The sequence below is a fragment of the Agrobacterium sp. ST15.13.015 genome (assembly GCF_027871645.1).
Classification (GTDB): Bacteria; Pseudomonadota; Alphaproteobacteria; order Rhizobiales; family Rhizobiaceae; genus Agrobacterium; species Agrobacterium leguminum.
Map to the genome: position 1 here is coordinate 1 of NZ_JAQAHF010000011.1, position 114746 is coordinate 114746.

At 59.6% G+C, this 114746-nt stretch carries 104 protein-coding genes and 3 tRNA genes (1 of these 107 running past the window's edge); 61 read left to right on the plus strand and 46 right to left on the minus strand.

Annotated features, from left to right (window positions below):
* Positions 1-1267: 1267 nt before the first annotated feature.
* The 4 genes from PIB16_RS17365 to PIB16_RS17380 form a co-directional block, all read right to left on the minus strand.
* On the minus strand, positions 1268-2860 hold the full coding sequence (locus PIB16_RS17365) for a DNA cytosine methyltransferase (protein WP_271046038.1): 1593 nt from the start codon (positions 2858-2860) through the stop codon (positions 1268-1270).
* Positions 2861-3391: 531 nt separating this feature from the next.
* The gene (locus PIB16_RS17370) at positions 3392-4363 is read right to left on the minus strand and encodes an alpha/beta hydrolase family protein (RefSeq protein WP_271046039.1); all 972 of its coding nucleotides are present in this window, start codon (positions 4361-4363) and stop codon (positions 3392-3394) included.
* 75 nt (positions 4364-4438) lie between these two features.
* Positions 4439-5365, minus strand: a complete 927-nt coding sequence (locus tag PIB16_RS17375; protein ID WP_052819830.1) for an alpha/beta hydrolase — start codon at positions 5363-5365, stop codon at positions 4439-4441.
* A gap of 59 nt (positions 5366-5424) precedes the next feature.
* Positions 5425-6060 carry an SDR family oxidoreductase gene (locus PIB16_RS17380; protein ID WP_271046040.1) on the minus strand — a complete coding sequence of 212 codons (636 nt, stop codon included), beginning with the start codon at positions 6058-6060 and terminating at the stop codon, positions 5425-5427.
* Positions 6061-6171: 111 nt separating this feature from the next.
* On the opposite strand from PIB16_RS17380, the gene PIB16_RS17385 reads away from it, so the two are divergent.
* Positions 6172-7086 carry a LysR family transcriptional regulator gene (locus PIB16_RS17385; RefSeq protein ID WP_271046041.1) on the plus strand — a complete coding sequence of 305 codons (915 nt, stop codon included), beginning with the start codon at positions 6172-6174 and terminating at the stop codon, positions 7084-7086.
* A gap of 7 nt (positions 7087-7093) precedes the next feature.
* On the opposite strand, the gene PIB16_RS17390 is transcribed toward PIB16_RS17385, so the two are convergent.
* Positions 7094-7552 (minus strand): MarR family winged helix-turn-helix transcriptional regulator, encoded by a 459-nt coding sequence (locus PIB16_RS17390; protein ID WP_271046042.1) that lies wholly within the window; start codon positions 7550-7552, stop codon positions 7094-7096.
* A gap of 261 nt (positions 7553-7813) precedes the next feature.
* Between PIB16_RS17390 and PIB16_RS17395 the strand changes: the two genes are divergently transcribed.
* The 3 genes from PIB16_RS17395 to PIB16_RS17405 all read left to right on the plus strand — a co-directional run bounded on the left by PIB16_RS17395 (position 7814) and on the right by PIB16_RS17405 (position 11663).
* Positions 7814-8869 carry a zinc-dependent alcohol dehydrogenase family protein gene (locus tag PIB16_RS17395; protein ID WP_271046043.1) on the plus strand — a complete coding sequence of 352 codons (1056 nt, stop codon included), beginning with the start codon at positions 7814-7816 and terminating at the stop codon, positions 8867-8869.
* Positions 8870-8922: 53 nt separating this feature from the next.
* A complete protein-coding gene (locus PIB16_RS17400; RefSeq protein ID WP_271046044.1) occupies positions 8923-10380 on the plus strand; it encodes an aldehyde dehydrogenase in 1458 nt (485 codons plus the stop codon).
* Positions 10381-10454: 74 nt separating this feature from the next.
* Complete coding sequence (locus PIB16_RS17405; protein WP_271046045.1) at positions 10455-11663, plus strand: multidrug effflux MFS transporter; 1209 nt, start codon at positions 10455-10457, stop codon at positions 11661-11663.
* A 242-nt stretch (positions 11664-11905) separates the two neighbouring features.
* On the opposite strand, the gene PIB16_RS17410 is transcribed toward PIB16_RS17405, so the two are convergent.
* Positions 11906-12355, minus strand: coding sequence for a type II toxin-antitoxin system VapC family toxin (locus PIB16_RS17410; protein WP_271046046.1), 450 nt, complete (start codon positions 12353-12355; stop codon positions 11906-11908).
* Between the two features lie 276 nt (positions 12356-12631).
* Between PIB16_RS17410 and PIB16_RS17415 the strand changes: the two genes are divergently transcribed.
* From PIB16_RS17415 to PIB16_RS17440, 5 genes are all read left to right on the plus strand, one after another.
* Positions 12632-12835 (plus strand): hypothetical protein, encoded by a 204-nt coding sequence (locus tag PIB16_RS17415; protein ID WP_271046047.1) that lies wholly within the window; start codon positions 12632-12634, stop codon positions 12833-12835.
* A gap of 360 nt (positions 12836-13195) precedes the next feature.
* Entirely contained in the window at positions 13196-17173 is a 3978-nt protein-coding gene (locus PIB16_RS26775; protein ID WP_442866786.1) for an AAA domain-containing protein, read from the plus strand.
* A 61-nt stretch (positions 17174-17234) separates the two neighbouring features.
* Entirely contained in the window at positions 17235-17804 is a 570-nt protein-coding gene (locus tag PIB16_RS17430) for a hypothetical protein (protein ID WP_271046048.1), read from the plus strand.
* 190 nt (positions 17805-17994) lie between these two features.
* On the plus strand, positions 17995-18609 hold the full coding sequence (locus PIB16_RS17435) for a papain-like cysteine protease family protein (protein WP_271046049.1): 615 nt from the start codon (positions 17995-17997) through the stop codon (positions 18607-18609).
* Between the two features lies 1 nt (position 18610).
* The gene (locus PIB16_RS17440; RefSeq protein WP_271046050.1) at positions 18611-19204 is read left to right on the plus strand and encodes a hypothetical protein; all 594 of its coding nucleotides are present in this window, start codon (positions 18611-18613) and stop codon (positions 19202-19204) included.
* 496 nt (positions 19205-19700) lie between these two features.
* Here PIB16_RS17440 and parE read toward each other — a convergent pair whose 3' ends face one another.
* Positions 19701-21815 (minus strand): DNA topoisomerase IV subunit B, encoded by a 2115-nt coding sequence (gene parE, locus PIB16_RS17445; protein WP_174036029.1) that lies wholly within the window; start codon positions 21813-21815, stop codon positions 19701-19703.
* A 225-nt stretch (positions 21816-22040) separates the two neighbouring features.
* Between parE and PIB16_RS17450 the strand changes: the two genes are divergently transcribed.
* From PIB16_RS17450 to PIB16_RS17465, 4 genes are all read left to right on the plus strand, one after another.
* Entirely contained in the window at positions 22041-22922 is an 882-nt protein-coding gene (locus tag PIB16_RS17450) for an alpha/beta fold hydrolase (protein ID WP_271046051.1), read from the plus strand.
* 212 nt (positions 22923-23134) lie between these two features.
* The gene (gene tpiA, locus PIB16_RS17455) at positions 23135-23905 is read left to right on the plus strand and encodes a triose-phosphate isomerase (protein WP_271046052.1); all 771 of its coding nucleotides are present in this window, start codon (positions 23135-23137) and stop codon (positions 23903-23905) included.
* A gap of 116 nt (positions 23906-24021) precedes the next feature.
* Entirely contained in the window at positions 24022-24477 is a 456-nt protein-coding gene (gene secG / locus PIB16_RS17460) for a preprotein translocase subunit SecG (RefSeq protein WP_003524802.1), read from the plus strand.
* A gap of 161 nt (positions 24478-24638) precedes the next feature.
* The gene (locus PIB16_RS17465) at positions 24639-26267 is read left to right on the plus strand and encodes a CTP synthase (protein ID WP_003524803.1); all 1629 of its coding nucleotides are present in this window, start codon (positions 24639-24641) and stop codon (positions 26265-26267) included.
* Between the two features lie 313 nt (positions 26268-26580).
* On the opposite strand, the gene fumC is transcribed toward PIB16_RS17465, so the two are convergent.
* Entirely contained in the window at positions 26581-27972 is a 1392-nt protein-coding gene (gene fumC / locus PIB16_RS17470; RefSeq protein WP_271046053.1) for a class II fumarate hydratase, read from the minus strand.
* Positions 27973-28474: 502 nt separating this feature from the next.
* On the opposite strand from fumC, the gene PIB16_RS17475 reads away from it, so the two are divergent.
* Positions 28475-30334 (plus strand): L,D-transpeptidase family protein, encoded by a 1860-nt coding sequence (locus PIB16_RS17475; protein ID WP_271046136.1) that lies wholly within the window; start codon positions 28475-28477, stop codon positions 30332-30334.
* Between the two features lie 311 nt (positions 30335-30645).
* Here PIB16_RS17475 and PIB16_RS17480 read toward each other — a convergent pair whose 3' ends face one another.
* Complete coding sequence (locus tag PIB16_RS17480; protein WP_271046054.1) at positions 30646-31347, minus strand: HAD family hydrolase; 702 nt, start codon at positions 31345-31347, stop codon at positions 30646-30648.
* A gap of 190 nt (positions 31348-31537) precedes the next feature.
* Here PIB16_RS17480 and rpiA point away from each other — a divergent pair, with 190 nt between their 5' ends.
* The 4 genes from rpiA (at position 31538) to PIB16_RS17500 (ending at position 35980) form a co-directional block, all read left to right on the plus strand.
* A complete protein-coding gene (gene rpiA, locus PIB16_RS17485) occupies positions 31538-32233 on the plus strand; it encodes a ribose-5-phosphate isomerase RpiA (protein WP_065654995.1) in 696 nt (231 codons plus the stop codon).
* A gap of 16 nt (positions 32234-32249) precedes the next feature.
* A complete protein-coding gene (locus PIB16_RS17490) occupies positions 32250-32819 on the plus strand; it encodes a DUF2059 domain-containing protein (protein ID WP_003524811.1) in 570 nt (189 codons plus the stop codon).
* A gap of 147 nt (positions 32820-32966) precedes the next feature.
* Complete coding sequence (gene gor / locus PIB16_RS17495) at positions 32967-34355, plus strand: glutathione-disulfide reductase (protein WP_271046055.1); 1389 nt, start codon at positions 32967-32969, stop codon at positions 34353-34355.
* Positions 34356-34603: 248 nt separating this feature from the next.
* Positions 34604-35980, plus strand: a complete 1377-nt coding sequence (locus PIB16_RS17500) for a class II 3-deoxy-7-phosphoheptulonate synthase (RefSeq protein ID WP_065654997.1) — start codon at positions 34604-34606, stop codon at positions 35978-35980.
* 170 nt (positions 35981-36150) lie between these two features.
* Here PIB16_RS17500 and PIB16_RS17505 read toward each other — a convergent pair whose 3' ends face one another.
* The 6 genes from PIB16_RS17505 to PIB16_RS17530 form a co-directional block, all read right to left on the minus strand.
* Entirely contained in the window at positions 36151-37890 is a 1740-nt protein-coding gene (locus PIB16_RS17505; RefSeq protein ID WP_271046056.1) for a TadG family pilus assembly protein, read from the minus strand.
* Position 37891: 1 nt separating this feature from the next.
* Positions 37892-38314 carry a TadE/TadG family type IV pilus assembly protein gene (locus PIB16_RS17510; RefSeq protein ID WP_003524819.1) on the minus strand — a complete coding sequence of 141 codons (423 nt, stop codon included), beginning with the start codon at positions 38312-38314 and terminating at the stop codon, positions 37892-37894.
* A 137-nt stretch (positions 38315-38451) separates the two neighbouring features.
* Positions 38452-39285: a RadC family protein gene (gene radC / locus PIB16_RS17515; RefSeq protein ID WP_065654999.1), complete on the minus strand. Its 834-nt coding sequence runs from the start codon at positions 39283-39285 to the stop codon at positions 38452-38454.
* Between the two features lie 14 nt (positions 39286-39299).
* The gene (map, locus tag PIB16_RS17520) at positions 39300-40139 is read right to left on the minus strand and encodes a type I methionyl aminopeptidase (RefSeq protein WP_078053031.1); all 840 of its coding nucleotides are present in this window, start codon (positions 40137-40139) and stop codon (positions 39300-39302) included.
* A gap of 31 nt (positions 40140-40170) precedes the next feature.
* Positions 40171-40890, minus strand: coding sequence for a DNA/RNA nuclease SfsA (gene sfsA, locus PIB16_RS17525; RefSeq protein WP_271046057.1), 720 nt, complete (start codon positions 40888-40890; stop codon positions 40171-40173).
* A 32-nt stretch (positions 40891-40922) separates the two neighbouring features.
* Positions 40923-42782: a PHA/PHB synthase family protein gene (locus tag PIB16_RS17530; protein WP_271046058.1), complete on the minus strand. Its 1860-nt coding sequence runs from the start codon at positions 42780-42782 to the stop codon at positions 40923-40925.
* 139 nt (positions 42783-42921) lie between these two features.
* Here PIB16_RS17530 and PIB16_RS17535 point away from each other — a divergent pair, with 139 nt between their 5' ends.
* Positions 42922-43347, plus strand: a complete 426-nt coding sequence (locus PIB16_RS17535) for a hypothetical protein (RefSeq protein ID WP_223215599.1) — start codon at positions 42922-42924, stop codon at positions 43345-43347.
* Between the two features lie 547 nt (positions 43348-43894).
* Here the strand turns inward: PIB16_RS17535 and fnrN are convergent.
* A complete protein-coding gene (gene fnrN / locus PIB16_RS17540; protein ID WP_065655003.1) occupies positions 43895-44620 on the minus strand; it encodes a transcriptional regulator FnrN in 726 nt (241 codons plus the stop codon).
* A 213-nt stretch (positions 44621-44833) separates the two neighbouring features.
* On the opposite strand from fnrN, the gene hemN reads away from it, so the two are divergent.
* From hemN to PIB16_RS17580, 8 genes are all read left to right on the plus strand, one after another.
* The gene (hemN, locus tag PIB16_RS17545; protein WP_271046059.1) at positions 44834-46183 is read left to right on the plus strand and encodes an oxygen-independent coproporphyrinogen III oxidase; all 1350 of its coding nucleotides are present in this window, start codon (positions 44834-44836) and stop codon (positions 46181-46183) included.
* A 114-nt stretch (positions 46184-46297) separates the two neighbouring features.
* On the plus strand, positions 46298-46582 hold the full coding sequence (locus tag PIB16_RS17550; RefSeq protein WP_003495848.1) for an acyl carrier protein: 285 nt from the start codon (positions 46298-46300) through the stop codon (positions 46580-46582).
* Between the two features lie 89 nt (positions 46583-46671).
* Positions 46672-47151: a 3-hydroxyacyl-ACP dehydratase FabZ family protein gene (locus tag PIB16_RS17555; protein WP_271046060.1), complete on the plus strand. Its 480-nt coding sequence runs from the start codon at positions 46672-46674 to the stop codon at positions 47149-47151.
* Positions 47152-47360: 209 nt separating this feature from the next.
* Positions 47361-48557 (plus strand): beta-ketoacyl-ACP synthase, encoded by a 1197-nt coding sequence (locus tag PIB16_RS17560; RefSeq protein ID WP_080856386.1) that lies wholly within the window; start codon positions 47361-47363, stop codon positions 48555-48557.
* A gap of 11 nt (positions 48558-48568) precedes the next feature.
* The gene (locus PIB16_RS17565; RefSeq protein WP_271046061.1) at positions 48569-49852 is read left to right on the plus strand and encodes a beta-ketoacyl-ACP synthase; all 1284 of its coding nucleotides are present in this window, start codon (positions 48569-48571) and stop codon (positions 49850-49852) included.
* A 145-nt stretch (positions 49853-49997) separates the two neighbouring features.
* Positions 49998-51026, plus strand: a complete 1029-nt coding sequence (locus tag PIB16_RS17570; RefSeq protein WP_059758710.1) for a zinc-binding dehydrogenase — start codon at positions 49998-50000, stop codon at positions 51024-51026.
* Between the two features lie 5 nt (positions 51027-51031).
* On the plus strand, positions 51032-51961 hold the full coding sequence (locus PIB16_RS17575) for a lipid A biosynthesis lauroyl acyltransferase (RefSeq protein ID WP_174039167.1): 930 nt from the start codon (positions 51032-51034) through the stop codon (positions 51959-51961).
* Between the two features lie 279 nt (positions 51962-52240).
* Entirely contained in the window at positions 52241-52936 is a 696-nt protein-coding gene (locus tag PIB16_RS17580; protein ID WP_035240634.1) for a hypothetical protein, read from the plus strand.
* A gap of 31 nt (positions 52937-52967) precedes the next feature.
* On the opposite strand, the gene PIB16_RS17585 is transcribed toward PIB16_RS17580, so the two are convergent.
* Positions 52968-53771 (minus strand): TSUP family transporter, encoded by an 804-nt coding sequence (locus tag PIB16_RS17585; RefSeq protein WP_271046062.1) that lies wholly within the window; start codon positions 53769-53771, stop codon positions 52968-52970.
* A 184-nt stretch (positions 53772-53955) separates the two neighbouring features.
* Here PIB16_RS17585 and PIB16_RS17590 point away from each other — a divergent pair, with 184 nt between their 5' ends.
* The 5 genes from PIB16_RS17590 (at position 53956) to recJ (ending at position 60125) form a co-directional block, all read left to right on the plus strand.
* The gene (locus tag PIB16_RS17590; RefSeq protein ID WP_271046063.1) at positions 53956-54915 is read left to right on the plus strand and encodes a nucleoside hydrolase; all 960 of its coding nucleotides are present in this window, start codon (positions 53956-53958) and stop codon (positions 54913-54915) included.
* A gap of 303 nt (positions 54916-55218) precedes the next feature.
* Positions 55219-56439: an LL-diaminopimelate aminotransferase gene (locus PIB16_RS17595; protein WP_035260789.1), complete on the plus strand. Its 1221-nt coding sequence runs from the start codon at positions 55219-55221 to the stop codon at positions 56437-56439.
* 60 nt (positions 56440-56499) lie between these two features.
* A complete protein-coding gene (locus tag PIB16_RS17600; RefSeq protein ID WP_080856383.1) occupies positions 56500-57810 on the plus strand; it encodes a homoserine dehydrogenase in 1311 nt (436 codons plus the stop codon).
* 187 nt (positions 57811-57997) lie between these two features.
* Entirely contained in the window at positions 57998-58222 is a 225-nt protein-coding gene (locus tag PIB16_RS17605; protein ID WP_161987935.1) for a hypothetical protein, read from the plus strand.
* A 94-nt stretch (positions 58223-58316) separates the two neighbouring features.
* On the plus strand, positions 58317-60125 hold the full coding sequence (gene recJ, locus PIB16_RS17610; RefSeq protein WP_271046137.1) for a single-stranded-DNA-specific exonuclease RecJ: 1809 nt from the start codon (positions 58317-58319) through the stop codon (positions 60123-60125).
* Between the two features lie 142 nt (positions 60126-60267).
* On the opposite strand, the gene PIB16_RS17615 is transcribed toward recJ, so the two are convergent.
* From PIB16_RS17615 to PIB16_RS17640, 6 genes are all read right to left on the minus strand, one after another.
* Positions 60268-60342, minus strand: a tRNA-Glu gene (locus tag PIB16_RS17615).
* 431 nt (positions 60343-60773) lie between these two features.
* A tRNA-Glu gene (locus PIB16_RS17620) sits at positions 60774-60848 on the minus strand.
* A gap of 303 nt (positions 60849-61151) precedes the next feature.
* Positions 61152-61925 carry an amino acid ABC transporter ATP-binding protein gene (locus tag PIB16_RS17625; protein WP_003524857.1) on the minus strand — a complete coding sequence of 258 codons (774 nt, stop codon included), beginning with the start codon at positions 61923-61925 and terminating at the stop codon, positions 61152-61154.
* An 11-nt stretch (positions 61926-61936) separates the two neighbouring features.
* Positions 61937-63094, minus strand: a complete 1158-nt coding sequence (locus PIB16_RS17630) for an amino acid ABC transporter permease (protein WP_142845528.1) — start codon at positions 63092-63094, stop codon at positions 61937-61939.
* Positions 63095-63096: 2 nt separating this feature from the next.
* A complete protein-coding gene (locus PIB16_RS17635) occupies positions 63097-64293 on the minus strand; it encodes an amino acid ABC transporter permease (protein WP_065655014.1) in 1197 nt (398 codons plus the stop codon).
* A 106-nt stretch (positions 64294-64399) separates the two neighbouring features.
* On the minus strand, positions 64400-65422 hold the full coding sequence (locus PIB16_RS17640; RefSeq protein WP_065655015.1) for an amino acid ABC transporter substrate-binding protein: 1023 nt from the start codon (positions 65420-65422) through the stop codon (positions 64400-64402).
* Between the two features lie 376 nt (positions 65423-65798).
* Between PIB16_RS17640 and PIB16_RS17645 the strand changes: the two genes are divergently transcribed.
* Positions 65799-66986: a cystathionine beta-lyase gene (locus PIB16_RS17645; protein ID WP_125145669.1), complete on the plus strand. Its 1188-nt coding sequence runs from the start codon at positions 65799-65801 to the stop codon at positions 66984-66986.
* 2 nt (positions 66987-66988) lie between these two features.
* Here PIB16_RS17645 and PIB16_RS17650 read toward each other — a convergent pair whose 3' ends face one another.
* Both PIB16_RS17650 and PIB16_RS17655 read right to left on the minus strand, forming a co-directional pair.
* Complete coding sequence (locus PIB16_RS17650; RefSeq protein WP_271046064.1) at positions 66989-68170, minus strand: FAD-dependent monooxygenase; 1182 nt, start codon at positions 68168-68170, stop codon at positions 66989-66991.
* Between the two features lie 30 nt (positions 68171-68200).
* Positions 68201-68446, minus strand: a complete 246-nt coding sequence (locus PIB16_RS17655) for a zinc-finger domain-containing protein (RefSeq protein ID WP_035261222.1) — start codon at positions 68444-68446, stop codon at positions 68201-68203.
* 170 nt (positions 68447-68616) lie between these two features.
* Here PIB16_RS17655 and PIB16_RS17660 point away from each other — a divergent pair, with 170 nt between their 5' ends.
* The 3 genes from PIB16_RS17660 (at position 68617) to PIB16_RS17670 (ending at position 70765) form a co-directional block, all read left to right on the plus strand.
* Positions 68617-69393 carry an alpha/beta fold hydrolase gene (locus tag PIB16_RS17660; protein WP_271046065.1) on the plus strand — a complete coding sequence of 259 codons (777 nt, stop codon included), beginning with the start codon at positions 68617-68619 and terminating at the stop codon, positions 69391-69393.
* Positions 69394-69595: 202 nt separating this feature from the next.
* Positions 69596-70420: a serine O-acetyltransferase gene (gene cysE, locus PIB16_RS17665; protein ID WP_065115719.1), complete on the plus strand. Its 825-nt coding sequence runs from the start codon at positions 69596-69598 to the stop codon at positions 70418-70420.
* Between the two features lie 141 nt (positions 70421-70561).
* Positions 70562-70765, plus strand: a complete 204-nt coding sequence (locus PIB16_RS17670) for a DUF3126 family protein (RefSeq protein ID WP_003524869.1) — start codon at positions 70562-70564, stop codon at positions 70763-70765.
* Between the two features lie 55 nt (positions 70766-70820).
* Here PIB16_RS17670 and PIB16_RS17675 read toward each other — a convergent pair whose 3' ends face one another.
* Entirely contained in the window at positions 70821-72215 is a 1395-nt protein-coding gene (locus PIB16_RS17675) for a cytochrome P450 (RefSeq protein ID WP_271046066.1), read from the minus strand.
* Between the two features lie 111 nt (positions 72216-72326).
* Between PIB16_RS17675 and PIB16_RS17680 the strand changes: the two genes are divergently transcribed.
* Positions 72327-72986, plus strand: coding sequence for a TetR/AcrR family transcriptional regulator (locus tag PIB16_RS17680; protein ID WP_271046067.1), 660 nt, complete (start codon positions 72327-72329; stop codon positions 72984-72986).
* A gap of 97 nt (positions 72987-73083) precedes the next feature.
* Here PIB16_RS17680 and fdhA read toward each other — a convergent pair whose 3' ends face one another.
* The gene (gene fdhA, locus PIB16_RS17685) at positions 73084-74274 is read right to left on the minus strand and encodes a formaldehyde dehydrogenase, glutathione-independent (RefSeq protein ID WP_003524961.1); all 1191 of its coding nucleotides are present in this window, start codon (positions 74272-74274) and stop codon (positions 73084-73086) included.
* A gap of 161 nt (positions 74275-74435) precedes the next feature.
* Entirely contained in the window at positions 74436-75308 is an 873-nt protein-coding gene (locus PIB16_RS17690) for an ATP-binding protein (protein WP_003524963.1), read from the minus strand.
* Positions 75309-75514: 206 nt separating this feature from the next.
* Between PIB16_RS17690 and yajC the strand changes: the two genes are divergently transcribed.
* The 5 genes from yajC to PIB16_RS17715 all read left to right on the plus strand — a co-directional run bounded on the left by yajC (position 75515) and on the right by PIB16_RS17715 (position 80381).
* The gene (yajC, locus tag PIB16_RS17695; protein WP_003524964.1) at positions 75515-75862 is read left to right on the plus strand and encodes a preprotein translocase subunit YajC; all 348 of its coding nucleotides are present in this window, start codon (positions 75515-75517) and stop codon (positions 75860-75862) included.
* 80 nt (positions 75863-75942) lie between these two features.
* On the plus strand, positions 75943-78516 hold the full coding sequence (gene secDF, locus PIB16_RS17700) for a protein translocase subunit SecDF (protein ID WP_269827690.1): 2574 nt from the start codon (positions 75943-75945) through the stop codon (positions 78514-78516).
* Positions 78516-78908: an Mth938-like domain-containing protein gene (locus PIB16_RS17705; protein ID WP_003524967.1), complete on the plus strand. Its 393-nt coding sequence runs from the start codon at positions 78516-78518 to the stop codon at positions 78906-78908. Before secDF ends, PIB16_RS17705 begins: the two co-directional genes overlap by 1 nt.
* Before the next feature lie 23 nt (positions 78909-78931).
* A complete protein-coding gene (locus PIB16_RS17710; protein ID WP_078053017.1) occupies positions 78932-79777 on the plus strand; it encodes a phytoene/squalene synthase family protein in 846 nt (281 codons plus the stop codon).
* Positions 79778-79922: 145 nt separating this feature from the next.
* Entirely contained in the window at positions 79923-80381 is a 459-nt protein-coding gene (locus tag PIB16_RS17715) for a hypothetical protein (RefSeq protein WP_078053016.1), read from the plus strand.
* 20 nt (positions 80382-80401) lie between these two features.
* Here the strand turns inward: PIB16_RS17715 and PIB16_RS17720 are convergent, their stop codons facing one another.
* From PIB16_RS17720 to lipB, 3 genes are all read right to left on the minus strand, one after another.
* Positions 80402-81337, minus strand: a complete 936-nt coding sequence (locus PIB16_RS17720; protein WP_271046138.1) for a DMT family transporter — start codon at positions 81335-81337, stop codon at positions 80402-80404.
* Between the two features lie 87 nt (positions 81338-81424).
* Positions 81425-82492, minus strand: coding sequence for an NAD(P)-dependent alcohol dehydrogenase (locus PIB16_RS17725; protein ID WP_271046068.1), 1068 nt, complete (start codon positions 82490-82492; stop codon positions 81425-81427).
* A 66-nt stretch (positions 82493-82558) separates the two neighbouring features.
* On the minus strand, positions 82559-83290 hold the full coding sequence (gene lipB, locus PIB16_RS17730; protein ID WP_271046069.1) for a lipoyl(octanoyl) transferase LipB: 732 nt from the start codon (positions 83288-83290) through the stop codon (positions 82559-82561).
* A 189-nt stretch (positions 83291-83479) separates the two neighbouring features.
* Here lipB and PIB16_RS17735 point away from each other — a divergent pair.
* Positions 83480-83564 (plus strand) — tRNA-Leu (locus PIB16_RS17735).
* A 197-nt stretch (positions 83565-83761) separates the two neighbouring features.
* Here PIB16_RS17735 and PIB16_RS17740 read toward each other — a convergent pair.
* On the minus strand, positions 83762-84007 hold the full coding sequence (locus PIB16_RS17740) for a hypothetical protein (protein ID WP_125145676.1): 246 nt from the start codon (positions 84005-84007) through the stop codon (positions 83762-83764).
* 216 nt (positions 84008-84223) lie between these two features.
* Here PIB16_RS17740 and PIB16_RS17745 point away from each other — a divergent pair, with 216 nt between their 5' ends.
* Complete coding sequence (locus PIB16_RS17745; RefSeq protein ID WP_333780000.1) at positions 84224-84649, plus strand: PAS domain-containing protein; 426 nt, start codon at positions 84224-84226, stop codon at positions 84647-84649.
* Between the two features lie 77 nt (positions 84650-84726).
* Here PIB16_RS17745 and PIB16_RS17750 read toward each other — a convergent pair whose 3' ends face one another.
* Entirely contained in the window at positions 84727-84894 is a 168-nt protein-coding gene (locus PIB16_RS17750; protein WP_003502827.1) for a Thivi_2564 family membrane protein, read from the minus strand.
* 111 nt (positions 84895-85005) lie between these two features.
* On the opposite strand from PIB16_RS17750, the gene PIB16_RS17755 reads away from it, so the two are divergent.
* Complete coding sequence (locus PIB16_RS17755; protein WP_271046071.1) at positions 85006-85431, plus strand: OsmC family protein; 426 nt, start codon at positions 85006-85008, stop codon at positions 85429-85431.
* A 3-nt stretch (positions 85432-85434) separates the two neighbouring features.
* Here PIB16_RS17755 and PIB16_RS17760 read toward each other — a convergent pair whose 3' ends face one another.
* From PIB16_RS17760 to PIB16_RS17770, 3 genes are read right to left on the minus strand one after another with little or no spacing between them, the layout of a single operon-like run.
* The gene (locus PIB16_RS17760; RefSeq protein ID WP_065655026.1) at positions 85435-85929 is read right to left on the minus strand and encodes a peptide deformylase; all 495 of its coding nucleotides are present in this window, start codon (positions 85927-85929) and stop codon (positions 85435-85437) included.
* Positions 85930-85946: 17 nt separating this feature from the next.
* A complete protein-coding gene (locus PIB16_RS17765) occupies positions 85947-86249 on the minus strand; it encodes a hypothetical protein (protein ID WP_065655027.1) in 303 nt (100 codons plus the stop codon).
* Positions 86249-88549: an FdhF/YdeP family oxidoreductase gene (locus PIB16_RS17770; protein ID WP_271046072.1), complete on the minus strand. Its 2301-nt coding sequence runs from the start codon at positions 88547-88549 to the stop codon at positions 86249-86251. The genes PIB16_RS17765 and PIB16_RS17770 overlap by 1 nt, the downstream gene beginning before the upstream one ends.
* 392 nt (positions 88550-88941) lie before the next feature.
* Here PIB16_RS17770 and mgtE point away from each other — a divergent pair, with 392 nt between their 5' ends.
* The gene (mgtE, locus tag PIB16_RS17775) at positions 88942-90369 is read left to right on the plus strand and encodes a magnesium transporter (RefSeq protein WP_065655029.1); all 1428 of its coding nucleotides are present in this window, start codon (positions 88942-88944) and stop codon (positions 90367-90369) included.
* Positions 90370-90441: 72 nt separating this feature from the next.
* Positions 90442-90828 (plus strand): MerR family transcriptional regulator, encoded by a 387-nt coding sequence (locus PIB16_RS17780; protein WP_003524989.1) that lies wholly within the window; start codon positions 90442-90444, stop codon positions 90826-90828.
* 268 nt (positions 90829-91096) lie between these two features.
* Here PIB16_RS17780 and PIB16_RS17785 read toward each other — a convergent pair whose 3' ends face one another.
* A complete protein-coding gene (locus tag PIB16_RS17785) occupies positions 91097-92062 on the minus strand; it encodes a heparan-alpha-glucosaminide N-acetyltransferase (protein WP_065655030.1) in 966 nt (321 codons plus the stop codon).
* A gap of 69 nt (positions 92063-92131) precedes the next feature.
* Positions 92132-92824, minus strand: a complete 693-nt coding sequence (locus tag PIB16_RS17790; protein ID WP_003524993.1) for a DUF599 domain-containing protein — start codon at positions 92822-92824, stop codon at positions 92132-92134.
* A 503-nt stretch (positions 92825-93327) separates the two neighbouring features.
* On the opposite strand from PIB16_RS17790, the gene cobU reads away from it, so the two are divergent.
* From cobU to ccoP, 5 genes are all read left to right on the plus strand, one after another.
* Positions 93328-93849, plus strand: a complete 522-nt coding sequence (gene cobU / locus PIB16_RS17795; RefSeq protein WP_271046073.1) for a bifunctional adenosylcobinamide kinase/adenosylcobinamide-phosphate guanylyltransferase — start codon at positions 93328-93330, stop codon at positions 93847-93849.
* 239 nt (positions 93850-94088) lie between these two features.
* The gene (ccoN, locus tag PIB16_RS17800; protein ID WP_174036004.1) at positions 94089-95711 is read left to right on the plus strand and encodes a cytochrome-c oxidase, cbb3-type subunit I; all 1623 of its coding nucleotides are present in this window, start codon (positions 94089-94091) and stop codon (positions 95709-95711) included.
* A 10-nt stretch (positions 95712-95721) separates the two neighbouring features.
* Complete coding sequence (gene ccoO, locus PIB16_RS17805; RefSeq protein ID WP_065655033.1) at positions 95722-96453, plus strand: cytochrome-c oxidase, cbb3-type subunit II; 732 nt, start codon at positions 95722-95724, stop codon at positions 96451-96453.
* Between the two features lie 13 nt (positions 96454-96466).
* Positions 96467-96619, plus strand: a complete 153-nt coding sequence (locus PIB16_RS17810; protein ID WP_003502810.1) for a CcoQ/FixQ family Cbb3-type cytochrome c oxidase assembly chaperone — start codon at positions 96467-96469, stop codon at positions 96617-96619.
* A 3-nt stretch (positions 96620-96622) separates the two neighbouring features.
* A complete protein-coding gene (ccoP, locus tag PIB16_RS17815; RefSeq protein ID WP_065655034.1) occupies positions 96623-97486 on the plus strand; it encodes a cytochrome-c oxidase, cbb3-type subunit III in 864 nt (287 codons plus the stop codon).
* A gap of 175 nt (positions 97487-97661) precedes the next feature.
* Here the strand turns inward: ccoP and PIB16_RS17820 are convergent, their stop codons facing one another.
* Together PIB16_RS17820 and PIB16_RS17825 are read right to left on the minus strand one after the other, a co-directional pair.
* Positions 97662-98018 carry a VOC family protein gene (locus PIB16_RS17820; RefSeq protein ID WP_271046074.1) on the minus strand — a complete coding sequence of 119 codons (357 nt, stop codon included), beginning with the start codon at positions 98016-98018 and terminating at the stop codon, positions 97662-97664.
* 10 nt (positions 98019-98028) lie between these two features.
* Positions 98029-98433, minus strand: coding sequence for an SRPBCC family protein (locus tag PIB16_RS17825; protein WP_174036002.1), 405 nt, complete (start codon positions 98431-98433; stop codon positions 98029-98031).
* 119 nt (positions 98434-98552) lie between these two features.
* On the opposite strand from PIB16_RS17825, the gene ccoG reads away from it, so the two are divergent.
* The 5 genes from ccoG to gndA all read left to right on the plus strand — a co-directional run bounded on the left by ccoG (position 98553) and on the right by gndA (position 104671).
* Positions 98553-100136, plus strand: a complete 1584-nt coding sequence (gene ccoG, locus PIB16_RS17830) for a cytochrome c oxidase accessory protein CcoG (RefSeq protein WP_271046075.1) — start codon at positions 98553-98555, stop codon at positions 100134-100136.
* On the plus strand, positions 100133-100633 hold the full coding sequence (locus tag PIB16_RS17835; protein WP_174036000.1) for a FixH family protein: 501 nt from the start codon (positions 100133-100135) through the stop codon (positions 100631-100633). The genes ccoG and PIB16_RS17835 overlap by 4 nt, the downstream gene beginning before the upstream one ends.
* Positions 100630-102921, plus strand: a complete 2292-nt coding sequence (locus PIB16_RS17840) for a cation-translocating P-type ATPase (RefSeq protein ID WP_174039159.1) — start codon at positions 100630-100632, stop codon at positions 102919-102921. Before PIB16_RS17835 ends, PIB16_RS17840 begins: the two co-directional genes overlap by 4 nt.
* Positions 102918-103076 (plus strand): cbb3-type cytochrome oxidase assembly protein CcoS, encoded by a 159-nt coding sequence (ccoS, locus tag PIB16_RS17845; RefSeq protein WP_003502794.1) that lies wholly within the window; start codon positions 102918-102920, stop codon positions 103074-103076. The genes PIB16_RS17840 and ccoS overlap by 4 nt, the downstream gene beginning before the upstream one ends.
* Positions 103077-103240: 164 nt before the next feature.
* The gene (gene gndA / locus PIB16_RS17850; protein ID WP_003525022.1) at positions 103241-104671 is read left to right on the plus strand and encodes an NADP-dependent phosphogluconate dehydrogenase; all 1431 of its coding nucleotides are present in this window, start codon (positions 103241-103243) and stop codon (positions 104669-104671) included.
* Between the two features lie 67 nt (positions 104672-104738).
* Here the strand turns inward: gndA and PIB16_RS17855 are convergent, their stop codons facing one another.
* The 3 genes from PIB16_RS17855 to PIB16_RS17865 form a co-directional block, all read right to left on the minus strand.
* Positions 104739-105065 (minus strand): RcnB family protein, encoded by a 327-nt coding sequence (locus PIB16_RS17855; RefSeq protein ID WP_142845513.1) that lies wholly within the window; start codon positions 105063-105065, stop codon positions 104739-104741.
* 191 nt (positions 105066-105256) lie between these two features.
* Positions 105257-106288 carry an L-glyceraldehyde 3-phosphate reductase gene (gene mgrA / locus PIB16_RS17860; protein ID WP_065655449.1) on the minus strand — a complete coding sequence of 344 codons (1032 nt, stop codon included), beginning with the start codon at positions 106286-106288 and terminating at the stop codon, positions 105257-105259.
* Between the two features lie 103 nt (positions 106289-106391).
* A complete protein-coding gene (locus PIB16_RS17865) occupies positions 106392-108890 on the minus strand; it encodes a beta-mannosidase (protein ID WP_271046076.1) in 2499 nt (832 codons plus the stop codon).
* A gap of 491 nt (positions 108891-109381) precedes the next feature.
* Between PIB16_RS17865 and PIB16_RS17870 the strand changes: the two genes are divergently transcribed.
* A complete protein-coding gene (locus tag PIB16_RS17870; protein WP_220318154.1) occupies positions 109382-110434 on the plus strand; it encodes a LacI family transcriptional regulator in 1053 nt (350 codons plus the stop codon).
* Between the two features lie 196 nt (positions 110435-110630).
* On the opposite strand, the gene znuA is transcribed toward PIB16_RS17870, so the two are convergent.
* A complete protein-coding gene (gene znuA, locus PIB16_RS17875) occupies positions 110631-111623 on the minus strand; it encodes a zinc ABC transporter substrate-binding protein ZnuA (protein WP_271046077.1) in 993 nt (330 codons plus the stop codon).
* Between the two features lie 104 nt (positions 111624-111727).
* Here znuA and znuC point away from each other — a divergent pair, with 104 nt between their 5' ends.
* The 3 genes from znuC to zur are packed head-to-tail and all read left to right on the plus strand — an operon-like array spanning position 111728 to position 113869.
* Entirely contained in the window at positions 111728-112648 is a 921-nt protein-coding gene (znuC, locus tag PIB16_RS17880) for a zinc ABC transporter ATP-binding protein ZnuC (protein ID WP_271046078.1), read from the plus strand.
* Positions 112641-113459: a zinc ABC transporter permease subunit ZnuB gene (znuB, locus tag PIB16_RS17885; RefSeq protein ID WP_020809931.1), complete on the plus strand. Its 819-nt coding sequence runs from the start codon at positions 112641-112643 to the stop codon at positions 113457-113459. The genes znuC and znuB overlap by 8 nt, the downstream gene beginning before the upstream one ends.
* Positions 113456-113869, plus strand: a complete 414-nt coding sequence (gene zur / locus PIB16_RS17890; protein ID WP_020809932.1) for a zinc uptake transcriptional repressor Zur — start codon at positions 113456-113458, stop codon at positions 113867-113869. The genes znuB and zur overlap by 4 nt, the downstream gene beginning before the upstream one ends.
* A gap of 37 nt (positions 113870-113906) precedes the next feature.
* On the opposite strand, the gene PIB16_RS17895 is transcribed toward zur, so the two are convergent.
* Positions 113907-114440, minus strand: coding sequence for a gamma carbonic anhydrase family protein (locus tag PIB16_RS17895; protein WP_174035994.1), 534 nt, complete (start codon positions 114438-114440; stop codon positions 113907-113909).
* Positions 114441-114471: 31 nt separating this feature from the next.
* A protein-coding gene (locus PIB16_RS17900; RefSeq protein WP_078052997.1) for a fumarylacetoacetate hydrolase family protein crosses the window boundary here: on the minus strand, positions 114472-114746 show its 3' end. It continues 415 nt past the right edge of the window; 275 of the gene's 690 nt are visible here — the last part of the coding sequence; the start codon falls outside the window, past its right edge; the stop codon is at positions 114472-114474.

Consider the following 114746-nt stretch of genomic DNA (forward strand, 5'->3'; position numbering starts at 1 on the left):
AACGAGAACCCCACCCCATACAAGTGGGTCAAGTCCGCCGACCAAATCCTCGCCTCGGTCAAGCGATTCTGCCAGAAAACAATGAGCCGAACTTCAGATTCAGGTGACTAGTTTGCGCGTGACCCCAAGTTCAGTAGCGACCTCTTTCTGATTAAATGTTGCAGCCATTTCCGTGACAATGCGGTCGACGGCTTGGGCTTCGATGAGATTTCTGCCTCTACCGCTTGTTTCACTGGGGAGTAATCCTGCGTCCAGCACGAGTTTGTTGAGGCGCTCGAACGGAATGCCGTGGACTTTTGAGGCAGAGTGGATCGTGTGGAACTTTCTGGAAGTGATCGGCCCGAAGAATTCATCCCCGGGTCCGAGCGGGAGGTTGTGAATATCCTTCTTGGTGAAGTGCGGACGTGCGCCGTCGATCTCCGGAGTTGCCCGGAGTGCGGCATTTCTTGAACTTCGGAGAGACGCCGCGCGCGGCGCAGGTCAGTTCAGGGCGGATCGCGTGCGAATCTGTTCCACGTTGGTGTCGGCATTGGCGAATCTTTCTTCAGAGCACGGGTGGGCGTTCCCGGCAGGAAATGCCAGGGCGAAATCAGACGGAAATGTCGGCGGGAGATCAGGCTATGACGAAGACCACTGCAGAGGCCAGCAGGCGCAGGGGGATGACTTCATTTGCTGGGTACATCGTGAAACTCCATCGCAGTCACTAGCTACAATGTCGTTCCTAAATGACGCTCGGAAACTTGTCCGCCGACCTAAGGCTGCATCGTTCGAAATAGTGAAATTCTTCGGAGGTCGCCCGTTCGGAAGCATCAAGCTCCCCTCACGCGGTGCCGGGGCGCACCTGTGGCGTCAGCGTCAGACCTGACCCTTCACGGATATCGATATCTGTATCATCGGTACCTCCGGCGCCTCCTCGGGCGTGAGTAGTAAGGCAGATTGCAGGCGTGGCGTCTACAGAAAAATATGAAGTTATATCAGGTTGTTAAATGTTCTTCTTAAGTTCTCGTGTCAACAATTGAGAGAACTTCAAGCGACGAATCCTTTCAACGTGGTTTGTCCCTTGCGTCCGTGCAACGGATCCTTCCGGCACCAGCAGGGAGGTCGAATCCATGGGATATTTCACGCAGATCATGATCGAGGCGAAGGAGCGCTACGGACATATTCTGAAGGAGAGGAATCTCGTGATGCGCGGAGAGCGCGGGGGAGGCGGACTGACCCTGGTGTTCAGGACTCGCGATCCGAACGGCTGGAGGCTACCAGTCGAACTCTACGTCCCGGGCAAAGCCGAAACACGCAAGGACCGGGCGGAGTGGGCGGATGTCCAGGTGACCGCCGAAATCAATACCGAGGTGAAATTCGGGGATGATGGGTGGTTCACGTCGGCGAGGGATTCTCCCATGGTGGTTGTGATCCCGTCCTTTGGCAGGGAGAACAGTCCGGGTTCGTCCTTGTGCACGCCGACCAGCACCAACCGCGGGCGCGACTGGGCAAGCCCGAAGTCGCGGGCGTTCAGCTTGTGCAGGCCGATGCGGTAGTCGAGCGCCTTCAGCCGCTTGAACACGCTGGCGCGATATTTGAGGAACTTCTTGTCCGCGAAGCCTTCGACGTTCTCGAAGAAAAAAGCGCGAGGCCTGATGACCTTCACATATCGGATCGCCTCATCGAAGAGATTCCTGCTATCGTTTGCTCCGAGTTGTTTCCCGGCCTGAGAGAACGGTCTGCACTCCACGCCTCCGGCAAGCAGATCAATGCCTTGGAATTGTTGGAGATCCCGATCCGAAACCTTCTCCAGGCGCTTCCGGGTGACGGGCCACGTCCAGTTCTTTTTCAGGGTCCGGGTGGCATTGAGATCCATATCGTAGAGTCGCGCGGGCTCGAAGCCCGCACCGAGCAGGCCTATGGCCTGACCGCCAGCACCCGCGCATATTTCCAGAAACCTCAAGGGTTTGGTGGCTTCGGTATTTTCTTCAGGTGCCGGATCCGGCTCTGGATCGCAGGGAAGAAGATAGGCGAGGGCGTCCTGAAGCTCAGTCTGCCAGAGATAGCCATGTTCGAAGGCAAAGCCGCTGAACTTCTCGTACCACGCAAACTTCCCATCGGCGAAGCGTTTCAGGGATTCATGGGCGGCGGCAAGCTTGTGCCGATGTGACTCATTCCTGAAGCCGGCGACACCCTTTCCTGGCAGTTCCACCTCGCCATAGACCGACTTGAATTCACGGAGCACGATCCTTGCGTGGGATCTCAATCTAACGGCCGCGGAAATGCATGCCTCGGACCGGTCGACGACATCCTCGTTCGGATCGCAGGGCGGCTCACCGACAAAGCGCTCGGTGAATTCGTCAATCTCGGATAGGAGCGTGGCGACGTTTTCGCCGAGCGCCTGGACGCGGAGGTGCGACTGCTTTGAAGCCGCGGCCGTCATCGCGCGCTGGCGGCCCCGTTCGGCATAGGCGCTCGCTCCGATCCTGTTGCGGATCGTCAGACGACGGAGCCTGGCAACGGTTGGGACATCGACGTCGGTTCCTTCTGCAAGAGCGTCCAGCGCAGCTTGACGGGTATCAGCATCGGTCGCGATCAGCGCCTTCACAACGTGGAATGGGACGCAGCGCTTGCGCAGGAGTGACTCGCAGGATCCGAGGGTCTCATCGAAGGCGAAGATCGACGGCAGGTCGCTGCGCGGGATGCCGCATTCGACAACCAGGAAACTGCGCAGATCGTCGTCGCTCATCGTTGAGCGCATTTGGCCGATGCTGGCGATCATGTCGAATTGGGCTTTGGCAATGGATTTGCGGTTCGCCAGGATTCGCTTCATCAGCGCCCCCGGGTCCTCGCTCGTCATATTGTCTGCCTTCTCAGCCATCGCCAGCCTCTGTTGTCATTGCTGTCTAGCAGGCTGGTCCTTCTGTCCCGGAAATGGATTCGATCAAATTCTAACTATCCTGTTCGAAGTTCGCCGGTCATACCAATGGCGCGATGTCGTCCGCCTTCCTGATGGTGGACGCTGGGAAGGCGGAAATGTCCGTCGATGGAAAGGGTTCTATTTTCAGCCTCGCGCCCGCTAATCGATCACTTCGGTCTCCCACCCTATATGGATGAGCCATCAAATGACGGGTTTGATGCGAAAGCAACAGATCCATGTTAGCTGTTTGAAATCTTCGTTGCATGATCCAAGAGTGCGCCGTGCGGAGCGACCATGGCAGAATGACGCATCAGATATCGCCAGACCGATTCGCCAGCCCTGACGATCAGGGGGCTCTATAGAAGGGGATCAGTTTCAACAGCCCCTGTCCGACCGGCTCGATGACGATGACGCCGACGGCAAGAACGAGCAAGGCAATGCCGCTAGAATCCTGCCGTCCGTAGCGCTCGCAAGCCCGTCAGAAGCATATACTTACCTCATATGCTTATCCAAAAAGGCGAGCACTTTATCAGGATGGCGACCGAACCAGTTGTAACCGTCCTTGAAGCGTTGTGTGGTGCCATCGATCCAAATCATCTCCTTTTCCTGGCTGCTCAGCAAATCGAACGTGCCCTGTGCATCGCCGGGATTAGACACGGCAGCATCATGGCGAACTTGCCACATTAGCACAGGCATCTTCACCATAGGTGCGTGAGGATGCGGGCTGCTCTCATGTGCCGTAAAGGCACCCATCTTCAGCAATTCCAAATCTACTAATTCTTTGTATTGCGGAATACCCATGCGCTGTAAGGCTTGATCGATTAACCCCTCTGGTGTGGGTATCATCGGGCTGCAAAGGCAACGTACGTTTTCAAATAGATCCGGACGGCGTGCGATCGCCACATACTGGGAGATGCCGCCGAGGCATTGGCTAAAGAGCGCGACCTTCATGCGGCTTAATTCAGAATGGCTGTCCACGTAGGTTTTGACACCCACGCAGTCACGCCATTCCCACTGACCCAGGCCGCTGATGCCATTGTTGGCAGTACCGCTATTTCCATGGTTGCGCAGATCGTAGGTCAGAACGTTGTAGCCAGCCTCAGTCAGATGCTTGTACTGCAGAACAAAGTCGATCTCGCCATCATCCACATAACTCCAGGGAGGCCCGAAATGTCCGGGGAAACCTGACCGGCACATCGGGGAGGCGTGGTTGAAGATCACAAGCTTGTCGCTGTTGCCGCCCTTGGCCGGGATGTACCAGGCTTCCAATGGGGTCCCGTCGTCTGAAGGAATGGACAGATCCAGCCATTCCGTCATGCCGTGATCGTCAGGTGTCTTATGGATGAAGCTGCGTAAGGGTTTGACGATGTTGGTCAGGGCTCGAACCTTCTCTAGGTCCTCTTTCGCAATGTTCTGAAGTTGATCGCGCGCTTTTTCAAGACGCTCGGCGGACATTCTCGCCATTGGTGCTATCCCACTTTTCGTGTTTGGTGAGGCATCACGCCGGATGCCTCGTGATCCGTGAACGGACCTCAGAGATCAGAGGTTTTCCTTGTAGAACGGGATCAGCTTTGCCAGCGCCTGTCCGACCGGCTCCGGCTTGTCGTAGAGATCGTAGTGCGACCACCCCTCAACGACGACGAGTTCCTTCTTCTTCGACGCCGCCCGCTCGATGATCTCGCAGCCGTCACGATAGGCGCCGAAGGCTCCGACCTGATCACCGACGACCACGCAGAGAGGCTGGGTCAGCAGCACTTCCGCAAGATGGAAAGCGTCCCAGCCAACCGCGGCGGCCTGATGGGACAAGAGCGAGCGGTTCAAACCGTTCGGCTTCTGGCCACGCGGCGTCCGATAATAGTCTGTGGCCTCCAACGGGTCGCGGTCGGTAACGCCAGCGGCCCGCGCTTCTTCAACGGAATTGGCCAGCAGGTTATCGACGTGAAGGCTTGCGCCGCGGGCCTCGGCGGTTCGCTGCTTGGCCATCGCTTCTAGCGCACCAATCGGATTGAGGCCGGTGAAATTACCACGCATCAGTCGGCCGTAGTTCGCGCCGGTGACAGTGCCGACGGCCTTAATGCGCCGTTCGGTCATGGCGGCATTGATCGAATAGCCGCCACCGCCGCAGATGCCTAGGACACCGATGCGATCCTCATCGACATATGGGAGCGTCACCAGATAGTCGGCGACATGGCGGAAGTCTTCGACGCGCAGGGTCGGATCCTCAATGAAGCGCGGTTCGCCGCCGCTGGCGCCCTGAAAGCTTGCATCAAACGCGATGACGACAAAACCTTCCTTGGCCAGTGCCACGCCGTAGACGTTGCCCGAAGTCTGGTCCTTGCAGCTTCCGATCGGATGCGCGCTGATGATTGCCGGATATTTCTTTGACTTGTCGAAGTTCGGCGGGAAGTGGATATCAGCGGCGATATCCCAATACATATCGTAATTGCGGATCTTTACGGTTTCCATGATGCGATCTCCTTGGTTTCAGGATGTGGGCATTTCTACCGGCCGGTCGACCGGCTGATTCACATGAACGCGGGCTTGTCGCCATCCGTGTTGGGTTTGTTGATGCCAATGTTGCGGTTGCCGAGCGCACCCGGCGCTCTGGCCAGCTTCACAACGAGAGCGGCGACGCTCTTTCGTGCGACTTCGGTACCTTTGAAGGGCTCGTTCCGTTCAGTGGTCTCGTAGTCGACCTCATCCGCATCGGTCAGCCAAGCTGGGCGCAGCACGGCATAATCCAGCCCCGATGCTTCGATCAGGTCAGCCGCCCTGCGGTAGGGCGGGATGTAGTCACCGATCTCCCGGTTATTCCATTCCCCGAACCTTCCGGACACTTCGTCATAAATGCCGAGCGTGGTGCAGAAGATCAGCTTCCGGACGCCGGTGTCGTGCATGGCGGCGATGATGGCTTGTGCCTGTGCATCGACATCACCGGCGAGGTTTGCATAAACCACGTCCTGACCGGAAATGGCTTCCTTCAGCTTGCCGGTATCGAGAACGTCACCCTCGACGACACGGGTGTTGGTCGGAATACTACGGCCCAGCCTCGTTGCATGGCGCAGGAACAGAGTCAGTTCCGTGTCGCCGTGTTCCGCCAACATATCGACCACATGCCGAGCGATCTGCCCGCCTGCGCCGAGGATCACGATCTTCGTCATGTCTTGCTCCATGAGTTCTGTTTTCGCGAGATCAACATAATACTCTGGACTGCATGGAAAAATAGGGGCATCCTTCAATGAGTTTGAAGCTGTAATTCATAATGAGTGCCGATGGACCGCAATCTTCTTCCCGCGATCGCTGCCTTTGCCGAAGTCGCGCGCGAAGGAAGCTATACCCGTGCCGCCGGCCGGATCGGCATTTCTCCATCGGGCCTGTCGCAAGCAATCCGAACCCTTGAACAGCAGCTCGGTGTCCGCCTGCTTAACCGATCGACCCGCTCCGTCTCCCTGACCGATGACGGTAGAAAGCTACTGGCCCAGGTTGAGCCTGGCCTTGCCATGATTTCGCATGCCGTTGTGGCGGTTGGCGATGCGCGGGAAAAGCCGAGTGGCGAAATCCGGCTGAATGCACCTCGCGTAGTCTCGCATCATTTCATAGAGCCACATCTAGGAGAGTTCGCTCGTCGGTATCCGGAAGTGCGCGTCGAACTATTCATCGATGATGGGCTCGGCGATATCGTTCGCGAAGGCTGCGATGCAGGTATTCGTCTGCGCGAAAGCGTGACAGACACAATGGTTGCCGTGCCGATTACACCTCCGGTTTCCCTGGCGGTCGTCGGGTCTCCTGCCTATTTCGCTTCCAATCCGCCACCAAAAGATTACGCGGATTTGGCCAACCACAATTGCCTCGGCTTTCGTCAATCAAGCAGCGGAGCCGTTTTCCGTTGGGAACTGACGGATCCCAAATCAGGTGAAGAGCGGCTGTTTCAGCCTGTCGGAACACTCGCGACCAACAACGATGACGTGATGTTGAGGGCTGCACTTCAAGGGGTTGGCCTCATCATGCATCTCGACTTCGCAGTGCGCCAACATCTGGCTTCCGGCGCATTGGTCAGCGTTATGGAGGATTGGTGCCTGCCTTTCGAGGGATTCAATATCTACGTGCCGTCGCGGGACCAGATGCCAGCCAAACTTCGTGCCTTCGTCGACTTCCTTGTCGAAAAGCGTCGGCAGTTGGCGCGTTAGGATCGGGTCAACCGGTTTTCCCGCCCAAAAGCGCATCGCCCCGATCGGCAATTTTCTGAAGAACCGAAAGCGCACTAGCGAGCGCTTCCTGGTCGAGCCCATCGAGCAGGTCCTTGCGCATGGTTTTCGTGATCTTGTCCAAGTCAGCGACCAGCTCTCTGGAAGTTTTGGTCAATTCGATACGGTTGGCGCGTCGGTCGCCATCCATCGGACGACGGACGATTAGTCCCTGTTTGGCAAGACCGTCAAGCAGACGCACTACCGATGGGTGTTCGATCTCAAGATGGTTTGCAAGGTCCCGCTGGCTGACATTGTCATGCCGGGCGAGATACTGAAGCGCCCGCGCCTTCGCCAGCGTCAGCCCTTTTGTCCGCACCCTGGCGTCGAACACATTGCGCATTTTTCGGGCTGCGATCGAGAGCGCCATGGTCAGCGCGGCTTCGGCAGTTTCTTTTTCCTTGGTCATGATCGGTCGGGCCATAAAATGTGCATAGCTACCTATAGGGCATTCGACCCGCCTGACCAAGGCTGTGATCCGACCGCGACCGGTTTAATTAAGAAGCCCCACTCAAAACAGTTTGAAGCTATCCCGCATTGTTGGTTTTCCACGATACGCATATTTATGTGCGTACACACCTATTTTGGAGGGCTGATTTGTCATCCGGGATAGGCATCTGAACTTTGGCCTCCCGCCGATGAGAGCTGGTCGCCAACCCGGAGAAATACGATGAAAGGCATGGTTTTCAAAGGAAAGTGCGAGGTCGCACTTCTCGATTTTCCCGATCCGTTGCCCGGTCCCGGCGAGGCCGTGATCGAGATGAAGGCATCGGGAATGTGCGGCACGGACCTTCACTACTATCGCCACGGTATGGCTGAATCCCTGGAAATGCTCGGCATGCGTGATCGCATGACCAGCGATCCTATTATCGGCGGACATGAACCCTGTGGCGTGATTGTCGCGCTTGGTCCGGATATCGATAGCCGCACATTTAAAGTCGGCGACCGTGTGATGGTGTTCCATTACGCAGGCTGCTGCCACTGCGATCACTGCCGGACAGGCTGGACGCAACTTTGCGACAACGGTGCGCGTATCTACGGTGTGCTCGAGCATGGCGGTCATGCCGAATATATGAAAGTTCCGGCATCTTCGTTGGTACATCTGCCGGCGGAAATGTCCTTCAAGGGCGGGGCTGCTGTTGCCTGCGGGACAGGTACTGCCTATGGCGCGCTGCTGCGTCTTAACATCAGCGCTCGCGACACTTTGGCGGTTTATGGACTTGGGCCTGTTGGCCTTTCGGTTGCACAACTTGCGTCGGCTATGGGCGTCGAGGTCTTCGGCATCGACATCAACACTGACCGACTATCTCGGTCGAAGGCCTTCGGGGTGGCGCATGCAATCGATGGCGGCAAGGTCGATCCTGTGGAGGAAATCCTGAAGCTGACGGGTGGCAAGGGTGCAACCTGCGCCGTCGATTGCGCCGGTCATGAGCAGGTCCGGAACCAAGCTGTGCGCAGCACCAGCATCTGGGGCCGCATTGCGCTCATCGCCGTTGGAGGCAATCTGACTCTCGACGTTATGAAGGATCTGATCGCTCGGCAGAGAACAATTGTGGGTTCCTTCACATTCTCCGAGGTCGGCATGAAGGAATGTGCGCATTTCATCGCCGACCACGGCGTCGAGGTCGACCGCGTCTTCTCCGACGAATGGAAGCTGTCCCAGGCGGCCGAGGCCTATTCAAACTTCAACAAGCAGGCGGGCGGCAAGGGCGTCTTCACGTTCTGACGCGTTTCCAGCGTCGAATAAACAACCACGCCTACCATAGAAAGGAGAAAATCATGACCAGGACAATCGAACTCAAGCACCCGGACAAGCTCTTTATCGGCGGCGAATGGGTCGCACCGTCCAGTTCCGAAAACTTCGCGGTTCTCGATTGCTCGACCGAAGAAACGGTCGCCCGTGTCGCCAAGGCTAATTCGGCCGATATGCAAAAAGCGGTCGCTGCCGCGCGGCAGGCCTTCGATACCGGCCCTTGGCCGCGCATGACGCCGACGGAACGCGGCACCTATCTCGAAAAGATAGCCGAACGCCTCGAAGCGGCCAACGATGAATTCGCCCGCGGCTGGTCCATCGAGACCGGCATCGTCTACAAGGTGGCGCAGCCGCGCATCGGCCTCTTCATCAGTGGCGCTTTCCGGCAATATGCACAGATGGCTTCAACGTTTCCGTTTATCGAGGAGCATCGCTCCGTCACCGGCAACCTCGCCTACAAGGTTTATGAGCCGGTCGGTGTAGTCGCCGAGATCATTCCGTGGAATGGTCCCGCGGGCCTGATGGCCTACAAAACGGCGCCAGCCCTGCTTGCCGGATGCACGCTGGTCATCAAGTCCTCGCCGGAAGCGCCGACCTCAGCTTACATGTTTGCTGAAATTTGCGAGGAAATCGGCCTGCCGCCTGGCGTGATCAATGTCGTGACGGCCGACCGTGACGTCTCGGAGGAACTGGTCCGAAATCCTGACGTGGACAAGATCACCTTCACCGGGTCCACCGGTGCGGGGCGCAGGATCGCCGCCGTCGCGGCGGATCGCATTGCCCGCGTGACGCTGGAACTGGGCGGAAAGTCGCCCGCCGTCGTTCTTGATGACTATGATATCGAGGACGCGGCAAAGATACTTGGTAGCTCCTACTTCGGCTACAATACCGGACAGATATGCCACAGCCTGACCCGCATCATTGTGCCTCGCGCAAAGCATGACCGCATGGTCGAAGTCCTCTCCGAGATCGCCCGCAACACCGTCGTCGGCGATCCATTCGATGCGGCAACGATGTCGGGACCGCTGGCCAGTGCCCGTCAGCGCGACACTGTCGAGCGCTTTGTTGCGCGGGGGATAGCGGACGGAGCGACGTTGACGGCTGGTGGCAAGCGGCCTGATCACCTTTCGCGCGGCTTCTTCTTCGAGCCGACCGTATTCGCCAATGTCGACAACAGCGCGTCGATCGCGCAGGAGGAGATATTTGGACCGGTGCTCAGCGTCATTCCTGCGGATGACGAGGCCAGCGCCGTCCGTATGGCGAACGACAGCCCGTTTGGCCTCAACGCCGCGGTCTTCACGAACGACCGCGACCGCGCACTGCATGTGGCCCGGCAGCTTCGTTCGGGAACCGTCGGTCACAATGGTCCCCGCACTGACTTCTCCATTGGCTTCGGTGGTTTCAAGCAGTCAGGTGTTGGCCGGGAAGGCGGCATCGAGGGTTTAATTGCCTTTATGGAGTCGAAGACGATCGTGATGGCGTAACTCACGTAACTCGACGGCGCGGTGGACGTTCCGCCGCGTCGCCGAATGCCAGGACCTATTCTGAAAGCATGAGAATGACCGTTTCACATCCCGAAAATGGCTTGGCCGATCCTGCGTCTGGGCGAAGGGCGGTGCCGCTCTGGCTGCTTGCCCTTATCACCCTCACGGGAACGCTGGCGATGCACATCTTCGTGCCCGCTTTGCCGCTGGTCGCTGCCCATTTCAACGCGACGGCCGGCACCACGCAACTCACGTTGAGCGCCTATATCGTCGGGCTCGCAGTTGCTCAGCTCGCCTATGGCCCGTTCTCCGACACTTACGGGCGCCGGCCTGTCCTGATGCTCGGCATGCTTCTCTATACGGCCGCGAGTCTGCTCGCGCTCACCTCGACCTCTATCGATGTGCTGATCGTGGCGCGCTTCTTCGAGGGCTTGGGCGGGGGAGCCGGACTTGTTCTCGGAAGGGCGATTGTCCGGGACACCAATACGGGCGAGGGGGCGGCGCGCAAGCTGTCGACGATGAATCTGATTGTCGTCGCCGGTCCCGGACTTTCGCCGGTGGTTGGAAGCCTGCTGGCTGCGGTTTCCGGCTGGCGCATCATTTTCGTGGCGCTCGGTTTGCTGGGCCTTATGAATTTCTATCTCGTCTGGCGGCGCCTGCCGGAAACTGCGGAGCGAAAAGCTAACGATGCACCGCCGCTCCTGAAAAGCTATGGAAAGCTGCTCCGTTCGCCGCGCTTCATTGGCTTCGTGGTAGGCGGAGGCTTTGCGACGACCGCCATCTATGCCTTCGTAGGTGCCGCCCCATTCATTTTTGTGCAGCAGTTGCATCGTCCTGCGCACGAGGTCGGCGCCTACCTTGCCTTCAACTTCATCGGCACCTGGATGGGAAGCCTTGCTGCGAGCAGGATGATTGGCAGGATTGCGCCGCGCACTCTCCTGATCGGCGGCAACCTGATGGGGTGCTTGGGAACAATTGTGTTTCTGGTTCTTGTGATCGCGGATCGGCTCAGCGTTCCCGGTGTGGTGCTGCCGATGATCCTGTTCAGCTTTGGTGTTGGTATAGCGTCGCCGATGGCGTTGTCAGAAGCGCTATCGGTCGATCCTTCCGTCGCTGGGTCAGCGTCCGGTATCTACGGATGCGTGCAGATGGCGATCGGAGCATTATGCGCCGCGGCGGGCGGATTTGGTGAGAACCCGGCTCTCGCGGCTGGGGGTACGCTGTTGGTGGCAGGATGCATAGCTCAGGCGGCTTTTATCGCTGCGGGACGGATGAGGCACTGATTGCAGGAAACTACATGTTGTCACTTTCGACCGAGACAGGGCCGACCAATCGAGTGAGAAACCGTTCGCGTTGGAACCAATGATAATGAGGGATCCTGAGAACATTGGAGCTACCGAAGGCGGCTAACGCTATTTTCGTCGCAGGAGTTGCCTGACCGCTATCGGCCTCAAATCGGTCGTTCCTTGATGTCGGGTCAACGAGGTGGAATTCCAAGGACCCAGACAAGTAGAGCTTCGGTGAGCTATTGCTTGTCATTTCCGGGTTCGAATGAACTGTGGGGAGTGGGCCTGAGAAGCTTGGGCAGGGCTTTCTCGTGCGGGTCGGGTTCGCTTGGATCGAAATAGGGAAGCGACACCTCGTGGTCGGGGTCTACGAGCCATCGCGCCTCCATCGGATGGTATACGCCGGGCAGTGGGAAATGCTCGTTGATCTCAACAAAATCGTCGATGTTCGCAGTAAGTATCGGCATCCGGTGCACGATGGCGACCGCAGATATCATCAAATCGTGACCGAGCCTGTTGCTTTTTTGGCCACTCTGGACGGTCCACATGTGTCGCAAGGCGGGGACAGATGTCATTCCGGCGTAGACAGTTGCCACTTCGGCCGTCATTTCCGGAAACGGAAAGGCCATAGAGATAAGCTCATCGACCCAGTTGGTGATAAGAAGCGCTCTCTGTGGATCATCCTTCACTCGGAGATGGGCTCCGCGCAGCAGTTCTGCTATGACGGGGTAGCAGAGTGCGAGACGATGTATGCCGACACGCAAGAGCCATGGACGCAGTCCGGGAGGAGGCTTCACGCGGCCCATAAGGCTGACGATGTCCGTATCCAGTAAAAGAATAGGGTCTGTCCGCACTTTAACATCTTTCTGTGGTCAGAAACTTTCTTCTTGAAAAATTCGAGGTGCGATCCAATTCGTATCGCTATACTGCACAGGCTGGTATGATGTCGTCCGAGAGAGGCCCAGATGACACGTGATTCCGATTGGCAGAGACACGAGGCCGAGGCCCGCATCCAGGAAGTTCTGGACGCAGCTAAAGCGCGCGGCACTCAGAGACTGATCGACACCGACGGCAGATTTGACGTGACGTTCGTACCCGGAAAAAAGACCCTGGAAGAGTTGTTCTCCCACCCTGGTCCTCTCCCCGACGATGACGATCCCAATCCCTGATCGAGATTTCTGCAGCTACGGTGAGAAACCGTAACCGGCGACGGTAAAACCAACAAGATATGACGTGTCGAATTTCGGCTGCTTCGGGTTACTCCACTGATTGACATAGCTTAATCGTTGAGGCCATCAGGCACGAAATCTAGGAAAAGTCTCTGCTTCTCGCGCCATAAGGGCCTTGGTGGTTCCCGGCTTGTGAAACTCGCTCTCACCTCGCAGGCAAATCCTAGTTGACGTCGAGAACTTCGTTCACTAAATGTTCTGTCCATGAGCAAGACTTTTACACCCACCCGCCGAATACGCTGACGGAGACCGGAACCGTTCCCGGTGTCGCCCAGATCGCTATTCGTCGGAGGTGAGGTCATGAAGACCGAGTCCACTCATGTCGCGGGTGATGAAGCCTGCGTTTTTGCGAAATACCGTCCGTTCATTCCGTCTGCGACGCTCAAATGCGTCGGGCGCCCCCTCTATCGTTCGCGAGAAGCGCGTGATTATGCCTGCTTGCTGGACCTGGATCCCAAAGTGTCCGCCTGGCGCTGCGTGCCGCAGCCGATCATCAATGACTCCGGAGCACGAAACCCACGACACCACTATGTTGATTTCGCTGTCGAGACGGAAAACGAAGCCTTGCTCGTGGATATCCGGCGACCGGATGCCGGCACAATCGGCTGGATTGCCAGGTTAGCCGAAAAGCAGGGCTACCGCTATCTGGCGGTGTCCTTCTCCGAGTTCGTCGGCACGCCCCGGATTCAGAATGCCAAGGATCTCATTCGCTACGCTGGATATGACGCACCGCTGGGCGACCGTATCCGAATTCTCGCGGCGTTGGAAGAAATGGGGACGTTACGCGTAGAACATGTCGATCTGGGACTGCGGGTACATAGGCGGAATCATGAGGGCGAGCGTCGTGGTGGTTGCGGTGTAGCCAGCGGGAACGGGATAGTCGTGAATGATCAGCCAGCGGTGGCCGTCGCTATTCCGGGTTTCCCAGCGCAGGCTGAGACCGTCCAGGTAGGATTCGTCGACTTCAAGAAGTGCGAAATCACGGGAAGGCGCAGTGTGCGCCTCTCCGTTGCTCACGTCCTTTGCCGTCAGGCGGATCTTTTCGACCCCCGGTGCGCGCAGATCGATTTCGTCACCCACCGAAAGCTGGCGCTTCGGCTGCCCTGCGACCTTCAGGATGATGATCCAGGCGTTCGGATCGAATCCGGCGCGGGTGCGGGTGCTGTCGCCAGCTTGAAATCAATGGTCGAGGCAGGAATGTCCCTTCGGGACAAGCGGCACGCTCTGGAAGCACACATGTCTCTGCGATCGGATGTTCGAGCGTCCGATATTGATCGACACCTTGGGACGATCCGAGGCGCAGGCGCATTCAGCTTCCTTTCATCAACGTTCAAAGACGCGAAGTCCTTCTATCTCGCGATTTCGAAAGCCGGAAAGTTCGACAAGCAGCTTGCGATCCAGCACCTTGGTGCAGCGCGCGATCAACTCGAAGAAGAGGCGCGATTCAATACTCGCGCGACGAACAGCGGCGTGTTTGGAGCTCGGTTCGACGGCGTCGACACGGACTTCGAGAGCTTTGGCGAACTGGCCGCGTTCTACGAGAATGTGGATGCGCAGTTCAGCGGCTTCAACAATCGGGAGGTGCGAGACTTTTTGAGAAGCGAGATTGTCGACACGCTGATCAATACGCCATCGCTTCCTGATCTTCCGCCCGAGGCCCCACTCCGCGATCTTGCCGAAACATGTGCAAAGCTCGAATCGAAACTTGAGGAGCTCAAGTCCACCGACGTGGAACTGAAACTGCTCAGCCAGATATTCCATCGCCCTGCAGCCGTGACCAGTTCCGATGTACGCAAGTTCGCAAACGATGTTCGCGAACTCCAAGAATTGGTCGGAAAGCTCGATCGGAGCGAACTTGCCGTGGTGCTTGGCAGTCACTTCGACGGTTGGAAGAGCAAGTCTGACGAGATCGATTATCTGGTGGAGGTCGCGCGCTTGCTTCATAAGCATCGGTTCGGAACCGCATTCGCCCTGGCGGCGCGCGAGCGTCGCCTTCAGGAATTGCTCTCCTCGTCCAAGCTCGCCCACGATGCCGCCCAAAATGCGCAGGGCCTGCTCGCGCGGGTTTCTGGTGAAGGTCTCCTCGACATGGGCGCCAAGATCAACAAGCTGACATACGCGCAGGCGTCAGAATACCTTTCGGCTGCATCCAAGGACGTGGAGGCGCTCGCGCATTGGACGAACGTTGCCAAGTCAAGGTCGGAGATCGACCGCCTGGGGCTTCTGGAGACAGTTGATCTCCTAGTCAGGCAGGTGGGAACGACCGACGTCTCCGGCCATGTCGAGGCTCTGCTCCGGCGCGTGGCGGCGGGCCGGGTCTACGAAAAGTACGGGCGAGAGCTTGTGAACTATTCGGGACGGCAGCTCGAGGCTCTGCGCTCAAGACTGAAGTCGCTTGATGACGAGATCACACTTCTTTCTCGAAAGGCGCTGCGACACCTGTTGATTTCCGGATCGCGTCCGCCTGCCGGCAATGCGCGTGGACGCGTCGCCGAATATACTGAGATGGGTCTGCTCGAGCACCTCGCGGGGCAGAAGAAAATCCGGGTCCCGGTGCGTGAGGTCACGAAGCGGGCAGGGCGTGCCCTTCTGGCTCTCAAGCCCTGCTGGATGATGTCGCCTCTCGCTGTGGCTCAGTACATCCAGAAGAACACCTTGGAGTTCGACATCTGCATCATCGACGAAGCTTCGCAAATGCCCCCGGAGGACGCCATCGGTGCCTTGTTCAGAAGCAGGCAGGCGATGATCGTTGGCGACACCCAGCAGCTTCCTCCGACCAACTTCTTCCACAAGAGCATCGCAGACACTGCTGACGACGAGGAAACCGACGCCGTGACCGAGGAATCAGTCCTTGAGATGGCGAACAGCGCGTTCCGGCCACGTCGAATGCTCACCTGGCACTACCGCTCGAAGCATTCGGGCCTCATCAGATTCTCGAACGGCTTGATCTACCGGGACAGACTGACCGTCTTTCCGTCTGCCAACGAAGATAATCCGAGGATGGGTGTTTCCCTGGTGCAGACCAATGGCATCTACAAGGCGGGCGTGAACACGACCGAAGCGCATGCAGTCGTCGAGGCGGCCTTGGACTTCATGCGTCACGATCCGACCCGGTCGCTGGGGATCGTCGCTGTCAACAAGGCGCAGGCCGACTACATCAATGAGCGTCTTCAGTACGAGATCGCGCGAGACGCGGCGGCCGGCGAGTTCGTTGACCGATGGCTCCATGAGCGAGATGGTCTCGAGGAATTCTTCGTCAAGAACCTCGAGAACGTGCAGGGAGACGAGCGCGACGTGATCTTCGTGTCGACGGTGTACGGTCCGCCGTCTGAGGGGGGCAAGGTGGCTCAGCACTTCGGCCCGATCGCTGGTCCCACTGGCCGCAGGCGTCTGAACGTGTTGTTCACTCGTGCGAAAGAGCAGATCAGGACCTTCACCTCGATGACGCCGTCGGACATCACTGCAGAGGAGACCTCGAACCCAGGTGCCTGGATGCTGAAGCGTTGGCTTGAATACAGCGCGGGTGGCCCTCTGCAGGCCGGCACCGGAACGCATGGCGCGTTTGACTCTCCGCTTGAGGAGTTTGTTGCCGCTCAGATCGAATCCATGGGATGCGTGGCAGTACCGCAAGTCGGGGCCGGGGGCTACTCGATCGATCTGGGCGTCCGGCACCCTCAATGGCCGCACGGCTTCCTCATGGGGGTTGAATGCGATGGAGCGGCCTACCATTCGTCGCGGTCAGCGCGGGATCGCGACCGTCACCGCCAAGAGATACTCGAGCGCCTTGGCTGGAATATCCACCGTGTCTGGTCGACCGACTGGTTCGACGACCCGCGGCGGGAAGCGGAGAGGCTCCGCGCGGCCATCGGCGCACGCTTGGAACAGTTGAAAACGAAGCTTGCGGAGCAGGCTGTCGTGTCAGTTCCACCACCCCGTCCCGCGACCGCGACGGCAACGACCAAGAATGTCCGCCACGCTGGGGTCGAACAGCTTGTGCTGCCAGTTGACGCCCCTGCAGTTAAGCCTGATCGCTTCCCGCCTGCGGTAGCGAAAAGCGGCGTCGTGCGCCTCGGGAGCAAAGTTCGCTTGCGTTACCTGGATCGTGGTCAGGAGACTTACCAGTTCACCATCGTCAAGGATCCGAGCGCGCCGGAAAAAGGTCTGGTCAACCGCAGCGCCCCTTTGGCAAAGGCGGTTCTGGATGCCGAAGCGGGAGACGAATTGGAGATACTCCTCGGAAGCCTGATCAGGAAGGCAGTTGTCGAGAGCGTGAGCTAGCATGCGCGGCGGAGAGTTGTCCGCCGACAAGGAATAACTTCAGGAGGAATTTTACGTGCGAATGCCATTCATAACGCTCATGTTCTGTCTCACTGCCAGTGCGACGCAAGCAGACATTCTTGCTGATCTAAGATCCTGCAAGGCCGAGAGCGACTCGCTGAAGCGGCTGACCTGTTTCGACGCCATTGCGGTGTCAGGCCTGGAGGAGACTGCCACCGCGCGGCCCGCAGCAGGTGTTGCGGGCAACTCTGCGAAGGCAACTGTGGAACTGGTCAATGCGAAGATGCGTGTCCAAGGAAAAAGCTATCAGAATCAGATATTCAACGACCGCGTCGAGCTCGTGCCCAGTTTCAAGAATACGTTGAAGAAGACGGTCGTGGCGGTCGCTCACACCGTGTCGATCACCGACGCTTTCGGGGATAAGATAGTCGATGGCGAGAGCAAGCTGGACATCAAGATCCCTCCGGGGAAAACGGTAGTGAGCGAGACGTTCTATACCTGGGAGGACAATCCCTTCATCAAGGGTGAACCATATGACAAGCTGATCGGACCAGTCTCGACGGGGACAGCCAAAGCCACGCTGAACGTGACTAAGGTTATATACTTTGACGGCACGTCGGAGAGTTTCTGATTGGGCCACTTGCCCCTTCTTGTTGAATCATAGTGCCGCAGCTATTCGATGGTTTCCGGCGTCTCGTCTGGATGGCATGAACCCGTCGCCAGTCGAGGCCAGCCGACAGAGCCTCGAATTGGGCGTGGGTCAGCGTCACCGCAGGGCTGAGGCTCTCCAGGCGGTGGATTTCCTGGGTGATGGAGATAAAATGAGCGAATCGAAGACGATCCAGCAAATCCTCAAGGCAAGGGTGCATAAGCACAACGCGAGGGGCAAACGTGTCAGGCTCGATATGCAGCGGCAGGAGCGTACCTATTGGTGCTGGGCGGCGACCAGTGTGAGCGTTGTCCGCTTCTTCGATCCCGCGTCGCACTGGACTCAGCGCTCGGTCGCGTACGAAGTTCTAGGTGAGAACTGCAGCGAAGATTGTACGGAGGGATGTCCCCACGATGAAGTGGCGTGCCTAGATGAGGCGCTGGAAAGAGTCTCATGCTTGTCTAGGATGTCCACAGGCGTCGACGGACCGAAGACTGTCAAAGGGGAAATCGATGCTGGGAGGCCGCTATGCATGCGCATCCAATGGAAATCGGGTGGTGGCCACTTTCTCGCAATCGTTGGCTGGTTTCTCGCGGCCGATAGGGGGACAGTGTATATTGTTGAGGACCCAGCTTACGGTCGCACGAGGATAGCTTCGTCTGACATAGTTACAAGGTATCGTGAAATCGGGCGCTGGACCCATTCATATTTCGTAACAACACCCACGTTGTATGATCCGGAGGCAAACAATTTGATAGATAAAGATCCTGAGGCAGTAGGAGGCTAACATGGCGATAATAGCTCCCAGCAACTCTGAAGTGGTCAGGGAGACATTCATCGAAGGTCTCGCGAATATGATTGAAAATGACGAAGGTGTCGGTGGTGATTTTGTGTCTGCTCCAATCACCGGTGATGCGCCACTGCCAGTTTATACATTGAATGCCCAGGCAGCCGCAACGATGGATTTGACGCAGCCTCCTGGGGGCTGGCGTTACCTATTCTCTCTGGGCGGTGTACCAATGTTTGCTGACATTGTAATCGAAAGTCAGGATCAACTGAGGTTCAACTCTTTGACCGAAGGGAGAGCTGCCGAAGCGTTCATTGAAGCATTCGGTTGGGTTCAGGATTTTGCCGACACCGAAGCCGATCAATTCATGCTGCGTATCGTGGAGGTTCCTGCAATAAACGAGGTGGCTGTCTGGCTACACGGTCAAAAGGATGATTGGATATTCGAGGTTCTTCGTCGGGGCGAACAGGCCACCAATAGGCCCGTGCGGGTGTTCGACTATCTGTCCGAACTATCTGCGGATATAGAGCGCAGCTACATCTTCTCGGGCATGCCGACACCGTCCGATCACAACGGAAACGACCACGACATTTAGTCCGCTGCACGGTGTCGAACTCTTTGAGATGTCGTCTCAAAATTTTGACCACGGCCATGGTGTTCGCAAGTAGATCGGCTCGGATGCGCACGTTTAAAAAGCCCGTCTGTAGCGGAAGAACTGGCCCGCGGGGATAGTGGAACCCTATGTCAGAATGCTCAGCGAAATGACTGCCGTAAGGATGCCTGTGTGTGAACGTGTTTAGAAGCAAGGTGAGTTCCCCCATCCCAGCCTGTCTCCAACTGCTCCTTGTGCTGAGTTTCCTTGATGAGTTCGTGAGCAATCAGAGCGGGGAGCAGAGAGTCGGCGTCCATGTGCCAGGTTCTGAGCTTCTTGAAAAGAGATTTGAAGGAGTCGACCTTGGCAGGATCCTCTGAATAGCATTTTCCGAGCACTTTTTAGTGCCCGGAAATAGTCAAATGTGGTGTTGGCCAGTTTCAGGTTCCAAAATGGCCAGTATTAGGGCTATTTGGCCAGTATTAGGTTGGTTTTTTCATCAGATATCCAGATTATCAGCGAATGCCGCCCGTTCCTGAATGAAACGGAAGCGGGCATCGGCCTTGGTGCCCATCAGGTTGTCGACGGCCTCGCGGGTGCCTTCGAAATCCACGTCGTCGATCTCGACGCGCAGCAGGGTGCGCTTTTCGGGATCCATGGTGGTTTCCTTCAGCTGCTGGGCCATCATCTCGCCGAGGCCTTTGAAGCGGCCGATTTCGACCTTCTTGCCCTTGAAGACGGTTTCCATCAGCTCGGCGCGGTGGGCGTCGTCGCGGGCATAGGCGCTCTTGGCGCCCTGGCGAATGACGTAGAGTGGCGGCACTGCCAGATAGAGGTGATTGCCGCGAATGAGTTCCGGCATTTCCTGATAGAAGAAGGTGATGAGCAGCGAGGCGATATGGGCACCGTCGACGTCGGCATCGGTCATGATGATGATGCGCTCATAACGCAGGTCCTCTTCGCGGTACTTGGTGCGCGTGCCGCAGCCGAGCGCCTGGATGAGATCGGCGATCTGCTGGTTGGCAGAGAGTTTTTCGCGGCTGGCGCTGCCGACGTTGAGGATTTTGCCGCGCAGCGGCAGGATGGCCTGGTTGGCGCGGTTGCGCGCCTGCTTGGCCGAGCCGCCGGCCGAGTCGCCCTCGACGATGAAAAGCTCCGCCCCTTCTGCGGTGTTCTGGGCGCAATCCGCCAGCTTGCCGGGCAGGCGCAGCTTGCGCACGGCGGTCTTGCGGTTGACTTCCTTTTCCTTGCGGCGGCGCAGGCGCTCTTCGGCCCGCTCGATCACCCAGTCGAGCAGCTTTGCCGCTTCGCCCGGATTGCCGGCGAGATAATGGTCGAAGGGATCGCGCAGCGCGTTTTCGACGATGCGCTGAGCCTCGACGGTTGCGAGCTTGTCCTTGGTCTGGCCGACGAATTCCGGCTCGCGGATGAAGACCGAGAGCATGCCGGCGGCCGAGATCATCACGTCATCGGTGGTGATGTCCTTGGCGCGCTTGTTCTGCGTCAGGTCCGCATAATTCTTCAGGCCCTTAGTGAGCGCGATGCGCAGGCCGGCCTCATGCGTGCCGCCTTCGGGCGTGGGAATGGTGTTGCAATAGGAATGAATCTGCGTATCGCCGCCATACCAGGTGACGGCCCATTCCAGCGCGCCGTGGCCGCCGGTCTTTTCCGTGCGGCCGGAGAAAATCTCGCGGGTGACGGTGAATTCCTTGCCAAGCGTGGCGGCAAGATAATCCTTCAGGCCGCCTGGGAAATGGAACACGGCCTTTTCGGGGATTTCACCGCCGGCCGGCACCATGCCGGGATCACAGCTCCAGCGGATTTCGACGCCGCCGAAGAGATAGGCCTTGGAGCGGGCCATGCGGAAGATGCGGGCCGGTTCGAATTTTGCGTGGTCGCCGAAGATCTGCGGATCAGGATGGAAACGCACGCGGGTACCGCGGCGATTGTGCACGTCGCCCAGCTCTTCCAGCGGACCGATCGGCAGGCCGCGCGAGAAACGCTGGCGGTAAAGCTTGCGGTTACGGGCCACTTCCACTTCGAGAAGATCGGACAGCGCATTGACCACGGAAACGCCGACGCCGTGCAGGCCGCCCGATGTCTCATAGGCCTTGCCGTCGAACTTGCCGCCGGCATGCAGCTTGGTCATGATGACTTCGAGCGTCGACTTGCCGGGCACCTGCGGGTGGTTTTCCACCGGAATGCCGCGGCCATTGTCGGTGACCGTCAGGAAACCTTCGGCGTCGAGGTGAACCTCGATGAAATTGGCGTGGCCGGCGACGGCCTCGTCCATGGAGTTGTCGATGACTTCGGCGAAGAGATGGTGCAGCGCTTTCTCATCGGTGCCGCCAATATACATGCCGGGGCGCATGCGCACCGGCTCCAGCCCTTCGAGCACGCGGATCGAGGACGCGCCGTAGTCGTCACCGGATGGTGATGCGGGGGCGGGCGGCGTCACGGCCGCAACGGCTGCGGGTTTCGGCTGCACATTCGCGTTGGCGGGCACGTTGGCGGCCGCGGTCACCGGCGTCTTTGCGGCGTCCTCGTTCGTTTCCGTATCGCTGTTTCGTGCTGCCGGAAGACCGGAGAAGAGATCGTTGCTGTCGTCCATCATGTCCAAAGTTCAAAAGCGTGTGTCAGAATTTCGCCATGCGAATCATTATGCCAGTAGCGTCAATCATAACGCCAAACGCGGTTCCCGTCCGATTTGAAGTGGGCCCGTCTGGCAGACGCGGCGCATCCTATGCCACGATTGTGTCAGGGTTTCGCAACAGGAGGATTGCGCTGGCGAGGTTGCAATGGCAAGTCTCGCAGCCACGAATGAACGGTTAGCCAAGGCATGTCCACAGCTCATTTCACGTTTTGTACTCTTTTCAGCCTGACTGTTGCGGCCATGCCGGTTGCAGCCTTCGCCTCCGACGGGCCGCTGCGGCCGTTCAAGGATGAACTGTTTTCCGCCCAGACGGTGCTTTCCACCGCCGATGGCGGCGCTTCAGAAGTCATCGACTATCAGGAGATGCGCGATATCAACGGCCGCGACGAGGTGCCGGAGCGGCGGGTGAAACGGCAATATGTCGATATGACGCCGAAGAAAGCGCAGGCGCTGGAAACAATGTCCGTCGAGGGCAGGGCGCTTGAGGTCGGCCGCGTCGGGCCGGCAAGCGGGCAGGCCTTCACGGTCATCTTCATCCACGGACGTGGCGGCGACCGGCGGCTCGGCATGAACGACTACACCTTCGGCGGCAATTTCAACCGGCTGAAAAACCTCGCTGTGGCCAATGGCGGCACCTATTATGTGCCGAGCGTGCGCTCCTTCGATGAAAACGGCGTTGCCGATGTTGCTGCGCTGATTGCCGATGCGGCCAAAAAATCGGGCGGCAAGCCTGTCATTTTGACCTGTGCCTCCATGGGCAGCTTCATCTGCTACGGCATCAGCCGCGACAAGGCTGCCGTCGCCAATCTCAAGGGCATGGCGATCCTCGGCGGTGCGGTCGATCCGGATTTTCCGAAAAGCGTCTTTGCCAGGGCGAAGAAGCCGGTCTGGTTCACCCATGGCAGCGCCGACAAGGTCTATTCTGCTGATCAGCAGGCCACGATCTTCCGTTCCTTGCTGAAGGCCGGCGAGCCGGCGCGGTTCACGCGGTATGAGAGTGGCAGCCACGGCACACCGGTGCGCATGACCGACTGGCGGGCGGTTTTGAACTGGATTTTGAGCCGCTAAGGCCTCGACTTGGGTCAGTAACGGCAAATTTTTAGAAATTGCCCGTCGTTTTGAACCTTCGGGCCGCTTTTTTGTACCATTTGTTGCCGGCTGAGGTTAAAGGAATATCCCGGGATTTCCGGCGGCGTTTCTGTCGCGATTATGGGCCGTGATACGGCTGAGGGAAGGGGCGCCGCCACAGGCGGCCTCAAGACAAAGGGAATGGGATACGCATGACGCCGAATGTTCGACCGCTTGTTGCCGGAAACTGGAAGATGAACGGCACCCGTGCCTCGCTCGATCAGATCAAGGCCATGGCAGAGGGCGTCAAGGGCGCACTGTCTGAAAAGGTGGATGCGCTGATCTGCCCGCCCTCGACATTGCTCTACGTGGCAACGGCGCTGTGCGATGACAGCCCGCTGATGATCGGCGCGCAGGATTGCCACCAGAACGCCTCCGGCGCGCATACCGGCGATATTTCCGCCGAGATGATCGCCGACTGCTTCGGCACCCATGTCATCGTCGGCCATTCCGAGCGCCGCACCGACCATGCAGAGACGGATCATCTGGTGCGCGCCAAGGCCGTGGCCGCCCATCAGGCCGATCTCATTGCCATCGTCTGCATTGGCGAGACCGCGGATGAGCGCAAGGGGGGGCAGACGCTCGATATCCTCAAGCGCCAGCTTGCCGGCTCCCTGCCGGATGAGGCGACGGCCGAAAATACCGTCATCGCCTATGAGCCCGTCTGGGCTATCGGCACGGGTCTGACACCCACCGTGGACGATGTGCGCGAGGCCCACGCCTTCATGCGCGACGAACTCGTCAAGCGCTTCGGTGAGGCCGGCAAGACCATGCGCATCCTCTATGGCGGCTCTGTGAAGCCGGCCAATGCGCTGGAACTGATGGGCGTCGAGAACGTGGATGGCGCGCTGATCGGCGGCGCGAGCTTGAAAGCCTCAGACTTCCTGTCCATCTATGCGGCATACGAGCAACTGACGGCCTGAGACAGGTTTTCCTGTTACAGATGGCGGCAAAGGGGCTTGGAATAAGCCTTCGCCTCATGTAAAGAGCCGCGAAACCTTCTTTGTAGTGCTCCGCGCGGGGCATGGAATGGATTGTCATGCAGACCGTTTTGATTGTTATTCACCTCATGATCGTGCTGGCGCTTGTCGGCGTGGTCCTGATCCAGCGCTCCGAAGGCGGCGGCCTCGGTATCGGCGGCGGTTCGGGCTTCATGTCCGCGCGCGGAACGGCCAATGCGCTGACGCGCACCACGGCGATCCTTGCCGCGTTGTTCTTCGCGACCTCGCTCGGCCTCGGTCTCCTGACGCGCTACGAATCGCGCCCGACCGACATTCTGAACCGTATTCCGGCCACGCAGGGCCAGGGTAACGGCATTCTCGATACGCTCGGCCCGGCGACGACGCCATCGACGCCGGCTCCGGCCGAGAATGGCGTTCCGACCAATGGTGCAGCCGCGCCGGCTCAGACGACCCCGGCTCCGGCCGCTTCCGGCACGGCCGCTCCGGCCCCGGCGCAGCCCGCTGATCCGAACGCAGTTCCGACCGGTCAATAAGCCCGGTTTTGATTTAACGCTCCGGCAGGCCAAAAGCCTGCCGGTTTTCTTTTGTTCGCATTCCGGCCTGTGACCCATCGCAAATTCGTCAACAGCGAATTTTCGAAAGCATGAAATTTGGGCTGGCGGAATCAGAGGTAAAAAGGTATCCGGTGAATCCCATGGCGCGATATGTATTCATCACAGGCGGCGTGGTCTCCTCTCTAGGCAAGGGCATCGCTGCGGCAGCACTCGGAGCTTTGTTGCAATCCCGTGGTTATCGGGTGCGGCTTCGTAAACTCGACCCCTATCTGAACGTCGATCCCGGCACCATGAGCCCGACACAGCACGGCGAAGTGTTCGTGACGGATGACGGTGCCGAGACGGACCTCGACCTTGGCCATTACGAGCGCTTCACGGGGCGTTCGGCCACCAAGACCGACAACATCACCACCGGTCGCATCTACAAGAACATCATCGACAAGGAACGGCGTGGCGACTATCTCGGCGCAACCGTTCAGGTCATTCCGCATGTCACCAACGAGATCAAGGATTTCGTGATCGAGGGCAATGACGATTACGACTTCGTCATCTGCGAGATCGGTGGCACGGTGGGTGACATCGAGGCGATGCCGTTCATGGAAGCGATCCGTCAGCTCGGCAACGATCTGCCGCGCGGCACGGCGATCTATCTTCACCTGACGCTGATGCCTTACATTCCGGCAGCTGGCGAATTGAAGACCAAGCCGACCCAGCATTCCGTGAAGGAACTGCAGGCGCTCGGCATTCATCCCGACATCCTGCTGGTGCGTGCCGACCGGGAAATCCCGGAAGCGGAACGCCGCAAGCTTTCGCTGTTCTGCAACGTGCGTCCTTCCGCCGTCATCCAGGCGCTGGATGTGGCGAACATCTATGACGTTCCGATTGCCTACCACAAGGAAGGCCTCGATTCGGAAGTGCTGGCCGCCTTCGGCATCGAGCCGGCGCCGAAGCCGCGTCTGGAGCCCTGGGAAGAGGTCTGCAACCGCATCCGCACGCCGGAAGGCGAAGTGACGATTGCGATTGTCGGAAAATATACCGGCCTCAAGGATGCCTATAAGTCGCTCATCGAGGCGCTGCATCACGGCGGTTTTGCCAACCGCGTCAAGGTCAAGCTGGAGTGGATCGAGTCGGAAGTCTTCGAAAAGGAAGACCCGACGCCTTATCTCGAAAAGGTCAACGGCATTCTGGTGCCCGGCGGCTTTGGCGAGCGCGGTTCGGAAGGCAAGATCATGGCGGCGCAGTTTGCGCGTGAGCGCAACGTGCCTTATTTCGGCATCTGCTTCGGCATGCAGATGGCGGTCGTGGAAGCGGCCCGTCACCTTGCCGGCATCGAAAATGCCTCCTCCACCGAATTCGGCCCGACGTCCGAGCCGGTCGTCGGCCTGATGACCGAATGGGTGAAGGGCAACGAGCTGGAGAAGCGCTCCTCCAAGGGCGATCTCGGCGGCACCATGCGTCTCGGCGCCTACAAGGCGGCGCTGAAGAAAGACACCAAGATCGCCGAAATCTACGGCACCACGGATATTTCCGAGCGCCACCGTCACCGCTATGAGGTGAATGTGGATTACAAGGACCGGCTGGAAGAATGCGGCCTGGTCTTCTCGGGCATGTCTCCGGATGGTGTCCTGCCGGAAACGGTGGAATATCCCGATCACCCGTGGTTCATCGGCGTGCAATACCACCCGGAACTGAAGAGCCGCCCGCTCGACCCGCATCCGCTGTTTGCGAGCTTCGTGGAAGCAGCGGTGGAGCAGAGCCGGCTGGTTTGACGGTTTGAATGAGATGAAGAGGGCCGCGACAGCGGCCCTTTTTTGTTTATGCGAATGGCTTTCTTCCGTCATGCCGGACTAGATCCGGCATCCAGCCACGGCGCGTCTGCGCCGTGAACGAGTCTAAAGCGATCAAGGACTTGATCGCGCTGGACCCCGGATCTAGTCCGGGGTGACGGAGTGTGGATGCGATAGCCGCGACAAACATGGCATTTCGAGATGGGGCGTCGATCATTTAAGTCCGACCCGCTAACTTCAAACAAAAAAAACGGGCCCGAAGGCCCGTTCCGCATTCCACCAAAATTCAACAGGCTTACTTCGGCCCGATCATGTTCTCCGGGCGCACATACTGGTCGAACTCCTCGTTGGTGAGGTATCCGCCGCCGACGGCCTCGTCGCGCAGCGTCGTGCCGTTCTTGTGCGCGGTCTTGGCGATCTTGGCGCAGATGTCGTAGCCGAGCTTGCTGTTCAGCGCTGTCACCAGCATCAGCGAGTTCTCGACGCCCTTTCTGATATTGTCTTCTCGGGCTTCGATGCCGACGACGCAATTGTCGGTGAAGGAAACGGCGGCGTCACCCAGAAGCTGGACTGACTGCAGGAAGTTGTAGGCCATCATCGGGTTATAGACGTTGAGCTCGAAGTGTCCCTGCGAACCGGCAAACGACAGTGCTGCATTGTTGCCGAAGATGTGGGCGCACACCTGCGTCAGCGCTTCCGACTGGGTGGGGTTGACCTTGCCCGGCATGATCGACGAGCCGGGTTCGTTTTCCGGCAGCGACAATTCGCCGAGTCCGGCGCGCGGACCGGAGCCGAGGAAGCGGATGTCGTTGGCGATCTTGAAGAGTGCAGCGGCAGCCGCATTGATCGCGCCATGGGAGAAGACCATGGAATCGTGCGAGGCGAGCGCCTCGAACTTGTTCGGCGCGGTCACGAAGGGCAGGCCGGTGATCTTGGAGATTTCCTCGGCGACCTTTTCGGCAAAGCCGATGGGAGCGTTGAGGCCCGTGCCGACGGCGGTGCCGCCCTGGGCGAGCTTGGAGAGCGCGGGCAGGGTGGTTTCGATATTGGCGATGGCGGAGGCGACCTGCGCGGCATAACCGGAGAATTCCTGGCCGAGCGTCAGCGGCGTTGCATCCTGCGTGTGGGTGCGGCCGATTTTGATGATCTTTTCGAACTGCTTGACCTTGGCTTCCAGCGCCTTGTGCAGGTGCTTGAGGCTCGGCAGCAGGTGGTGAACGATCTCTTCCACGCAGGCGATGTGCATTGCCGTCGGGTAGGTGTCGTTCGAGGACTGGCTCATATTGACGTGGTCATTGGGGTGAACCGGCTTCTTGGTGCCCATTTCGCCGCCGAGCATCTCGATTGCGCGGTTAGAGATCACCTCATTGGCGTTCATGTTGGACTGGGTGCCGGAGCCGGTCTGCCAGACGACGAGTGGGAAATGCTCGGTCAGCTTGCCGTCGATGACTTCCTGCGCGGCGGCGATGATGGCCTCGCCGACCTTGGGGTCGAGGCCTGCCAGCGCCATGTTGGCGCGGGCGGCTGCCTGCTTGACGATGCCGAGCGCGCGAACGACAGAGGCGGGCTGCTTTTCCCAGCCGATCTTGAAGTTGCCGAGCGAGCGCTGCGCCTGCGCGCCCCAATAGCGATCGGCCTGAACTTCAATGGGTCCAAATGTATCGGTTTCCGTCCGTGTGGCTGTCATCAATCTTGCCTTTTTACTCGTTTTCCTCCGCCAAAACGGCGCCTTCGCCCGCCTTGCGCGGCCGATATATAGAATCATCGCGCCGGCAATGAAAGCGCTGCAATGCAGCGGAGGCAGATATTTCCCGCCGCGCAAAAGCGATTTCGCCTTAAGGCGCGGTGCAGGGTGAAAAAGGCGCCAGCGTGTCATTTTTACTACGACGCGAAATGGCCGGAAAGCCGGGCTTTCCGGGGCGTCCGGAAGGTGTGGCGGGGCAGGGCAAAGTGAATGAAATAAATGGAAATTTAACCATTCTCACCAATTCTGGAAATTACGTTTTTACGGCTTTGGCTGTATCATAAGGTTCATTTCGGCACGGTTATGGGCCTTTTCACGTTTTCTTTTCAACGGGCCGTCGATCGGCTAGACAAGCATGAAACTGATGCCCGCCCTTTCGCTGGCGGTGCTGGGTGCTACGAGGATCAAATTGCAAGTCACATCTGGAAAAACATCGGCAGCACTGGTGCTGGCTCTCGGTCTTTCCGTTTCCACCGCTCTTCCCGGCAGCGCCGGTGCGGTAACGCTGATGGACCTCCTGCGCGGCGGTCCTGGCAAGATCGCGCGTGATCGCGGTGAGTTGCCGCCGGCCGGCATCGTCACCTCGCCCTCCGGATCGAGCGCTGGCCAAAGTGCCGATGCTTCCGATCCCGAGCCGCTGCCGCGTGTTTCCGGCCCGCGTTATTACGACTACAAGGCGGATACGGTCCGTGCGGTGAACACGGCGAATTTCGGTGAAGGCCTTGCCAATCTGAAATTCAGCGCCACCCCCGAGATCGCCAAGGCGCTGGAAGCCTATTACGGCGCCGGCGGCAAGACGCTCTGGATTTCGGAAGGCGAGCTGACCGCGCGCGCCAATGCTGTCATCGCCTTTCTCGAGACGGTCGGAGAAAGCGGCCTCGATCCAGCCGATTACAGCATTTCGCCACCGGCAAAGGATGTGACGGCCAGCATCAGCAACGCTTCCGGTGCGGCTGCGACCGATACGCCGGTGGAGACGGCCTCGGCGCCCGTGTCCGACACCTATCAGCGGGCGCAGATGCAGTTCGAGCTGGCGCTTTCGGCCAAGGTTCTCGCCTATGTGCAGGATACGGCCCGTGGCCGTGTCGATCCGAACCGGCTCTCCGGCTATCACGATTTCAAGCGCAAGACCGTGAACCTCGCACCGGTGCTGAAGCTTGCGGGCCTGAGCCCCGATGTCGCCGCCTATCTGCGCAGCCGTGAACCGTCGAGCGCCGAATATCTGGCGCTGAAGGCGGAGCTTGCCCGTCTGCGCGGCGAAGGCGATGCGGCGCATGTCGTCCGCGTTCCCGCCGATCTGGTGCTGAAGCCCGGCAACAGCAGCGCGGATATGGCCAATGTCGTCAAGGCTATCGAACATCGCGCTTCGCCCGCCTTCAAGGCCGAACATGCGGCGATCATTTCCGGTTATCAGCAGACGCCGGATTATACGCCCGATCTCGTCGATCTGGTGAAGGCGTTCCAGAGCGAGAACGGTCTGAAGCCCGATGGCGTCATCGGCCGCGCCACCGTGCGCGCCATGGTCGGCGAAAGCAATGACGCGAAGATCGCCAAGGTGCAGGTGGCGATGGAGCAGGTCCGCTGGCTGCCGGCCGATCTCGGCCAGCGTTATGTCTTCATCAACCAGCCCGCTTTCATGGCCTATTATCACAATGATGGCGTGGAACAGTTCGGCATGAAGGTGGTCGTCGGCTCCAAGGCCAACCAGACCTATTTCTTCCAGGACGAAATCCAGACCGTGGAGTTCAACCCCTATTGGGGCGTGCCGCAGTCGATCATCGTCAACGAGATGCTGCCGAAGCTGCGCCGCGATCCGTCCTATCTCGACCGGCTGGGCTACGAAGTGCAGGTGGGCGGTCGTGCCGTCTCTTCCACCAGCGTCAACTGGTACGGCTCCACCAATGCGGTTTCCGTGCGCCAGCCGCCGAGCAGCGACAATGCGCTGGGCGACCTGAAAATCCTGTTCCCCAATGCGCATGCCATTTACATGCATGACACGCCTGCCAAGAGCTTCTTCAACCGCGACATGCGGGCGCTGAGCCACGGCTGTATCCGTCTGGTCGATCCGCGCCGCATGGCCGCCGCCGTTCTCGGCACCAGCGTCGACAAGGTCGGCGAGCAGATCGCATCCGGCAAAAACCGCGCCATGCAGGTGCCGGAGAAGGTTCCGGTCTATGTGGCCTACTTCACCGCCTGGCCGGACAAGGACGGCAAGGTGCAGTTCTTCGACGACGTCTATGACCGCGACAGCTATGTGCAGAAGGCGTTTGCCGTGACGACGAAGGCGCGGGCCGCATCGATTTGATCGGCATACCATCAAGAGAAGAAGCGCCGGAGACGGCGCTTTTTTGTTTGAAGGAAGGCCTGCCCAATTTGTTTGGTGCTGGAGTCCGCCTGCTACATTTGGCGTCAACGGCAACACCGTACTCCGTCACCCCGGACTTGATCCGGGGTCCAGCGCGATCAAGTCCTTGATCGTAAGAGACTCTCTTCACGGCGCAGACGCGCCGTGGCTGGATGCCGGATCTAGTCCGGCATGACGGAAGAGAGGTTATTCAGCTCTCATTGACGTCGGAATCGCCGTTCCTTGGCGCTTTACTTGTCTGGTCCAGCCTCTCAGGCCGCCGCTGCACCCTTCGCAACCAGCTCTTCGAAGAGCGCCGGCGTCAGCGCAGTGAAATCGTCGATCACGACATCCGGTTCGAGTTCAACCATTGGCACATCCGAATAACCGAAAGTGACGCCAATCGACGGCACCGCGGCGTTCTTTGCGGCGAGGATATCGTTGATGCTGTCGCCGACCATGACAGTGCGTTGCGGGTTGCCGCCGGCCTTTTCGATGGTGCCGAGAATATGGCGGGCATCCGGCTTGCGGAAGGAGAAGGTGTCGCCGCAGGTGATGGCGGCGAAATAGCGTGTCAGGCCCAGTTTTTCGAGTAGCGGCAGAGCGAGGATTTCAGTCTTGTTGGTGCAGACGGCAAGCGTGATGCCGGCTTCCGAGAGCGCCTCCAGAGTATCGACGATACCGGGATAAGGACGGCTTTCACCCGGCATTTCGGCGCGGTAATGGGTGATGAAGCGCTCATAGAGCGGTTCGATTTCGGCTTCCGGCAGTTCCCTCTCGCGAAGCGCGAAGGCGCGCTTGATCATGACCCGCGCGCCCTGGCCGACGAGGTGGGTCAGGTCGTCATAGGTGACGGGAGCAAGCCCGGCTGCGGCGATGGTGTGGTTGAGGCTCGAGACCAGATCGGCGGCGGTATCGACCAGCGTGCCGTCGAGATCGAAAATGGCGAGCGGGGAGAGCGGGCGGGATGTCACGGGAACTGGCCTCTCGGGAATGCGTGTAACTGATGTATCGGTGCTTTCATTCCCGCCAAGCCTAGGCAAACGGGCCTGTCTTTGCAACCGCGTCACAACGTTCTGTTCGTTGGCTTGAAAAAGGCTTTCGTTTGGCTTTCGACCCGTGTAAACAGCACGGCGACGACAAAGTTACCGGAGTTTCAGGCACATGGATGCCCGCCAGATGAAGATCAAGGCCGCCGAGGCCGCATTGTCCCACGTACAGGATGGGATGAGGCTCGGTATCGGCACGGGTTCGACGGCCGAGGAATTCGTCAGGCTTCTGGCCGAAAAGGTCGCCGCCGGTCTGAAAGTCGAGGGGGTGCCGACATCCGAGCGCACAGCGCGCCTGTGCGTCGAGCTTGGCGTGCCGCTGAAATCGCTGGATGAATTGCCGGAACTGGATTTGACCATCGACGGTGCGGATGAGGTCGATCATGCGCTGCGTCTCGTCAAGGGCGGCGGCGGCGCGCTGCTGCGTGAAAAGATCGTTGCGGCGGCATCCGCCCGCATGATCGTGATCGCCGACCAGAGCAAGGTGGTGGAGACGCTGGGCGCCTTTCCGCTGCCCATCGAAATCAACCCGTTCGGCCAGGTGGCGACGCGTATCGCCATCGAAAAACTGGCGTCGCGTTCCGGGCTTTCCGGCGCGCTGACGATGCGTTCGTCGGGCGACGGCGCCTTCATGACCGATGGCGGACACCTTATCCTCGACGCATCTTTTGGCCGTATTCCTGATGCAGAAGCGCTAGCACGCGAGCTGAACACGATTCCCGGTGTCGTCGAGCACGGACTTTTCATAAATTTGGCATCGCTTGCCATTATCGCGGGTCCTGAAGGCGCCCGCGTGATGCAGGCAGTATAACAGGAGCGAGATTTTCATGGTCAAATTAGCGGGACTGGGCAAAGCTGCCGCTGCTTCGATCCTCATTTCCGGCATCGTGTTCGGTACTGCCGCACGCGCTCAGGAAATTTCGGAAGCGCATATCGCTGCCGCACGGCAGGCGATCACCTCTCTTGGCGTTACCGACCGTTTCGATGACATTCTGCCGGGTCTGGCGGAGCGTCTGAAGGCCGAACTCATTCAGGCTTCGCCGAACGTTCAGGACGCGATCACCGAGACTGTCGATGCGAAGGCTCTCGAGCTTGCGCCGCGCCGCGCCGATCTGGAGCGCGAAGCAGCGCTCACCTATGCGCGCGCCTTCACCGTTGAAGAGCTGAACGCCATTTCCACCTTCTACAGCAGCGAAGCCGGTAAGAAGCTTCTGAAGGACGGCCCGATCGCCACGCGCGAACTGATGAAGGCCGCCGATATCTGGGCCGCCGGCATCAACCGCGACCTCAACGCTTCCAGCATGTCGGAACTGCAGAAGGTTGCCGGCGCCGATCTGAAGCCGCTTCCGGCCGATCAGAACGCCACCGGTGGCGCTCCGGCTGCTCCCAAGCCCTGATTGGGTGAACGGACAATTCAGAAATATTCAAAGCCCGGCCGCAAGACCGGGCTTTTCATTTGTGCGTCGCAGCACCTATATGTGCCGTGAATGCGCCGCCGCCCGTCTCGAGGCTGAGGACGGCGGTTTTGATCAGGGGTTTTGACTATGACAGCTTATGACTACGATCTTTTCGTCATCGGTGGCGGTTCCGGCGGCGTGCGCAGCGGCCGCGTGGCGGCCTCGCTCGGCAAGCGCGTCGCAATCGCCGAGGAATACCGCTATGGCGGAACCTGCGTCATCCGCGGCTGCGTGCCGAAGAAGCTGTTCGTTTATGCCTCGCAATTCCCTGAGCATTTCGAGGATTCGGAAGGATTCGGCTGGAGCGTCGGCGAGCGCAGCTTCGACTGGAAGAAGCTCATCGCGGCCAAGGACAAGGAAATCACCCGTCTCGAAGGGCTCTACCGCAAGGGTCTGGAAAACGCCAAGGCCGATATTTTCGATAGCCGGGCGGAACTGGTCGACGCCCATACCGTGAAGCTGACGAAAACCGGCGAGACCTTCACCGCCGAGCGCATCGTGATTGCCGTCGGCGGCACGCCGAACGAGCACAAGGCGCTGCCCGGCCATGAGCTGACGATCTCGTCCAACGAGGCTTTCGACCTGGAAGAGCTGCCGAAATCGATCCTGATCGCCGGCGGCGGTTATATCGCTGTCGAATTCGCCAATATCTTCCATGGGCTCGGCGTCGAAACGACCCTGATCTATCGCGGCAAGGAAATCCTGTCGCGCTTCGATCAGGACATGCGCAAGGGCCTGCATGAAGCGATGGAGGCCAAGGGCATCCGCATCCTTCTGGAAGATATCATCGAGGAAGTCAGCAAGGACGGCGCCGGCGGTTTCGTGGCACGCACCAAGCAGGGTAGCTCTCTGCATGTAGGTCTTGTCATGCTGGCGCTTGGTCGCGATCCGAATACCAAGGGCCTCGGTCTCGAAAACGCCGGTGTGAAGGTGGATGCGCGCGGCGCGATCATCGTTGACGATTATTCGCGCACGAATGTGCCGAATATCTTCGCGCTGGGTGACGTCACCGACCGGGTACAGCTGACGCCGGTGGCAATCCATGAGGCAATGTGCTTCATCGAAACCGAATACAAGAACAACCCGACCAAGCCGGATCACGAGCTGATCGCGACGGCGGTGTTCTCGCAGCCGGAAATTGGCACCGTCGGCCTTTCGGAAGAGGAAGCCGGCAAGAAATATCCGGAACTGGAAGTCTATCGCGCCCAGTTCCGGCCGATGAAGGCGACGCTTTCCGGCCGTCAGGAAAAGACGATCATGAAGCTGATCGTCAATGCCGCCGACCGCAAGGTTGTTGGCGTCCATATTCTCGGCCATGAGGCGGGCGAGATGGCGCAGCTTCTCGGCATCACGCTGAAAGCCGGCTGCACCAAGGATGATTTCGACCGCACCATGGCGGTTCATCCCACAGCCGCCGAAGAACTGGTGACGATGTATTCGCCGAGCTATCGCGTCGTGAATGGCGAGCGTGTGTAACGCCGGTACGGGCGTCGTATAATCGTCGCCCACATCAGCCTGCCGCCCTTTGAAAGCGAAGTTTTCGAATGGCGGTGGGGTTGTTAAATCGTTTGAATTGACTTTTGTGCGTCTGGAGCGCTCAAAACGGGCAGAATGAGCCGGATGGCTCGGGGATCGGCTATGCAAAGCCGATGCTTGGAGCTATAAGCCGCTCAATTTTTCGAGGCGGCCGCGCGACGTCGCGTGGGCGAGAAAAGGGTGAGAACATGGCACAGAATTGGACCCCCGGCAGCTGGCGGCAGAAACCGATCCAGCAGGTTCCCGAATATCCGGATGCGGCAGCACTTGCGGCAACGGAAGCCACGCTTGCGACTTATCCGCCCCTGGTCTTTGCCGGTGAAGCCCGCCGCCTGAAGAAGCAGCTCGCCAATGTGGCGGAAGGCAACGCCTTCCTGCTGCAGGGCGGTGATTGCGCCGAAAGCTTCCTTGAGCATGGCGCGGACAACATCCGCGACTTCTTCCGCGCGTTCCTGCAGATGGCCGTCGTGCTGACCTATGGCGCGCAGCTGCCCGTCGTGAAGGTCGGCCGCATTGCCGGTCAGTTCGCCAAGCCGCGCTCTTCCAACGTGGAAGCGCAGGATGGCGTGACGCTGCCGTCTTACCGCGGCGACATCATCAACGGCATCGAATTCAACGAGGCTTCGCGCATTCCGAACCCGGAGCGCCAGCTCGACGCCTACCGCCAGTCGGCTGCGACGCTGAACCTGCTGCGCGCTTTCGCGATGGGCGGTTACGCCAACCTCGAAAACGTTCACCAGTGGATGCTCGGTTTCATCAAGGACAGCCCGCAGGCGGATCGCTACCGCAAGCTGGCCGACCGGATTTCCGAAACCATGGACTTCATGAAGGCGATCGGCATCAGCGCGGACAATAATCCGAGCCTGCGCGAAACCGACTTCTTCACCAGCCATGAAGCCCTGCTGCTCGGTTACGAAGAGGCGCTTACCCGCGTCGATTCCACCTCCGGTGACTGGTATGCCACATCCGGCCACATGCTGTGGATCGGCGACCGCACGCGCCAGCTCGACCATGCGCATGTGGAATATTTCCGTGGCATCAAGAACCCGATCGGCCTGAAATGCGGTCCGTCGCTGACGCCTGACAATCTGATCGAGCTGATCGATGCGCTGAACCCGGCGAACGAGGCTGGCCGCCTGACGCTGATTTGCCGTTTCGGCCATGACAAGGTGGCGGACAGTCTGCCGAAGCTCATTCGCGCCGTTGAGAAGGAAGGCCGCAAGGTCGTCTGGTCCTGCGATCCGATGCATGGCAACACGATCACGCTCAACCACTACAAGACGCGTCCTTTCGAGCGCATCCTGTCGGAAGTGGAAAGCTTCTTCCAGATCCACCGCGCTGAAGGCACGCATCCGGGCGGCATCCATATCGAGATGACCGGCAAGGACGTGACGGAATGCACGGGCGGTGCGCGCGCCGTGACGGCGGATTCGCTGTCCGACCGTTACCACACCCATTGCGATCCGCGCCTCAATGCCGATCAGGCGCTGGAACTGGCCTTCCTGCTGTCCGAGCGCATGAAGAGCGGCCGCGATGAGAAGCGTCTGGCAATCGCCAACGCCTGATCTGACACCATAAACAAAAAAGCCGCCGGGAGACCCTCCGGCGGCTTTTTCGTGCGCGGCGCTGACCTAAAGCGCCTCGCGTTTAATCTGATTCATGCGACGCGCTTCATATTTTTGTTTTTACGCATGTCTTTGTCCCGAAACCGCTGCACACTTTTGGGAGACATGCTCTATTGCACCAGCGCCGGCTGCTGGCAGCGGACATCCGTGACCCGCACATCGGCTTCGCCGATCTTAACGCCGAGAACCAGAAGCACGTTGTAGAGCAGCTGATCGACCGGAGCGGTGACTGCCGCAAGCGTGTTGGCAAGCGCCGACTGAATGCCCGCCAGACCTCCCAAATCCAGGTTGAGGAAGAGAAGCCTGATATCCAGGTTGAGGTTTTTCAGCAGTGAACTGACAAGAGTGGTGACTGTGTCCTTGGTGGAGACACTCTTGATCTTGGCCTGGGTAATATCGGACTGCGTGAAGGTCAGCTTGCTCTTGGTCATATTGGTGGCGTTGATGAGGGCGCTGCCATTGATGGCGAGCAGTGCTGAATCCACGATTGCGGCCTTGGTGACGCGCGGGTCCCTGCCGAAATTGGCAAAGGCAGTGGTATCGACATTGCCAAGGGCGATTTCGGCAATGCCGGGAACGACCTCGACATCGACGGTGCCCTGTCCGCCACCCGTGCAGCGAATATCGGCAAGCCGCGCTTCGGCATGGGCGACTTCCACATAAAGCGGGAGATTGACCTTGAGGCCGGCAATGGCCTGAAGCCCGTCCACCACGACACTGACCGCAAGACGGGTCTGTGCGGTACGCACCACGGTGCCCTGACCGCCAACCGCGAGCGACGGCGTTTCGACCGGCGGTTCACCGATGGCGAGCGTTGCCTTGACCGAGGCGAGGCCGAGAAGATTGGCGTTGATATTAAGCCCCAGCTGGTTGCCGCCATTGCCCGCCACGGCGGCGGCATTGATGAGATCGAAGACGCCGGCGGTGACCTTGAGGTTTTCGCCCGTACCGATCAGCTTGTCCGAGAACGGGCCGAGATTGAGGATCTCCTCGAGCTTGATCTTGACGTTGCTCTTGTTGACGGTTTTTTGCAGCGTATTCAAAATGTTGACGACCGCCGGCTGCAAGCCTGCGGTTTTCGTCAGCACGTCGAGGAATTTGCCGTAGCTGATTTCCGTCTTCAGAACATCCTTATAGGTGCTGGCGGTGAGGTTGAGATCGATGGCCAGCGCCTCGACGATTTTGAGCGCATTGACATCGGCGGCGAGAAGCGCCTGATAATCCATGAGTTTCAATGAAACCGTGGTGCCGAGCAAGCCGCCGAGCAGGCTGTTGAGAATTCCCTCATCGAGGCTGGCGAGGCGCGATCCCACCGAAAATGCCGCGATCCTTTGGGACGAGGCCGTTCCGACCGCCGAGACCTTTGGCGGCTTGGTGAAGGCGGAAGCGAAGAATATCTGGCCCTGTTCGACGATGTTCACCTTTATCGCATTCGTGGGCAGGGCGTTATCGACGAAACGCTGGCCGACCGGGACTGTCGCATCCGGCTCGTAATGACCCTTGATGACCTCGGCATAACCCTTGCTGTTGGCGAATTCATTCAGCGGGTCGAAGGGTTGCAGGCCCTTTTCGGTCAAAAGTCCCTGCGCCGTCCTGACACCGAGATCCATGCCATTGAGGGCGAAATATTGCTGAACCGCCTTTTCGGCGTCCGCGGCGTTGGCTGCCGCCGATATGGCTGCGAGATCGGCGGTCTGCTGCAACTGCCGTTTTTGCAATGTCAGATAACCGTAGTCGACGCCGAGCGCCAATATGCCGATGAAGAGCGGTGCGGTGAGCCCCGCCGAAATGGCGATGTTGCCCGTTTTGTCCTTGAGGAAGCGGGGAAGCAGGGAATGAAAATCTCGCATGTCATGCTCCTCCGATCCGGATGGTGGAAAAACGCCGGATGACCGGCTCGGGCAGGGTGTAGCTGTAGAGGCTCCAGATCGGCAGATCGCGGGCGTCATATTCGACCTTCACCGTGAACTGGTTGGCATTGGCGGGATCCGTCGCGACATCGACGGTGAAGCGGCTCTTGTCCATAAAGGCGTAGCTGAGGTCGCTTTTGGTGACGAAATCCCGGGCAAGCTGCTGGCGTTCGGTCGTATTGAGGCCGGCAACCGCTGTGCGCGCCGCGTCGGCGGCGATCTGCTGCACCGAATAGGCCGCCATCAGATAAATGCCGTAGGCGATCATGGTGAGCAGGACGAGAAAGAATATCGGTGCGACGATGGCGAACTCGACAGCAGACGAGCCAGATCTATCGCGAAAGAAACGCACTCCATTAAACATAAAGCACCCCCGTTCCTTCAGGCATCAAGGTTCGATGCCTTGATTTATTATTTTCGGAAATGCTAATTTATAGGTGTTAATTTTGTGTTGATGCCGCTCCCATGGGTTGCAGCTCTTCTTAAACTTTCGCGTTTACTTCAAATCAGCCGAAGGCCTTTGAAACTGGCGTGGCCGTCCTTGCCGATGATGATGTGGTCGTGGACGGTGATGCCGAGCGGCTTTGCCGTATCGATGATGGTCTTGGTCATCTCGATATCCGCGCGGGAAGGGGTTGGGTCTCCACTTGGATGATTGTGGATTAAAATCAAGGCGGTAGATGAAAGTTCAAGGGCGCGGCGCACCACTTCGCGCGGGTAGACCGGCGTGTGATCCACGGTTCCCTGGCCCTGTACCTCATCGGCGATCAGGACGTTGCGCTTGTCGAGGAAGAGGACGCGGAACTGTTCGCGCGTTTCATGGGCCATGGCGGCGTGGCAATAATCGATGACCGAGGACCAGGAGCCGAGGACCTGTTTGTTGCGGATTTCGCTTTTCAGCATGCGCTGGGAAACGGAGGCGACGAGCTTCAGATCGAGAGCCACGGTTTCGCCCACGCCCTTCACCTCCTGCAACAACGGCAAGGGCGCGCCGAGCACGCCGCCAAGCGTTCCGAAACGGGCGATCAGGGCCTTGGCGATGGGTTTGGTATCGCGCCTCGGGATCAGCCGGAAGAGAAGAAGCTCCAGCAATTCGTAATCGGCGAGCGCCGCGTCGCCGCCATCGCGATAACGCGCCCGCAGCCGGTCGCGATGTCCGTGATAATGGGCGGCATCCGTTTCCTGTTCGACCATGGCTGCCGGCCTTTTCGCGCCGCTTCGCGATTCGGCGAAAAAGCCGCGCTCATCCGCTCCGTTGAACAGATCGCCTTCGCCCGCCTGAAAGCCGGGAGTTTTGGAAAGATCGGCGGAAGGCGGGGCGGGGCGTTTTGCCATAGGCGGGTCTGGCCTTATGCGGGGGGAAGCGGCGGCAGGCCCGGACGGTCGAAGCCACCGGGCGACAGTGTGAAGATTTCGCAGCCCGTGGCCGTGACGCCGACGGCATGTTCATATTGGGCGGAGAGCGACCGGTCGCGCGTTACCGCCGTCCAGCCGTCGGAAAGCACCTTCACATGCGGTTTGCCGAGATTGATCATCGGCTCGATGGTGAAGATCATGCCTTCGCGGATTTCCGGCCCTTCGTCCGGGCGGCCGTAATGCAGGATGTTCGGCGTGTCGTGGAACAGGCGTCCGACGCCATGGCCACAGAAATCGCGCACCACGGAGCAGCGCTCGGCTTCCGCATAGGCCTGGATTGCCGCGCCGATTGCGCCGGTGCGCACGCCGGGCTTCACCGCCGCGATGCCGCGCAGCAGGCATTCATAGGTCACTTCCATCAGCCGCTCGGCGGCGCGCTTGATCTGGCCGACCGGATACATGCGGCTCGAATCGCCATGCCATCCGTCAAGCACATAGGTCACGTCGATATTGACGATATCGCCTTCGCGCAGCGGCTTTTCATCCGGAATGCCGTGGCAGACGACGTGGTTGATCGAGGTGCAGACGGATTTGGTATAGCCGCGATAATTCAGCGTTGCCGGCAGCGCGCCGTGGTCGGCGCCGAATTCGAAGACGAAACGGTCGATGGCGTCAGTCGTCACGCCCGGCTTGACGATTGCGGCGAGTTCATCGAGGCAACGCGCCGTCAGCTGGCACGCCTTGCGCATCCCGTCGAAGTCCTCAGCGGTATAGAGGCGGATAACGCCGGTATTCTTGAGGGGGGCGGAGGCTGCGTCGATATAGGTGACCATCTTGGTGCTTTCTGTCTCTTTACGTCCCTGTTCATAAAACAGCCGGACGCCATTCGTCCATCTTAACCGTTCCGCTGACCGAAATTTGTGCCGGGGAGACCGTGCATTTCACCGCATAGGCCTCCACGCCGCGCGCCATCGCCCGCTGAAACGCCAGCGCATAGACGGGATCGAGATCGTCGCAGATGCGCATCCGGTCGCAATCGTCGCGCTGGATGAGATAGAGCATCACCGAACGGTAACCGGCTTCCGCAGCGTCACCCAGTTCCTCCAGATGTTTCGCGCCGCGTTTGGTGGCGGTATCGGGAAATTCGGCGAGGCCTTGCTCGCGCATGAAATGCACGTTCTTCACTTCCACATAGGCGTCCGGCCGGCCGGGCTCGGACAACAGGAAATCGATGCGAGAATTGCGGCCGTATTTCTGTTCGCGCCGGATCGTCGAATAGCCGCCAAGTTCAGGGATGCGGCCGTTCAGGATCGCTTCTTCCGCCAGCCGGTTCGGCATGCCGGTATTGATGCCGACCGTGGTGCCATCGGCCTCGACCATTTCCAGCATGTGCCGGTACTTGCGGGTCGGGCTGTCATGTTCCGACAGCCATATGCGGGAGCCCGGAGCCGTGAGCCCGCGCATGGAGCCGGTATTGGGGCAGGAGCCGGTGATCGCGGTGCCGTCTTCCAGAACGGCATCGAACAGGAAACGCTTGTAGCGGGCGATCAGCGTGGCGGGAGTAAGCGGGGGCGTGAAGAACATGTGGCCTGAAAGATGAGAAATGATGGGTGCGGTCAGGAGAGGACATAGGTTCCCGGCGCATCGCCGAGCACGGGGCCCTTGCCGTCTTCCGGTTTTCGCGCCGTCACCTTTTCAGCGCTCTGGCTTTCGATCCAGTTCTGCCAGTGCACCCACCAGGAGCCTTTGTGCGGGGTGGCGGCGGCCTGCCAGCCGTCAAAGTCTCCGGCCGGTGACGGGCCTGTCCAATATTGGTATTTTTCAAGCTGCGGCGGATTGATGACGCCGGCTATGTGGCCGGAAGCGCCAAGCACGAATTCCACCGGCCCGCCGAACAGCGCAGCACCCGTAAAGACCGATTTCGCCGGCGCGATATGGTCCTCGCGGGTGGCGAGATCATAGACCGGGATTTTGATGTCGCCGAGATTGATCCGGTTGCCGGCGACCCGCATCAGCCCGCGGGCGAGATTGTTCTCGAGGTAACAATTGCGCAGATAAAACGAGTGACTGGCGGCCGTCACCCGGGTCGAATCGGAGTTCCAGTAGAGCAGGTCGAAGGGCAGGGGCTCGGCGCCGCGCAGATAATTATCGACCACATAGGGCCAGATGAGATCGGAGGCGCGCAGCATGTTGAAGACGGTCGCCATGATCGAGCCGTCGAGATAACCGACCGCCTGCATATGCTTGTCCAGCGCGGCAAGCTGGCCTTCGTCTATGAAGACCTTGAGATCGCCGGCATGGATGAAATCGGTCTGGGCGGCCAGCAGCGTGGCGCTGCGGATGCGTTCATCGCCTTGCTGCGCATGCAGCGCCAGCGCTGAGGATAAAAGCGTGCCGCCGACGCAATAGCCGATGGCGTTGATGTCCTTCTCACCGGTCCGCTCCTCGATGGTATCCAGCGCAAAATCGATGCCTTCGCGAACGTAATCATCCCAGCCCTTGTCGGCGAGGCGGGCATCCGGGTTAATCCAGGAGACCATGAAGACGCTGTGGCCCTGCTCGAGGCACCAGCCGACGAAGGATTTCTGCGGGTTGAGATCGAGGATGTAGAATTTGTTGATCCATGGCGGCACGATCAGCAAAGGCCGTTTAAAGGCCTTCTGCGTCGTCGGAGCATAATGGATGATTTCGCAGAGCGGGCTTTTTGCCACCACCTTGCCCGGCGTGACGGCGATATTCTGGCCGATGACGAATTTGCTGTAATCGGTCTGGCGCAGTTTCAGATGGCCATTGCCGGCCGCTACATCCTCGGCCAGCTGCGCCATGCCCTTGACGAGATTGGCGCCGCTGGAGGCGACCGTCTCGCGGAAGACCTGCGGATTGGTGAAGACGAAATTGGCCGGCGAAAGGGCCTCTGTCACCTGGCGCATATAAAACAGCGCCTTGGTGCGGGTATGTTCGTCCAGCCCATCGGCCTCCGTCACCATCCGGTCGGCGAAACCAACGGTGGTCTGGTAGGCTTTCAGGAGAAAATCGAAGAACGGATTGGCCTGCCAGTCGGCATCTGCAAAACGCCTGCTCCTGCGTTCCGCAGGGCCGCTTTCGGCGGGTTTTTGCGGGGCCGAATCGGCATCGCCGGAAAACTGCGCCACCGATTTTGCCCAGAGATCGTAATAGCTGGAAAGCAGATGGGTCTGCGCCTCGAGCGAGCGCTTCGGTTCGGCCATCCAGTATTCGGCGACATCGGAGAGCGTCCTGACGAGATCGGTTACCGGATCGGCGCTGGTGTGGGGAACCTCACCGCGTTCGCGCGGGGCGAGCCATTCGGATGCGGCCTTGCCGAGATTTTCGAGCGCACGGGCGATGTTGATCGCGAAGGTTTCCGGGTCGCGGATCAGGTAGGCCTCGGCGGAGCTGGCGTCGAAGCCGGGCGTTTTGCCACCCTTTTTCGTGTCCCCGCCGTCAACACCTGCCATGCACCATCCTCCGCCAAATTTATGTTTGCACATTCTGCATGAAAACGAATACAAGTTCCACCAGCAAGGGGAGGCCGCAAAGGGCCGAACCGTGGTCGAATTCGATATCTGCAGATATCCTTACAGGCGGAACATGACGATGGGCAAGCACATGGGCACATGGGGAACATATGCGGAAAATGCGGCAAGAATCGCTGTGCTTTCGCTCTCCGGCGCAATGCTCGCCGCCACACTTGCCGCCTGCAAGGCTCCGGAGCCGATCGTCGCGCCCGCCCATATGCGCCGCCCGACGGCCGAAATCGTCGGCCCGCGCCCGGTCAGCGACACTGCGGTGAGCCAGAAGCGCGACACCGGCACCTATCCGACCTTCTCGCAGCCGCTGACGGCCGCTGGCACCCAGATGGGCGAGGATGAAGCCTCCACCATGGAATCGAGCCTCTCGCGCCTCGGTGCGGCACGGCGCAACGGCCAGATTTCGGAAGCCGAATACAAGCGCCGCGTGGCGGAGCTGCGGGCGCTTGCCGAAAACCAGAAGCCGGTTGCGACACCTGCCGCCTCGCAGTGAGATCACGCCGCGCAGTTTGCGCGGTCTCAGCGACGGACCAGATTATCTTTGATTGACAAAACATGCCCCCAAACGCGCCATTCCATATGGAGCGAGCGGGTGCCGCGGACTTCTCCCCGCCGGGGAGAAGTCCGCGGCAGCGGGATGAGGGGGCAAGCTCTCCGCATATCTCTGCGCTTGCCCCCTCATCCGACCCTTCGGGCCACCTTCTCCCCGGCGGGGAGAAGAAACAAGCGGGGATGCCGAACTTGCTACAGCGACAATCACGGCTGAGGCCCTGTCGGCCCGGCAATCATAACCCCTTCTTTACCCTGCCTTTGAACCATCTGCTTACCCAAGATGTTAAGCGGATGGATGCGGTTTGCCGCTTATGATGCAGCCATAACAAACAGGCCGCTGAAAAAGCGGGGCACGGGGTGAAATATCATGAAATGCATCGCCGCTTTGCTGGTTCTTGCCGGTTTTGCGCTCGCACCCGCTCAGGCGCGAGCGCCGCATATCAATTTCGGGACATCTGCACTTCAGGGGCAGTGAGAGGCAAATTCCGTCAGTCGTTGCCGGCGGCGTCACTCAGCACGTCGAGATCCGGCACGGTGATGTGGCGATTGTTCTCGATGCGGATAATGCCTTCCTTGCGCAGCTTGGTCATTTGCCGGCTAACCGTTTCGATGGTCAGACCGAGGAAATCGGCGATATCGGCGCGTGAAAGCGGCAGGTCGAAGCAGGATTTGTCGTCGTTTTCCGGGTCGATATGGGTGGCGATCATATAAAGGAAGCTGGCAACCTTTTCCTGCGCCGATTTGCGCCCCAGCGTCAGCATCCAGTCGCGAGCCTCGTCCAGTTCCTTCAGGGACTGGCTGTGGAGCTTGCGTTCCATATCGGGCACTTCGGCAACCATCCGGTCGACGACACGGCGCGGGAAAAGACAAATCTCCACATCGGTTGCGGCTTCCGCCGTCATCTTGCTTTCCGCCATGAAGGGGCGGCCGAGAAAGTCCGGTGCGAATTGCAGGCCGACGATCTGCTGGCGGCCATCCGACATCATTTTCGACAGCTTCACCACGCCGTTTAGGATATTGCCGTAGGAGGTGACGAGTTCGCCCTGGCCAAGAAGCTCGTTGCCCGCTTCCAGTTTCTTGCGGCTGGAATGGCGATTGAGGTCACAGAGCTGCTGCGGCGTCAGCGTGCTGCAAAGACCGCCGTGACGCGCCTCGCAGGAGCGGCAAACAACGGGTTCTTCCGAATTGTGGATGGTCTTCTGCAGCGTGTCCATAAGCCTTTTCCAATGCTGGCTTTTTCGGGACGATTACGACCGTGGGTGTCAAATCCGGTCTCATGCAAGGCTTTCGCCACGTAGCCGTCGCCCCTGCGTCTACTTTAGCAAGAACTTACGGTGCAATTTGATTGAAGTCAAAGTTGCAAACTGTCGCAGCCGTTACTGAAAGAGAGGAAATCGACATTTTCTTGATAAAAGGCAAATCGGGCGATGAATACCGAACTTCTTCACAAATATTCGGGTGCAGTGCCGCGCTACACGAGCTATCCGACCGCGCCGCATTTCCACGAGGGAATCGATAATGGCACCTATCGCCGCTGGCTCGGCGCGCTCGGTCACAGGAATCGCCTCTCGCTTTATCTGCATATTCCCTATTGCGACCGGCTGTGCTGGTTCTGCGCCTGTCACACCAAGCACACGCTGAAATACGAGCCGATTGCCGTTTATCTTGAAGCACTTAAGCAGGAGATCGAGGCCGTCGGCGCGCTTGTTTCGCCGGATGCGGTGGTGGGTGCCGTGCATTTCGGCGGCGGCTCGCCCACCATGTTGAAGCCGGAGGACATGCAGAGCCTGATGGACTGTCTGCGGCGTCATTTCACCTTCGGCCTTGCACCCGAGATCAGCGTCGAGATGGACCCCAACGATCTGGATGACAGCCGCTACGATGCGCTTGCCGCCATCGGCATGTCGCGGGCGAGCCTCGGGGTTCAGGACTTCGATGACAAAGTGCAAAAAACCATCAACCGCATTCAGTCCTTCGAACAGACGAAATCCGTGGTGGATGCGGTGCGGGCGAGGGGCGTTCATTCGGTCAATTGCGACATTCTTTATGGGCTGCCGTTCCAGACCTGCGGGACATTGGAAAAGACGGTGAACCAGATCGTGTCGCTCGACCCCGATCGCATCGCGCTTTTCGGTTATGCGCATGTTCCGTGGATGAAAAAACACCAGTCGCTGATCCCGGAGCATGCCCTGCCGGATATTGCCGAACGCTACCGCCAGATGACGATGGCGGCGGAGATGCTGAAACAGGCGGGTTACGAGGCCATCGGCATCGATCATTTCGCCAAGCCGACCGATACATTATGCCAGGCCGCCGAAGCGGGCGCCCTGCGGCGGAATTTTCAGGGCTATACGACCGATACGGCCGATGCGCTGATCGGACTTGGTGCATCGTCCATCGGCAGGCTGCCGCAGGGTTATGTGCAGAACATGGTGGCGACGGGGGAATATCAGCGGATGGTGGGCGAGGGCGGTCTTGCCGCCGTCAAGGGCATAGAGTTGTCTGAGGACGATCATCTGCGCTCGCATGTCATCGAAAGGCTGATGTGCGATTTCGCTATCGATCTTTCGCAGTTGCAGCACCGTTTCGGCAATGTGAGCCATTCCGTGAGAGCCCAGGCGCAGCATTTTGCCGCAAGCGACAAGGATGGCGTGGTGCGGATGGACGCCGATATTTTTGCGGTGACGGAGGCTGGAAAGCCCTTCGTGCGTAATATCGCGGCAATCTTCGACGCCTATCTCGGCAATGGACGCGGCCGCCATTCGGTTGCTGTTTAGGCAACAGTTTTGGGGCAAATTTCAAAGTTACGTCACGAAACCATTGGCTTTTTTGTGCGACTTGCCTATGTGGTGCGTCAGACAGGATAATTCATACGAACGACAATAAGGATTATGGGCGTGACAGCTACATTCGACAAGGTTGCCGACATTATCGCCGAAACCAGCGAAATCGACCGCGAAACCATTACGCCGGAGAGCCACACGATCGACGATCTGGGCATCGACAGCCTCGACTTTCTTGATATCGTTTTCGCGATCGACAAGGAATTCGGCATCAAAATTCCGCTCGAGCAGTGGACGCAGGAAGTCAACGAAGGCAAGGTTTCCACCGAAGAATATTTCGTGCTGAAGAACCTTTGCGCCAAGATTGACGAATTGCGCGCAGCCAAGGGCTGATGTGACAATGCCCGCTTGCAGCGGGCATTTTCTTTTTGATGCCGCCTGCGGGCAAACCATGACTAACCGACCAGAGACGGGCCGGACGGATGCTGCTTGAATATTTTCAGATGATCGACAAGGTCGAGGCCGTGGACATGACGACGCGCACGTTGAAGGCGCAGTCTGTCGTTCCCGACAAAAGCCCGGTTTTCGAAGGCCACTTTCCCGGCATGCCGCTGGTTCCGGGCGTGCTTCTGATCGAGACAATGGCGCAGGCTTCCGGCATGATGGTTCTGGCGTTTTCCGATTTCGCCTCCATGCCGTTCCTGATGTCGGTCGACGGCGCCAAGATGCGTACCTTCGTGGAGCCGGGCGCCGTTCTCGACATCGAGGCGGTGCTGGAGCATGACGGTTCCGGCTTTGCAGTGACCAAGGCGAAGATCACCTCGGATGGCAAGAAAGTCTGCGACGCGCAGCTTAAGCTCAGGACCATGCTCTTCAGCGAAATCCCGCTTGGGCCTATCGTCAAGAAGCGGGCCGAGGAAGTCGGCCTGATGGCGGCGATTGCCGCGGATGCGCAGAAATAAGCGTTTCCATCCGTTTCGAAGGAGAGCGTTTTTCCCGCCGGCCCGGTTTTTGAGCACGAAAATCGTAGGCTCGCGACGGCGGATCAGGCCTTCACCATTGCCAATCCGCATCGCGCGCTTTATTCCGCAACGCATGAAGTGGTTGTTCGCGACCGCTGTTGGATAGCCGTGACCGTTTCGACGGGGCCGGCTGCAAAGGATGACAGACGATGAAATCTGACAATGATGTGGTGATAACAGGGGTCGGCATCGTGACCTGTCACGGCGTCGGCAGCCAGGCGCATGTGGCGCTTCTTTCGGGAACCGCCGTGCCGGAGCCGGTGGTCGAGACCGAAAAGTTCAAGCCCTATCCGGTCCATCCCATGCCGGAGATCGACTGGTCCGCGCAGATCGCCAAGCGCGGCGACCAGCGCCAGATGGAAAACTGGCAGCGTCTCGGCGTTTTCGCCGCCGGTCTGGCACTCGACGATGCTGGGCTGAAGGAAGATGCCGAAGCCTGCGCCACCATGGACATGATCGTTGCCGCCGGCGGCGGTGAGCGCGACATCAATGTCGATACGCTGATCGTCGACGAGGCGCTGAAGCGCAATGACCGCGAAAAGCTGCTCAATGAGAAGCTGACGACGGAGCTGCGTCCGACGCTGTTTCTTGCCCAGCTTTCCAACCTGATGGCCGGCAATATTTCCATCGTGCACAAGGTTACCGGGTCTTCCCGCACCTTCATGGGCGAGGAAGCGGCCGGCATTTCCGCCGTCGAAACCGCGTTCCACCGCATCCGCTCCGGCGAATCGAGCCACGCGCTGGTGGGCGGCGCCTTCTCGGCGGAACGTCCCGACATGATCCTGCTGTTTGAGGCCATCGGCGCGCATGCGCAGGGCGGCTGGCAGCCGCTGTGGTCGCGTCAAGGTCAGGAAGGCGGCGGCATGGTTTCCGGTTCGCTCGGCGCGTTCCTGGTGCTGGAATCGCGCAAGCACGCCAGCGAGCGCGGCGCGCGCATTTACGCCCGCATCGACGCCATCGAGGGCGACCGCGGCAGCCGTGACGAAGGCAAGATGGAAAAGCGCATGGAGCGGCTGCTTGCTCCCGCCAAGGACAGTGCGGCGACCGTCGTGTTTTCCGGCGCGAGCGGTTATGACGGCGTGACGGCCCGCGAGAAGGACATTCTCGAAAAGGCCCTGCCGAATGCCGTCATTCGCGGTTTTGGCGGCGTCACCGGTCATGGGCTGGAAGCACAGTTTCCGCTCGGGCTGGCGCTTGCCGCGCTGACGCTTGAAAGTGGCGCGAAGGTGCCTACCTTCGATGCGGCTGAGGAAAAGCCCATGGGCGAGGCGGCCAGCGAAGCCGTCGTCACCACCGTCGGCCATGTGCGCGGCGAAGGTGTCGCCGTTCTGTCCCGCGACGTTTGAGGAGAAAGACCATGACTTCCAATTTCAGGGATCATCTCGGTCGTCCCATCGTCGCCGTCACCGGCATGGGCATCATCACCTCGCTCGGGCAGGGGCTCGCCGATAACTGGGCGGCGCTGACATCGGGTAAATCGGGCATCCACAAGATCACCCGTTTCCCGACCGAGGGGCTTTCGACCCGCATCAGCGGTACGGTGGATTTCATCGATATCCCCGTTCCGAATTCGGTCGAGCGTTCCTATGCCTTCGCGCGCGAAACCACCATCGAGGCACTGGCGCAGGCCGGTATCTCCGGCGATTTCGATGGCCCGCTGTTTCTCGCGGCGCCGCCTATCGAGCCGGAATGGAGCGCCCGTTTCGAGCTTGCCGACCGGTCTCCGCCGGCCGCCCAGCCGGGTGACGCCTATGAACGGTTCCTGACGGCCTTCCGCCAGCGTCCCGACCCGGCATTCCAGGAAGCCGCCCTGTTCGGCGCAATTTCCGAGCGTCTTTCCGACCGTTTCGGCACACGCGGCCTGCCGGTCACGTTGTCTACGGCCTGTGCATCGGGCGCGACCGCGATCCAGCTCGGCGTCGAGGCAATCCGCCAGGGCCGCACCGAGCGGGCGCTGACGGTGGCCACCGACGGTTCGGTCAGCGCCGAGGCGCTCATTCGTTTCTCGCTTCTCTCCGCGCTTTCCACCCAGAACGATCCGCCGGAAAAGGCCTCCAAGCCGTTCAGCAAGGACCGCGACGGTTTCGTGATCGCCGAGGGTGCTGCGACGCTGGTGCTGGAATCGCTGGAAGCCGCCGTTGCGCGCGGCGCGAAGGTACTCGGCATCATCAAGGGTGCGGGCGAGAAGGCCGACAGCTTCCACCGCACGCGGTCTTCGCCCGATGGCGGCCCGGCGATTGCAACGATCCGCGCGGCACTGGCCGATGCGGGCGTGGCAGAAAGCGATATCGGTTACATCAACGCCCACGGCACTTCGACGCCTGAGAACGACAAGATGGAATATGGCTCCATGCTCGCCGTCTTCGGCGAGGGTCTGAAGAATATTCCGCTGTCGTCCAACAAGTCGATGATCGGCCATACGCTCACCGCCGCCGGCGCCGTGGAAGCCGTGTTCTCGCTGCAGACCATGCTGACCGGCACGCTGCCGCCGACGATCAACTACAGCAATCCCGATCCGACCATCACGCTCGACGTGGTGCCGAATGTGAAGCGGGATGCTCAGGTGAGTGCGGTTCTGTCCAACTCCTTCGGGTTCGGCGGGCAGAATGCAAGCCTTGTCATGACGCGGGAACCGGCTTAACCGGTTTCGCCATCAACAGGAGCGTTTCCCGGGCAACTGCGGAAACGCTCTCGCTTCTTTGATTACGCATTCCGGCCGCAAAACGGTTACAGAGTTTTGCTGGAATCGCACTAGAGATTAACGCCTTCGGGCGAAGGACTGATATATGCGCGCTCTTCAACTCGTGGACGACCGGAAGCTCGAAAAAGTGGACCTGCCCGAACCGGATGCGCCGGCGCCGGGCGAGGTGACGCTGCGCGTCAAGGCGGTTGCGCTCAACCACATCGACGTATGGGGCTGGCGCGGCATGGCTTTCGCCAAACGCAAGATGCCGCTCACCATCGGTGCCGAGGCTTCGGGTGTGGTCGAAGCCATCGGTCCGGGCGTTTCGAATGTGCTGCCCGGCCAGCTCGTGTCGATCTACGGTGCGCGCACCTGCGGGCTGTGCAAGCCGTGTCGCGAAGGCCGTGACAATCTGTGCGAACATGTGCAGGGTGTGCACGGTTTCCACCTTGACGGTTTCGCGCAGGAAAAGATCAATATTCCCGCCCGCCAGCTGGTGCCTGCGCCGCATGGCGTCGATGCCGTTGCTGCGGCTCTCGCACCGGTGACCTTCGGCACCGTCGAGCACATGCTGTTCGACAATGCCAAGCTGGAGTCCGGCGAAACCATCCTCATCCATGCCGGCGGTTCCGGCATCGGCACGGCGGCGATCCAGCTTGCCAAGAAGATGGGCTGCACCGTCATCACCACTGTCGGTTCCGACGACAAGATCGAACGGGCGAAGGCGCTGGGCGCCGATCACGTCATCAACTACCGGACCGACCGTTTCGAAGGCGTCGTGCGCAAGCTGACGAAAAAGAAGGGTGTCGACGTCGTGTTCGAACATGTCGGCAAGGACACCTGGGCGGGTTCGATGTTCTCGCTGAAGCGCGGCGGCCGTCTCGTCACCTGCGGTTCGACGTCGGGCGTCTCCACCGATATCAACCTTATGATGCTGTTCCAGCAGCAGCTGAAGCTACTCGGCTCGTTCGGCTGCCGTATGGAAAACATGGCCAACGCCATGCAGAAGATGGCGCGCGGCATCGTTCATCCCGTCATCGACACCGAAGTGACCTTCGACGATATCGACCGGGCGCTGGAGCGCATGGAGACACGCCAGGTATTCGGCAAAATCGTGCTGCGGATGGACTGAGCATCTTGAAGCTTTTCCTGACACGGATTGTCCTGAAACTGGACCACTTCCGGCAGTGGCTGATTGCGACATTCGCCTTCGGCCTTCTCAACCTGCTGAAGCTCTTTCCCGCTGATGCGGGCATTCGCGCCGCCGACCGGCTGGCGCGCTGGGTGGGGCCGAAAACCGAACGCCACAAGCTGATGCTCCATAATCTGGCGCGCGCTTTTCCGGAGAAATCCGAAGATGAGCGGCTTGAGATCGCCATGGATAGCTGGGCCAATATGGGCCGGCTTGCGGCGGAATACGTGTTTCTCGACCGGCTGTTCGATTTCGATCCGGAAAAGAACGAAACGGGCCGCATCGAGGTCGAGGGCATTCCGACCTTCCTCGAGCTGCGCGACAATCCGCGACCCTTCATCGTCTTTACCGCCCATAGCGGCAATTTCGAATTGCTGCCGGTGGCCGGCTCGGCTTTCGGTCTCGATGTAACGGTGCTGTTCCGTCCGCCGAACAATCCTTTCGTGGCCGACAAGGTGTTCAACTTCCGCAAGGAGCGCATGGGCAATCTTGTGCCGTCGCACGCCGGCTCCTCTTTCGCGCTGGCGCGGCAGCTGGAAAAGGGCGGCGGTGTCGGCGTGCTCGTCGACCAGAAGTTCGGCAAGGGGCTGACGACAAAGTTCTTCGGCCTTGAAGTCCGCACCAACCCGCTGCTTGCCAAGCTGGTGCGGCAGTTCAACTGCGATGTCTATCCGGCCCGTTGCGTTCGTCTTCCCGACAATCGCTACAGGCTGGAAATAGAGCCCAAGGTTGAAATTCCGCGCGATGAGAAGGGTAATGTCGACATTCAGGCGACGGCGCAGCTTCTGAACGACAAGGTGGAAAGCTGGGTGCGCGAATACCCCGGACAATGGCTGTGGTATCACGACCGATGGGACGTGAAGCACCAGATTTAAGGTGATGCCGTGCGGCCCGATCCTCGGCGATTTTTACGAAATTCGGCCGTAGAATGATGTGTTCCGATGTTTTTTCCATATTAATGGAACCTCATTTTTCGTTCATGGATTATCGAAATTGAAAAATTGGCGGCTGCTGTGATATTTTGGACAACAATCCTCGCAGCGTTCCTGCGTTTCGTTACGTCATTTTTAAGCGCAAAGACGCTATAATCAGGGGGCAAAGGGTTAATCCGTTCGCATTGGGAACCGGGTTATGCCCGTTCAGGGAGAGTTGGGTTGAAAGATTTGATTGAGTTGTTCTGGCTGCGTTATACGGAACTGCAATCTGCCGTTGGTAAGAACGAAGCCGACAAGATCGCAGTGCTGGAGCGTGAACTGGAGCAGCTTCTCGAGCGGGTCGTCGGACGCAAGACAGAAAATTCCGAAGATATTCGCGAGCAGTTCCGTTTTGCCATCGACCTCCTCAACCACGAGGCGGAGGATCTGGGCTGCGTCCAGCGCAACTCCGAGCTTCTGCGGACGCTCGTTGATCGTTATGTCGGCATGCCTTCGAAGGCCAAAGTCGTTGGTGACGAGGACGAGGACACGCTGGAGTGGCATCATCGCCACCTGATCCTCGATGAAGACATGCTGAACGATCTGGACGATCCCGTCGTGATCGTTACGCCCGGCTACCGCGTTTCGTTCGCCAATTCTCTTGACGCGTTTCAGCGCAATGCGCCGGAAGGGCTTGTGGGTTGCCATATTGCGGAGCTGGTCGGCGTCCACCGTTTCCAGAACGACCTCAGGGACAAGCTCGACAATTGTTTCAAGGGCGATACGTCGAAGTATACCTACGCGGAAGACCAGAACGGCCGCACGATCGTGAAATCGTTGGAAATGTCACCGTGTTATTCATCTGCCTACAAGCTTGTTGGCGCGATGGTCGTCATCCGTGAAATCGAGGATCGCAGACGCCGCGCCACGGCGTGACGTTACACGTCCGTCTCTGACGACCATCCTTTTACGTCGGGAATATTGTTTCCCATATCGTCGCGATGGACCACGCGGACGAAGCGTCAATAAGAAGCTTCGTCGCCATGGCCAGGCAGGAAAGCACCAGCAGCGGGCGGATGATCTTCGCGCCGTTCTTCATGGCGAAGCGGGAGCCGATCTGTGCGCCGATGAACTGGCCGACGCCCATGGCGAGGCCGAGCTTCCACAAAACCGCACCACCTATCGCAAACACAACGAAACCGCCGAAGTTCGAGCCGAGGTTCAGAAGCTTGGTGTGGGCGGTTGCTTTCAACATGCCGAAACCGGCAAGCGCCACGAAGGCGAGCATGTAGAAGGATCCCGCACCGGGGCCGAAAACACCGTCGTAGAAGCCCACCAGCGGCGCGACGGTGAAGCCGAACACGAAGGGTGTGATGCGGCGGTGGCTGTCGATATCGCTGAGCTGCGGCTTGAAGGCGAAATAGATCGCAATCGCGATCAGCAGGAACGGCATTATGGTGCGCAACACGCTCGAAGGCACGAAGCCGGCGGCGACCGCGCCGAGCCCGCCGCCAAGCATGGCCATGACGGCCATGGGCAATTGTTCCCTCAGATTGACGTGGCCGCGCCGGGCATAAGCGATGGTGGCGGAGGCAGAGCCGAACTGCGATTGCAGCTTGTTGGTGCCGAGCGTATCGAGCGGTGCAATGCCCATGATCAGCATCGCCGGAATGGTGATGAGGCCGCCGCCACCGGCAATGGAATCGATAAAGCCGGCAAAGATGGCGACGCAGAAAAGGACGAGAAAAACGTTGAGGGCGATGTCTTGCACTAGGGGATGTCCGGGCAGCGGCGGGAGAGGGCTTCTTCTTTCACTGAAAAGCCCGCCACGCAATATTTTTCTGCATGATATGCCGCCTGCGGGGGGATTGCGGTGTTGCCGCTTATCGTTATGTTTCCGTGGCGCGTCGCCGGCAGAAGCGGATGGCGCTTGAAGACATACGGATGAGGGCATTATGCATAAAGTGATATTCGATACGGATCCCGGTGTAGACGACGCCATGGCGCTTCTGTTCCTGCACCGTCACCCCGATATCGATCTGATCGGCGTCACCACGGTTTTCGGCAACGCTCCCATCGATATCACCACCCGCAATGCGCTCTTCCTCAAGCGGGAATGGCAGATGACCGCACCGGTCGCGAGAGGCGCCGGCGTGACCTTCGATCCCGCCCGCAAAGAGGGTCATTGGCCGACCTTCATCCACGGCGAAAACGGCCTCGGCGATATCGATATCCCTGAAACCATCGACCTGCCGCTCGATCCGCGCCCCGCACATCGCTTCATCATCGAGACGGTGAAGGCCAATCCAGGTGAGGTGACGCTGATCGCCGTCGGCCGCATGACCAATCTGGCGCTGGCACTGCGTGAGGAACCGGATTTTGCGGCGCTGGTGAAGGAAGTCATCGTCATGGGCGGCGCCTTCGACATAAACGGCAATGTCTCGCCGGCGGCCGAGGCCAATATTCACGGCGATCCGGAAGCGGCCGATCTTGTCTTCACTGCGCCGTGGCGCGTGGTCGTCGTCGGTCTGGACGTGACGACGAAAACCGTGATGACCAGCGCCTTCATGGCGGAGATGGCAGAGGCCGGCGGCAAGCCGGTGCAGCTGCTTTCGGACCTGTCGCAATTCTATATCGATTTCTACAAGACCCGCACCGGTGACGGCATGGTGGTGCATGACAGCTGCGCCTGCGTTTATCTCGTCGCGCCGGAACTGTTTACCACCCGCAGCGGCCCGGTGCGTGTCGTTTGCGGCGGGCTTGCCGATGGCCAGACGATCCAGAAGCCGGATGGCCGCGCCTTTCCGCCGGGCGACTGGGACGGGCATCCGAGCCAGCTCATCTGCACGGATATCGAGCCGGAGCGCGTGCTTTCGGTCATCCGCGCGGCAATTGTGAAGGGTGAGCGCGGCTGAAGGGCAGGGAATGGCCGTTCTTGAGCATGGCTTGCCTTGCATTTTCCAAGAATCTGGCGTTATGCAAGTTCCCTGATCATAGTGCGCGATCCGCCTTGCCGGCGGGGCTGAAAAGGCCGTGCCGGAAGGACGGGCGGATCACCGCTATGCGGCGTGGGACGAGAAAAGCCTTGTAGGTTTTCCCGTGCTTTGCGCTACAATGAATAACGCCTGCCGGGTCGGTTCGTGTCGGCGGCGTTTAACAACAAAAAACGAACCTTCGTTATGGGCCGGCAGAACCGGTCCATTCCCATGAGGAAAGAGATGGAAGAGTTTCACAAGGTCCGGCGTCTGCCGCAATACGTCTTCGAACAGGTCAACCGTTTGAAAGCGAGCGCGCGAGCGGCCGGGGCCGATATCATCGATCTCGGCATGGGCAATCCCGACCTTCCGACCCCGAAGGCCATCGTCGACAAGCTTTGCGAGGTCGTTCAGGACCCGCGCACCCATCGTTATTCCTCGTCCAAGGGCATTCCCGGCCTTCGCCGCGCGCAGGCAGCCTATTATGCCCGCCGTTTCGGCGTGAAGCTGAACCCCGACACGCAGGTCGTCGCCACGCTCGGCTCCAAGGAAGGCTTCGCCAATATGGCGCAGGCCATCACCGCACCGGGTGACGTGATCCTGTGTCCGAACCCCACCTATCCGATCCATGCCTTCGGCTTCCTGATGGCGGGCGGCGTTATCCGTTCGATGAATGTCGAGCCGGATGACAGCTTCTTCGGACCGCTGGAGCGCGCCGTGCGCCACTCCATCCCGAAGCCGCTGGCGCTGATCGTCAACTACCCGTCGAACCCGACGGCGCATGTCGCCTCGCTGGATTTCTACAAGGACGTGATCGCCTTTGCGAAGAAGCATGAGATCATCGTGCTTTCCGACCTTGCCTATTCGGAAATCTATTTCGACGAAAACAATCCGCCGCCTTCGGTTCTCGAAGTTCCCGGCGCAATCGACGTTGCGGTGGAGTTCACCTCCATGTCGAAGACCTTCTCCATGCCCGGCTGGCGCATGGGCTTTGCCGTCGGCAACGAGCGGCTGATCGCGGCGCTGACGCGTGTGAAGTCCTATCTCGATTACGGCGCCTTCACGCCGATCCAGGTTGCGGCGACCCATGCGCTGAACGGTGACGGTTCCGACATTGCCGAAGTGCGCAATGTCTATCGCCGCCGCCGCGATGTGATGGTCGACACCTTCGGCAAGGCCGGTTTCGAAGTTCCGCCGCCGGCGGCGACGATGTTCGCCTGGGCGAAGATTCCGGAAAAATTCCGCCATCTCGGCAGCCTGGAATTCTCCAAGCTTCTGGTCGAGAAGGCAGATATTGCCGTTGCTCCCGGCATCGGCTTTGGCGAGATGGGCGACGATTACGTCCGTCTCGCGCTCGTGGAAAACGAGCATCGAATTCGTCAGGCAGCGCGCAATCTGAAGCGTTTCCTGTCGAGTGCAGACGAAACGATGCATAACGTCGTTTCGCTCAACGCCCACAGATAAGGGCAACCCAAGGCGGCCGGGTGCCGGCCGCCACCATCAACAGCAATCAGGAACATACCCATGGCAGATTCATTGAGAATCGGCATAGCGGGGCTCGGCACTGTCGGCGCTTCGCTCGTGCGCATCCTCCAGCAGAGAAGCAACGAACTTGCGATTACCTGCGGACGCGCGATTGAGATTATTGCCGTGAGTGCGCGCGACCGTTCGCGCGACCGTGGCATCGATCTTGCGGGTATTACCTGGTTCGACACGCCCGAGCAGCTGGCGAGCGAAGCGGAGATCGACGTGTTCGTCGAACTCGTCGGCGGTGCTTCCGGTCAGGCGGAAAATGCGGTGCGCGCCGCACTTGCACGCGGTCTCCATGTGGTGACAGCCAACAAGGCGCTGCTGGCCAAGCACGGTGTGGAACTGGCGACCATTGCCGAAGACAAGGGCGCGCTTCTTAATTTCGAAGCGGCGGTAGCCGGCGGTATCCCCGTCATCAAGGCACTGCGTGAATCCTTGACCGGCAACCATGTGTCGCGCATCTACGGCATCATGAACGGCACCTGCAACTACATCCTGACCAAGATGGAGAAGGAAGGGCTGTCCTTCGAGGCCTGTCTGAAGGAAGCGCAGCGGCTGGGTTATGCCGAAGCCGATCCTGCCTTCGATATCGAGGGCAACGATACCGCCCACAAGCTGGCCATCCTGACGACGCTTGCCTTCGGCAACAAGATTTCGGCCGATGACATCTATCTGGAAGGCATCACCAATATCTCCAGCGAGGACATTCAGGCGGCCGCCGAGCTCGGTTATCGCATCAAGCTTCTCGGCGTGGCGCAGGTGACCGAATCCGGCATCGAGCAGCGCGTGCATCCGACCATGGTGCCGCTCGATTCCGTTATCGCCCAGGTGGATGGCGTGACCAATGCGGTGGCGATCGAATCCGATATTCTCGGCGAATTGTTGATGGTTGGCCCGGGTGCGGGCGGCAACGCCACGGCGTCTGCCGTACTGGGCGACATTGCCGATATCGCCAAGAGCCGTCCGGGCGCCCAGCAGGTGCCGGTTCTCGGCCGTCCGGCGAAATCGCTGACGGAATACCGCCGCGCCAAGATGAAGAGCCATGAGGGCGGTTATTTCATTCGCCTGACGGTGAAGGATCAGGCCGGCGTCTTTGCCTCCATCGCCACCCGCATGGCGGATAACAACATCTCGCTGGAATCCATCGTGCAGCGCCAGCGCGTGCATGTGGAAGGCGCGCCGCAGACCATCATTCTCGTTACCCATGCGACGATGGAAGATGCGATCCGCAAGGCCGTGAAGGCGATCAAGAACGAGAAATATCTCGTCAGCGAGCCGCAGGTCATCCGTATCGAGCGGACCTGAGACGCTTCGTGATCTTGATGTTATCGAGGGCCGCGCTTCCGGATGGAGGCGCGGTTTTTCGTTCTATGGCTGCCCGCATCGTGTCGGTAGTCTCGCGCCCATAAAATTTGGGGGGACGGCGTCGGAAGCGCTGGAAAACAAGGCGATTCGGCACTATGGTTAATCCTGTTCACCAAGCGAGGGAGGCGTGGCCGTGACATCGATCATCCTGTTCAAGGACAATAAGCGCGCAGGCTTTGCGGCCGCCCATCACCGGGCGCGGCCTCACAATGCCAATGACAATATTCGCAGCATGGAATTCGATATGGGGAAGCATGAGCGCAACTGGTGTTCGCTTGCCGTGTTCTCACTGCTGCTGCTTGTTGGCGCTGTCTCGATCGTCAGCCCGTTTTTCTCGATTTTTTCGGTGTGAATCCTCATAAGCGCGTTTTTGCTTGAAAAACGCGCCATCGCCATTTAGCCCGTTTTAAAGCGCGATTGGGCGCATGACAGGATGAATGGACAGCATGGCAATGATGGAGCCGGCCGATACCGTGGCCCGCGCGTTTCTAAGCGTGGAGCGGTCGGCGACAGAACAGCGCTGGGTCTCGCGGCTGGATCAGGCCGGGCAGAACCGTGCGCTGGCGATGTCCCAGATCCACGCCATTCCAGAACTGATCGCACGGGTGCTTGCCGGGCGCGGTGTGGGTGTTGATGACGCCCTGGCGTTCCTCGATCCGACCATCCGTTCCCTGATGCCCGATCCGCATGTGCTGACCGATTGCGAAAAGGCCGCCAAGCGGCTGGTGCGGGCCATCGAGACAGGCGAGAAGGTGGCGATCTTTGGCGACTACGACGTCGACGGCGCTGCTTCCTCCGCTTTGATGTACCGGTTTCTCGCGCATTTCGGTCTGACACCGGAAATCTATATTCCCGACCGCATTTTCGAGGGCTATGGGCCGAACCCGGCGGCGATGCAGCAGCTTGCCGCCAATGGTGCGACGCTGATCGTGACGGTCGATTGCGGCTCCACCAGCCATGAATCGCTGAAGGCTGCCAAAGATGCGGGAACGGATGTGGTGGTGATCGACCACCATCAGGTCGGCACGGAGCTGCCGCCGGCCGTGGCGCTGGTCAATCCCAACCGCGAGGACGATCTTTCGGGGCAGGGGCATCTCTGTGCCGCCGGCGTGGTATTCCTCGTGCTGGTGGCCACCCTGCGGCTGTTGAAAGAGAAGCGGCACAGGCAGGCCTTCACGCTCGATCTGCTGTCGCTTCTCGATATCGTCGCGCTTGCCACCGTGTGCGATGTGGTGCCGCTGAAAGGGCTCAACCGCGCCTATGTGGTAAAGGGGCTGATTGCCGCGCGCCATATGAACAATGCCGGGCTTGCCGCCTTGTTTAAGAAGGCGGGGCTGGGCGGGCCGGTGACGCCCTATCATTTCGGTTTCCTGATCGGGCCGCGCATCAATGCCGGCGGCCGCATCGGCGACGCTGCGCTCGGCAGCCGTCTCCTCACCATCGACGATGCTTCGCAGGCCGAAGTCATTGCCGAGAGGCTGGATGAGCTGAACCGCGAGCGACAGGCCATGGAAGCGGCCATGCTGGCGGAAGCCGAAGCGGAGGCGCTGTTCGAATATGGCGACGGCTCGGGTGCGGGCGTCATCGTTACTGCGCGTGAAAACTGGCATCCCGGCATTGTCGGTCTGCTTGCCTCGCGTCTGAAGGATCGCTTCCGCCGTCCCGCCTTCGCCATTGCCTTCGATCCCTCCGGCAAGGGCACCGGTTCCGGCCGTTCGATCAACGGCTTCGATATGGGTCGCATGGTGCGCGCTGCCGTGGAGGCCGGCTTGCTGGTCAAGGGCGGCGGTCACGCCATGGCGGCCGGCCTGACGGTGGAGCGCGCCAATCTCGGCAAGCTCAGGACTTTCTTCGAGGAAGCGGCGGCAAAGACCGTGAACGAGCTGGTGGAAAGCAGCGTGCTGAAGATCGACGGCGCTATCGGCGCGTCGGGCGCGACATTGCAGCTTGTCGACCAGCTGGAGCAGGCCGGTCCATATGGCTCCGGTCATTCGCAGCCCATCTTTGCCGTGCCGGCGCATCGTCTGCGCGATGTGCGGCTTGTGGGTACAGCTCACGTCAAGATCACGCTGGAGGCCATGGATGGCTCGCGGCTGGACGGTATCGCGTTTCGCGCCGCAGAAGCGCCTCTGGGGCAGATGCTGCTGAATGCGCGTGGCAGGAACATTCACGTCGCAGGCACCGTGGGCGCCGATCTCTGGCAGGGCCAGAGGCGCGTTCAACTGCGCGTTCTGGACGCGGCATTCGCGCCCTGACTTTGCGCAATGACAGGGCCTTCCAGCTATATTGGAATTTCACCGGACACCGGCCCAGGCGAGTGGATGAGACACAACGAGACTTCTTTACGCGATGCGTGAAGATTTTCGTGCAGGCAGCTGATTTTTAAGGAGAAGCAAGTGGCACGCCCTAGGGGAGTCGAACCCCTCTTTTCAGAATGAAAATCTGACGTCCTAACCGATAGACGAAGGGCGCGTGCGCTTGTGGTGTGGCGCCCTTATAGTCAGGCTCCGGTTGGTCCGCAAGCGGAAAAATTGATTTTTCTCGCTTCGTGACGAGTTTTTTTATGGAGGCCGGAAGGGCTGTGGAAAACTGCGCCCGAACTGGCCAAGGCCTTGAAATATCGCCCCTATCGCTGCGCGTCAGTAATGGCCCCATGTCTTGCGGGAGGCGGGGGACGCAGTCTCTAACCCTTAGCTGGCAAAGGCGGCCGGGGGGAGAGCTGAAGGGGAAAGGCAAGCCGGTCGATTTGCCTGTTGGCGTTTCGTCCGGCTTGCCTTCCATCGGGGGGGACAGCATTCTAACGTACCCGACGGGAATCGGTTCCGGCACATTGATCACGCGTGACGAATTTGCCAGCTGATGCAATGTTGTCATATTCTGAAGGGGGAGAACACGAAGGCAAGTGGCACGCCCTAGGGGAGTCGAACCCCTCTTTTCAGAATGAAAATCTGACGTCCTAACCGATAGACGAAGGGCGCGTGCGCTTGTGGTGTGGCGCCCTTATAGTCAGGCTCCTGAAGGTCTGCAAGCGGAAAAATGCATGATTTGACAAAAAAATGACATGGGCCGCCAGAAGCCCTGAAAAACAAGGATTCCTGTTTCGTAACAAATGGTTAAACTGTGACGCCGCGCCCATTTTCGTGCTCTTGGCGCTTCGAAAGCGGTGGAATCACGGAATCGAAATCGTCGCGCTCGTGCATGGAGATAAAGATTTCAGCAGGTCTCCAGAAACGAAAACGGGGCCGAAACGGCCCCGCTCGATATACATGTCGATCGCAGTCTCAGTGCAAAATCTGGCTGAGGAACAGCCGGGTGCGCTCGTGCTGCGGGTTGTCGAAGAATTCGGCGGGCGAGTTCTGTTCGACGATCTGGCCCTGGTCCATGAAGATGACGCGGTTTGCCACCTGGCGGGCGAAGCCCATTTCGTGGGTGACGCACAGCATGGTCATGCCGTCTTCGGCAAGGCTCACCATGGTGTCGAGCACTTCCTTGACCATTTCCGGATCGAGCGCCGAGGTCGGCTCGTCGAACAGCATGATCTTCGGCTTCATGCAGAGCGAGCGGGCAATCGCCACGCGCTGCTGCTGGCCGCCGGAGAGCTGGCCGGGATATTTGTTCGCCTGCTCGGGGATCTTGACGCGCTTCAGATAGTGCATCGCCACTTCTTCGGCTTCCTTCTTGGGCATCTTGCGAACCCAGATCGGCGCCAGCGTGCAGTTTTCGAGGATCGTCAGATGCGGGAAGAGGTTGAAGTGCTGGAACACCATGCCGACTTCACGACGCACCTCATCGATCTTCTTAAGGTCGTTGGTGAGTTCGATGCCATCGACATTGATCGTGCCCGACTGATGTTCTTCAAGACGGTTGATGCAGCGGATCATGGTCGATTTGCCCGACCCGGAAGGACCGGCGATAACGATGCGTTCGCCCTTCATGACCTTCAGGTTGATATCGCGCAGCACGTGGAAGTCGCCATACCACTTGTTCATGCCGATGAGTTCGATCGCCACGTCCGTAGTCGAGACGGTCAGTTTTTTTGCTTGGGTTTCTGCCATTTGAGCGTCCCTTATCGTTTATGCCCGGTGTCGAGGTGCCGTTCCATGAACAGCGAATAACGCGACATGCCGAAGCAGAATATCCAGAATACGAAGCCTGCGAAAATATAGCCAGTCATGGCGGTGACGGGCGTGGCCCAGTTCGCATCCGATTGGTTGAGTGTGACAATGCCGAGCAGGTCGAACATGCCGATGATCGAGACCAGCGACGTGTCCTTGAACAGCCCGATGAAGGTGTTGACGATGCCCGGAATGACGAGCTTCAGCGCCTGCGGCAGCACGATCAGCCGCGTCTTCTGCCAGTAGTTCAGGCCGAGCGAATCCGCACCTTCATATTGTCCCTTAGGAATGGCCTGCAGGCCGCCGCGGATCACCTCCGCCATATAGGCCGAGGAGAACAGCGACACGCCGACGAGCGCGCGCAGGAACTTGTCGAAGGTCCAGCCGTCGGGCAGGAACAGCGGCAGCATGATGCTGGCGAAGAACAGGACGGTAATCAGCGGAATGCCACGAATGACCTCGATGAAGAGCACGCAGAGCATCTTGATCACCGGCAGGTTCGACCGCCGGCCGAGCGCCAGAAGAATGCCGAAGGGGAGCGACACCGTGATCCCGAAGAACGACAGGATGAGGGTCACCATCAGGCCGCCCCACAGCTGCGTTTCCACCTTCGGCAGACCGAAGACGCCGCCGATGAGCAGGAAGAACGCAATGAAGGGCAGGATGATGAAAAGCGCCAGCGCATTCAGTCGCTTGAACGGCGCTTTTGGAATCAGCATCGGTATAAGCAGGATGGCGAACGTCACCATCACCAGGATGGGACGCCAGCGTTCGTCGATTGGATAGCGGCCGAAGACGAATTGGCCGAGCTTTGCCGAAACGAAAGCCCAGCACGCACCGGACTGGCCGTCCGGCAGCGCGCCGCCCTGCGAAGCGGTCAGGCAGGCGATACGATCGCTGCCGGTCCATACCGCGTCGATGAACAGCCACTTGATGATCGGCGGCACCAGATAGGCGAGCAGGGCAAGGGCGATAACCGTGAGAACGGTGTCCTTAGGCGTGGCGAAGAGTTTGGTGCGCAGCCAGTGGCCGAAGCCGACGGCGCTCGAGGGCGCGGGTTTGGCGTCCTCGATGGTCTGTCGCACGAATGCGTTATTGCTGATCGTCATCGTTATCGCTCCACCAGGGCCATTTTCGCATTGAACCAGTTCATGACCACGGCCGTGAGCAGGGACAGCGAGAGATAGATGACCAGCCAGATTGCAACGACTTCGACTGCCTGTCCCGTCTGGTTCAGGATCGTGCCGCCGACCGAGACGATGTCGGCGAAGCCGACAGCGACCGCAAGCGAGGAGTTCTTGGTCAGGTTGAGATACTGGCTCGTCAGCGGCGGGATGATGATGCGCATCGCCTGCGGAACGACGATCAGGCGCGTCGTGGTGCTGGAGCGAAGTCCCAGTGCATCCGCAGCTTCCGTCTGACCCTTCGCCACAGCCTTGATGCCGCCGCGAACGATTTCGGCGATAAAGGAAGCGGTGTAGAAGGAAAGCGCCAGGAACAGCGACATGAATTCAGGTGCGACAACCGCGCCGCCGGAGAGATTGAACCGCCCGGCAATCGGATAGTCGAATGTCAGCGGCGCCCCCAGCGCCAGAAACGTCGCCAGCGGCAGGCCGATGATGAGAAGCGTCACCGTTATGCCGGTGCGGAACTGCTGTCCGGTTCTTTCCTGTCTGGCCTTTGCCCAGCGGTAAACGAAGACGCTGAGAACGATGGCGACCAGGAAGGCCAGCGGCACGAGCCAGGTGCCTTCTCCCCACAGCGGCTTGGGATAGAAGAAGCCGCGATTGTTGAGGTAGGCTCCAAGCGGAAGCTCGAGCGACTCGCGCGCCTGCGGCAGAACCGAGATGACGCCCTTGTACCAGAAGAAGATGACGAGCAGCGGCGGGATGTTGCGGAAGATTTCCACATAGGCCTGCGCGAGTTTCGAAATCAGCCAGTTATTGGACAGCCGGGCGATGCCGACGATGAAACCGATGATCGAGGCGGCGATGATGCCGAAAAATGCAACCTGGATCGTGTTGAGAATGCCAACGAGCAATGCCCGGCCATAGGTCGCGTCGCTGGTATAAGCGATCAGCGACTGGCCGATATCGAAACCGGCTCTTCCGTTGAGGAAGCCGAAGCCGGACGAGATGTTTGACCGTTGAAGATTGGTGATCGTATTCGTCACGATGATCCAGACGAAGGCGGCCAGGACGACGACTGTCAGGACCTGATAAAAAATGCCGCGTATGCGTGGATCGTAGATAAGTGACGACGCGCTTTGCGCGCGCGATCGTTGCGAACTGACCGCGTTGCCTGCCATAGGCACCTTTCCCTTTTATGTGCTCTTTGCGAGCTTATTTATATAATTTGAAGCGGAGGCCGGGCGTTGCCCAGCCTCCTTATGATCTAGCGGGTAATGGGGCCGATCAACGGACCGGCGGTGCGTATTGCAGGCCGCCCTTGGTCCACAGCGCGTTCTGGCCACGCTCGATCTTCAGCGGAGAGCCAGCGCCGACGTTGCGGTCGAAGACTTCGCCGTAGTTACCCACCAGCTTGATGATGTTGTAGGCCCAGTCGTTGGTCACGCCGAGATCGGTACCGATCTTGGTGCCTTCTTCCGTGCCGAGCAGGCGCTTCACATCCGGATTGGCGCTGTTCTTCTGCTCATCAACATTCTTGGAGGTGATGCCAAGCTCTTCGGCGTTGACCATCGCATAGTGAACCCAGGTCACGATGTCGAACCACTGGTCGTCACCCTGGCGAACGGCCGGGCCAAGCGGTTCCTTGGAGATGACTTCCGGCAGAACGACGTTTTCGTCCGGGTTCTTCAGCTTCAGGCGGATCGCGTAAAGGCCAGACTGGTCAGTGGTGTAGACGTCGCAACGGCCAGCATCATAAGCAGAGGTCGCGTCGGCTTCCTTTTCGAAAACCACCGGGTTGTACTGCAGATTGTTGGTCTTGAAGTAGTCGGCGAGGTTGAGCTCCGTAGTCGTGCCGGTCTGCACGCAGACGGCAGCGCCGGAAAGCTCAAGAGCGGACTTCACGTTGAGGCTCTTCTTGGCGATGAAGCCCTGGCCGTCGTAGTAGTTGACGGTACGGAAGTTGAAGCCCAGCGACGTGTCGCGGCTGATCGTCCAGGTGGTGTTACGGGTCAGAACGTCGACTTCACCGGACTGGAGAGCCGGGAATCGGTCCTTGCTCGAAAGTGCGACGAACTTGGCTTTCGAAGGATCACCGAAAACCGCAGTGGCAATACCACGGCAATAGTCCACGTCGATACCGGACCATTCGCCCTTGTCATCGGGATTGGAGAATCCCGGAATGCCGGCGCTGACGCCGCAGGTGACGAAACCCTTGCCCTTCACATCCTGAAGCGTCGCAGCCGAAGCGACCGAGGCTCCTCCCAAAACTGCTGCGCCGATGGCGGCCGACAGAATTGCCTTTTTCATTTTTCCCAACCTTTGTTTGTTATCGTCACTTGGAAGGGGACCGGCATGTTTGTCTTCCCCAGCTCCCCCTTCGGCGAGATCTTTTTCGATCCGCTTTTTCTATCACAATCGCAATTGGCAGCGGGGTCAAGACGTGCGGGCAATAATTGTGCCTATAAAACGGAATTTTCCAAATTTTGGTCGGGAAGTGTGCAAAGGGTGAAAATATAAGCATATTTTTGCGGAAATTTGCACTTGCACAGTATTTGTATACTTCTTGTATTCTGATTGGCGATGCGTTAATCCGACCTGCCCAGGCGTCCCTGCGGGACTTGACCTTGCGTTGCGCTCTTAGCATTGTCGCACGCGTCAATGTTCCTTCGAAAGCTGATCTGAAATGACCAAGACAAATGACCTGCTTTCCGCCGCAGGTGTGAATACGCGCCTGACCCATGGCGGCAACGATCCCGCGGACTGTTTCGGTTTCGTCAATCCGCCCATCGTGCGCGGTTCGACCGTGCTTTTTCCCGACGCGGAGACGCTTTCGACCGAAAACCAGAAATATACCTATGGCACGCACGGCACGCCGACGACGGATGCTTTGTGCAATCTCGTCAACGAGCTGGAAGGGTCTGCCGGAACCATTCTCGTGCCCTCGGGCCTTGCGGCCATCACCGTGCCGTTCCTTGCCTATCTCGGCGCCGGCGATCATGCGCTGATCGTCGATTCCGTCTATTTTCCGACGCGCCGTTTCTGCAACACGATGCTGAAGAAGCTCGGTGTCGAGGTGGAATATTACGACCCGGCAATCGGGGAGGGCATTGAGGCTCTCATCCGGCCAAACACCAAGCTGGTACATCTGGAAGCGCCGGGCTCCAACACCTTCGAGATCCAGGATGTCAGGCTGATCACCGATATCGCTCACCGCCATGATTGCGTGGTGACGATGGACAATACCTGGGCGACTCCGCTTTATTTCAAGCCGCTCGATTTCGGCGTCGATGTCTCCATTCACGCCGCCACCAAATATCCTTCGGGTCATTCGGATGTGCTGATGGGGTTCGTTTCGGCCAATGAAAAGCACTGGAAGGCGCTTTATCAGGCCAATACCAATCTCGGCATCTGCGTCACCTCCGACGATGCCTACCAGATCCTGCGCGGCATGCGCACCATGGGAATAAGGCTGGAGCACCACCAGAAAAGCGCGCTCGATATTGCCACATGGCTGGAGAGCCGTGACGACGTCGTCCGTGTGCTGCATCCGGCGCTGCCGAGCTTTGCCGGGCACGAACTCTGGAAGCGCGATTTCAAGGGCGCAAGCGGTGTCTTCTCCTTCGTGCTGAAGGCGGAAGAAGGCAAATACAAGCAGGCGGCGGCCGCCTTCCTCAATGCGCTGACCTTCTTCGGGCTCGGCTATTCCTGGGGCGGATACGAATCGCTTGCCGTTTCGGTGTCGCTTGTCGACAGAACCATCGCCAAGGGCCCCTCGGAAGGGCCGGTTATCCGCCTACAGATCGGGCTTGAGGATATCGCCGATCTCAAGAAGGACCTTGAGGCCGGGTTTGCGGCTGCGGCCGGGGTTTGACCTCAGCCTTTGGCACGATAGCCGTAGAGCCAGTCGAAGTCGTTCAGGAAGGCTTCGGTGGGGCGCGTGGAAAACACGAAGTCCCGCGCAATACGCACCGGGCCTCTCGCGTGATAGGCAAAACGATTGAGAGAGGCCCGCTTGCGGGCCTTTTCTATGCGCGGCAGGCGCAGGGCCTCGAAGCTGGCAAGGGCCTGCGGCAAGGGCAGGGGCTTTTCGGCATTGCCGCCTGCCGTCGCTCCCGCAAGTTCGAAAGCATCCTCTATCGCCATGGCCGCGCCCTGTGCGGCGAAGGGCATCATGGCATGCGCCGCATCGCCGATCAGCACCGTGTCGCGGCCATTGTGCCAGCGGCCTGGGCCGGCCTGATAGAGCGGCCAGAAAGTCGGATTCTCTGACGAATCGAGCAATCGGACGATATCCGGGCTGAAGCCGCGAAACTGTTCCATCAGCATGGCTTTCTGCCGCCCGCTCGATTCCGCCCGCCAGGTTGCTCCGGGATCGGCACCGAGCGCGATGGCGACGATGTTGAAACCGCCGACTTCCTTCAGCGGATAGGCGACGATATGGCCGCCGGAACCGAGATAGGCGGTCACTGCGCTCTTGTTGATGGCTGACGGCACCTCATTTGCGGCAACGGTGAAGCGCCAGGCAATATTGCCGGAGAAGGTGGCTGTGGGGGCGGAAGGGACCGCGAAGCGGGCCGCCGACCAGACGCCGTCCGCGCCGACGATCAGATCATGGTCACGGAAGGTAGTTGCGGCAATCACGTCCACCGTCGCGTTTTCGATGCGCTTGCCGAGATGCAGGCGGCAGAGCGGGTTTCGTGTCACCGCCTGGAGAAGCGCATTCTGCAGCGTCGAGCGGTGCAGCACGCCATAGGGTGCGCCCCAGCGTTTGCGCGCCACCGCGCCCATCGGCAGCGAGAGCAGCGTGGCAAGCGATTTTCCGGAGGCGAGTTCAACGCTGACCGGTTCGGTCCAGCGCTCTTCGATTTCCGGCAGCACGCCGAGTTCGGCGAGAATGCGGGCGGCATTGGGCGAGAGTTGCAGGCCTGCGCCCACTTCCGTCAGCTCACCGGCCTGTTCGATAATGTCACAGTCGACACCGTACCGGGCAAAAGAAAGGGCAGCGGTGAGACCGGCGATGCCGGCACCGACAATGGCTACGGATTTGATGGGCATTGGTGCGCCCCGATCAGGAAAAGTGGAAGGTCAGGCGGCCTTCACATGGAAGACGCAGCCCGGAGGATTGGTCTGCTCGGCCTTCAGCGACGGATTGTAGCGGTAAAGGGTGGAGCAGTAGGAACAGACCTTCTCGTTGTCGTCGCCCATATCGATGAAGATATGCGGATGATCGTAAGGAACGGAAGCGCCGGTGCACATGAATTCCTTGACGCCGATCTCGATCATGCGGTGTCCGCCATCGTTCTGGAAGTGGGGAATGGAATGCCCGGCCATGTTCGTCTCCAAATGCAATATCGTTATCGAGCCGCAATCCGTCTTCGCGTGCCGGCTCGTCGTTGCGGATATGTAGCCTCAAACGCATTGCATCTCCATAAAAATCGTCAGCAAAACATGTTCAACATTGCTAATTCCTGCCATATGGTCCGGCAAAAAGGATGTCCTTGATGAATCTCAACACGCCGCAGTTTTCCGATTTTTCCCATGACGGCCTTCGCCTTGCCTATTTCGACGAGGGCGATCCGGCGGGCGAACCGGTTCTGCTGATCCACGGCTTCGCCTCCAGCGCCAATGTCAACTGGGTGCATCCCGGCTGGCTGAAAACACTGGGGGATGCGGGCTACCGAGTGATAGCCATCGACAATCGCGGCCACGGCGCAAGCGACAAGCCGCACGATTCCGAAGCATATTATCCTCCGGTCATGGCCGATGATGCGGTGGCGCTGCTCAACCATCTCGGCATCGCCGAAGCGCATGTGATGGGCTATTCCATGGGCGCGCGCATCTCCGCCTTTCTGGCCATGGCGCATCCGGAGCGCGTGCGTTCGCTGGTCTTCGGCGGGCTCGGCATCGGCATGGTCGAAGGTGTCGGCGACTGGGACCCGATTGCCGAGGCGCTTCTCGCACCTTCGCTCGATGTCGTCACCCATGAGCGCGGCCGCATGTTCCGCGCCTTTGCCGACCAGACGAAAAGCGACCGGCTGGCGCTGGCCGCCTGTATCGAGACGTCGCGGGTTCTCGTCACCCGCGAACAGGCTGAGAAAATCGATGCGCCAACGCTGATCGCGGTTGGAACGAAGGACGACATCGCCGGTTCCGCTGCGGAGCTTGCCGCGATCATGCCGCATGCGCGGGCGATCGATATTCCCGGCCGCGACCACATGCTGGCCGTCGGCGACCGGGTGTTCAAGGCGGCGGTGCTGGAATTTTACCGCTCGCTTTGATCAGAAGCATTTTCAGGAAAAGCGAGGCCCGGTTTTCCGTCCGGAAATGTGGCAACGCTGAGGGCGCGGCAAGAAACGGTTTTTCATGCTGCATGAAGAAAAACTGAAGCCTTGCCGCCTTTAAAGTCGTCATTCGAATCCCATTTCTAATGCACGTCTTTTTCTGTATAAAGAACGACCACTGCAAACGAGGAGACCATTCATGGTCGCACGTACCGAGGCCCGTCAGCCCGAACAGCTGGCGATCGTCGATCCCATCTGGGGCAGCCTGCTCAATGAAGCCCGCAGCGCCGCGGCACAGGACCCGCTGCTTTCGGCCTTCCTTTATTCGACGATCCTCAATCACCGGTCTCTCGAAGAATGTGTGATCTACCGCATCTGCGAACTCCTCGATCATCCCGACATGCAGGCCGTGCTTCTGCGCCAGACCTTCCAGGACATGCTGGATGACTGGCCGGAATGGGGAAGCGTGCTGCGCGTCGACATTCAGGCCGTTTACGACCGCGATCCGGCCTGCACGCGCTTCATGGAGCCGCTCCTCTATTTCAAGGGGTTTCAGGCCATCCAGACCCACAGGCTCGCCCACTGGCTGCTGCAGAAGGGCCGTAAGGACTTCGCGTTTTATCTGCAGAGCCGCTCTTCGAGCATTTTCCAGACAGATATCAATCCGGCCGCGCGCATCGGGAAGGGCATCTTCCTCGATCATGCCACCGGGCTGGTGGTCGGTGAGACGGCCGTGATCGGCGACAACGTCTCCATCCTTCACGGCGTCACGCTCGGTGGCACCGGCAAGGAAGGGGCGGACCGCCATCCGAAGATCGCCAATGGCGTGATGATCGGGGCGGGGGCGAAAATCCTCGGCAATATCGAGATCGGCAGCTGCTCGCGCATCGCCGCCGGCTCGGTGGTGCTGAAGCCGGTTCCGCCCAAGACGACCGTTGCCGGCGTGCCGGCGCGTGTGGTGGGAGAAGCAGGGTGTTCCGAACCCTCGCGCCTGATGGACCAGCTTATCGGGGCCGATATCTGACCGGCCCTGTCGCGCCCCGATGGGGCCGGCATTTTCATGGTCGTCCGTGTGGAAGACACGGATGACTTGCCGCTTTCACTTTACTTTGGCCTTTGTCCCATGCCAAAAGCGGGCCAACGCGAACCGCACAGGAGAATAGTGGTGAAAGCCGACGAAATCAAAAAACTCGACGCCTATTTCAAGCGCACCTTCAATCCGACGATGGTGGTCAAGGCGCGTCCGCGCAAGGACGATTCCGCCGAAGTGTATCTTGGCGAAGAGTTTCTCGGCGTCGTTTATATCGATGACGAAGACGGCGACCGCTCCTACAACTTCTCCATGGCGATCCTCGACGTCGATCTGTGATCGTCACCATCCGGTGACGGATGGAGTTTCGTACTGAACCAGTCGCCCGTGGCGGTTACGCCGCGGGCGATTTGTTTTTTCGGCTGCTGACCTGCATCATCAGACGGTTTTCCGGCCGCAAGGTGACCCGCATCAGCGGCTCGGTATTTGCCGGGCTTTTGTTCCTGAGGTGGTCGTTCTGCAAAAGCACGGCGAGGATTGCGACAGCCTCCATCATGGCAAAGGCATTGCCGATGCAGACGCGCGGGCCAGCGCCGAAGGGCATATAGGCATAGCGGTGGCGCGCCTTGACCTTTTCGGGCTCGAAGCGCGACGGGTCGAAGCGGTCGGGTTCTTCCCACAGCGTCGTGTGCCGGTGGACGGCGTAGATCGGCACATAAAGAACGGTGCCGGCCGGGATATCGTGTTCGCCGAGCCTGAAGTCCTGCAATGCCGTGCGTGTCACGACAGGGGCGGGCGGGTAAAGCCGCATCGCTTCCGAAAATACCTGTCTGGTGTAGGTCAGGCGGGCGATATGGTCGGCCGCGACCGGTTCACCGGCGGTAACGGCTTCAATCTCGTCGATGACCTTGCGCTCCACGTCGCTGTTTTGCGAGAGCAGATGGAAGGTCCAGGCAAGGCCTAGGGCCGTGGTTTCATGACCGGCGGTGATGAAGGTCAGGAGATTGTCGATGATTTCCGTGTCGCTCATCATGCGCCCCGTTTCCGGATCTTTCGCTTCGAGCAGCATGGAAACCAGATCGTTCCTCTCGATCGGATTTTGTCGCCTTTCGGAAATGACGGTTGCAAGGCTGGAGCGAAGATAATCCACCGCCGCGCGCGCCTTGCGCCGGCCCGGATGCGGAAGCCATTCCGGTGCGCCCAGCATGGCGAGTGCGAAGGTCCAGCCCGTGGGTTTCAGATAATCGGTGATGCTTTGCTCGACGCGGGCTATATCGATGCCGTGGCCGCCGGACATCATGGTTTCGACGATGATATCGAAGGTCGTCCGCATCATCTCATGGCCGATATCGATGTCGCCGGCGGGCGATGCGTGCCAGCGCTGTTGCGTGCGGCGCGCGGCGTCGATCATGACCGGCAGCAATTCCAGCAGCTTCTCGTGCCGGAATGCTGCGGCGACGGATTGCCTTTGCCACTTCCAGTGATCGCCATCGGCCGTCAGAAGTCCCTGGCCGAGCGCGGGGCCGAGGGCGCGGCGCACATCTTCGCCCTTGCCGAGCAGATGGGCGTTCTTGACAAGCGCCTCATGAATAAGCGCGGGATCGGCAAGATGAACCCGCATGACGCCGCCGAGACGGGTAAAGACCGCCGGCTCGCTGAAAATTTCCGGCGGCAGAGCCTTCAGCGGATTGCGGATGAGCGACAGCGCGACGCGAGCGGTTGCGAATTTGGAGACGGGAGCGATTCCGGGCGTATCCGGGGAGGCGGTGCGAAGGTCGGTTCCGGTCATTTTACAGGTCCTTTGTCCGCGTTGAACACTTACATTTCCTGTTAAGGTGTATACCTTATTGTGGGTATTTAAGGTGCATACCTTAGATTTCAATGGTCGGGTTCGAAATCAATGAAGAAAAGCAGTACCGCGCGGACGGCAGCACGTCCCACACGCCAGAGAATTCTCGACGCCGCTCTTACTCTGTTTAACGAGCGCGGGCCTGACCATGTGACGACCGCCGAAATCGCAAGGGCGGTGGAGATCAATGAGGGCAATCTCTATTATCACTTCCGCACCAAGGAAGCACTGGTTCTAGCGCTGTTTGCCCAGTTCGAAGCCGATGCGCTGGCAATTGTCGGAAAGATTGACGGGGCCGATGAGGGAGCGGCGGCAACCTATGCCGGTTTTCTGCGGCTCTGGTTTTCGCTGGTGTGGGACTACCGGTTCCTGTTTCGCGATCTGGTCGGTCTTGTCTCTTCCGCCCCGGCGCTGGTGGAGCCCGTGCGAACCATAAGCGCCGCGATGCGCCTTGCCGTCGGCGATATCGTCGCGCGCATGGAGAAAGCGGGCCTCGCCGCGATACCGGAGGAAGAACGGCCTGCCGTTTTGACGAACCTATGGATCGTCTCCACCTATTGGGCGTCCTATCTCAACCTTCAGGAAGGCATCACCGAGTTCGGTCCGCCGCAGCTGGACTGGGGATTGAAGCAGGTCTCAAGCCTGTTCAGGCCCTATCTCTCCCCGGAAGCGAAAGCCGAGCTGGAGGCGCTGCTGGTAGGGGAGCCGTAAGTTTCACCGGGTAGTGACAGGGCCGGAAAACAGGGACGCCCGCGACGATATCCGTCGCGGGCGCCTTTACAATTATCAGCCATATGCCGCTGAAGTATCAGGCAGCCTTCAAGAGATCGCCATGCGGATCGAGGACGAACTTGGTGGCCGCGCCCTGATCGAAGCTTTCATAGCCCTGCACTGCATCGTCGAGCGCGATGATCTTGGCGTTGACGATATCGGCAATCGGCAGGCGGTCGTGCAGGATCGCCTGCATGAGCTGGCGGTTATATTTCAGCACCGGCGTCTGTCCGGTGTGGAAGGATTGCGCCTTTGCCCAGCCGAGGCCGAAGCGCAGCGACAGGCTGCCCTGTTTCGCCGCCGCATCGACTGCGCCGGGGTCTTCGGTGACATAGAGGCCCGGAATGCCGATGGAGCCGGCGGCGCGGGTGATTTCCATCATCTGGTTGAGAACGATGGCCGGCTGTTCGCCGCCCGCATGGCCGCGCGCTTCGAAGCCGACGGCGTCGATGGCGCTATCCACTTCGTTGGTGCCGACGATTTCGGCGATCATGTCGCCCAGCCGGTCGCCCTTGGAAAGATCGACGGGTTCAAAACCGACTTTTGCCGCGTGCGCAAGGCGATCCTTGTTGAAATCGCCGATCATGACGACCGCAGCACCCAGAATGCGGGCGGATGCGGCGGCGGCAAGGCCGACCGGGCCGGCGCCCGCGACATAGACCGTGGAGCCGACGCCGACGCCCGCCTTGACCGCGCCATGGAAGCCGGTCGGCAGAATGTCGGAGAGCATTGTGAGGTCGCGGATCTTCGACATCGCCTTGTCGCGGTCCGGGAACTTCAGCAGGTTGAAATCGGCATAGGGGATGGTGACATAACGGGCCTGTCCGCCGATCCAGCCGCCCATATCGACATAACCATAAGCACCGCCGGCGCGGGACGGGTTCACCGTCAGGCAGACGCCGGTATCCTGCGACTTGCAGCAGCGGCAGCGGCCGCAGGCGACGTTGAAGGGCACGGAGACGATATCGCCGATTTCCAGCATTTCGACATCGACGCCTTTTTCGATGACTTCGCCGGTGATTTCATGGCCGAGGACGAGGCCCGGCATCGCCGTTGTGCGGCCGCGCACCATATGCTGGTCGGAGCCGCAGATGTTTGTGGAAATGACCTTGAGAATGACGCCGTGCTCGATGCGGCGGCCATCCGGCGCCTCAAGCTTCGGGTCATCGATATCGCGAACCTCGACCTGACCCGGCCGCATGTAGACGACGCCTCTATTCCTGCTCATATCCATCTCCTCCATGGTTTGAACACCGTACCTGTCCGCTCCTCCGGAAACAGGTGACTCCATGGGTGCAGCAAACCATGTGAGGGGAGATGTGGCGTTCGGGAATACGACACGCGGTGTGGTCGTAACGACACCGCGTTTCGCCCGATGTCACGGTGGCGTTATCTGTCGAGCGGTTTTCTGAGGCGGCCGGCGGCGTCCTGAATATATTGCCAGGCGACACGGCCCGAGCGGCCGCCGCGCGTGGTCGCCCATTCCAGCGCCTCGTGATGCAGCGTTTCGCGGTCAAGACCCAGATCGAAATGCGCCGCATAGCTGTCGATCATCGTCAGATAATCTTCCTGGCCGCATTTGTGGAAACCGAGCCACAGGCCGAAACGGTCCGAGAGCGAAACCTTCTCCTCCACCGCTTCCGAAGGGTTGATGGCGGTGGACTGCTCGTTTTCCATCATGTGGCGCGGCAGAAGATGGCGGCGGTTGGAGGTCGCATAAAACAGCACATTGTCCGGCCGGCCTTCGATGCCGCCGTCGAGCGCCGCCTTCAGCGATTTATAGGCCGTATCGTCATGGTCGAAGGAGAGGTCGTCGCAGAAGACGATGACGCGATGGCCGGAGGCCTTCAATATATCGAGCAAAGCGGGCAGGGTGTGGATGTCCTCGCGGTGCACTTCCACCAGTTTCAGCGAAACGCCGCTTGCCGCGCGCACATCTTCGTGAACGGCCTTGACCAGCGAGGATTTGCCCATGCCGCGCGCGCCCCACAACAGCACGTTATTGGCGGCAAAACCTTCCGCGAAACGCAGCGTGTTTTCGTGGAGAATGTCGCGGACATGATCGACGCCACGGATGAGCTTCAGGGCAATGCGGTTGGGGCGGGGAACCGGCTGGATAAAGGAGTTGACTGGCGCCCAGACGAAACAATCGGCCGCATTCCAGTCGTTTACGGCGGGCGCCGGTCCGGCCAGACGTTCCACGGCGATGGTGAGCCGGCGCAGTTCTGAAAGAAGCAGGGAGGCCGTTTCTTCTCGAATCATGGTGTTTCTTCCGCTTGTCTGGTGTTCAAAACTCTGTTTTGCGCCCGGCCTAGCATGGCGTTTCAGGCCCATAAAGGTTAAGAGGTCCGGAATCGGTACGGCGTGGGCCCTGCATCTGTTGCAATCCCGGCGTTCCCCACTATATTCCGGCGGCTTGAAAGCTGGGGCGGCATCCAAGGTCGTGCCGTAATTCTGAGGAGTTTTATATGTTCATTAGTCAAGCTTTTGCCCAGGACGCAGCGGGCGGCGCATCGGCCTTCGGTTCCGGCCTTGAAATGCTTTTCCTGTTTGCGCCGCTTATGGTGGTCTGGTACTTTTTCCTTATCCGCCCGCAGCGCGCGCAGATGAAGAAGCGCCAGGAAACGCTGACCAATATTCGCCGTGGCGATCAGGTCGTTCTCGGCGGCGGCATCGTCGGCAAGGTGACCAAGGTCATCGATGACAATGAACTCGAAGTCGAAATCGCCGAAGGCGTGAAAATCCGTGCCGCCCGTGCCTACATTGCCGAAGTGCGTGTGAAGGGCGAAGTGGTCAAGACGGAAGCCGCTTCCTGATCCTGCCGGATTATCGAATGCCCGATTGCGAATTTTGACGGGTTGCGCAAAGCGCTACCCCAACCCTGACCGAGATCGAAATGCTTCATTTTTCCCGTTGGAAAACAGTCTTCATCTGGCTGCTTGTGCTGGCAAGCGTCTTCATCGCCTCTCCCAACCTGTTTACGGACAAACAGCTGGAGGGCATGCCTGCCTGGTATAAGGACAACAAGGTAACGCTCGGTCTCGACCTTCAGGGCGGTTCGCACATCATGCTCAAGATCGAGCGTTCCGACATCGTCAAGGAACGGCTTGAAACGATCGTGGGCGATGTGCGCACGCAGCTTCGCGACGCCAACATCCGCTATTCGGGGCTGACCGGCAACGGCCAGCAGATTCAGGTCCGCATCAGCGATCCCGCTCAGGTGGAGGCCGCCAAGAACGCGCTTCGCGACCTGACGCAGCCGGTGTCCGCCGGCACGCTGGTCGGCGGCTCCATCACCGAAGTGACGATGAATGACGGCGGCGACAATCTGCTCAGGCTCAACCTGACGGATGAAGGCATCGACTACCGCCTGTCATCCGCCGTTTCGCAATCCATCGAAGTCGTGCGCCGTCGCGTTGACGAAGTCGGCACCACCGAGCCGCTCATCCAGCGTCAGGGTTCGGACCGCATCATCGTGCAGGTGCCTGGCCTTCAGGATCCGCAGCGCCTGAAGTCGCTTCTGAACCAGACGGCAAAGCTCTCCTTCCGCATGGTCGATACGACGATGCCGGTGCAGGAGGCGATGAACGGCCGTCCGCCCGCGACCTCCGAGGTTCTCTATTCGCAGGACGATCCGCCGGTTCCCTATCTGGTGGAACGTCGCGCGCTTGTTTCCGGCGACAATCTCGTCGACGCGCAGGCAAGCTTCAACCAGCAGACCAACGAGCCGGTTGTCACCTTCCGCTTCGACAGCCGCGGTGCGCAGCGCTTCGCGCAGGCGACGCAGCAGAATGTCGGCAAGCCTTTCGCCATCGTGCTCGACAATCAGGTCATCTCCGCACCTGTCATCCGTGAGCCGATCATCGGCGGTTCGGGGCAGATTTCCGGTAATTTCTCGGTACAGGGCGCGAACGACCTTGCGGTTCTGCTGCGCGCCGGTGCGCTGCCGGCCACGCTGACCGTGGTTGAAGAACGCACGGTCGGCCCGAGCCTCGGTAACGACTCCATCACCGCCGGTCTGACGGCCAGCGCCATTGGCGCGGTCGGCGTCCTCATCTTCATGTTCGTCTTTTATGGCTTCTTCGGCCTGCTGGCGAATATCGCCCTCATCGTCAACGTCGTCATGCTGCTTGCGGTGCTGAGTGTTATCGGATCGACGCTGACCTTGCCGGGTATTGCCGGTATCGTCCTGACCATCGGCATGGCCGTGGATTCGAACGTTCTGATCTATGAGCGAATACGCGAGGAGGTGAAGAGCGGCAAACCGCTGATCCAGTCACTGGATAACGGCTTTACCCGCGCCTTCGCCACTATCATCGACGCCAACCTGACGACGCTGATCGTCGCAAGCGTGCTGTTCTACATGGGTACCGGCCCGGTCAAAGGCTTCGCGGTTACGCTGGCCGTCGGTATCATCACGACCGTCTTCACGGCCTATACGCTAACAGCGTGGATGTTCGGCTACTGGGTTCGCCGCAGCCGTCCGAAACACCTGCCGAAGGGTGTCCGCACCGCCATGTTCGACGGTCGCGACATTCCCTTCATGCGTTATCGCCGCGTGGTGTTCATGATCACCGGCGCCATCATGCTCGCCTGCGTCGGCGGTTTCGTGGCCAAGGGTCTGAACCTCGGCATCGATTTCCAGGGCGGTTCGGTCATCGAAGTGCGCGCCAAGCAGGGTGAAGCCGATCTGGCCGATATTCGCGATCGTCTGAACCAGCTCAACCTCGGTGAAATCCAGGCGCAGAATTTCGGTACGCCGCAGGATGTTCTCATCCGCATTCAGGCGCAGGACGGCGGCGAAAATGCTGAGCAGTCCGCCATCACCATGGTACGCGGCGAGCTTGAGGACAAATACGACTTCCGCCGCGTGGAAGTGGTGGGTCCTGCCGTTTCCGGCGACCTGACCGTTACCTCCACCATCGGCGTTATGCTCGCCATGGCGGCGATCATGGTCTACATCTGGGTTCGCTTCGAGTGGCAGTTTGCACTCGGCGCGGTCATCTCCATGGTGCATGACGTTGTCTTCACGATCGGACTGTTCGTCTTCCTGGGGATAGAGTTCAATCTGACCAGTATCGCGGCGATCCTGACGATCATCGGTTATTCACTGAACGACACCGTCGTCATCTACGACCGTGTCCGTGAAAACCTCAGGCGATACAAGAAGATGCCGCTTTCCATGATCATCGACGTGTCGCTGAACCAGACTCTGTCGCGTACGATCCTTACCGGTCTGACCGTACTTCTGGCACTGCTGGCACTGTATCTCTTCGGCGGCGAGGTCATCCGTTCCTTCACCTTCGCCATGCTGTTCGGTGTCGGTATCGGCGTGTTCTCCTCGGTCTACATCGCCGCTCCGGTGCTGATCGCCTTCAAGCTGCGTCCTGATAGCAAGGATGCGGAAGACGAGAAGGACGACAAGAAAGAAAACAACACCGGCGCCATTGGCGGCAAGCCTGCCGTCTGATGGCCGGCGGGATTGAAATACGCCCGGCCCATTTTCCCGGCCGGGCGCCCATCGATGCCTATGGCAATGGCGGGTTCCGTTTTGCCGACATGTCGCATCGCGGTTCGCTTCTGCTCCTGCCTTCGGGCATCTATGGGTGGGAGCCTGTCGATGCGAAAGAACTGACGGTCGGACATTTCGAAAAGGTTCTGGCGGAAGCGCAGGATATCGAAGTGCTGCTGATCGGCACGGGCGACGGCATGCGGGTTCTGCCGAAGGAATTGCGCGCCGCCTTCAAGGAAGCGGGCATTTCCGTCGACCCGATGAGCACGGGTGCTGCCGTGCGCACCTATAACATCATGCTGTCGGAATCGCGTGCCGTGGCCGCGGCGCTGATTGCCGTCGAAGGCTGACAGGACGTTTCGCGCGGGGAACCATGGCACCCACAGAAAATCTCGACGTCTGCCTCGCGACGCTGCGCGATACCGATCGCGACCGCTATCTCGCCTGTCTTCTGTCGCCTGCCGACAGGCGTAATGCGCTTGCGGCGCTATACGCCTTCAATGCCGAAATTGCCCGCATCCGCGATTCCGTGCGCGAAGCGCTGCCCGGCGAGGTGCGCATGCAATGGTGGCGCGATCTTCTCGACGGCAATCCACATGGCGACAGCCAGTCCCACCCGGTGGCTGCAGCGCTTTTGACGACCATCGAGCACTATCGCCTGCCGCGCCCGGTTCTCGCCAATATGATCGAGGCGCGCATCTTCGATCTCTATGACGACCTGTTCGAGGATCGCAATGCGCTGGAAGGCTATGCCGGAGAGACCGCATCCGCATTGATCCAGCTTGCAAGCCTCGTGCTTTCCGCTGAAGACGCCGCATCCAGCGCGGAGGCGGCAGGGCACGCGGGCGTGGCGCAGGCCATGGCGGGCATGCTGCTGCTCATGCCGCTGCACCGGCGTCGCGGGCAGGTCTATATTCCCGCCGATATGCTGGCTGCGGCCGGGCTCGACCGCGAAACATTTCTTGAAGGGCAGGACAGGCAGCGCATCGGCATCGCCATCGAAATTTTCGCGGCCCATGCGCTGGATCATATTGAGAAGGCGAGACGCGCGAAGATTTCAAAAAATGTCTTTGCCGCCTATCTTCCCGTCGCCCTGTCCGGGCCGGTCATCGCCGCCGCCCGTAAGGCTGGGAGTGGCGTATTCGACGGCGACCTGCAGCTGTCGCAGCTTCGCCGGCAATGGCTGCTGGCAAAGGCTTCCCTCCTCAAGCGTTTCTGATGGCACGGATCGCGCCAGACTGCGAAACGACGTCGATCCCACAAAGCCACACTTCACACAAGCCTCGGTCTATATGAACCTGAACCGGGTTCGCATCGTTTCGATTCGCGAGTCTTGATGTTTCGATGCTGAGGGAGCGTCCCGGATGAGTATTGCGATCTGGATTATCGTTTTCGTGCTGCTTTCGGTCTTCGCTGTTTATGCCTGGCGCATGTCGCGGGCGACGGATGAGGATAACAGTCATGATGTGGGGCAGGCGATCATGGATTTCGCCCGCGCCTTTCCCAATGAGGCGATCAGAAGTCTGCATATGACGGCTGATGGCGGCGCAGCCTTCGTGCGGCTGCACGACAACAAGGCCGGCTTCATGCGCAATATGGGATCGCATTATGTGTGCGTGATGATCGATCCCGAGCGCATCCGGGTCGAAAGTCTTGAAAGCGGTGACGGTTTCGTTGTCACCTTTTTCGACATGCCGAAATATAGCGCCTCATACCGGTTCAAATCGGCCGGAGAGGCGGCCGAGGTTTCCCTCTGGCTGCTCGGCAGTCTCGTGGAGGCGCAGGACCATCACGACGAAGGCCCGCTGCCCTCGAACGGTTGAGGCACGTCAGGTGTCGGCTGTCACTGCCCGTCAAGCGGCGGGGTCGCACCGGCCTGCTGGCGCTCGCGCCAGATGATGAACAGGCCGGATGCGACGATGATGAGGATGCCGAGCCATTTCGACGGCGTCGGGAAGTCCGAAAACAGCGCATAACCGAGAATCGTCGCCGAGATGATCTCGAAATACTGGAACGGCGCCAGCAGAGAGAGCGGCGCCAGCCGGAAGGCCCTGACAATCAGCAGGTGCATGTAGCCGGATATCGATCCCAACAATACAAGCAGGGCAAGTGCGAAGCCGGATTGCGGCAGCGAGACGGCAAAATCCTTGTCGCCCAGCGCATCGCCGGCGAAAAGTGCCGCCCCCATGAACACGGTTCCCGCCATGCCGGACATTGTCTGCATGACCAACGGGCTGTCGGCATCGCCGATGGCGCGGTTCAGGAAAAGGTAGAGCGTATAAAGAAAGGCGCAGGCGACTGGCAGGAGCGACGTCCAGCCGAAGATTTCGAAGCTGGGCTGTATGACGATCAGCGCGCCGCCGAACCCGACCACAATCGCCGTCCAGCGCTTCCAGCCCACCTTGTCGCCGAGGAAGAGGGCCGACATCATCGTCAGCATGAAAGGTTCGACGAAATAGATCGCGAAGACATCGGCGAGCGGCATGTATTTGACGGCGGCGAAAAACATCAGGCTGGCCGAGGCGTGCAGGACGCCGCGCAGGCAGTTCATCCACGGCCGCTTGGCGCTGAACAGCGCCCTGGGCGACACCACGAGCAGCAGCGGCAGGGTGCAGAGCACCTGGAAAAAGAAGCGGTAGAAGGTCACCTGCGCCGGCGACATGCCGCCGCTCACCGCCATGTATTTGGCAATCGCATCCATGACCGGCAGCACCAGCATGCAACCCGCCATGATGGTCATGCCCTTGGCGATATCGTTGAAACCGGTCTGGCTGGTCATGGATCGGGGAGTCATGGGTCAGGCTGCGCTTTCGACCAAAAGGTCCGACGGGAGAGGGGACGCCCGCAAGGTCGCCCCCTTCCGGGGTCAGGCGGCCTTCTGGCGCGGCAGGCTCTTCATATCAATGACGAAACGATAACGCACATCGCTTTTTATCATGCGTTCATAAGCGTCGTTGATCTGATCGATATCGATCATCTCGATTTCGGCAGCGATGCCTTTTTCGGCGCAGAAATCCAGCATTTCCTGCGTCTCGGGAATGCCGCCGATCATCGAACCGGCAAAGGTCTTGCGGCCGGGAATGAGGCTGAAGGCCATAACCGAGAGCGGCTTTTCCGGTGCGCCCACCTGCACCAGCGCGCCGTCACGTTTCAGCAGCGCCAGATAGGCGTTGATGTCATGGTCGGCGGCCACGGCGTCGATGATGAGATCGAGGCTCGAAGCGGCCTTCTTCATCTGCTCGGCATCGCGCGAGACGATCACCTCGTGGGCGCCGAGCTTTTTCGCGTCCTCCGCCTTGCCGGGCGAGGTGGTGATCATCACCACGGTTGCGCCCATGGCATTGGCGAGCTTGACCGCCATATGGCCAAGACCGCCAAGACCGACAACGCCGACACGCTTGCCTGGTCCGGCGTTCCAGTGGCGCAGCGGCGAGTAGGTGGTGATACCCGCGCAGAGCAGGGGTGCTGCTGCCGCCGGATCGAGGCCTTCGGGAATATTGAGGACGTAACGGTCATCGACGACGACGTGGGCGGAATAACCGCCGAGCGTATGCGCGCCGCCGCCCATCGCTTTGTCGGGCGAATTATAGGTGCCGGTCATGCCGTTTTCGCAATATTGCTCCAGCCCCTCGGCGCAGCTTGCGCATTCCCGGCAGCTATCGACGATACAGCCGACGCCGACGCGGTCGCCCGCCTTGAACCGGGTGACCTGCGCGCCGACACGGCCGACGCGGCCGATGATTTCGTGGCCTGGAACGCAGGGATAGAGGGAGCCCGGCCATTCGCTGCGGGCAGTGTGGATATCGGAGTGGCAGACGCCACAGAATTCGATCTCGATTTCGACATCGCGCGGGCCGGGATCGCGACGCGTGATGGTCGCGAGCTTCATCGGCGAAGAACCGTCATCGCAGGCATAGGCGGACGTTGTGAACATGATCGTTCCTCCTCTTGTGGTGATCGATGCTGGAAACACCGGCCTGCGGCAAAGGTTGCGGTGGGATCAGCCGCTTGCGCCGGTTTCGGGCACTGCCTCGCCAAACACCTCCTCAAAGGCCTCGCGCAGCAGAACGTCGACGTCGCCGATCATAACCGGCAATCCAAGATCGACAAGGCTGGTGACGCCATAGGCGCTGATGCCGCAGGGAACGATGCCGGAAAAATGCGAGAGGTCCGGATCGACGTTGATCGAGAGCCCGTGGAAGCTCACCCATTTGCGCAGCCTGATCCCAAGTGCCGCGATCTTGTCCTCGGCCATGCCGCCATCGGGAAGCAGCGGTTTTTCCGGCCGCCGGACCCAGACGCCGACGCGGTCCTCGCGCCGCTCGCCACGCACATTCATCTTGTCGAGCGTGCGGATGATGACATCCTCCAGCGCCGCCACATAGGCGCGGACATCCTGCCGCCGACGCTTCAGGTCGAGCATGACATAGACGACCCGCTGTCCCGGCCCGTGATAGGTATATTCACCGCCACGACCCGTGGCGAAGACGGGGAAACGCTCCGGCTCTATGAGATCGGCGGCATCGGCGCTGGTGCCGGCGGTATAGAGCGGCGGGTGTTCCAGAAGCCAGACGAGTTCGTCGGCCTCGCCGCTGGCAATGGCGGCGACTTCACGCTCCATTTGCTCAATTGCCTGCTCATAAGGGACGAGGCCTTCCGAGATTCGCCAGCGAACGGGCGGCGAACCGGGGGCGGGCAGCATGTTTGTCTCGATATCGGTGCGTGTGAGCATGAAAAAGTCCTTTCCACAGCCTTCTCGCAAAATGGCGACAGGGCCGCAACCCCAGCATTTCCGGGCTTCCTGCATATAGGATGGTGCGGTGCGATTTTTAATTTCAAAAAACTGTCACGACGCTCTTGTGCACCGAAAATCCTTTTGCTACATGCACCCCCGTCGGCGCAAGTCGACGCCTACCACGATGCGGTCGTGGCGGAATTGGTAGACGCGCAGCGTTGAGGTCGCTGTGGGGCAACCCGTGGAAGTTCGAGTCTTCTCGACCGCACCAAAGAAACCCGCTTCGGCGGGTTTTTTCTTTTTTAGCCAGTCGTTTAGCTTGCCTTCTGTTTCCGGTCCCCGGTTCGTTGGGCCGCATTGGATATGTCCCAACCAGACCAATCTGCTTTATCCCGCGGCCAGAGCGCCACGAATTAAGGGCGGCAAATTATCGACCTGCCGCCGTTCGAATTGAATGGACGAGGTGGATCAGCGTCGGTTGCGCTGGCCGTCACCGACACGGTAGGGGTCACCATCCATGACCTGATCCATGCGCCACTCGTTTCCACGATATGGACTATGCCAGGTCTGGCATCCGGCCAGAAAGACGGTTGCGGTCAGCAATCCGAACGTGAGGGCGGCTCGCACCATATTGAACTCCTTCGACATGTCATCACAAGCCATGTAGGCGCAGGCAGGTGGTTTTGCGATGCCTCTTCGAAATTTATCGTCCATTTCGGAAACCTGGAGCACGTCCGGTCAAAACGGAATCGTGGGGCGTGCTCTATCGCTTTGTTTTTTCGCATTCCGGGACGTAAAACCGCTACGCACTTTTACTGGAAATGCTCCAGCTGGATTCGGTCATCGTCAAATTTCAGTGGATATCGATGCACGCTGTAGTAGCCGTGCGTTTCCCCCTACAAAAAGGAGGGGTGGAATATTAGAGGTCCGATGTTAGCTTTTGTCAGGAAAATATGTCTGGGGGTTTTCGTGCAGGGGGACAAAACGGATTCAGACAATCCGCTTGGCTATTACATGTGGAGTATTTCCGATAACAGGCTGATCATGGATGCGGTCACTGCGGAATGCCATGGGTTTTCGGAGCCGGTTGCGTCGCGTGGGGTGACGATCGAGGAGATTCTCGAAAGAATCGACGTCGAGATGCGCGATCAGGTGGCGCAGGCCATTTTTGAGAGCATCACTACCGGGGTGTTTTTCGACCAGCGCTACAAGGTCAATCTGCCGGATGGGTCGGATCGGTGGATCGTGGCGAAGGGCAGGGCGATTTTCGATGCCGACAATACGCCGTTTCTGGGTATTGGCAGCGTTCGGGATATTACCCTGAAAAAAACCTATCAGTTCGAGCCTCGGCAATAGCGACCGGACGGGTGAAAACCGCGCATAAAAAGAGGCGGCTTTCGCCGCCTTTTTTTCGTCTGCACCGTGCGGGGACATCAGAAGACGGCGAGATATTTCAGCAGCGAAATAATGCCGATGATGATGACGATCACCTGTGCGATCTGTTTCGCACCGCCGCCGACCGGCAGTCGCGCGATAAGCCACAAGACGAGCACAATCACCAGGAAGGTGATCAGAATGCTGACGAGCGTAGATGTAACCATATGTCCCAGCTCCCTTTTCAATCAATACTCAACGGTCGTTCACCGTTGCGTGAGTAAAAGCGCGAGGCTAATTTTGGTTCCATCGGGCGAAATCGCGGTGTGAGGTCGGGCATGAATCAGTTCAGGGTTAAAAAGCGGCCGACGGGCGCTGTCGTCACTCTTGGCCGTCTCGGGCATCCCGATGTCGTCACGGCCACCGGAGGCGCCCTGACGGTGGTGACGGCGGCCTCGGAGCCGGGTTTCAATCCGCTCGACCTTCTTTATTCGTCGCTGTCGGCCTGTCTGGCGCTCAGCGCCCGGATTGCGGCGAGCCGCATGGGCGTGCTCGACCGGTTCGAAAAGGTCATGGTGCATGTGTCCGGCGAAAAGGCTGAGGAGGAGCCATCGCGGATCGTGCGTTTCGATGTCCGGATAGAGATAAAGGGGGATTTCGATGAGGCCACGCGCAGCGCCATCGCCAATATGGCCGAGGATATCTGCACCGTCAGCAACACGCTGAAGGGCGATGCGGAATTTTCACTTTCGATTACCGGCTGACCATCAGGATTTCCGGGATTTTTCCCATTTTTTCACCAGCCGGTCGCGCTTGAGCTTCGAGAGGCGCTTCAGCCAGAAAATGCCGTCCAGCTGGTCGATCTCGTGCTGGATGCAGATGGCGTGAAATCCCTCGGCGGTCTGTCGGTGTTCGCCGCCGGATATGTCCTGAAATCTCACCTCGATTTCGGAGGGCCGCTCCACCTCGTCGGTAAATCCCGGCATGGAGACGCTGCCCTCCATATGGCGCATGGTCTGCGTGGATTGGCTGACGACTTCAGGATTGATGTAGGTAAGCACGGTTCCCGGTGTCAGCTCCAGCACGAAAACTCGCTGCTTGACGCCGATATGGGCGGCGGTGATGCCGACTCCGGGTGCGGCGCGCATCGTGTCGATCAGGTCCGCCACCAGCTCCTGTAATTGCCCGTCGAAAGCCGTGACCGGCGGACAGATTTCGGACAAGCCGAGATGGGGGTAGGGCAGGATCGGCCTGATTGCCAAGGAATGCTCCGTTCGTTTCAAATCCGCAGGGACGCCGCCGCAAGGGTCTGTCCTTCTTCGGTTGCCTCCAGAAAGCTGCGCTGGGTGCGGGCATCGCGTTTTGTCACCCGCACGAAACGTGGCGACAGGGAAGTGATTTCGCGCAGAATGAGGGCGTGTGCAAGCCCCAGCCGGTTGGCGATACTGCGGCTGTCAGCGCCGATGGTCAGATAAACCGAAAGAAGGATCGCTGCGCCCGTGGCGGTCAGCGCCTTTGAGGCGCTTTCCTGAACCCGCTCCACCGCCGCCATGAACGCCGCAGTGGATTGCTCCTCTTCCATCAGGAGGCATCCCGGCGCAGGCGAACGGAGACGAGCACCGATTTCGATGTCGGCGTGAAACTGCCTTCGCCATAACTCGACAGCGGCACCAGCACGTTCAGTTCGGGATAATAACCGCCGACGCTGCCCTGCGGGATATTATAGGGCACCAGCCGGAAATTCTTTGCGATGCGTTCCACGCCGTCGCCATATTCGCCGATGACATCGACGCGCTGGCGGGAATGAGCGCCGAGCGCTTCCATATCCTTCGGGTTCATGAAGATGACTTGGCGCTCGCCATAGACACCGCGATAACGGTCATCCATGCCGTAGATCGTGGTGTTGTATTGATCGTGGCTGCGGAAGGTCTGCAATACGAACAGGTCGTCGCGCGTGAGCGCCTGCTGGTGTTCGGTCTGTTCGGGCAAGGGGCCGCTATAGAAGGTGGCCTTTTTCGCCGGCGTGTTCCATTCCCGTTCGGCTGCTGCGTTGCGCAGATGAAAACCGCGCGGCACGCGGACGCGCTCGTTGAAATTATCAAAACCGGGAATGACCCGCTCGATCATGTCGCGGATGAGATCGTAGTCATCGGCAAGCGCCTTCCAGTCGACATGGACATTGCCAAGCGTCGCCTCGGCGATACCGGCGACGATGGCGACTTCCGAACGCAGCTCATCCGAGGCCGGCGGATTGATGCCGCCGGAACCGTGCACCATGCTCATGGAATCCTCCACCGTGACGATCTGCGCGCGACCGGCCGAATTGCGGTCGATTTCCGTTCGGCCGAGGCAGGGCAGCACGAAGGAGGTTTCGCCCGGCACCAGATGCGAATGGTTGAGCTTGGTGGCGATGTTGACGGTCAGCTTCTGCTTTTCGAAGGCTTTAACGATCAGCGGGCTGTCGGGCGTCGCGCGCATGAAATTGCCGCCGAGCGCGATGAAAGTCTGAGCCTCGCCGTCCAGCATCGCAGCGACGGCTTCGACTGTATTGTGGCCAGGCTTGCGCGGCATGGGGACGCCGAGTTCCTTTTCCAGCGCTTCGAGAAGCGCTGGCGGGGCCTTTTCGTCGATGCCAACGGTGCGGTCGCCCTGCACGTTGGAATGGCCGCGCACCGGGCAAAGGCCGGCGCCCGGACGGCCGATATTGCCGCGCAGCAGCATGAAATTGGTGATCTCGCGAACGATGATGACAGAATGCTTGTGCTGGGTGACGCCCATGGCCCAGGTGGCGATGACGGAACCGGCATTCATGTAGATACGGGCGGCTTCCTCGATCTCCGCGCGGGTGAGGCCGGACTGGTCGAGGATGCTTTCCCAGCTCGTCGTATCGACGGCGGCGCGATAGGCCTCGAACTCCGCCGCATGTTCGGCGATGAAGTCGTAATCGATGATGGCGGGTTCGCCCGCTGCCCTTGCGGCATCGTCAGCGGCGAAGACCGCCTTGCTCATGCCGCGCACGGCCGCCATGTCGCCGCCCTGGCGCGGCTGGTAATAATTGGTGGCGATGCGGGTGCTGCCGCCGGTAATCATCTCCACCTTGTCCTGCGGGTCGGCAAAGCGTTCCAGACCCTTTTCACGGATGGGGTTGAAAACGGCGATGCGAGCGCCGCGAAGGGCGGCGCGGCGCAGGTCGCCCAGCATGCGGGGATGGTTGGTGCCGGGATTTTGCCCGATGACGAAAATGGCGTCCGTCTGTTCGAAATCCTCGAGCAAAACGGTGCCCTTGCCGACGCCGATCGAAGCCTTCAGGCCGACGCCGCTCGCTTCGTGGCACATGTTCGAACAATCGGGGAAGTTGTTGGTGCCGTAAAGCCGGACCATCAACTGATAAAGGAAGGCCGCCTCGTTGGAGGCGCGGCCGGAGGTATAGAACTCCGCCCGGTCCGGGCTGTCGAGGCTGTTGAGGATACGGCCGATTTCGGCGAAGGCATCGTCCCAGGAGACGGGCAGATATTTGTCGCTCGCCCGGTCATAACGCATGGGATGGGTGAGGCGGCCCTGTTTTTCCAGATCGTAGTCGGACCAGCCGCGCAGTTCCGAGACGGTGCGGCTGGCGAAGAAGTCCGGCGGCACGCGGGCCTCCGTCGCTTCCCATGACACGGCCTTGACGCCGTTCTCGCAAAATTCGAAAGACGAGCCGTGTTCCGGGTCGCCCCAGGCGCAGCCAGGGCAGTCGAATCCATCCGGCTGGTTGGTCTTCAAAAGCGTGCGGGCGCCGGAAATCGGGGCGCCGGATTCAAGAAGGCGTTTGCCGACGCTTTTGAGTGCGCCCCAGCCGCCTGCGGCTGTCGATGCCTTGCCAATGAAGTCCGTCTTGCTCATGTTCCTGATTCCCGGAATCTGTCTTCTCGTGCCGCCCGTCGGCGTTTGCCGTTTGTCAAATGCCTATCCAGAAGCGCCGTTCCACGCTGCCTGTCAATGTCTTAATTGTGCATTGCGGCGAAACCTTTGTTCGCCCGTTCGACATTTAAAACGGGAACGGCGTAAAGGGGGTGGGCGTTGTCGCAAAACAAGCTGCAAAGCCTGGCTAAACATGCCTATAGCCGCTGCCCGTGGCTAAGCCTGCGAAGAGGAAGGGGAATGTCGTATGGATTTTTCGTCGCAGCCGGAGAGCTTGTTTATTTGCCGCTATCCGGTTGTTGACAATAAACCTTTTAACGCCATTCTGCCTGCGCATCCGTGCACTGCGGCATTTGAATACAAGGGGACGCCAGATGACAGACCGTGACGACGATCCTGTCGCGCCCGAGGACATGAAGCCTGCGGAAGCGCCCTCCGATATTTACGCAGAAGACGGCTCCGTCCGCTCGGATTTTCTGACGATGGTGGGTGCCGCGATCGCTGACCGCGATCTGCTTTTCCTGCGCAAGAACGTGGCGCGGCTGCACGAATCCGAACTCGGCGACCTGCTGGAATCCATCCTGCCGGAACAGCGCCATGCGCTGGTGCGTCTTCTCGGTTCCGACTTCGACATGACGGCGCTGACCGAGGTGGATGAGGGTATCCGTCTCGATATCGTCGACCAGATGTCGAACGAGCAGATCGCAGCCGGTATCGGCGAGCTGGATTCGGACGACGCCGTCTATATTCTCGAGGACCTCGACGACGAGGACCGCGAGGATATTCTCTCGCAACTGCCGTTCACCGAACGTGTGCGGCTGATGCGGGCTCTGGATTATCCGGAAAGCTCGGCCGGCCGCCGCATGCAGACGGAATTCGTGGCCGTGCCGCCGTTCTGGACCGTGGGGCAGACCATCGATTATCTGCGCGAGGAGGAGGAGCTGCCGGATTCCTTCACGCAGATCTTCGTCATCGATCCCACCTTCAAGCTGGTCGGCGCGCTCGATCTCGACAAGGTGCTGCGCGCCAAGCGTCAGGTGAAGATCGAAACCATCATGCACGAGACCAACCACTCCATTCCGGCGGAAATGGACCAGGAAGAGGCCGCGCAGCTTTTCGAGCAATACGACCTTCTCTCCGCCGCCGTGGTCGACAACAACGGCCGACTGGTGGGCGTGCTGACCATCGATGACGTGGTGGATGTCATTCAGGAAGAGGCCGAAGAGGATTTGCTGCGCCTTGGCGGTGTCGGTGACGAAGAACTGTCGGACTCGATTGCCAGCACATCGCGTTCACGCGTGCCCTGGCTTGCGGTCAATCTCATCACCGCCTTTCTCTCCGCCTCCGTCATCAGCCTGTTCGATGCGACGATCCAGCAGATCGTCGCGCTGGCGATCCTGATGCCGGCGGTGGCCGGCATGGGCGGCAATGCCGGGTCGCAGACCATGACGGTGTCGGTGCGGGCACTTGCCACCAAAAGCCTCGATATTCACAACGCCGCGCGCATCATCCGGCGTGAGGCGGGTGTGGGTATCCTGAACGGCATGCTGTTCGGCTGCGCCATCGGCATTGTTGCCGGTATCTGGTTTCAGGATATCCATATTGGCGGCATCATCGCCACGGCCATGTGTCTCAACATGCTGGCGGCGGCGCTGGCGGGCATTCTCATTCCGCTGGTGCTCGACAAGTTCGGGGCAGACCCGGCGGTCTCCTCGGCGGTCTTCGTCACGGCGGTCACCGATATTGTCGGCTTTTTCGCCTTTCTGGGGATCGCGACCTGGTGGTACGGTATTTCCGGGTAAGGCGAGGCGGGCGAAAATTGACTTTTACGTGAAGGTCAAATAATATCATCCGGTTATGAATCGGATAGGCCCTTGGACAAGTATTATAGCATAACCGAACTGACACGCGAATTCGGTGTTTCCACCCGTACCTTGAGATTTTACGAGGACGAGGGGCTGATTCACCCTGAGCGTCGCGGGCGCACACGGCTTTTCAGGGCTGCGGACCGCCGCCTCATTCAGGAAATCCTGCGCGGCCGCCGTATCGGTTTCACGATCTCCGAAATTCGCGAAATCATCCACGTCTACAAGGAACCGCCGGGCGAATCGGGCCAATTGGTGCTTCTGATGAAGAAGGTCGATGAAAAGCGCGCGGAGCTTCGGCAAAAACGCAAGGACATCGAAGAGACGCTGGCGGAACTCGACAATGTCGAAGAAGCCTGTCTGACGCGGCTTGCCGAAATCGGCGTGGGGACTTGAAGCCGGCCCCGGCCCTATAGCGGTGTTGGCTATTCCGTTGACGTAGCTGTCAAGAATGGCTCCGAAGCCTTTTCACTTTTGTTGCATATGGAACGAGCGGGTTTCGCTTGTCTCTTCTCCCCGCCGGGGAGAAGGTCGCGGCAGCGGGATGAGGGGGCAAGCTCTCGATTTATCGCCGACGTTGCCCCCTCATCCGACCCTTCGGGCCACCTTCTCCCCGGCGGGGAGAAGAAAAGGCGGCAAGCGCTAACGTTCTGGCTACCTGAGCCTACTGCGCCTCAACCGTGCACTGCTTCGCCACCTCGCTGACCTTCGTCTGCTGATCGGCGCTGAGCTTGCCTTCCATCATCGTGTCGAACAGGTTTTCCGCCTGCAGCTTCTCCAGCGTGCAGCCGCAGAACCGCTGGCACAGTTCCAGTCCGTTCGCCTGCTCGACGCAGCTCTTTTCACAGCTCGACTTGTAAAGCTCGACCTGATCGACAGGCGGGGGCGGGGCGATGAGTGACAGCGTGTAGACTAGACCGATCAGCACCGGCTGGTGGATGAGGTAAAAGGCAAGGCTGTGACGGCCGGCGCCTGCAATCAGGTTGCGAGGCGAACTCGGGCTTCGAAAGCGGTCGAGCCAGTCGCGCGGTGTGACGAATTGCGAGACCGCAAGTCCGGCGAGGAAGGGCGCAAGCCAGGGCAGCAGCGGCACATAATCGTTCGAGCGGGGCGGCATGGTGGAAAAACCGATCCAGGCCAGCCATTTTGCGTTGAACAGTTCCGATTGCAGATAGTGCGGCAGGATGAAAGCAACCACTGCAAAAAGCAGCGTCACGGCCGCGGGTGCTCGCAGGAACAGCAGCCCGACAAGGCTTGCGGCGGCGATATTGTGCAATATGCCGAAGAAGATGAAGCTGTCCGGAAAGGCGAAATAGGTGGCGACGGTAATGAGCAGCGCCGAGCCGGCCACCATGGCAAAACGCTTGCCGAAGGACGGCCAGTTCACGCCCTTGCCATGGGCGAGAAACAGGCTGAAACCGGCCAGAAACAGGAACGAGCTGGCGATGCCGCGCGCATAGAGCTTCCACAGGCCGGTCGTCGCCGTGCCGGGTTCGAGATAGCCGAAATATTCCAGATTCCACGTGAAGTGGTAGGACGCCATGGCGATGAGGGCCAGCCCGCGCAGGGTGTCGAGACCGCCTATGCGGCCTTTGCGGCGGTTTTCGTTTGCGGCTGCGTTCGTGTCCATGGTTTCCGTTTTTCAAGCTTTCGGGGAGGCCGGTATCACGCTGGGCTTGGCCCTTGAAGTGCGGCTATTTCAAGGCCTGTTTTCTTCCATGATGGCGCGTCGCGCTTCGGAAAAGAACTGGCGGCGTAACAGCGCCACGATGATGATGACCGTGCTGGCGATGAAGACGTAAGGGCTGATGAACCAGCCGAGATAACCGATGGACAGAAAGATGGTCCGCAGGCCGTCATTGAAGTTCTTAGCAGCGATGATGTTCATCTTTATGACGTTTTCCGCCGCCCGCTCCGCCGCCTCGCGATCGGCGCCGACATCGTGGACCATGGGAATGGCGCCGAACAGTATCGTGCAATAGTTGAACAGGCGGTAGGACCAGCCGAACTTGAAGAAGGAATAACCGAACAGGCAGGTGAGTCCGATGACCTTCAGTTCGAAGGCCGTGCGCCCGGCATAATGCACGAAAGGCATGTCGCGAAACACCGATTCGACCTGTTCTGTCGCGCCCAGAAGGGCGAAACATCCGCCGATGGCGAAGATGGAGGTGGAAGCGAAAAAGGCGGTGCCGTTCTGCAGGCCGGCCATGATCTGCGTGTCGATCATCTTCAGGTCGCGCTTCAGCGAATTCATGATCCAGTCTCGCCGACGCTCGGCCATGGCCTGATTGAGGCTGGCTCTCGAAAATAGCCTCGTTCCCGTCGTGACATGGGTATAGACGGCCCATAACAGGATGAAAACGACGATCGAGATATAGTCCATGACGGTCATCACGGGCAGGCCACCTTGCTGTTTGCGAATCTTCGAAAGCATATTGATTTGAAGGCCATGGCAAGGCAATGGCGGCGGCTGCCGTCACTCCATATTCTCCTTTGGCGTTGCGGTTTCATCATTCGGTTTTTCGCTAACTTTCCGGTAACCAAGTCGCTTTATCAATCCAGTCGCGGACGACAGGTCTGCCGGTTCCGGATTAAGGTTTTGCGTTCCGGTTCCGCCTGATTTTTGGCTAACGGCAGGGACCGATTGACAGGATGGCCGTTCGCACCTAGCCTTTCATCAGGACCGGTGTTTCCGGTATCCGGAGTCGCCAAGGCTGATATGCCCGGCATCCTGCAGGCAGGTCTTGTTTTCTCCGGCCCGGTATCAGCGGCAGTCCGGCATGAGCAACCGGGGGACGCCTTTTTCTACGAATCGTTCCCTTCATGTCTGCCTGTCCCTGGCTTGCGACACGGCGAAGATGCCGGTCCACTTCATTCTCTTCCTTCAGGTTTTAGATGACAGATAAAAACCGCTCCGTTTTCATTCTTGGCGGCGCGCGCTCCGGCAAGTCCCGTTTTGCGGAGGAGCTTGCGGGCAAGTTCGGTGGAAGCCTGCATTATCTGGCCACCGGCCGGGCATGGGATGACGAGATGCGTGAGCGCATCGTCCATCATCAGGGGCGGCGCGGCGGTGAATGGACCACCCATGAAGCGCCCGTCGATATTGCCGCCGTGCTGGAGCAGCTCGATGCGCCGGAAAATGTCGTTCTCATCGATTGCCTCACCCTGTGGCTCACCAATCTGATGATGGAGAATGCCGATATCGAGGCTGCCTTTGCGGCGCTTGAGGCGGCGATTGTATCGGCTCGGGCAAAGCTGATTTTCGTCTCCAACGAAGTCGGTCTCGGCATCGTGCCGGAAAACCGCATGGCGCGGGAATTTCGCGACCACGCCGGCCGCCTGCATCAGCGAATCGCCGCCATTGCCGGTGAGGTCTATTTTGTCGCCGCCGGTCTGCCCCTGAAGATGAAGGGCTGAAGCAGCACCCGCGAAAGCGGGGCCGACATCGCCGTGTATTTTTGCTCTTACGCAAATTCCTCTCATAAAGCCGCGCCCCGTTTTGCCGGGGCTGCGACAGCTTTGCTTTCTTGATCTGGATCAAGGTGGCGTTCCCCTGCCGGTGGCAATGCTCCAACCGACGCAAAGGCGCGTTTCCGCTCTCCCAGGCGCGTGCCGTGCCTTTCGTCGGTCGGCTTGCACGTTGGGGGAAACCAACAATGAATTACACGTTAGAAACCGCGGTCGTGGCGCTCGGCGCCTTTCTCGCGTTGCTCGGGGCAGCCTTTGCCCATGACAATCTTTTCGCCGCCCATATGTGGGTGCTGTTCTTTACGCTTCTGGTCAGCACGGTGCTTCTGTTGCGCCGTGTCTCCTTCGCGCCTGTCGATTCAGCCGCGCGTGCCCGCCTAAAGTCGGAATATTTCGATGAGGTGGTGAAATACGGCGTCATCGCCACCGTGTTCTGGGGTGTCGTCGGCTTTCTGGTCGGCGTCGTGGTGGCGCTTCAGCTCGCCTTTCCCGATCTCAATATCGCGCCCTATTTCAATTTCGGCCGGATGCGGCCGCTGCACACATCGGCGGTGATCTTCGCTTTCGGGGGAAATGCGCTGATCGCCACCTCCTTTTACGTGGTGCAGAGAACCTGTCGGGCGCGCCTGTTCGGCGGCAATCTCGGCTGGTTCGTGTTCTGGGGCTACAACCTCTTCATCGTCATGGCCGCCACCGGCTATCTGCTCGGTATTACGCAGGGCCGCGAATATGCGGAGCCGGAATGGTATGTCGATATCTGGCTGACCATCGTCTGGGTTGCCTATCTCGTCGCCTTCCTCGGCACGATCTTCATGCGCAAGGAGCCGCATATCTATGTGGCGAACTGGTTCTACCTGGGATTCATCGTCACGATTGCCATGCTGCATATCGTCAATAATCTCGCCATTCCGGTCTCGTTCCTCGGCGTCAAGAGCTACTCGGCCTTTTCGGGCGTGCAGGATGCGCTGACGCAATGGTGGTACGGCCATAACGCGGTCGGCTTCTTCCTGACGGCCGGATTCCTCGGCATGATGTATTATTTCATCCCGAAGCAGGTGAACCGCCCGGTCTATTCCTACCGCCTGTCGATCATCCACTTCTGGGCGCTGATCTTCATGTATATCTGGGCCGGCCCGCACCACCTGCACTATACCGCGCTGCCGGACTGGGCGCAGACGCTCGGCATGGTGTTCTCGGTGATGCTGTGGATGCCCTCGTGGGGCGGCATGATCAACGGTCTGATGACGCTTTCGGGCGCATGGGACAAGATCCGCACCGATCCCGTCGTGCGCATGATGGTGATGGCGGTTGCCTTCTACGGCATGGCGACCTTCGAAGGCCCGATGATGTCGATCAAGGCCGTCAATTCGCTCAGCCACTATACCGACTGGACCATCGGCCATGTTCATTCCGGCGCTCTCGGCTGGAACGGCATGATCACCTTCGGCGCGATCTATTACCTGACGCCGAAACTGTGGGGCAGGGAGCGTCTCTATAGCCTGCAACTGGTCAACTGGCACTTCTGGCTCGCCACGCTCGGCATCGTCGTTTACGCCGCCGTCATGTGGGTGGCCGGCATCCAGCAGGCGCTGATGTGGCGCGAATATGATAGCCAGGGCTTCCTCGTCTATTCCTTCGCGGAATCGGTCGCGGCGCTGTTCCCCTATTACGTGATGCGTGCATTGGGCGGCCTGATGTTCCTCAGCGGCGCGCTAATCATGGCCTACAACGTCACGATGACCATCCTCGGTCATCAACGCGAGGAGGGCGCCAGCAAGGACGCGGCTCCTTCGCTGCAGCCTGCTGAATAAGGAGAGGCCGATGTCCATACTTGACAAACACGGCGTCATCGAACGCAACGCGACGCTGCTGCTGGTCGGCTCCCTGCTGGTCGTTTCCATCGGCGGCATCGTTGAAATCGCACCGCTCTTTTATCTCGAAAACACCATCGAGAAGGTGGAGGGCATGCGGCCCTACACGCCGCTGGAACTGGCCGGGCGCAACATCTACATCCGCGAGGGATGTTACGTCTGCCACAGCCAGATGATCCGGCCGTTCCGCGACGAGGTGGAGCGGTACGGGCATTACAGCCTGGCAGCTGAATCCATGTACGACCACCCGTTCCAGTGGGGTTCCAAGCGCACGGGGCCTGACCTTGCGCGCGTCGGCGACCGTTATTCGAACGAATGGCATGTGCAGCATCTGGCCGATCCGCGTTCGGTGGTGCCGGAATCGGTCATGCCCTCCTATGCGTTCCTGAAGACCACGCCGCTGAAGATCACCGATGTTTCCATGGAGCTGAAGGCCAACCGCGCTGTCGGTGTGCCTTATAGCGACGAGATGATCGAGAAATCCGCTGCCGATCTTGCCGCCCAGGCCGACCCGAATGCGGATTCGTCGGAACTTCTGGCGCGTTATCCGAAAGCGAAGGTGGGCGATTTCGACGGCGATCCGGCCAAGCTCACCGAAATGGATGCTCTGGTCGCCTATCTGCAGATGCTCGGCACGCTGGTCGATTTCTCGACCTATGACGATGCCGCCGGATACCGGTGAGGAGGTGTGAGCCATGGAAACCTACACGGCCATGCGCCACTTCGCCGATAGCTGGGGTCTGCTTGCCATGACCCTGTTCTTCGCCGGCGTCGTCGTTTTCACCCTTCGCCCCGGCTCGAAGAAGGCCGCGGACGATGCCGCCAGCATTCCGCTCAAGGAGGACTAGGATATGTCCGAAAAACACATTGATGACATCAGCGGCGTCGAAACCACCGGCCATGAATGGGACGGTATCCGCGAGCTGAACAATCCCATGCCGCGCTGGTGGGTCTGGACCTTCTATTTTACGATCCTCTGGGCCATCGGCTATACCATCGCCTATCCGGCATGGCCGCTGATCAATGGGGCGACGCAAGGGTTGCTCGGCTGGAACAGCCGCGGCGATATTGCCGCCGAAATTGCCGATGCAAAACAGTCGCAGAGCGTCTTTGTCGACAAGATCGCCAATTCGTCGCTTGCCGAAATTCAGGCCGACCCGACCCTAATGCAATTTGCCCTTTCCGGCGGCGCTGCCGCTTTCAAGGTCAATTGCATTCAGTGTCACGGTTCGGGCGCGGAAGGCGGGCAGGGCTATCCCAACCTCAACGATGACGACTGGATGTGGGGCGGCAGCGTCGACGACATCTATACGACGGTGAAGCATGGCATTCGTTTTGCCGACGATGCGGATACGCGTGCTTCGGAAATGCCCGCTTTCGGTGAAATTCTGAAATCGGACGAAATCCGCGAGGTTGCGGCCTATGTCGTCAGCCTTACCGGCACCCCATCCAACCCGGCTCTGGTGGAGCCAGGCAAGCAGCTCTTTGCCGACAATTGCGCCTCCTGCCACGGGGAAGACGCCAAGGGCAATCGCGAATTCGGCGCGCCCAATCTGGCCGACGCGATCTGGCTGAAGTCGCATGGGGAGGAAGGTATCGTCGCGCAGATCCGTTCGCCCAAGCACGGGGTCATGCCCGCCTGGGGTGAGCGTCTCGGCGATACGACGGTCAAGCAGCTTGCGATCTTCGTGCACTCGCTTGGCGGCGGCGAGTGATAGCAAAGACAGGAAATGGAGAAGGCCGTGTCATGCCCCCCGCGGAGAGGTCCCGAGCATCTGCAACGTCTCGATTTAATTGGACGTGATTAGATCCTTGGGACAAGCCCAAGGATGACGTCGAGTGTAAAGAAGCTTTGCCATCACACTCAAAGGGCCGCTATGCGGCCCTTTTTTATTTGTCCGACCACACGGCCAGCTCATATCCGTCCGGATCGGTGAAGTGAAAACGCCGCCCGCCCGGAAACTCGAAGATTGCGACGCTGATCTGCCCGCCGGCGGCTTCGACGCGGCGCTGCACATCCTCGATATCGGCGGCGTAGAGAATGACGAGCGGTCCGCCCCTGGCCGAGACCGGCGTCGTGGTGGTGAAACCGCCGGTCAGCCGGCCATCGGAAAACTCGCAATATTGCGGACCGTAATCCTTGAAGGACCAGCCGAAGGCGCCGCCGTAAAATTCCTTGCTGCGCTCGATATCGGCGACGTTGAATTCGACATAGTCAATCCGCCGGTCGTTCGTATTCGTGGTCATGCTTCCTCCATCAATCCTTTTCGAGCAGCGCCTTCAGCGTTTCGAGATCGGCCGTGATCGCTTTTGCGTCCTGCTCGAAATCCTCGTCCGTCATGTCCTGAAGGCGAAGCAGGGTGAAACTCACCTCCGTGCCGCTGCCGTTCGGCGTTACCCGTAGCGCGTTATAAACCTTCACGCCATCCGGCAATGTCACGACATGGTCGATGACACCGAACTCGTTTGCGGGCGCGAAATTGACGCGCACTTCGCCAAGCGGCCCGCCCTCGGCGATCCAGTCCTCGCCGTCCGGTGTGAGGCCGCCCGCAAGGCCCGCGGCCCAGCGGGGCATGTTCTGCGGGTTGGAGGCGAAGTCATAGACGTGGCTCCAGGGTTTTTCGACCGACAGATGAATGATTCTCGACTGCATGACAGGCATTTCATCCTCCCTTGGCGGCGCGTTCCCATACTGCGCCACTTTGTCGTCACTTGATGTAAGTCAAGGATGTTTCACCGGGGAGATGGGAGAAAGCAAGGAGATAAAAACGGACTCCCATCATGAACATCTATCGCGCCGGACAGGATCGCCCGCAACAGCCTGTCGAGAGGCTGGAGGCGGAAGCCGTCAATTCCGCAAAAACGCGCAAACCGCTCTACGAGGCACGCAGGAAGATTTTTCCCAAGCGCGCCGAGGGCAGGTTTCGGCGCTTCAAATGGCTGGTGATGCTGGTCACGCTCGGCATTTATTATCTAACGCCGTTCCTGCGCTGGGATCGCGGTCCCTATGCGCCGGATCAGGCGGTGCTGATCGATATCGCCAACCGGCGCTTTTATTTCTTCTTCATCGAAATCTGGCCGCAGGAATTCTTCTTCGTCGCCGGATTGCTGGTCATGGCCGGGCTGGGGCTCTTTCTCGTCACGTCCGCTGTCGGGCGCGCATGGTGCGGTTACACCTGTCCGCAGACCGTCTGGGTCGACCTGTTTCTGGTGGTCGAGCGGGCGATAGAGGGTGACAGGAACGCGCGCATGAAACTGGATGCCGCGCCCTTCACATTCGGCAAATTGCGCAAGCGGGTGCTGAAACATGCGATCTGGCTGGTGATCGGCGTTCTGACCGGCGGCGCCTGGATTTTCTATTTCGCCGATGCGCCAACGCTAGCGACGCAGTTCCTGACCGGGCAGGCGCCGATGATCGCCTATTCCACCGTCGCCATCCTCACCGCCACCACCTATGTCTTCGGCGGGCTGATGCGGGAGCAGGTCTGCACCTATATGTGTCCATGGCCGCGCATTCAGGCGGCCATGCTGGATGAGAACTCGCTTGTCGTCACTTATAATGACTGGCGCGGTGAACCGCGCTCGCGGCATGCCAAGAAGGCTGCGGCGGCAGGGGAGAGCATCGGCGATTGCGTCGATTGCAATGCCTGCGTCGCGGTCTGTCCCATGGGCATCGACATCAGGGACGGGCAGCAGCTGGAATGCATCACCTGCGCGCTCTGCATCGATGCCTGCGACGGGGTGATGGACAAGATCGGCAAGCCGCGCGGGCTGATCGCCTATGCGACGCTTTCCGAATACCAGTCCAACATGGCGCTGGCGACCGGCAATGGTGAGCACGCCATCCGCCCTGCCAATGTGCGTGAGGAGGACGGCAGCTTCAGGAAGAGTGTCCGCCACTTCAACTGGCGCATCGTCTTCCGGCCGCGCACGCTGCTTTACACGGCCATCTGGTCGGCGGTCGGTATCGGCATGCTGTTTGCGCTGGTGACGCGCGAGCGGCTGGCGCTGAATGTCCTGCATGACCGCAACCCGCAATATGTGCTGGAATCGAACGGTTCCATTCGCAACGGCTATACGGTGCGCATTCTGAACATGGTGCCGCAGCCACGCACGATGAACCTGGCCATCGAGGGCATTCCGAATGCGGTGATGAAGATCAACGGCATGCCGGATACGGCCGCGCGCACCTTCGAAGTGACGGTGGAGCCGGACGAGGCGACGACGCTGAAGGTCTTCGTCACTCTGCCGGGCAAAGATGTTGCGCGGGCGGCGGAAAATTTCGAATTCATCGTCAGCGATACGGGCGGCCATGAGACGGCCCGCTACGATGCTGTATTCAACGCTCCGGGAGTGAAAAAATGACCGTGAACAATCGCCAGACGTCCGGTTTCACGTTCACCGGCTGGCATATGCTGGGTGTCATGCTGCTGTTTTTCGGCACCGTCATCACCGTCAACATGGTGATGGCCTGGAACGCGGTCAACAGCTGGAGCGGGCTTGTCGTGCCCAATACCTATGTGGCCAGCCAGCAGTTCAACGCCAAGGCGGAAGCCGCCAAGGCAAGGGCCGCGACCGGCATCAAGGGCAAGCTCATCGTGGATGAAAAGACGGTGCGATATGAGGTGTTTCATCCCGACACCGGCCCGGTCGACACCGATAAGGTGACGGCGCATTTTCGCCGGCCCGTCGGTGAACGCCAGAATTTCGACATGGACCTGACCCCGGTTTCCACCGGCGTCTTCACCGGCCCGCATGACATGCTGCCGGGCCAATGGATCGTCGAGGTCACCGCCGTCAAGGACGGCCGGATCATCGTGCATGAGGGCACGCGGATTGCCGTCATCAGGGGGCGCAAATGAGCTGCTGCGCACCGGGAACGGAAGGTTCGTTGCAACTCGGCGAGCCGGTCAATCCGCCATCGTCGGAGGAGTTGTTGCTGGCGAGCCGCGATCTGGGGCAGGGGCTGCGCCAGACCGACCTCAGCGTGCCGGATGTGTATTGCGGCGCCTGCATCACTACCATCGAGACCGCGCTCGGCCGTCTGCGCCAAGTGGAGCGGGCGCGCGTGAACCTGTCGTCCAAACGCGTGGCGGTCGTCTGGAAAGAAGAAGTCGACGGCGTCAGGACTGACCCTGCCGAGATTGCCCGCGCCATTCTTGCGACGGGATATCGCACGCATCTTTTCGCCAGCGGGCAGGATGCCTCGGACGCCTTGCGTTCGCAGCTGATCAGGGCGGTGGCGCTGTGCGGTTTTGCTTCCGCCAATATCATGCTTCTGTCCGTCTCCGTCTGGTCGGGGGCGGATGCGGCGACGCGCGACATGTTCCACTGGATTTCGGCGATGATCGCCGCGCCGGCGCTGATCTATGGCGGGCGTTTCTTCTATCAATCGGCCTGGAACGCGCTGAAACATGGCCGTACCAATATGGATGTGCCGATCGCACTCGCCATCACGCTTTCCTATGCCGTTTCCCTGTGGGAGACGATCCATCACGGTGAACATGCCTGGTTCGATGCGACCGTGTCGCTGCTGTTCTTCCTGCTGATCGGCCGGACGCTTGACCATATCATGCGTGACAAGGCGCGCTCGGCCATTGCCGGGCTTGCCCGGCTTTCGCCGCGCGGGGCAACGGTGATCGGTGAGAATGGAACGCGGGAGTATCGGCCGCTTGCCGATATCCAGCCGGGAATGTCGATTGCGATTGCGGCTGGCGACCGTGTGGCGGTGGATGCCGTGGTCGTCTCCGGCAGCAGCGATCTCGACATGTCCATCGTCAACGGTGAAAGCGCGCCGCGCCGCGTTGCGGCAGGCGACAGCCTTCAGGCCGGTACGCTCAATCTCACCGGTTCGCTGACTGCGCGGGTGACGGCATTGGCAAAAGATTCCTTCCTTTCGGAAGTGATCGGGCTGATGGAGGCGGCCGAAGGCGGGCGGGCGCGTTACCGGCGCATCGCCGACCGCGCCGCAAGCTATTATTCTCCCGTGGTGCATCTTCTTGCGCTGGTGACGTTTCTCGGCTGGGGCATTTTCGGCGGTGACTGGAAACAGGCGATGCTGATCGCCATTGCGGTTCTCATCATCACCTGCCCCTGCGCGCTTGGCCTTGCCGTTCCCGTCGTGCAGGTGGTGGCCGCCGGAAGGCTGTTCCGGCACGGCATCATGGTCAAGGAAGGCTCGGCCATGGAGCGGCTGGCCGAAATCGATACCGTGCTGTTCGACAAAACCGGCACCCTGACTATCGGCAAACCGAGATTGGTTGAGACTGGCGATGTGAAGCCCGTCACCATGGCGATTGCAGCGGGGCTTGCCGCCCATTCGCGTCACCCATTGTCGAAAGCCCTGCATGCTGCCTATAGCGGCGCGGTGCCGGCCTATGAGGCGGTGCGGGAAATTCCGGGCTCCGGCGTTGAGGCGGAAACGGAAGCCGGAACCTATCGGCTGGGCAATCGCCGTTTCGCGTGCCCAAGTGAAGCGAGCATCGACAATGGCGATGCGCGCTCGGAAGTGGTGCTGTCCCTCGATGGCGGGCATCTGGCAAGCTTCGGCTTCGAGGATAATCCGCGCGCGGGTGCGGTTTCGGCATTGCGCAGCCTGTCGGTACGGGGGCTTATGCAGGAAATCGTTTCGGGTGACCGGGCAGCAGCCGTCAGCGCCATGGCGCAGCGGCTGGGGATTGGTAACTGGCGTGCGGACCTATCGCCGAAGGACAAGGCGGCGCGTTGCGCCGAGCTTGCGGGCGAGGGGCGGCGGGTACTGATGGTGGGAGACGGTATCAACGACGCGCCGGCGCTCGCCGCCGCGCATGTGTCCATGGCGCCCGCCACCGCCGCCGATATCGGCCGGCAGGCCGCCGATTTCGTGTTCATGCAGGAGGATCTCGATGCCGTGCCTTTCGCAATCGAGACATCGCAACGGGCAGGAAGGCTGATCCGGCAGAACTTCGCGCTTGCCATCGGCTACAACATCATCGCCGTGCCGATTGCCATTGCCGGTTATGCGACGCCGATGATCGCGGCCATCGCCATGTCGACGTCCTCGCTGATCGTCGTCGCCAATGCGTTGCGTCTTGCCGGTACGGCTGAAACCGTCCGTCCTCAGAATGAAGCGAAGACCGGATTTGCAGGCGAGGGGGCGCAACTGGCATGAACATGCTGATCTATCTCATTCCCGTCGCGCTGTTTTTAGGAGCGCTCGGCCTTTTCGCCTTCCTCTGGTCGGTGCGTTCGGGCCAATATGAGGATATGGACGGGGCCGCCTGGCGGGCGCTGGATGATGGTGACGACCGGCCCCGACGATCATAAGAGGCGAGGCGGGCTTGCCGTTTTGAGCCGGACTCGACCTGTCGCAAATATGCAAAGCTGATTTGCGTCATCAAAATTTAATCGTTTCAGTCGCGGCTAGCCTTGCCGTTTGTTCATTACAGTGCCACAACACGACCACCAAAAAGCAAGATGGAGGCACATCCGTGGAACAGGCAGAAATCGGTTTGATCGGTCTCGGCGTCATGGGCTCGAACCTGGCGTTGAATATCGCGGAAAAGGGCAACAAGATTGCCGTATTCAACCGAACCCCTGAAGCGACGAAAAAATTCTACGCCGAGGCTGGGGACTTGCAGGGACAGTTGATCCCCTGCGAAACCATCGAGGAATTCGTCGCCGCCATTCGCCCTCCGCGCCCGATCATCATCATGATCAAGGCCGGCGATCCGGTTGACCAGCAGATGGAAATCCTGAAACCCCATCTCGCCAATGGCGACATCATGATCGACGCCGGCAATGCCAATTTCCGCGATACGATCCGCCGTTTCGACAATCTGAAGGATAGCGGCCTGACCTTTATCGGCATGGGCGTTTCCGGCGGTGAAGAAGGTGCGCGCCATGGACCGTCGATCATGGTCGGCGGCACCGAGGACAGCTGGAAGCGCGTCGAGAAGGTGCTGACTTCCATTTCCGCCAAGTACAATAACGATCCGTGCGTGGCATGGCTCGGCAATGACGGCGCCGGCCACTTCGTCAAGACCATCCATAACGGCATCGAATATGCCGATATGCAGATGATCGCCGAAATCTACGGCATTCTGCGTGACGGCCTTGGCATGAGCGCCGTCGAAATCGCCGATGTTTTCGCAGAATGGAACAAGGGCCGCCTGAATTCCTACCTGATCGAAATCACCGAGAAGGTTCTGCGCGCCGCCGATCCGATCACCGGCAAGCCGATGGTCGATCTGATCCTCGACAAGGCCGGCCAGAAGGGCACCGGCAAGTGGTCGGTCATCGAGGCGCAGAATATGGGCGTTGCCGCAACCGCCATCGAGGCGGCCGTGGCTGCGCGTATTCTGTCCTCGCAGAAGGATGAGCGTGAAGCTGCCGAGAAGATCTTCGGTCTGCCGACCGTTGCGCCTGCACCGGCTGACAAAAAGGCTTTCATCGCCGATCTGGAAAGCGCGCTTCTGGCCGCCAAGGTCGGCGCTTACGCGCAGGGCTTCGCGATCATGTCGGCCGCTTCCAAGGAGTTCAACTGGAACCTGCCGATGCCGACGATTGCTCGCATCTGGCGCGCCGGTTGCATCATCCGCTCGGAATTCCTCGATGAGATCACCTCGGCCTTCACCAAGGACCCGCATGTGGCCAACCTCATCGTGACGCCTGCCTTTGCCGGCATCGTCAAGGATACCGACGCACCGCTGCGCCGTGTCGTCTCCTACGCCGTCCTGTCGGGTCTGCCGGTTTCGGCACTTGCTTCGGCGCTCGGTTATTTCGACGCCTATCGCCGTGGCCGCGGCAGCGCCAACCTCATTCAGGCGCAGCGCGACTTCTTCGGCGCCCATGGTTTCGAACGCACCGACGGTGTGGACAAGCCGCACGGCCCGTGGGGCAGCGGCGCCGACATTTTCTGATCGGCTGAAACGACAAACGACAAAAGGCCCGCGCGAGCGGGCCTTTTTCATTTCATCGATGCCTGGATTAGCGGGCGGCGGCGAGGCCGACGATCAGGCCGCTGACGGCGTTGATGAGCAGGAACTGGTTGTCGACGCGTACCCAGTGCTGGTCGCGGCGCGGTTCTGCAAGGTGGTAACGGCGGTAGTCACGACGGTCTACCATGTTGCGGCGCTCACGGGCCGAAAGGCGCTGGCCGCGATCCCAGCGGTGCTTCTTGACGATGACCTTCTTGGTGGTGACCTGACGCTCGACGGTGACGCCGCGATGGCGATCGTCGTGGCGGCTTTGGGCCTGAGCCATCGGAGCGGCGAGAACGGTGGCAGCCAGAAGAATGGTGACGAACTTTTTCATGGAAGTTTCCTCTCGTGTTTCGATGAGGAGAACTTACGAATAAACGAATGAACGGAAACTGAATTTAAAATTACATTTATGTAATGGTTATTAACGCTTAGGGGCGGAAGTTAATCTTTTGTTTTGAGGTTTTTGGCCCGGCATTTTGCAATCTGCAGACCGCCCGGCAGAACCGGGCAGTCTGTCCTCAATCAGACGCGTTCGGCGGATTTTGCCCAGAGGTTGATATCCGCGTCCTTGGCGTAACGATCGATTTCGGCAAGCTCTTCTGCCGTGAAATCCGGCTTGTCGAGCGCCTTCACGCAATCCTCGACCTGTTCGACACGGCTTGCGCCAATCAGCGCCGAGGTGATGCGGCCGCCGCGCAGAACCCAGGCAATCGCCATCTGCGCCAGCGTCTGGCCGCGTCGCTCGGCAATGCTGTTCAGCGCACGGATGTTTTCGACATTGCGCTCGTTGAGGAAGGCCGGGTTGAGAGACTTGCTCTGCGATGCACGGCTGCCATCCGGCACGCCGCCGAGATATTTCGTCGTCAGCATGCCCTGCGCCAGCGGCGAGAAGACGATGGAGCCGATGCCCAGTTCTTCCAGCGTGTCGACGAGACCGTCTTCCTCGATCCAGCGGTTGATCATCGAATAGCTCGGCTGATGGATGATGCAGGGCGTGCCGAGGTCCTTGAGGATCGCGGCGGCCTCGCGGGTGCGCTTCGAGTTGTAGGACGAGATGCCGACATAAAGCGCCTTGCCCGAGCGCACGATCTGGTCCAGCGCGCCGCAGGTCTCCTCAAGCGGCGTGTTGGGGTCGAAACGGTGGGAGTAGAAAATATCGACGTAGTCCAGCCCCATGCGCTTCAGGCTCTGGTCGCAGGAAGCTATCAGATATTTACGGCTGCCCCATTCACCGTAAGGACCGGGCCACATGTTGTAACCGGCCTTGGAGGAGATGATCATCTCGTCGCGATAGCCTCTGAAATCCGTCTTCAGAATTTCTCCGAAGGCGGTTTCGGCGCTGCCGGGCGGCGGGCCGTAATTGTTCGCGAGATCGAAATGGGTGATGCCGAGATCGAAAGCGCGGCGGCAAATGGCCTGTTTGGTCTGGTGCGGCGTATCGTTGCCGAAATTGTGCCAGAGTCCCAGCGAGATTGCCGGCAGTTTCAGGCCGGTTTTGCCGCAGTGATTATATTTCATGGATGCATATCGGTTTTCGGCCGGTTGCCAAACCATGGGTCTTCCTCCGCTTGCTGATGACTGGCTGCCGGAGAACCCGGCAGCCTTTTGAACTGATGAAGACAGGCGTGGGTTCACCTGTCATTCCCGAGAGGGATGGTTATGCCTTTCTCCGCATGCTTTCAATGCCGGGATTGGGCGAGGATTGGCAGGTATGAAGATCGAAGATGCGGAAATGCGGCTGGGGGCCGTCCGCTTTCGGGGTGAAGATGATACGGCGCGTTTCGCCGGCGGCAAGATCGAAGAGATTGTCGGAATAACGTCCGGGCTGATCTGCCTCCAGCATGACGAAGAGAGCGAGGCCGGTGGCGCTGACATCGATTTCGAACTGACCGTTTTTCAGTGTGCTGGTGGTGAATGTCAGGCCTGCTGGCTGAAGCTCCAGCGCCTTGTAGCTATCGCGCACATGGTGGCCTTCGCCGGTCATGCCGTTGGAAGCGATGAAATTCCAGGCGAGGATGGCGCCATCAGGCAGGCTGTCCATGTCGATATCGGTCAGCATGGCGGCCCTGTCGGTCGCGCAGGTGCCGTTGGCGGATTTCAGCGGCACGCGGTTGCCGTCCATGGTCAGCGCAACGATGTTCATGTCGATTTCCACATCCTCCGCCGTGTCGTTGACCATGGAGAAGCTCACCCGGCCTCCATTTTCTGAAGGGATGGCCGAGACTGTAACCGGCTGGAAGAAACGGCGGGCGGCATAATGCAGCGCTTTCCAGCCTCCGCCATAATCAAGGCTCGACCATGAGGCGACCGGCCAGGTGTCGTTCAGCTGCCAATAAAGCGTGCCCATGCAATGGGGCTTGAGCGAGCGCCAGTAATCGACAGCCGTGCGGATCGCCAGCGCCTGCTGGACCTGACTGAGATAAACGAAATTCTCGAAATCCTTCGGGAAGCGGAAATAGCGGAACATGGTGCCCGCAATCCGCTCATTGCCGCCGACATTCTTCTGGTGCAGCTCGATGACCGGGGAGGCGATGTTCATGTCCCGGTCTTCCGCGTAGGTGCGGATGACGGGCATGGATGTATAGGACTGGAAACCGAATTCGGAGCAGAAGCGCGGTTTCACCGAACGATAATTGTCGAATGACTTGTTCTCGTGCCAGACGGACCAATAATGCATGTCGCCGGAACCATCGGCGTGCCAGGCATCGCCGTAATCGAGATAACCCGACGCTGGGCTCGATGGCCACCAGAGCGCTTCGGGAGCGGCTTTTTTCAGGGCCCGTTCGATGGTGCGGTTCAGGCGGTCATAGGCGACGAGATAGCGGTCGCGATTGTTGCGGGATTCATCGAACCAGGTCAGCGCGCCCACCAGCTCGTTATCGCCGCACCAGAGCGCGATGGAGGGATGAGAGGAGAGGCGTTTCACCTGATAATCGACCTCGTGTTCGACATTGTCGAGGAAATCCTCGCTGCAGGGATAGAGATTGCAGGCGAACATGAAATCCTGCCAGACCAGCAGGCCGAGACGGTCGCAGAGATCGTAGAACCAGTCTTCCTCATAGAAGCCGCCGCCCCAGACGCGGATCATGTTCATATTGGCCTCGACCGCGGAGCAGAGAAGGTCTTCGGTCTTTTCCCGGCTGGTCAGCGAATAAAGCGCATCGGCGGGGATCCAGTTGGCGCCGCGGCAGAAGATTTCCCGGCCGTTGATGCGGAAGGCAAAGCGGCTGCCCGCCTCGTCCTTGTCCGTCAGAAGCTCGATGGTTCTGAAGCCGATCTGCCGGGTCACGGTCTCATCGGGCAATTCCACCGTCAGCTCGTAGAGCGTCTGTTCGCCACTGCCGGCCGGCCACCAGAGCTCCGGATTTTCCACGAAGAAGACGTGGCGCACCACCGTTTCACCGGCGCCGACGCCGCAATCGAGCCTGAGCCTTTCGTCATTCAGCGACAGATAGACCGGCAGGCTGGCCGGACCTTCGGCAAACAGCGTGACGGCCACATGCAGTTCCACGCCGCCTTCGACATGGTGCTGCGAGGTGACGACATGTTCGATGCGGGCTGTATCGAGGCGCTTCAGCAGGATTTTGCCGTAAAGGCCGAGCGGGGCAATCGCGATATTCCAGTCCCAGCCGAAATGGCATTGCGGCTTGCGCAGCATGTTGCCATTGGCAATCGGCGAATTGCCTGGGTGATAGGGAATATAAAAGGGCTGGCGTGCCTGCCGTTCCGCACCGGCGGCGATGTTGGAATGGAAATGGATGCGGATGGTGTTTTCACCCGGCCGCACAGCCCGCGAAACATCCGGGCGGTAACGGTGGAAACAATTGTCGGCGCTCAGGACAGGAATGTCGTTGACGAAGACGATGGCGACGGTGTCGAGGTAATCGATATCGAGATACCAGCTGGCATCAGCCTCATCGAGAATGAAGGTTCGCTCAAGGATCCAGTCCTGCTGCGCGACCCATTGTACCGCCTTCTCATTGGCGCCGTGATAGGGATCTGGAATGATGCCCGCATTTTTGAGCGCGGTGTGAATATCGCCCGGTACGGAAAGCTGGGTGGCGTGGTCTCCTTCCACCGAGGTCAGGCGCCAGGACCCGGCCAGATCGACGACGGTTTCGGGCGAGGAAGAAGAAATCATAATCGGACCCTGCATAAAATGAATTCGAAGAAGACTGGCCTGCATCATGGTGCAGGCTTGTGTCAGAATCTGGGGAGAATGGATGCCCGCAAAGCGGCTGCCTCACATTTATCCGGCTTTGCGATTTCCTCTCTTCGGCAACGTTACCGTAAAACTATCGTTCCGTCATTCCTTTGAGTGACAATCGGTAACATCAAAAATGACGGGGAACGCCGGGTCTTGACAATGCTGTTGTATCGTCCAAAAGAATATCGATTTTTATCATTTTATATTAGCGTGTTATGTAAATTTTTTAATCTATATAATGAGGAAATTCATCCAATGATATCCGGACTTTTGGCCCTGTAAGAAAAGGATCGCAGTCGGGAAATATTTTCCGGACCTATATCGTTTTAGCTGAATTGGCCGATTAGCCGGACAAGACCGCTTTTGACCGCAGACCTTTGCCTTTGCAACGGAGCAAAAGCTATCTATGATTACCGTTCGGTAAAGCGTGGCGAAATGACATGAACGATACTGGCAAATCCGGCAGGAACGACATACCCGCGACCACGGGCGAGCGTCCGACCTTGAAGACAATCGCCTATATGACGGGTCTCGGCATCACCACCGTCTCGCGCGCACTGAAGGATGCGCCCGATATCGGCGCTGAAACCAAGGAGCGCGTGCGGCTGATCGCCCGGCAGATCGGTTACCAGCCAAACCGCGCCGGGGTGCGCCTTCGCACCGGCAAGACCAATGTGATTGCCCTTGTGCTTAGCGTCGATGAAGAACTGATGGGTTTCACCAGCCAGATGGTCTTCGGCATCACTGAGGTTCTATCCACAACACAATATCATCTGGTCGTAACGCCCCACATCCATGCCAAGGATTCAATGGTGCCGATCCGCTATATTCTCGACACCGGTTCGGCGGATGGGGTCATTATTTCGAAGATCGAGCCCAACGATCCGCGCGTTCGTTTCATGACCGAGCGCAACATGCCCTTCGTCACCCACGGACGCTCCGATATGGGCATCGACCATGCCTTTCATGATTTCGACAATGAGGCCTATGCCTATGAGGCGGTTGAGCGGCTGGCGCAATGCGGGCGCAAAAGGATCGCCGTCGTCGTGCCGCCATCGCGGTTTTCGTTCCACGATCACGCCCGCAAGGGGTTTATGAGGGCGATCAGGGATTTCGGCCTTAGCGAATTTCCGCTGGATGCCATCACCATCGAAACGCCGCTCGAAAAAATCCGCGATTTCGGCCAGCGGCTGATGCAATCCGATGACCGTCCCGACGGCATCGTTTCGATCAGCGGCAGCAGCACCATTGCGCTGGTGGCCGGTTTTGAGGCAGCCGGTGTGAAAATCGGCGAAGATATCGATATCGTCTCGAAACAGTCCGCCGAGTTCCTGAACTGGATCAAACCGCAGATCCACACCGTCAATGAGGATATCAAGCTGGCGGGCAGGGAGCTTGCGAAGGCCCTTCTGGCGCGCATCAACGGCGCGCCGCCGGAAACCCTGCAGAGCATCAGCAGCCCTGTCTGGTCTTCAATGGCGCCTAAGCCGTAACGAGCTGCCTTGCGATTGATGGCGCGACGTCTCTTACCCAGCGATTGTCGCGCCTCTTTTCCTTATGCAGTGCTTTATATTTCAAGCGCAAGTAATTGGTTTGAAATATATATTCTTCCGATCAATCACGCCTCGGCCCGTACTCCGATTCAAAGCCGGAATGACGGAGCCGGAGCGTTAGGGGCGGCAATGCGCATCAGGACAGGCAATCCTTCAGCGAGCCTGCAATGCCGCGCATCAGCTTGAAATAAAGGTCCGGGCCGGGTTCCAGTGTCGCTGCCTCCGGATCGAGCGTCGCCGATTTCGCAGCGGTGCCTTCGGTAATGACCGAAATCAGCTTCGGCTCGAATTGCGGTTCAGCGAAAACGCAGGTTGCGCCGAGCTGGCGAACCTTTTCCTGCATCTGTTTGACGCGGTCCGCACCCGGCAGGGTTTCGGGGCTGACGGTGATCGACCCCGCCGTCTTCACGCCGTAACGATGCTCGAAATATTGATAGGCATCGTGGAAGACGATGAAGGGCTTGTCCTTCACTGGCTTGACCGTTTCCCTGAGTTCGGCATCGAGCGCATCGAGGTCGTCGATCAGTTTTTTGGTATTGGCCTGATAGGTCGCGGCATTGCCGGCATCGGCGGCGATCAGCGCGGTTTCTACCGTCTGCGCCATGGCCTTGGCATTGGCGGGATCGAGCCAGAGATGGGTGTCGTATGCGCCATGGTCATGGTCCTCGTGACCCTCCGCATGGTCGTGTCCATGATCGTGCGCGCCTTCCTCTTCAGCATGGCCGTCATGCGCCTCGTGGCCTTCATCGCCATGGTCGTGTGCTTCAAAGGGGCCGCCTTCACGGAAGGGCAGCTTTTCCAGACCCTTTGCGTCTTCCAGTTCCACCACGGTTGCCTTGCTGGCAAGCGCTTCGAGCGGCTTTTCCAGGAATGCTTCCAGTCCCGGCCCAACCCAGAAGGCCACATCGGCCTTTTCCAGCTTGCGGGCATTGGACGGTCTGAGATTGTAGGTGTGCGGCGAAGCCGCGCCGTCAACGATGAGCTGCGGTTCGCCGACGCCCCGCATGATGGCGGCGACGAGGGAATGGACGGGCTTGATCGAGACCACGACATCGGGCGCGGCGGTGGCGCCGGAAGCGGCGGCCGCTATTGCCACCGATGCCATGAGCGGGATCAGGAACGATTTCATGAAATGCACTCCACTTGAAGAAGTATAGTTATGTTATTACATTTATTGCGTAACTCTATAACGTATGCAATAGCGCTAAGCAACATCGCCGAACGGACAATCCCATGCTTCATTCCGCCCATCGGGGCAAAGAGATACTGGTTTCCCTTGCCAATGCCGGCGTCCAGCGCAACGGCCGCTGGCTGGTGCGCGGCGTTGAGTTTTCCGTCAGCAAAGGCGAGATCGTCACGCTGATCGGGCCGAACGGTTCCGGCAAATCCACCAGCGCGAAAATGGCAATCGGCGTGGTGAAGCCGACCGAGGGCGAGGTTTCGCGCATTGCCGGTCTGAAGGTCGGTTATGTGCCGCAGAAGCTTGCCGTGGACTGGACCATGCCGCTTTCGGTGCGGCGGCTGATGACACTGACCGGCCCGCTGCCAGCCCGCGAAATCGATGCGGCGCTGAATGCGACGGGCATTGCGCATCTCGCCAATGCGGAAGTGCAGCACCTTTCCGGTGGTGAGTTCCAGCGCGCACTTCTGGCCCGCGCCATCGCCCGCAAGCCCGATCTGCTGGTTCTTGACGAGCCCGTGCAGGGGGTCGATTTCTCCGGCGAGATTGCGCTCTATGATTTGATAAAAAATATCAGAAATTCAAATAATTGCGGAATTTTGTTAATCTCACATGACCTGCATGTGGTAATGGCTGAAACCGACACCGTGATATGCCTGAACGGCCATGTCTGCTGCCGGGGCACGCCGCAGGCGGTTAGCCAGAGCCCGGAATATATGCGGCTGTTCGGCGGCGCCGCGGCCAAGGCGCTTGCCGTCTATAGCCACCATCACGATCATACGCATCTGCCTGATGGCCGGGTGCAGCATGCAGATGGTTCGGTGACCGATCATTGCCACCCGGAGGATGGGCACCACCATATGCATGACTACGGCCACCATCACGACAGCCATGACGAATGCGGCTGCGGCCATGAGCATGAGCATGAGGGCCATACGCCGTCCAGCCACGGACAGGGAGAGCGCCATGTTTGACGATTTCTTCGTTCGCGCCATGGTCGCCGGTATAGGCGTTGCGCTCACTGCCGGTCCTCTCGGCTGTTTCGTCGTCTGGCGTCGCATGGCCTATTTCGGCGATACGATGGCCCATTCGGCGCTGCTCGGCGTCGCGCTGTCGCTGCTGTTGCAGCTCAACCTCATCGTCAGCGTCTTTCTGGTGGCATCAGCGGTTTCGATCCTGCTGCTCTTTCTCCAACGGCGGCAGGCGCTATCCGCCGATGCGCTGCTTGGTATCTTGTCCCATTCGGCGCTGGCGATCGGTCTCGTCATCGTCGCTTTCATGAGCTGGGTGCGCATCGATCTCGTCTCGTTCCTGTTCGGCGATATTCTCGCCGTTACCCGCAGCGATATCGCCCTGATCTGGGGCGGCGGGCTGGTGGTCATCGTCTCCATGGTGTTCCTGTGGCGGTCGCTGCTTGCCTCCACCGTCAATACGGAGCTGGCCGAGGCCGAGGGGCTGAACCCGGAGCGTGCAAAACTGATCTTCACGCTGTTGATGGCGCTGGTGATCGCCATTGCCATGAAGGTGGTCGGCATCATGCTCATCACATCGCTGCTCATCATACCGGCGGCGACTGCCAGACGTTTTTCCGCGACGCCGGAGGTGATGGCGGTGGTGGCTTCGCTGATCGGCGCGGTCGCCGTTGTCGGCGGCCTGTTCGGCTCGCTCAGTTACGATACACCGTCCGGCCCATCCATCGTGGTTGCCGCGGTGATCCTCTTCGTTATAAGCCTGTTGCCGGCGCCGGGTTTTTCCCGCGCTGCGGATGAAGGAGGCAAGTCATGAATGCGCAGACCCAGCAGAACCTCACCAAGAACCAGTCGCTGGTCATGAATGCCCTCTCAAACGCGCATCAGCCGCTCAGCGCCTATATGATCCTCGACAAGCTGCGGGATGAGGGTTTTCGTGCGCCGCTGCAGGTTTACCGTGCGCTGGAAAAGCTGGTGGAGTTTGGCCTCGTGCACCGGCTCGAGAGCCTCAACGCTTTTGTCGCCTGCACCCATACGCAGGCGGAGTGCTGCTCGCACCACCATGGTACGGTGGCTTTCGCCATCTGCGAATCCTGCGGGCAGGTGACGGAATTCCACGATCATGAAATCGACCACCGCCTGGAGCGCTGGGTGAAGGACAGCAAGTTCAAGGCGGAAAAGACCACCATTGAAATTCGCGGCCTCTGCGCCGCGTGCTCGGCTTAAGCTCACGGGCAGGGCGGGCGTGGACGCCCGCCGTTTCCTACTCCTCGATTATCGCCAGATCTTTCGAAAAGCGCTTCCAGTTTTCGATGTATTTTTCCGCCGAGCGGCGGAGCCCTGCTGCGGCCTCATCATCCAGCGTGCGGATGGCGCGCGCCGGCGAGCCGACAATCAGGGAATTGTCCGGAAATTCCTTGCCCTCCGTCACCAGCGCATTGGCGCCGACGAGGCAGTTGCGGCCGATCTTCGCGCCATTCAGGATCGTTGCGCCCATGCCGATGAGCGAATTGTCGCCAATGGTGCAGCCATGCACGATGGCATGGTGGCCGATGGTGCACATTTCGCCGATGACGGCGGGAAAACCGGGGTCGCTATGCACCATCACGCCCTCCTGAATATTGGTGCCGCGCCCGATGCTGATCGGCTCGTTATCGCCGCGCAGCGTTGCGCCGAACCAGATGCCGACATCCTCACCGAGCGTCACCGAGCCGACGACATTGGCATCCGGGGCAACCCAGTAGCGATCAGGCGCAGGGGTCTGCGGCACCCGGTCGGCGAGGCGGTAAAGCGGCATCGTGGTCTCCTCCCTTTTGTTTTCTTCGGCCTCAGGCAACCGTCACGCCCAGCGTGCCGACACCCTCGACGCCGCATTCGATGCGGTCGCCACGTACGATGGGGCCGACGCCGGCCGGTGTGCCGGTCATGATGACGTCACCGGCGGCAAGCGTGAACAGCTTGGAAAGCTCGGCAATCACTTCCGGCACCTTCCAGATCATCTGGGCAAGATCGCCCGTCTGCTTGCGTTTGCCATTGACGTCGAGCCAGATCGCACCTGTGGCGGGATGGCCGATCCTGTCCGCCGGGACGATGGGGGAGACCG

Bases quoted from the DNA above. Each gene is read 5' to 3' on its own strand.
- PIB16_RS17365 (WP_271046038.1), bottom strand. From the start codon at position 2,860: ATGGCTGAGAAGGCAGACAATATGACGAGCGAGGACCCGGGGGCGCTG.
- PIB16_RS17370 (WP_271046039.1), bottom strand. From the start codon at position 4,363: ATGGCGAGAATGTCCGCCGAGCGTCTTGAAAAAGCGCGCGATCAACTT.
- PIB16_RS17375 (WP_052819830.1), bottom strand. From the start codon at position 5,365: ATGGAAACCGTAAAGATCCGCAATTACGATATGTATTGGGATATCGCC.
- PIB16_RS17380 (WP_271046040.1), bottom strand. From the start codon at position 6,060: ATGACGAAGATCGTGATCCTCGGCGCAGGCGGGCAGATCGCTCGGCAT.
- PIB16_RS17385 (WP_271046041.1), top strand. From the start codon at position 6,172: ATGGACCGCAATCTTCTTCCCGCGATCGCTGCCTTTGCCGAAGTCGCG.
- PIB16_RS17390 (WP_271046042.1), bottom strand. From the start codon at position 7,552: ATGACCAAGGAAAAAGAAACTGCCGAAGCCGCGCTGACCATGGCGCTC.
- PIB16_RS17395 (WP_271046043.1), top strand. From the start codon at position 7,814: ATGAAAGGCATGGTTTTCAAAGGAAAGTGCGAGGTCGCACTTCTCGAT.
- PIB16_RS17400 (WP_271046044.1), top strand. From the start codon at position 8,923: ATGACCAGGACAATCGAACTCAAGCACCCGGACAAGCTCTTTATCGGC.
- PIB16_RS17405 (WP_271046045.1), top strand. From the start codon at position 10,455: ATGACCGTTTCACATCCCGAAAATGGCTTGGCCGATCCTGCGTCTGGG.
- PIB16_RS17415 (WP_271046047.1), top strand. From the start codon at position 12,632: ATGACACGTGATTCCGATTGGCAGAGACACGAGGCCGAGGCCCGCATC.
- PIB16_RS26775 (WP_442866786.1), top strand. From the start codon at position 13,196: ATGAAGACCGAGTCCACTCATGTCGCGGGTGATGAAGCCTGCGTTTTT.
- PIB16_RS17430 (WP_271046048.1), top strand. From the start codon at position 17,235: ATGCCATTCATAACGCTCATGTTCTGTCTCACTGCCAGTGCGACGCAA.
- PIB16_RS17435 (WP_271046049.1), top strand. From the start codon at position 17,995: ATGAGCGAATCGAAGACGATCCAGCAAATCCTCAAGGCAAGGGTGCAT.
- PIB16_RS17440 (WP_271046050.1), top strand. From the start codon at position 18,611: ATGGCGATAATAGCTCCCAGCAACTCTGAAGTGGTCAGGGAGACATTC.
- parE (WP_174036029.1), bottom strand. From the start codon at position 21,815: ATGATGGACGACAGCAACGATCTCTTCTCCGGTCTTCCGGCAGCACGA.
- PIB16_RS17450 (WP_271046051.1), top strand. From the start codon at position 22,041: ATGTCCACAGCTCATTTCACGTTTTGTACTCTTTTCAGCCTGACTGTT.
- tpiA (WP_271046052.1), top strand. From the start codon at position 23,135: ATGACGCCGAATGTTCGACCGCTTGTTGCCGGAAACTGGAAGATGAAC.
- secG (WP_003524802.1), top strand. From the start codon at position 24,022: ATGCAGACCGTTTTGATTGTTATTCACCTCATGATCGTGCTGGCGCTT.
- PIB16_RS17465 (WP_003524803.1), top strand. From the start codon at position 24,639: ATGGCGCGATATGTATTCATCACAGGCGGCGTGGTCTCCTCTCTAGGC.
- fumC (WP_271046053.1), bottom strand. From the start codon at position 27,972: ATGACAGCCACACGGACGGAAACCGATACATTTGGACCCATTGAAGTT.
- rpiA (WP_065654995.1), top strand. From the start codon at position 31,538: ATGGATGCCCGCCAGATGAAGATCAAGGCCGCCGAGGCCGCATTGTCC.
- PIB16_RS17490 (WP_003524811.1), top strand. From the start codon at position 32,250: ATGGTCAAATTAGCGGGACTGGGCAAAGCTGCCGCTGCTTCGATCCTC.
- gor (WP_271046055.1), top strand. From the start codon at position 32,967: ATGACAGCTTATGACTACGATCTTTTCGTCATCGGTGGCGGTTCCGGC.
- PIB16_RS17500 (WP_065654997.1), top strand. From the start codon at position 34,604: ATGGCACAGAATTGGACCCCCGGCAGCTGGCGGCAGAAACCGATCCAG.
- PIB16_RS17505 (WP_271046056.1), bottom strand. From the start codon at position 37,890: ATGCGAGATTTTCATTCCCTGCTTCCCCGCTTCCTCAAGGACAAAACG.
- PIB16_RS17510 (WP_003524819.1), bottom strand. From the start codon at position 38,314: ATGTTTAATGGAGTGCGTTTCTTTCGCGATAGATCTGGCTCGTCTGCT.
- radC (WP_065654999.1), bottom strand. From the start codon at position 39,285: ATGGCAAAACGCCCCGCCCCGCCTTCCGCCGATCTTTCCAAAACTCCC.
- map (WP_078053031.1), bottom strand. From the start codon at position 40,139: ATGGTCACCTATATCGACGCAGCCTCCGCCCCCCTCAAGAATACCGGC.
- sfsA (WP_271046057.1), bottom strand. From the start codon at position 40,890: ATGTTCTTCACGCCCCCGCTTACTCCCGCCACGCTGATCGCCCGCTAC.
- PIB16_RS17530 (WP_271046058.1), bottom strand. From the start codon at position 42,782: ATGGCAGGTGTTGACGGCGGGGACACGAAAAAGGGTGGCAAAACGCCC.
- PIB16_RS17535 (WP_223215599.1), top strand. From the start codon at position 42,922: ATGGGCAAGCACATGGGCACATGGGGAACATATGCGGAAAATGCGGCA.
- fnrN (WP_065655003.1), bottom strand. From the start codon at position 44,620: ATGGACACGCTGCAGAAGACCATCCACAATTCGGAAGAACCCGTTGTT.
- hemN (WP_271046059.1), top strand. From the start codon at position 44,834: ATGAATACCGAACTTCTTCACAAATATTCGGGTGCAGTGCCGCGCTAC.
- PIB16_RS17550 (WP_003495848.1), top strand. From the start codon at position 46,298: ATGGGCGTGACAGCTACATTCGACAAGGTTGCCGACATTATCGCCGAA.
- PIB16_RS17555 (WP_271046060.1), top strand. From the start codon at position 46,672: ATGCTGCTTGAATATTTTCAGATGATCGACAAGGTCGAGGCCGTGGAC.
- PIB16_RS17560 (WP_080856386.1), top strand. From the start codon at position 47,361: ATGAAATCTGACAATGATGTGGTGATAACAGGGGTCGGCATCGTGACC.
- PIB16_RS17565 (WP_271046061.1), top strand. From the start codon at position 48,569: ATGACTTCCAATTTCAGGGATCATCTCGGTCGTCCCATCGTCGCCGTC.
- PIB16_RS17570 (WP_059758710.1), top strand. From the start codon at position 49,998: ATGCGCGCTCTTCAACTCGTGGACGACCGGAAGCTCGAAAAAGTGGAC.
- PIB16_RS17590 (WP_271046063.1), top strand. From the start codon at position 53,956: ATGCATAAAGTGATATTCGATACGGATCCCGGTGTAGACGACGCCATG.
- PIB16_RS17595 (WP_035260789.1), top strand. From the start codon at position 55,219: ATGGAAGAGTTTCACAAGGTCCGGCGTCTGCCGCAATACGTCTTCGAA.
- PIB16_RS17600 (WP_080856383.1), top strand. From the start codon at position 56,500: ATGGCAGATTCATTGAGAATCGGCATAGCGGGGCTCGGCACTGTCGGC.
- recJ (WP_271046137.1), top strand. From the start codon at position 58,317: ATGGCAATGATGGAGCCGGCCGATACCGTGGCCCGCGCGTTTCTAAGC.
- PIB16_RS17625 (WP_003524857.1), bottom strand. From the start codon at position 61,925: ATGGCAGAAACCCAAGCAAAAAAACTGACCGTCTCGACTACGGACGTG.
- PIB16_RS17630 (WP_142845528.1), bottom strand. From the start codon at position 63,094: ATGACGATCAGCAATAACGCATTCGTGCGACAGACCATCGAGGACGCC.
- PIB16_RS17635 (WP_065655014.1), bottom strand. From the start codon at position 64,293: ATGGCAGGCAACGCGGTCAGTTCGCAACGATCGCGCGCGCAAAGCGCG.
- PIB16_RS17640 (WP_065655015.1), bottom strand. From the start codon at position 65,422: ATGAAAAAGGCAATTCTGTCGGCCGCCATCGGCGCAGCAGTTTTGGGA.
- PIB16_RS17645 (WP_125145669.1), top strand. From the start codon at position 65,799: ATGACCAAGACAAATGACCTGCTTTCCGCCGCAGGTGTGAATACGCGC.
- PIB16_RS17650 (WP_271046064.1), bottom strand. From the start codon at position 68,170: ATGCCCATCAAATCCGTAGCCATTGTCGGTGCCGGCATCGCCGGTCTC.
- PIB16_RS17655 (WP_035261222.1), bottom strand. From the start codon at position 68,446: ATGGCCGGGCATTCCATTCCCCACTTCCAGAACGATGGCGGACACCGC.
- PIB16_RS17660 (WP_271046065.1), top strand. From the start codon at position 68,617: ATGAATCTCAACACGCCGCAGTTTTCCGATTTTTCCCATGACGGCCTT.
- cysE (WP_065115719.1), top strand. From the start codon at position 69,596: ATGGTCGCACGTACCGAGGCCCGTCAGCCCGAACAGCTGGCGATCGTC.
- PIB16_RS17675 (WP_271046066.1), bottom strand. From the start codon at position 72,215: ATGACCGGAACCGACCTTCGCACCGCCTCCCCGGATACGCCCGGAATC.
- PIB16_RS17680 (WP_271046067.1), top strand. From the start codon at position 72,327: ATGAAGAAAAGCAGTACCGCGCGGACGGCAGCACGTCCCACACGCCAG.
- fdhA (WP_003524961.1), bottom strand. From the start codon at position 74,274: ATGAGCAGGAATAGAGGCGTCGTCTACATGCGGCCGGGTCAGGTCGAG.
- PIB16_RS17690 (WP_003524963.1), bottom strand. From the start codon at position 75,308: ATGATTCGAGAAGAAACGGCCTCCCTGCTTCTTTCAGAACTGCGCCGG.
- yajC (WP_003524964.1), top strand. From the start codon at position 75,515: ATGTTCATTAGTCAAGCTTTTGCCCAGGACGCAGCGGGCGGCGCATCG.
- secDF (WP_269827690.1), top strand. From the start codon at position 75,943: ATGCTTCATTTTTCCCGTTGGAAAACAGTCTTCATCTGGCTGCTTGTG.
- PIB16_RS17705 (WP_003524967.1), top strand. From the start codon at position 78,516: ATGGCCGGCGGGATTGAAATACGCCCGGCCCATTTTCCCGGCCGGGCG.
- PIB16_RS17710 (WP_078053017.1), top strand. From the start codon at position 78,932: ATGGCACCCACAGAAAATCTCGACGTCTGCCTCGCGACGCTGCGCGAT.
- PIB16_RS17715 (WP_078053016.1), top strand. From the start codon at position 79,923: ATGAGTATTGCGATCTGGATTATCGTTTTCGTGCTGCTTTCGGTCTTC.
- PIB16_RS17720 (WP_271046138.1), bottom strand. From the start codon at position 81,337: ATGACCAGCCAGACCGGTTTCAACGATATCGCCAAGGGCATGACCATC.
- PIB16_RS17725 (WP_271046068.1), bottom strand. From the start codon at position 82,492: ATGTTCACAACGTCCGCCTATGCCTGCGATGACGGTTCTTCGCCGATG.
- lipB (WP_271046069.1), bottom strand. From the start codon at position 83,290: ATGCTCACACGCACCGATATCGAGACAAACATGCTGCCCGCCCCCGGT.
- PIB16_RS17740 (WP_125145676.1), bottom strand. From the start codon at position 84,007: ATGGACGATAAATTTCGAAGAGGCATCGCAAAACCACCTGCCTGCGCC.
- PIB16_RS17745 (WP_333780000.1), top strand. From the start codon at position 84,224: ATGTTAGCTTTTGTCAGGAAAATATGTCTGGGGGTTTTCGTGCAGGGG.
- PIB16_RS17750 (WP_003502827.1), bottom strand. From the start codon at position 84,894: ATGGTTACATCTACGCTCGTCAGCATTCTGATCACCTTCCTGGTGATT.
- PIB16_RS17755 (WP_271046071.1), top strand. From the start codon at position 85,006: ATGAATCAGTTCAGGGTTAAAAAGCGGCCGACGGGCGCTGTCGTCACT.
- PIB16_RS17765 (WP_065655027.1), bottom strand. From the start codon at position 86,249: ATGGAAGAGGAGCAATCCACTGCGGCGTTCATGGCGGCGGTGGAGCGG.
- PIB16_RS17770 (WP_271046072.1), bottom strand. From the start codon at position 88,549: ATGAGCAAGACGGACTTCATTGGCAAGGCATCGACAGCCGCAGGCGGC.
- mgtE (WP_065655029.1), top strand. From the start codon at position 88,942: ATGACAGACCGTGACGACGATCCTGTCGCGCCCGAGGACATGAAGCCT.
- PIB16_RS17785 (WP_065655030.1), bottom strand. From the start codon at position 92,062: ATGGACACGAACGCAGCCGCAAACGAAAACCGCCGCAAAGGCCGCATA.
- PIB16_RS17790 (WP_003524993.1), bottom strand. From the start codon at position 92,824: ATGACCGTCATGGACTATATCTCGATCGTCGTTTTCATCCTGTTATGG.
- cobU (WP_271046073.1), top strand. From the start codon at position 93,328: ATGACAGATAAAAACCGCTCCGTTTTCATTCTTGGCGGCGCGCGCTCC.
- ccoN (WP_174036004.1), top strand. From the start codon at position 94,089: ATGAATTACACGTTAGAAACCGCGGTCGTGGCGCTCGGCGCCTTTCTC.
- ccoO (WP_065655033.1), top strand. From the start codon at position 95,722: ATGTCCATACTTGACAAACACGGCGTCATCGAACGCAACGCGACGCTG.
- PIB16_RS17810 (WP_003502810.1), top strand. From the start codon at position 96,467: ATGGAAACCTACACGGCCATGCGCCACTTCGCCGATAGCTGGGGTCTG.
- ccoP (WP_065655034.1), top strand. From the start codon at position 96,623: ATGTCCGAAAAACACATTGATGACATCAGCGGCGTCGAAACCACCGGC.
- PIB16_RS17820 (WP_271046074.1), bottom strand. From the start codon at position 98,018: ATGACCACGAATACGAACGACCGGCGGATTGACTATGTCGAATTCAAC.
- PIB16_RS17825 (WP_174036002.1), bottom strand. From the start codon at position 98,433: ATGCCTGTCATGCAGTCGAGAATCATTCATCTGTCGGTCGAAAAACCC.
- ccoG (WP_271046075.1), top strand. From the start codon at position 98,553: ATGAACATCTATCGCGCCGGACAGGATCGCCCGCAACAGCCTGTCGAG.
- PIB16_RS17835 (WP_174036000.1), top strand. From the start codon at position 100,133: ATGACCGTGAACAATCGCCAGACGTCCGGTTTCACGTTCACCGGCTGG.
- PIB16_RS17840 (WP_174039159.1), top strand. From the start codon at position 100,630: ATGAGCTGCTGCGCACCGGGAACGGAAGGTTCGTTGCAACTCGGCGAG.
- ccoS (WP_003502794.1), top strand. From the start codon at position 102,918: ATGAACATGCTGATCTATCTCATTCCCGTCGCGCTGTTTTTAGGAGCG.
- PIB16_RS17855 (WP_142845513.1), bottom strand. From the start codon at position 105,065: ATGAAAAAGTTCGTCACCATTCTTCTGGCTGCCACCGTTCTCGCCGCT.
- mgrA (WP_065655449.1), bottom strand. From the start codon at position 106,288: ATGGTTTGGCAACCGGCCGAAAACCGATATGCATCCATGAAATATAAT.
- PIB16_RS17865 (WP_271046076.1), bottom strand. From the start codon at position 108,890: ATGCAGGGTCCGATTATGATTTCTTCTTCCTCGCCCGAAACCGTCGTC.
- PIB16_RS17870 (WP_220318154.1), top strand. From the start codon at position 109,382: ATGAACGATACTGGCAAATCCGGCAGGAACGACATACCCGCGACCACG.
- znuA (WP_271046077.1), bottom strand. From the start codon at position 111,623: ATGAAATCGTTCCTGATCCCGCTCATGGCATCGGTGGCAATAGCGGCC.
- znuC (WP_271046078.1), top strand. From the start codon at position 111,728: ATGCTTCATTCCGCCCATCGGGGCAAAGAGATACTGGTTTCCCTTGCC.
- znuB (WP_020809931.1), top strand. From the start codon at position 112,641: ATGTTTGACGATTTCTTCGTTCGCGCCATGGTCGCCGGTATAGGCGTT.
- zur (WP_020809932.1), top strand. From the start codon at position 113,456: ATGAATGCGCAGACCCAGCAGAACCTCACCAAGAACCAGTCGCTGGTC.
- PIB16_RS17895 (WP_174035994.1), bottom strand. From the start codon at position 114,440: ATGCCGCTTTACCGCCTCGCCGACCGGGTGCCGCAGACCCCTGCGCCT.